Here is a 115343-nt window from a genome sequence, read left to right on the forward strand (position 1 = left end):
TTTGCTGCAACGATGGAAGGGCTAGCGAATCGAGAATTTGCGATGTGGAGGTCGAAGCCCGGTGTTCGAGAGGATCTAGAACAACGGATTCGGGACTGGCGAGGGCTACTCAGGCGACAGGCAACTCAAGGACAGCAAATACTCCGAAAACTCATCGATGGGCGTCTACTGCTGACGCCACACATCGACGAAACCCCTGCCTACTATGAGTTTAGCGGAATCGGAACCCTCACCGGACTACTGTCAGGAATCGTTCCACATAAATTGGCGTCCCCAACGGGATTCGAACCCGTGTTACAGCCTTGAAAGGGCTGCGTCCTAGGCCTCTGGACGATGGGGACTTTGGCGTATGCGATGGCAGTCAGACACATTGCACTGCCGTCGAACGGAACTGCGATCTCTAAGCTTAGCATGGAGGTGTTTCACTATGTTGAGTTTGAACAGCGCGGCAAGTTGGCATCATTCCAAGGGCTCCTCATCAGTGTGCTCCATCAGTGAGAGGACCATCAAGAACCAGGCCCTTAATGGTAGCACTTACGGTTACACCGGAATGAAATCGGCGACGTGGGTGGGGTCCATAGGTCGCGTCGCGAGGGACACGGCGAGCAGGATGCTGGTATTGGCTGCGAGACCCCAGATACCGGGATGAATCTGTTGCCACTGGAGGACCGGCATGAGGTTCCAGACGACCGTTGTGAGGCAGCCTGCGACAAGACCCGCGATCACTCCAGGTGGCGTCGACCGTCGCCAGTAAAGACTGGCGATGAGGGCGGGAAAGATTTGGGCAATGAAGCCATAGGAGAGAAGAAGGAGCAGCACCAATGAGATGTTGGAATAAATAGCGACGTAGTACGAGACAGCGCCAATGATAACCACGGCCCAACGGATCAATCGGGTGTCATCGCCGTCGTGCATCATCTGCGGTACGAGAACCCGATACCCATCCTTAATGGCCACAGCACCGGCAGCGTGGACGATCGCGTCCCCACTTGACATTGAGGCCGCGAGAGCGCCTGCGCAGAACAAGCCTACGATCACTGCTGGTAAGTCGAGTGAAGTCACAATCGTTGGCAGAATCGTATCGACCGGTGTGACGTCAGGAAAGATGAGGATGCCCGAGAAGCCGATGAGGAGAATTGGCAGGAGAAAAAATGCAAACGTAGGATAAAAAACGACGGTCTTGCGTAGCGTTGCCATGCTGTTAGCCGTATAGATCTTCATGAAATAGTGTGGCCAGACGCTGAACCCGAACACGGAAATGGCAATCGCACTGGAATAGCCGCCCCACGTCCAGGGCGCTCCCGCGGCATCAAGGCCCGGTGCTGTCAGCATCGCAGGCGAGGTCTCGATGAGTCGGGCAAACATTGGCCCGATACCACCGTGGAGCGTATACGGCAGGTACAGCCCGAGTCCCCAGGCCAGGCTCATCATGAGAATGCCCTGAAAGGTGTTGGTCCACGCGACGCCCATGACGCCGCTTCGGAAGACATAGAGCAAGACCACGCCGTAGGTGATCGCGGCACCCGCCCAGACCGGCATTCGCCCTTCGGTGACGACGGAGAAGACATATCCGGCGCCTTGCATCTGCAGCGTCAGGTATGGCACGAACGCGGTGAGGCTGATCGCAGCCAATATCATCGAAATGTAACGGGAGTGATACCGGTGCGCGAACAGCTGTGCCTGAGTAACGTAACCAAAGCGACGCCCCAGTTGGGCGACTCGCGGTCCAAAGAAATACATCGGCACGAGGCCGAGGCTGGTATAGGAAATGATGTAGAACGCAGCGCCACCTCGAGAATAAGCCCAGCCTGGCCCCCCAAGAAATGAAAATGCACTGAAGATGGAGGCGCCAAGCACAAAGTAGAGCACAAAAAACCCGAGTTGCCGGTCGCCGGCGACGTATCCCTCTGTTCCGGTCGACGTTTTACGCCCCGAGAACAGGCCAACCGCAAGCGACAAGGCCAGATAGCCGACCGTAACGAGGAGCACCGTCACCCAGGCTGCCATGCTACGGTCCGTTGTCTCGGGGTGCCCGGAGGTCGAAGACGAGGAGCACCACAAACGAGATGATCGTGAGGCCGAGGAGATAGACCAACGAAAAGGGTAGTCCGAAGACGAGCGGACGAATCCGGCTTACGAGCGGGTATACCGGCCACATCGTGGCGATAAACATCGCAGCGAAGAACAGAGCGAGGAGCCGGAGGCCAGGATTTTGCACGCGATGGCTCTAGAGTGAGCGGTCAACGATATGAGCGGGGGAAATCTGGTCAAGAGATGTAGTGCCCGCTTGACGCATCACCATCTCGAGTTCCCGTCGCAGGAGTTCAAGCACGGTTTCGACGCCCGCCTGACCGAAGCTCGCGAGTCCCCAGAGATACGGTCGTCCGATTCCAACTGCCGTAGCGCCGAGCGCAAGTGCCTTGAAAATATCGGTGCCCCGTCGAAAGCCGCTGTCGATGATGATCGGCAACCGGCCGCCGACGGCTTCGGCGACTTCTGGAAGGCACTCGATTGTTGACCGACCGCTCGCTTCGGCTCGGGCTCCGTGGTTGGAAACGACGAGGCCGTCGGCTCCGTAGGCCTCGCAGAGTGAAGCATCCTCACCGGTCACAATGCCCTTGACCAACACCGGCATGGTGGTTGCGTTCTTGAGACGGGTCACATATTCCCAGGTCATACCGCGCGGTCGTGGTGGTCCGGTTCGCGGAGGGGTCCCAGTGATCCGAAACAAGCTGGCATCCAGATGTGTATGCATGGCCCGGGGACGATTCGGGTCGTGGCACAGGGTGCAGTTGCGGTCATCACGCCGGATACCCCGTGCAACCGTTTCGCGATTACTGTCCCCTTGTAGGTCGACTGTCAGCACGAGAGCCGAACACCCGGCGTCCTCAGCACGTTTGACCATCGCTTGCGTGGCTGTCCAGTTCTCAGCGGCGTAGAGCTGAAACCAGACCGGTCCGCCACGCGCAGCGACCACTTCTTCAACAGGTGTTGAAGCGACCGTAGATAGCATCTGGAGATGGCCTTTCACCCTTGCTGCCCGTGCGACAGCGAGTTCAGCATCAGGATGGAAGGCGCCGTTACTTCCCGTTGGCTGAATGACGATAGGTGTATCCCATCGGTGTCCAAATAGACGGACAGACGTATCAAGTTGGCGGATATCCACGAGGCGACGCATTCGAAGCTGAAAGCGCAAGAATCCCTCTCGGTTGACCTCAAGCATTCGGTCATCGTCCACGCTAGTTGCTAGGTAGGCGTAGTGCGCGGGTGGGAGGACGTGCTCAGCGACCGACCGAAAGTCGAAGACATTCAGAGCATCATTTTCTGAGGCGATAAGGGTGCTAGATTGTTCGAGCTGCTGCGCCGTATGATTCGCAGTTGAATCAACACTGAGGCAAGCGGCCGTCAGGTCCCGGACAAGCCCGGTTCCGAGCATACCCGCCGCCAGCGCGGGGCTTCCGGCGAGATATTGCAGAAACAGGCGCCGGCTCGCGGTGACATCAGCATGCGGCATCGGCGTTCTTCTAATGGCAAGTCTGCGTCGAAGAAAGTGCACGCGACAGGCTGCTGACTAACTTGAATTCGATTGCACGCGGGCGCCAACAAAGTTATAGAGCCAGGCGAATACGGCCCCCGCGATCAATCCGTCCAAGCTTCCATAAAGGGCGCCGGCAACTACCTGCCCGAGGCTCGCCGTGGCCTGATAGCCAGGATAAATTGACGAGACGACGTCCAGAAACGCTTGACCGTAGCCAGGCCAGATGAGATTTGCGAGGCCCGTCAATAATACGGCCCCCATGCCCCAAATTAAGCCGAATGTGATGGCAGTGGTTTTTACATCTAGTCTCATGACATCGACCTCCTATCACCTGTTTCCGTCTTGAATCTCCTCGATACTATCCTAGATGGAGTTACCGTGCTGTGGCACGGCCGGTCATGGGCACAAACCGGACGGGAATCGTTTCGCTGGTGGTAATTCCACCTTCGGTTTTCGTCAGGACGGTCATTATCTGAAAACCGCGCCCGACAGGAAGAACGAGTCTTCCTCCCACGGCTAACTGTTCGATGAGCGGCTGAGGCACGTGGTCAGGAGCTGCGGTGACGATGATGCCGTCAAATGGTGCCTGTTCAGGCCAGCCTAGGTAACCATCTCCAACTCTTACCTGCACCCCTCCGATTCCCAACTGCGCGAAGGTGCTAACCGCCCGTTCCGCAAGCTCTGGTAGAATTTCAATGGTATAGACTTCATTGGCGACTTCAGCCAAAACCGCTGCCTGATACCCAGACCCAGTACCTATTTCAAGAACTTTAGCCTCCTCTGGGAGGTTGAGTAGCTGGGTCATGTAAGCGACGATATATGGCTGTGAGATCGTTTGCTGGTATCCGATGGGCAGCGGGTGGTCATTGTAGGACAGTGCGCGTTCTGTTAATGGAACGAAGAGATGACGAGGTACACGCGCCATGGCTGTTAGAACGGTGGGAGAAAAAATGTCGCGTGCGCGAAGTTGGCTTTCGACCATCTCCCGACGCTGGACTGCCCAGTTCGATGTCTGCTCTGCTTGGTGGGGAGAGGCGGTGGTTCGGTCAGTTCGCCCTACGCTACACCCACCAAACAGGATAAGCGTGATAAGGAGTGTGCTGGTGCCACAGGATATCTTGGCCATGATTACAGTTCCTGGACTTTGACAGGTATTCTAACCGGGAAGGAAAGGGGTGTCGGTATCCAGGCCTACTCACCGCATGTTTTAACCGTTGATTAGACGGTCAGGTGAGGGTCTTCGTTTCTCTCCCTAGATAGAGCGCAAAATGTGGGAACGCGTCTCTCCGTTGTTCCGCTCGCTGTTCTTGGCGGTCGGGTTAATACTCTTAATGACGTATGGAGCGCATGCTCAAACTGTACTTCTCACTGGGTCCATTACCGATGAGCAAGGCGGTGCAGTTGGCGGTGTGACAATTACCGTTACCTCGACCATATCCTTGACACCTGTTGTAGTGGTCAGCGAGGTGGATGGGAGCTACCTGATTCCCACCCTGGTCCCGGATACCTACAGCGTGACGTTTGAGTTAGACGGTTTTGACACGCAGCAGTTCAACGCCGTGAAGCTAACTGAACGAAGGCGACATGTTCTTGATGTCGTGCTTGCACTCTCATCGTTTAATGACCGAATCGACGTGGTTGGGGTGACGCCGATGCTCGGAGGAGGCATTCCGCGGGACCGAGTTGCGTCGACTGTGTCAGTGGTCAACCCTGACGCACTTGCCGCGACCGCGGTATCGTCAACGGCCAACACCCTTAATCAACGTTTGGGTTCGGTCAGCCTAGAGGGGGCAACGACGAATCCCTTCCAGCCGACATTACGGTTTCGAGGTTTCACCGCGTCTCCACTGTTGGGACTTCCACAGGGCATTGTGGTTTATCAGAATGGCGTAAGAATCAATGAATCGTTTGGTGACACGGTGCAGTTTGACCTAATTCCGCAGTTTGCGATTGACCAGATTCAACTCAGCGCTGGTGCATCCCCAACATATGGGCTGAACGCGCTCGGTGGTGCGCTCGCGCTGCGTCTCAAGAATGGTTTTGACCAAAATGGTTTCCGCGGGAAATTATCACTTGGTTCCCACGACCAACTTAACGGGACGGCTGAGTTTGGAACGAGGCTGAACTCTTTTGCACTCTATGCCGGGACGTCGCGATTCAAGGAATCCGGGTGGCGAAGGGCTTCACAGTCAGATGTCACCCAAGCGGTAGTTGACGTTGGGTATCGCGAGGGTATCTTGGATGCAGGTCTCAGTTATACCCATGCGAAGACTAAGTTAAACGGTAATGGGGCCGCACCGGTCGAGTTGCTCAACGTCGACCGGTCAGCGGTTTATACCTTTCCTGATACTACGAGGAACGAGCTGGCGTTTACGCAAGGTCGCTTGTCTGTAGCGCTCTCGCCGACTTGGTCGTTGGACGCAACTGGTTATTATCGCGACATGGTCAGGCACACTCTGAATGCGGATGAATTTGAGCTGGCACTGTGCGACAGCTCATCACTGCCTGACGGATTTCCGACGAACGCGCTCTGTGCCAGCAGCCACCTCGATGGCGGACTCGACGGCGAAAGTCTTGTTGTCGATGTGTTAACCGGAGCGTTAATAACGCAGAGTGAAGCGTTGGGTGATGGCGCGTTGAACCGGACAAGCACCTCTGCTGATAGCTATGGAGGGACGGTGCAAACAACCTCTAGGGCCGCTCTCGGGTCGCACGACAACTTTCTTATTTTTGGAGCATCCATTGACCTGGCAGACGTAAGGTTTGGCTCTAACAGTGAGGTCGGCACTATGACCTCCGAAAGGAGCGTGGTCGGCTCAGGCATGCTCGCTGGAATAGCTGGGCGCGCCCCAGATGACCGGTTCAATACAGAACTCACGACGGCAAATCAAACTCTCGGACTCTATTTTTCCGACACATTTTCGGCTATTGATCGCGCTCACCTGACTGTCTCTGGACGATACAACTGGACCCAGGTGGATATCGCTGATCAACTTGGCACCTCACTCAATGGGACGCACGTTTTTCGACGTTTTAATCCCGGGATTGGTGGTGTCTATCAGGTGAGTGATGCCGTGGCGGTGTTTGGGCAGTATGCGGAGTCTAGCCGCGCTCCTGTGGCAGCGGAGCTGAGCTGTGCCGACCCAGCTGAACCATGCCGGATTCCTAACGCCTTCGTGTCTGACCCCCCACTCAGGCAGGCTATCGGCCGGTCATTCGAAGGCGGGCTTCGGGGACGTTTAGGCGTAAGGAATCGAGCTTTTGAATGGTCGGTTGCGACCTATCGAACACGTATTGCCGACGACATTCTCTTTGTCGCATCGCCCAGGCGAATTGGCACTGGCTTTTTTCAAAATGCTGGCGATACAAAGCGGTTAGGATTCGACATCGACTTCAGCGGAGAGGTGGCTGACCTCGGATGGTATGGGAGTTATGGTTTTGTGGACGCCTCATTCGAATCGGTTCTTGCGCTGCCTGGTAACCAGGAGGTTAACGACGCCGCAACCGAGACCGGTGAGGTCCATGTGACCCCGGGTGACCGACTTCCCGGGATTCCGCGACACAGCTTTAAGGCAGGGGTGCAGCAGGAATGGTCGGAATCCTGGTATGTATCTCTTGAGGCGATTATTGAGTCGAACCGCATCTTCGTGGGGGACGAAGGCAATGACCAACGGGCGTTGAACGGGTATGGCATATTGAATTTCTATACTTCATATCGTCTTGGTCGGCCGGTGGAACTGTTTGTTCGCATGGACAATCTTCTAAATAGGCAATATGAGACGTTCGGAGTGCTTGCTGAAGCTGACATTGCGCTGAAGGAAGTCCCGGGGGCCAGTGACCCAAGGTTCGTGGGGCCTGCCCCCCCACGAACGCTGATTGCGGGAATGCAGTTTAACTTCTAGGCCGACCGATGATTGCCTCGGGACGATGGTGGGCCGCGATGGGATCGAACCATCGACACCGTGGTTAAAAGCCACGTGCTCTACCACTGAGCTAGCGGCCCGAAGAACCTCAACAGGTCGATTGTACCACGCGAGTTTAGACCTTCTGTGTTAGCCAACTTCGAAGTGTATTGTCTGCTCCAGGTATCGATAGGTGGCCGATTAGAGCAGCGTCAGCGTGTTGACTGTCCTAATAAATGCATGATACAGTGCAACTTACGTCGTTGGATCGATGTTTGTGTTGCATTGGGCATGACTTCAGAAAGCGAAGGAGACCGTGGCTAGGGGGTTTACTGTTGGTGCGAGGCTCTCTGAGCCTACCTACGGTTTGGGGTCAGTCATAGCCGTTGAAGACGTGTATATTCGAATCGATTTCGACGAGCACGGTGTGAAGAAGTTCCTCACGAGTCTTGCCACTTTCGAACACTCAAAGGAACCGGCGCCAAGTCGTGCTGGGAGAAGGAGGCGGAAGACTGCAGTTAAATCATCCAAGACCAAGACTGCACGGTCTCCGAGGAGTTCGGTAAAGTCGAAGTCTGTGAAGGCTGCCAAGAAGGCTAAGGCTAGCGCTTCAAGGTCCGCTTAACGTCGTTATTCGAGCTTTCCCGCCTGTCGTTTTGCTTAAGCCAATTGGTCGTTTGTCCGGTTTTCAGCGCTTTTGTTTCTGGCTCATTGAACCGCTCTAGCTGCCGCTGTCGCTCGGCCGTCCGCTATGCAATTGGGGATGCCGTTCCCTCGGAAGCTGGTTCCGGTGATAAGGAGGCCTGGTGTGTGCTGAAGCTCGTGGTCAATGGAAGCGAGCCGCTCAAGGTGACCCACCTCGTATTGCGGGCTCCGGTTTCTCCAACGGTAGACACGAGAGAACTGAGGGTCGCACTCGATCTTGAGGATTCGAGCGAGGTTCCTATGAGCCAATTGAGCAATATCTTCGTCATTAGGATTACGGTTGAGAATGTTGGGGTCTCGGGCTCCGCCAAGGAAGACCCTGATAAGTACTTGTCCTGCCGGAGCCCGCCCAGGCCCCTTCGAAGATACCCAAGTAGCGGCGATAATTGATAATCCTGTCTCAACTCGGGGTACAACGAATCCACTGCCGAGTAAAGCGTGCTCGATGGCTGACCGTGGATAGGTCAGTGCTACGGTTGCGGTCGAGTTGTGCGGAATGTTCAAGCAGTGTTCGGCGAGCTTGGGGTGTCGGGTTTCGAGCAGACCGGCGGCGTCCGACGCCGGTATTGCAAGGATTACCGCTGACGCTACTGTGATATCACCCGTTATTCGGACGACAAACGGACCATTGTCATCGATAGATATAACTCTGGTGCTAGGTGAAAGGCGCTCAGGTGGTAGCACGGATACCAGATCCTCGGTCATTTCTCCAAGTCCCCCGGGTAGTGACCGGAACATCCCATCCGCTATAGGGGCGGGCCTCCTTCTTCTATTAAGTCCACTGTTGCATCTACCGATTTGAGTCGGCACGCACGCAGAAAGCGATCATTCACAGTATTATCGCACTGCGTTCTGGTTCGATGTCTCAATCCATGCTAGCCTGAGAGGGCTAGTGAGTCCGATACTGGTTCGTCCCGTTCGTGAGCAGTTTGAGCACGATCGCGTCATCCGGCTGCTGCAAAACCGCTGGCGGCGTCGTTACGAGGTGGGTGTCAATCTCAGCGGAGAGCCTCCGTCCCCGCTTCGCTTCGGTCGTCGGTTGTTGTTCCCCGACTTGGTCCTGAACTCCCGCGATGGTACGCGTCAGTTGCTTGGTGTGGTCGAAGTGGAAACAAACGCCTCGATCAATCACCTCGAAGCGATGTCACAGTGGGCGACGTTTGCAAGGGTTAAGGCGCCCTTTCACCTCTACGTTCCCTTGGGAGCTCTTGATGCAGTTCGACGCTTGTGTGACGCGAAAGGAATCTTCGTAGAGGAGATTTGGAATTACCATACTATCGGTGCACAGGTTCGCCTTACACTCGCGCATCGGGACCGAAGCCGGGCCACAAAAAAGGCATCGAAAAGGTCTGGTTCCAAAGCGAAGAGAAGTAATAAGACTTCGAAAAAGAAGAGTGTGAAGGTTGGTCGCAAAGCGGTTGCTGGGCTGAAGGCTGGAAGGTCGAAGAAGACGAAGGCAGCCGCGGCTAAGAAGACAACGAAATCATCCAAGCCGCGTAAGGCGGCAGCCAAGAAGACGGCAAGAAAGACCACGAAGCTGGCTCGGTCAAGGGTCCGCAAGGCCTCGGTCAAACGTTAGTCCTGCCGACGGATTGGTTATAGTGCAGAGTCCGGCGTAGCTCTGGCCAAAGTAAATGCCGTTTCTTCGGTATGACCGTGATCGTCGTGGGAACCTAAGCACGTATTTAGTGCACACTTTCCGTAAGGGAGGAAAACCTCACTCCCTGGTGCTTTACTGGTTCCGGTCTCCTCCTAATGTCCGGGTAGGTCGGCTTGCGATCGACGATGACACGATACGGACGATTGAGGAGTTGTATCCCGATTTGGCGTTTGACTGGCCGAAGCTCCTTAGTCAACGTCCGCCTCCTCTGGAGATGAAAAAGTTGACAAGCAGACGGCGTCAGGACAAGGCTCCGAAGAGAGACTCCGTAGGTGGTGGACGACAGTCGGGTGGGGTGTGCCAGAAGGAAAATTCACTCGAGTCCCGGGTCGGCGGGATGGATTCTCACCAAGAGGGAAGGGAGTCTGACAACTCGCCGGAGGGGAGGGCCGAGTCCACGGAGCTGTCTTCACCAGACGTGGTCCTAGAGTCACAAGCGGCGGTAGATGAAAAGGTTCAGGTGGAGGCAAATGACAGTGGGTTGTCCCAGCGGGAGTCGGAATCGGAAAAACCGATTGACCAGGTCGATGGTCCTCCGACGACAGGAACTGACTCTGATGGGTGAGTGCGGCAGGGGTGATAATCCAGGAATGAGAGATTGCCTACTGTTATAATGTGGTCATGAAATCAATGCGGGTTTCTTCGGTGATGGCAGGCCGTTTCGCACTGTATGGGACGTGTTTTGCATTAGTGGTGGGGTCTGGTGTGCCCCTTACCGCCCAGCAGGTGCCGACTCTCTTCCCACCTGGAGACCAACCAACTTTCCGGGCTGATGTCACTCTTATCACTAATGATGTGATCGTCCGTGATTCCAGTGGTCAGTTTGTTTCAGACTTAACGAGAGATGAATTTGCTATTTACGAGGATGGCGTTATGCAGGAGGTTGCTTCGCTAGTCCTAATTCAAGGGGGCCGTGCGTTTAATTTACAACTTCCCGCACCTGCACCTGTTGCGGAGGGGATCATTCTTCCCACAGCACGGCCCCGTAATGATACGGCTGGCCGGGTGTTGATGTTATTTGTCGATGACCTGCATATGGAGGCATCAAGCACACCTCGCATCCGTGATTTATTCAAGCGAATTGCAGAAAATTTAGTACACGAAGGGGACTTATTTTCCATTGTGTCCAGTGGTTCTTCGTCGATTGCGATCGACCTTACGTATGATCGTGGGTTACTCGATTCAGCAATCGGACGGATCATGGGCAATGGGATGACGCCCACGGATATTATTCGTGGGCCGCAGGGCAGTCGCGGTCCAAGCGAGTTGCTCTATCGGGCGAATGTGGCTGTTCAAACGGCCCTGTCGATTATCCGCGTGCTTGAGCAAATCCAGCATCGTCGAAAGGCGATCGTTTACGTGAGTGCGGGCTACGACCTGAATCCATTTGAGGAAATGCGGTTTCATGAATCTCGCACCTTTGGAGGTGGGCGATTCCGGCTCGATCAGATGGATTTTGAAGATACTGATGAGGCCCGTCGGGTGCGCACGAATCCGTTCATGGAACAGACAAACTATATGTTTGCCGACCTGGATATGTCGAACCAAATACACCGGCTTACCCGGGCCGCGAATCGTGCTAACGCCACGTTTTACACAATTGACCCTCGAGGACTGATTGCGGGGGTTGACATAGGCGAAATGGAAGGTCAGCTCGATCCGGTGCAGTGGTGGGACTACGTTCAAAAATCTCAAAATACCCTTCGCACCTTGGCGGAAGCCACCGGTGGTTTTGCCATGGTGAATAACAATGATTTTGATGGAGCCATTCGCCGAATTGACGCTGAAACGAGTGACTATTACGTCGTTGGGTATTACTCTAATAATTCTGACCCGAACCAATGGCGGCGGCGGCTTGAAATTTCGGTAACTCGTGACGATGTCGATGTATGGTCCCGAACGGCATACGAATTAGCCGAGCCCGAGGATCCTCAAGTCGCTCCCACCCGCTGAGACTTGGTTCACTTCTGTTTTCGCCTTCGCTGAGCTCTAAGTGTTTCGCGAGTGCGCGCTATCGCGTCATCAAGATAGCTCTGGTCCATTTCTACGCCCACGAAATTTACACCAAGCTCAGCACAAGCGATCGCTGTGCTTCCTAGGCCGACGAAGGGGTCGATGACCAGGCCGGTTCGTTCGAGACCGTGCAGTCGGATGCACCACTCAGGCAATTTCGGAGGAAACGTGGCTGGGTGGGGCCGTTCACGCTTTCTATTCTGTATGGTTGTATACGGAACAAACCAGGTGTTCCCGCGGCATCGGACGCCATCGCTCCCGGCCTGCCACCGTGAAATGTTGGACTGGTCTTGGTAGGGTACGCCGATTGCCTGGCGGTCGAGCGGGGTTCGTCCCTCAGGGGTCAGGTGAAAGACGAACTCGTGGCAATCATTGACAAACCGGTCGCTATTGATCGGTTTATAGTGGCCGACGGCGAGGTCCCTATCGAGTGTTGCTCTAGCGCCACCGCCGCGGTCGATTGCGATTGACTTAACCCAGTGAATGATATTTTGCAGTTTGAGGTGTTCTCTGGCAGTTTGGGCTACGTCAAGCGCCGTCCATGGACGAGTGGGCGTAGCTCCAACATTTAAGAAGAGCGAGCCGCGAAGAGTTAGGGTGCGCGTTGCCGCAGCAATCCACTGATCTGTCCACTCCAGGTACTCTTTAGTCGGCAGTGCGTCGCGATAAGAGCGGTATGAAACACCGAGATTATAGGGTGGCGAGGTCACGATAACGTCTACTGAGGCTTTAGGGAGTCCCCTTAGGAATTCAAGGGCGTCAGTATGATGGAACCGGAAAGTCCTGCCTGAAGACCGTAGCCGTGCATAGGGTTTTGGATTGAGGCGAGGTCGAGGCATGTAACCGATCACCTTTTAGTAGAATGACAAAAGTGTCAAGGTCCAATCAAGTCAGGGGCGTGGCAGACATTGTTGTTGCGCTGTCTGCGGAATTTGCTACAATCCCAATCGTTTTTGGCCTGCTAACAGTGAAAACCAAATCAGGTGAATCGTGTGGGCAAATTAATTAGCATCCGGAGCCTTTATAAGCTCCTACATATTGTCCTCTTGAGTGTGATGGCAATTATATTCGGAGTGCTGTCCACCGACGCTGCCAGCGTCCGAAATGGGGTCAGGGTGGAAGAGGCGGAGCAGGCTGGCGCCGTAGAGCCACGCACGAAACAGAACGAAAATGGTGAGACGGTTCCCGATGTGCGTGCGGCCGCAGCGGTTATTTACAACCCGATTCGTGGTGAGGTGCTTTGGGAGGAGAACTCAGAAGTTCAGCGGCCAATAGCCAGCATTACGAAGGTTATGACGGCCGTTGTATTTTTGGAGGCCGAGCATAACCTTTCGCAAATGATCAGAGTGGCGAGAACAGACGTCCAGAGAGCATCGACGACGTATCTTCGGCGCAATGAGCAGCTGACTGTGAATGACCTGCTTCACCTAGTGTTGATTGCATCTGATAATGGTGCTGCAAGGGCGCTAGCCCGAGTGTCGGCTTGGGGCACCGATGGCTTTGTCGGACGAATGAATCAGAAAGCGACGGCGCTGGGTCTGCATAGCACCGTGTTTACTGATCCTTCTGGCTTGGATAGCGGGAATCTGTCCTCGGCTTACGATTTATCACGGTTGATTGTTTATGCCGCTGGTAACGAACAGATTTCGGGGATTATGCGGATGGGTGAGCATCGAATTAGGACCAACCGCCGGCAGGTAAGGGTCCGGAATACGAACAAGCTACTGAGGCATGAAATCAACGTATTGGGCGGTAAAACTGGATTCATTCGGAAGTCCGGGTACTGTCTGGCCGTGCTGCTGGAGTTACCGCAGGGTGAGATGGTGGCTATGGTGTTGCTTGGTGCCCGTAGTGATGCAGCACGGTTTTTAGAGGCTCGTCGGCTGTTGGGCTGGTTAGACACTAGGCGGCCCGCTGAGTAGGAAGTAGTCAACCATTTAAGTGCCCAATGGGGCATTCTGAAATACGGTAGCTCCATTCCTGAGATACTTCGGTTTGGAAATATGTCAAAGTGTAGCGATGGGCTTTCGCCTTTGCCCGTCTAGAGGCCGGTGAGAGGATGGGCACCACTGTAGTCTTGACTAGAGGGCGCTATTGGTTCGAGTAATAGTGAGGACAATTATGGCATCCGATAAAGTTCAGACGTTCACCAAGGATAATTTTGAGACATCAGTAATCCAGGCAGGAACTCCGGTTCTGGTTGATTTCTGGGCTGAATGGTGCGGTCCGTGTCGGCAGTTGGGTCCAACGGTGGATTCATTGGCAACAGACTATGACGGCCGCGTCACGGTTGGTAAGCTGAATGTCGACGAGAATCCTGAGGTTGCTGGCCGATTCAGTATTCGCGGTATTCCTACACTACTACTGTTTAAGGATGGCGAGGTGGTGGATACGGTCGTTGGGGTCGCAGAGGGTGCACAACTGAAGCAAATGCTTGACAAGCATCTGCAGACTGTTGCCGGTAGTAGATAAGGGTTTTGTGAGACTTTATTTCAGCGTTTTGTATTGGTCGTGTGAGAGCCAGCGTGGCTAACATGAAGCAATCGGAAGAGGTTGTCATAGTAGGCTCGGGTCCGGCTGGGTTGACAGCGGCTCTCTATTCGGCCCGAGCTAATCTCAGCCCGCTACTGATTGAAGGTGTCCCGGCTGGTGGGCAGCTGATGTTAACCACTATGGTTGAAAATTGGCCTGGCTATCGCGATGGCATCATGGGCCCTGAGCTCATAGACACTTTGAGAGCGCAGGCCGAACGGTTCGGAGCAAGGATCGTTAATGGTCAGGTCCAGCGTTTTGATTTAAGAGACACCCCTTACATCATCGAAACTTCCGACGCGCGGTATGAGACACGAGCTCTCATAATTTCGACTGGAGCGTCTGCTCGATTGTTAGGCCTGCCTTCCGAACAGGTTTTGATGGGGCATGGAGTGTCTACTTGTGCAACCTGCGACGGCTATTTCTTTAAAGAGAAACGGATTGCGGTAGTCGGCGGTGGTGACTCAGCGATGGAGGAGGCGCTGTTTCTAACGAAGTTTGCCTCTCAGGTGACCGTTGTGCACAGACGTGACGTTTTGCGAGCATCAAAGATCATGCAAGATAAGGCTCTGGCCCATCCACGAATTACTTTTAAGTGGAATAGCGTAGTTGAGGATATAAGGGACCCCGATAAAGGTGTGGTGACTGGTATCGTGGTTAGGAATACCGAAACGACAGTGGCCAAAGAACTCTCTGTCGACGGAGTGTTTGTAGCCATTGGTCACACTCCAAATACCGAACTTCTGACGGGGCAGCTCGAGCTTGATAATCACGGCTACATCTTGACAACCGCCGGAGCCAGAACCTCGCAGGCTGGCGTGTTTGCCTGCGGGGACGTACAGGACTCGGTCTATCGGCAAGCAGTGACCGCAGCTGGGTCTGGTTGCATGGCGGCGATCGATGCCGAAAGGTATCTTGAAGGACTACCGCAGGCTGCAGTTGAAAAAGGTTCTGAAATAGGGTCCGCAGGATAGGCTTTAAGGCGTTAATCTATCCAACCACCGCCGAGCACCTCGTCCGCATCATAGAATACGACCGCCTGTCCGGGGGTGACTGAGAGTTGAGGGTTGTCGAAGCGGACGACAGCACGCCCACCCTCCTGTGCATGGACCACCGCTGCTGCTTCAGCATGTCGGTGTCGAATCTGTGCGGTTACCTGAAGGGGTGTCTTGGGGGGTGCTCCGCCAATCCAATTTACTGCGGAGGCTGTCAGGGTGGACTCCTCTAAGTCCTTCCGATTACCTACGGTCACACTACGAGATATTGCGTCAATAGAGGTTACATATAGTCGGCTACTTGAGGCGATTCTAAGTCCCTTGCGCTGCCCGACAGTGAAATGGTGAACGCCGTCATGCTGACCAAGGATTCGACCTGACTCGTCAAGAATATTTCCCTTAGGCAATGGTGTAGTTGCATGGCTCTCGACGAAGTTCGCGTGGTCGCCGTTCGCAATGAAGCACAGCTCTTGGCTGTCGGGTTTATCGGCTACGGGTAAATTCCAATCACGAGCATACGAACGGACCTGTGCCTTGTTGAGCGACCCGACTGGAAAGGCAGCCCGTGCCAGTTGGGCCTGGTTTAGTGAGAACAGAAAGTAAGACTGGTCCTTTCCTCGGTCGACGCCCCGTCGCAGTCGATAGAGGCCGGTGTAAGCATCGCGATCGACTTGGGCATAATGCCCCGTGGCGACAGCTGCAGTATTGAGAGCGGTTGCTCGGTCAAGCAGATGGGAGAATTTGAGCTCACCGTTACAGTGAACACAAGGGATCGGGGTCCGCCCTGCCGCATACTCACTGACGAAATTCCGGACTACGTGTTTACTAAATGAACTCTGGTAATTGACGATGTAGTGAGGGATCTCGAGGGTGGCAGCGGTCCTCCGAGCATCGTGGAGGTCGTCAAGCGTGCAACAGCTTCCGAAGTGTTCATTCTTGCTCTGGTCGTATAGTTGCATCGACAATCCAACTACATCGTGTCCGGCATCGTTCAAAAGAGCTGCAGCAACCGAGGAATCGACGCCACCCGACATAGCAACGACGATTCGCATTAGCGATTCCCTCTTGATGCGCTCGAATCACTTTCAGTGGGACGCCTATTTCTATCCATGCGGAGACTACTACTGGACAGGGCTCGTAGGCGGCCGACGATGGCAGGTAATATGTTTACCAGGTGATCCACGTCGGATTGGGTATTGCCCGTTCCTAGACTAAATCTAATAGAACTCTGCACCCGATTTGAAGGGAGTCCCATTGCCCGAAGTACATGTGACGGTTCAAGTGTGCCTGAGGAACAGGCGGAGCCAGTAGACACAGCCACCCCTTCGAGATCGAGCGCAATGAGAAGAGACTCGGCTTCGACTCCAGCAAAACTGATATTTGAGGTGTTAGGAACTCGTTGATCTTGCTGACCATTGATTGCGGTGTCCGATATTTTTTGCAGAATGCCTTCCTCAAGAAGATCCCGTAGCGCGGAGAACTCATGTTTGGACTCGGCAAGCTTCCCCTGTGCTAGTGCTGAAGCGACACCTAATCCAACCAAACCTGGGACATTTTCGGTGCCAGCCCGTCGATTCCGTTCGTGTCGTCCTCCCGTTTGAACAGTGGACAATCGGATGCCCCTTTTTAGCCAAAGGGCTCCAACGCCTTTGGGGCCATTATATTTGTGCGCCGACAGCGATAGTAAGTCCGGTCCGAGTGTCTTCACGTTAACAGGGATCTTGCCAATTGATTGGATGGCATCAGTGTGAAACAGCGCGCCATGCTTGTGAGCGATTTCAGCCAGTTCAGTGATTGGCTGAATTGTACCGATTTCATTATTCGCATGCATCACCGAGACGAGTGCGGTATTGCCATCAATTGCCTTTGTAAGGTCTACGGCAGACACCATCCCATTGGTGTCGACCGGAAGAAGAGTGGTTTGCCAGCCTTGGCGACCAAGCGCTTTAATTGTGTTCAACACTGCTTCGTGTTCGATTGCGCTGGTGATCAAATGTCTACGGCCTGTTGACCTCACCGCGTCTGCTACGCCACGAATTGCAAGGTTGTCGGCCTCGGTACCTCCGCTAGTAAAGACAATCTCTGAGGGTTCGGCCTTGATGAGAGCCGCAACAGTTGCTCGAGCTTTGTCGACCAACTGCTTAGCACGTTGGCCAAAGTGGTGGACGCTAGATGGGTTTCCAAACTCGACCCGAAGAGTGGCAGAAATAGCTTCGACGACGGCAGGGTCAAGAGGGGTGGTAGCGTTGTGGTCGAGGTAGATCCGCATTGGTGGTCATCCTGTGGTCATTCGTCTGTTGATTGCCGCGAGGACCTAACTCGTGTGGTGCAGATTCGTGCAACGGCCCAAAGGGTCGCTATGTGGTCAGGCCACAATTGAGATCGGCAGGGTCGCGAATCAACCCACAGTCATTTCCATCATAGCATCGGCCTCCTAAACATAGGCAATAAAACGAGCTATGAACGGCGAGAATCACTTTCATATACCTGTCTACTTTCATATACTGGTTGACTCGCCGACTTCAAACGCAGCCAAGCGTGTTGGCGACTGCTCCTGGAGAAAGTCGATATGTGGAAACGAGATGAATCAGTGAAGAAGATCAATTCCAATAAACGAGGCATGGACCTAAATGGTTCAGGAGATGAAGGGGTTGATTACCGGGCCAACGTTGGAGCTAAGAGTCCCGTGACAAAAATCGTCAATATCGGTAAGTCCGTCATGATTAAAGGTCAGGTCAACGGTAACGAAGACCTCACGATTGAGGGACGTGTTGATGGGAAGATTGAGCTTGAGCAGAACGTTCTGACGATCGGGCCCAACGGTAAGATTGAGGCTGAATTGATTGCGAAGTCCGTAGTGGTATTAGGCAACGTGACGGGTAATGTAACAGCCACGGAACGAATTGAAATTCGCGATAGCGGTTCCGTTGATGGCGATCTTGTTGCACCCCGGGTGGTGATCGCCGAGGGTGCTCATTTCCGAGGCAGCGTTGATATGCAGCGGGGAATTGTAGATCAGTCGGAATCTGAGAAGAAGTCCACTGAGGTAAAGCCGGCGACTGAGAGCTTTGAGTCCAAACGGGCTGTACCTGCCGTACGATAGCTTTTAGAAAGTCATTTGTAATTGTGTGGCTTCTTCCTATCCTTACTTCAATACGATTGAAGTGAGGTCACGGTAGTGGCGCTTTTGTTTGTAGGAGTTTATAGTTGTCTCTGTTGGGCTTCTTCGAAATGAATCAACCACGTTAATTAGGCAAGTATGACTGGAAGGCGGCAGGCGCTCGGTCGAAATCTGAGGGAACTACTTCCGCGTCCGCACCCAGGTTGCCGAGTTTCCAATATTGGAAGCGTCATCGGCAGTCAAATTCCCTTTGACGATCGTCTGGGTATCGATTCGGACGCGGGGTCTCGAGGGCCCCCGGATGCATTAATTTGCAAGGATGACGTGTCGAGCTCTCAGAGATTTTCATCAGCAAATAATCGTTCGAATTGGAGCGGTTCGGGTGGATTATTGCGCCTTGATCAAGAAACTTCGGGAGACACCATTTTTTCAACGAGGGGCCTTGGTCGGTTTGTACAGTATTTGGAGAAGTTAAGGTCTCCAACGGTAATTGATTTGGGGCCAGGGGTCGGTTCCAGTGTGGCCTTCTTCGGAGAGCGACTCGGTTGCAAGTTGATTGTTGAGGATCTATTTACGGAACTTGATAATTCGGCGGATCAAACTGAGCCAGAGAGTGACCGATTAACTTCGGTCATGCGTGAGCGCCTCGATTATAAGGCCGATAGTATCGATGGGGTGCTGTGCTGGGATGTGTTTGATTACCTAGACAAGCTTTCAGCTGAGAGTCTTGCGCAGCAAATTGTCCGCATTTTAAAGCCTGGCGGCGCGGTGTTTGCTTTATTCAGCGAGTGCAGGCTTAGCGAACGTTGCCTCGCAAAATACGCGATTGTCGACACTGAGCATTTAGAATTACGAACGTATTCTACTGCTCGAAGTAAGACCAGGTGGTGGGGCAGTCGTGATGTGTGTAAGCTTTTTCATGGCTTGACTATAGGTGAAAGCTATTTACTAAGAATTCAAATTCGTGAAATGTTGTTTTTGAAGCCGCGGCCTACTACGGGCCTCTAAGTCGAATCTTTAGTTAGCGATTTTGGCTCGAAGCGACAGTGTTAGACCAGAGGGGAGTCATGGCTCGTCCAATAATCGCACTCTTAAGCGATTTCGGAAGCCAAGATCACTACGCCGGTGCAATGAAAGGTGTGGTCCTCAGCATTTGCCCTGAAGCCACCCTTGTCGATATTTCACATGACATTGCTCCGCATGACATTCTTGGTGGCGCTTTACAACTGGCCGCTTCTTATTCCTACTTTCCGCAGGGCACAGTCTTTCTCGTTGTGGTTGACCCTGGGGTAGGTTCGAAGCGTCGGGGACTTGTAGCGGACACAGGTGATTACCGGTTCGTAGCCCCTGATAATGGGGTATTGACGGCAGTGTTTGCCGAGGGTCCACCGAAGACCATTGTCGAGATAACCGAAAGGCGTTACGGTCGCCCAACGGTTAGCCGAACCTTTGAAGGGCGGGATCGTTTTGCGCCAGCAGCGGCTTGGCTGGCAAAGGGTACACGGTTAGCGGCACTTGGGCGTCCACTCCAATCTTATAGAACCATCGAAATACCAGTGCCGGTAATCGAGGCTGAAACTATCAAAGGTCAGGTAATTAGAGTCGATCGATTTGGAAATGCAGTGACCAATATTGATCGAAACTGTTTTGAGCGATTTGCTAATGCCGGCGCTGTGCAGGTAAAGGCTGGCGACTATCGCATCGACCGGTTGGTTGCTACTTACGAAGATATTGGCAGCGGCGAGGTGTCTGCGCTGTTCGGTAGTACCGACCATCTTGAGTTGACAGCAAACTCCTCCAGTGCAGCTAGGCGTCTTGGCTTGGACCGCGGATCGCTGGTAGTGGTGACTCGAGATTGACGGCCAGGGCCAAGGTTTTCACCCGAGGTTGCTTTTACTGCTACTGTTCACCGTGATACCATTCACTGTTTTGCTATCAGGAATTTCATTAACACATCGGTTGTCATCTTAAGAGCCGTCAGATCACTTATCATGCTTGGATTTGATCTCAACGAAGAACACCAGCTTCTGGAGCAATCCGTTCGTGAGTGGGGGGCCAAGGAGATTGCTCCAAAGATTCACGACCTCGATCGGGCCCACCAGTTCGACGCGACCATTCTTCCGAAAATGGCTGATCTTGGATTACTTGGAGTGTGTGTGCCCGCGGCTTATGGCGGTGCAGGTATGGACTACATTAGCCTTGGCCTGGCGAGCGAAGAGCTTGAGTATGTGGATACTTCGTTACGGGTAATCCTTTCTGTGCACGTTGGTCTTAATTGCCTTTCCCTTTTAGCTTGGGGCACCGAATCTCAGAAGCAACAATATTTGGTTCCGCAGGCTCGGGGAGAGCGTATTTCGACTTACGGTCTAACGGAGCCGGCGGCGGGTAGTGATGTGCGGGGCTTGCAAAGTATTGCTGAAAAAAATGGCGCGGACTACATTCTGACTGGTGAAAAGCAATGGATATCACTAGCTGATGTGGCTGACAACTTTTTGGTGTTTGCTTGGACCGACGCGGAGAAGAAACGTCAGCGCGACCCATCAGGACTCACAGCGTTTATTGTTGAGCGAGATTTTAAGGGCTTTTCAAGCGGAACGATGAAGGAGAAGTGGGGCATTTTGGCTGGTAACACGGGTTACTTCAAGATGGACGAGGTGAGGGTGCCATCAGAGAATGTATTGGGTAGGCCTGGCGAAGGATTCAAAATTGCCATGTTTGCGTTGGATCAAGGTCGTTACACGGTTGCAGCAGGGGCTACTGGGTTAATTCGCGCATGCCGGGATGCGAGCGCGTCCTACGCGAAAGAACGACAGGCGTTTGGAGTTGAGATTGCTCAGCACCAACTTGTTAAGGCGATGATTGCTCAAATGGAGTCAGACTATCAGGCCGCGAGGTTGCTTTGGCTACGATCGGGTTGCATGAAGAATGAAGGTAAACGAAATACTCGGGAGACCAGTCTAGCTAAATGGTTTACTACGGTTGCATCGGAGCGAGCAGCTAGCGATGCGGTCCAGGTTCACGGTGCGAACGGGTATTCTGACGAGTATCCTGTTGGCCGGTTCTTCCGAAACTGCAAGGGAGCAGTAATTTACGAGGGAACACGAGAAATCCACACTCTAATGCAAGCAGATTATGTTCTTGGCTATAGACAGGATGGCTCAACTCGGTGCCAGTTGCCGGCTTATGTGCCGTCAGAGTGATGAACACTCTGTTCCGAGGACGAACTGATGAACTCAGATCTCTCTCTCGATTTTCTCACTGTAGTTGAGCAGGCGGCTATTGCTTGTGCCCATACGATGGGTCAAGGGGATCGCCACCAATCAGACCTAGTGGCGGTTGAGGCGATGCGTCGATCGATGGACGCCGTACCGATGAACGGAACTGTCGTCATTGGGGAAGGTGAGCGGGACGAAGCTCCGATGCTGTTCATAGGCGAAAAGGTTGGTAAGGCCCAACACGACTCAGGGTCCTATCCGGAAATTGATATAGCCGTCGATCCACTGGAAGGTACCAACTTGTGCGCAACAGGTTCGCCAAATGCGATCGCGGTCCTGGCGGCAGCCGATCGAGGTGGATTGCTGCATGCTCCTGATATCTACATGGAAAAACTGGTCGTTGGACCCAGCTGTAAGGAGGCGGTGAGTCTCGATGCGTCTGTGTCTGAGAATCTCGGTGCTATCGCTGAGTGCCTTGGTCGCCGAGTTGAGGACCTCGTTGTAGTGGTTTTAGACCGGTCTCGCCATAAGAAACTAATTGATGATATCAGGGCAGCCGGCGCTCGGATTCTACTGATAACGGATGGCGATCTATCAGCAGGAATCTCGGCGGCAGTGGCAGGAAGCGGAATCCATGCAGTGATGGGTACGGGTGGCGCACCTGAAGGAGTATTGGCCGCAGCAGCCGCGCGATGTTTGAATGGTGAGATTCTCGCCCGCCTTGTGGTTAGGAAACCGGAAGATGAGGAGCGGTGCCGAGCCATGGGTATCAGTGATTTGAAACGGGTTTATCGTGCCCGCGATCTGGCATCTAGTGAATCGATTATTTTTGCTGCCACCGGGGTAACAGAAGGGACTCTAATGCAAGGCGTTCGGTTTTTCGGTGATGGGATTCGCACCCATTCACTGATTATGCAAACACGACCGCACCAAGTGCGCTTCGTAGATACTATTCACGTTAGAGGAAAATCCACTGAAACGCTAGTTCGGCTCTAATCGAGGGCAGGCCTATTGAATAGGCTGCGGCTCATTATTGAACGACCTCCCTTCCAAGAAGCACCAATCCAGTCATGATTGGTGGCGGAATCAAACGGCTCTTACGGTCGCCACTTTCATTGGTTCGGCTGGTTTCACTCTAGTCATGCCATTTCTGCCGTTGTATTTTCGAGTCCTTGGTGTCACTGACGTAGGGGCGATTGCGGTGTGGGCTGGTGTCAGTGTAGGAATCACGCCGGCAGTTGCTGCCGTTATGACTCCGCTCTGGGGCAAACTTGGTGACCGCGTTGGGCGCAAGCCAATGGTCGCTAGAGCCCTGATGAGTTTTATCGTCGTAATGATCGCTCTAGCATTCGTTACAGCGCCATGGCAGGTTTTTGCTCTTCGTTTCTTGCACGGTGTGTTTGCTGGATACGGAGCACTGACGTTGGCAATGGCCGCGGAATCGGCACCGGCCGACCGGATGGCCCGTGCAGTCGGTCTCGTGCAAATAGCCCGAAGGCTCGGTCCCGCAATAGGCCCGGTCATAGGTGGTTTAGTGGCCGCCCTGGTCGGTTTAAGGCAAGCGTTTCTCGTGGCGGCGTTCCTCTACGTGCTAGCCATGGTGGTAATGCTGTCGCTTTATCGTGAGCCGCCTCGCATTTTGTCTCGGCCATCTGACGATGTTAAGCCGAAGACTGTTCGCCAAGTAATCAGGTATAAAGGATTAGCTTTGATGATGAGCGTAATCTTTACAATGCAATATGTTGAGCGTAGCCTAGGCCCGGTTTTGCCCCTGTTCGTAGGGTCGCTTGGGGTGTCTATGGGCCAGGTTCCACTGTGGTCTGGAATTCTTTTTTCTCTAGTTGCCGGCGGTGGGGCCGTTGGTAACCATTTGTGTAGTCCGCTGCTTGAACGTTATTCACCGGGCACCGTGATTCTCGCAAGCATTATTGTGGCTACCGGCGTTGCTGCTAGTGTGTCTGGTGCTACGCAAGTCCTGTTGCTCGTAGCCGCATTGCCATTATTCGGGCTTGCGATCGGAATCGGCTCCACAGCCGCCTACACAATTGCGGGGCAGGTGATCCCTTCTGATGCGCAAGGTGTTGGTTTTGGTGTCTTGTCAAGCGCGTCGATGGTTGGGTTGGCGATTAGTCCTGTACTAAGCGGTTTACTAGGCAGTGTTAATCTACGGAGCGTCTTTTTCCTTGATGCATTACTGCTAGCGGCATTGGGCGTAGTCGGAAGTTCCAGTTTACGTAGAATTGTGACCATGAGAGATCTGAAGCCAGCTGAGCAGTAGTCGTTATTCCTCGTCGCTAGGTGGCTTTCGGTATTTGCGTCTCCGGGGAGGACGTTTGGTGCGGTTTTCATGAGGGCCCCCGCGTTGACGGGGGAGAGGCACTCTCGGAGTCTTGGGCTTTCGTCTTATGCGTTTTGGTGTCATTTAAGAGTCGTTTTGAGAATTATCGCATGTCCAAAGAAGTTCTCGTTTGTCAAAACGAATTCGCCTCAGGCATTATTGACCGAGTTGCCAATGCAGTGTTGGAAGGTCAAATCATCGTTTGTCCTACAGATACTTTCTATGCACTTGTTGCAGATGCGAAGAACTTAACTGCGATGGAGCAGATTTATACAATTAAGAATAGATCGACCAACCAGCCGTTACCGCTTATTGCGGTGGACGTGCAACAGGTGAACGAACAGGTTGGAGCTCTTTCCCAGCTCGGAGAACGCCTGGCTTCAACTTTCTGGCCTGGTCCTCTAACTTTGGTTGTACCAGCGCACGCTGCCCTTGGGGATCAATGTAAGGCCGCTGACGGGTCTGTCGCTGTTCGAGTGCCCGATCAGTGCTTCGCTAGGGAAGTTATAAGTGAAGTAGGCCATCCAGTTACGGCAACGAGCGCCAATGTTTCTGGCGATACTGCGATCAGTCGAATAGAAGATTTAACTCAAGAGATTCGAGATGGTGTTGACTTGATTATTGACGCGGGAAACCTTGTGGGTGGTGTGCCTTCAACAATCGTTGATGTTCGTTATGCAACGCCGATATTGATTCGAGATGGGGCAGTTCCCTGGAATCGCGTGTTAGAATCGCTTCAGTGATGCGGCGAGAGTCTGAGCGCGCCTTCCAATCATCAGTGACACCTTCAAGATTTCAGCGAGCGGCCCTGATTGGAATAACTGCGGGCGATCGCGATTCAACCGAGTCGTCACTTGAGGAGTTGGCTCGACTTGCCCAAACAGCAGGCGCTATTCCGGTGTTTCGAATTCTGCAGGAACGTCGTCGGCCACACCCAGGGACATTCCTTGGACTAGGAAAGGTTAAGGAATTAGGAAGGGCTTGTGAGGAGCATGAAATCAACGTTGTGATTGCAGATAGTGAGCTTTCGCCGATCCAGCGAGGAAATCTTGAAGAGATTGTCCAATGTGGTGTTATCGATCGGACCCAATTAATCCTAGACATTTTCGCTCGTCGCGCTCGCAGCAGTGAAGGTAAGCTTCAGGTTGAACTGGCGCAACTACGATATTTACTACCCAGACTTGTTGGATTCGGGCGGGCGCTGTCACGTCTCGGAGGGGGGATTGGAACCCGAGGTCCTGGTGAGACGAAACTCGAAACGGACCGTCGGCGTATTCACCGTCGTTTGTCAGCAGTCAAACGTCAGATCGAACGTGTGAGAAAGCATCGAGCCCAACTTCGCGCAAGACGTACTAAGCGGCAATTACCTACCGTAGCACTTGTTGGTTATACCAATGCTGGTAAGACTACGCTGTTTAATCGGCTGACGGGAGATGACGCTGTGGCTTCAGATGCGTTATTTGTAACGTTGGATCCGTTAGTTCGACGGCTTCGCCTTTCTGATAATAGAACGGTTCTGTGCTCTGATACCGTAGGATTTCTTGATCGTCTTCCGCATACCTTAGTGGCGGCCTTTCGGGCTACATTGGAGGAAGTGGCAGAGGCTGATCTTGTTGTACAGGTGTGTGACTCGTCAAGTCCAGTGAGAGATGAGCATGTTAGAGCGGTCCAACGTGTACTTGCTGAGATTAGAGCTGATACGGTGCCTTGCGTAGTCGTCTGGAATAAGAGCGATTTAATCACTAGGGAGGAGCGGCGCCGAATCCGTTTACGTGAACCTGGGTCCGTGTGCCTGTCGGCAATTGACCCCGCAAGTCGGTCAATTGCATTGGAGCTGATCGAGAAGGGGCTTAGGCGGACAACTACTGGGGCTCAATATTGTGAAACGGGACGGACAGCCTAAATCAACCAAGGGTTGCTTAATTAGACCGTTATGAGAGGGAACTTTTTAAGACGCGATCGACTCTTTGTCCTACTGTTTGTAGGCATAATATGGACAGTTGGGTGTGCTCCAACCCCGACCCCGATAGCGCCTGGAGTATCCCAATTTCCCAACTTCATATTTCCGACGGTCCCTGACTCGATGGTTAATTCTCCTGTTGTAAGCGAGCACATCGAGGCTTGGCGGAGACTGCAGGCTGGTGACTTATTTTCGGCTACTGCTGGGTTTTCGGAGGTGCTTTCGGCGAACGAAATATTCTATCCGGCTGAGGCGGGCCTCGGCTATGTAGACATCGCTGCCAGACGATTGGATGATGCGTTAGAGCGATTCGGTTCTGTATTGGAGGACGTACCAGGATATGCCCCTGCTTGGGTTGGGCGAGGAGAGGCGCTATTAGCTTCGGGGCGAGAGGCAGAGGCGATGTTGGCTTATGAATCGGCACTAGTCGCGGATTCTAATCTTTCTGACGTTCGCCGAAGGATTCAGGTGCTCCGCTTTCGTAGCGTTCGTGTTGCTATCGAGATAGCTCGGGCCGCGGAACAGGCCGAGCGGTATGGGGAAGCACGACAGGCATACGAGGAGGCCCTGACTATTGCTCCTAACAGTGGAGTGATTTACCGAGGGTTAGCGTTTATCGAACACCGGCTTGGTGATCTTGGGCGGGCACTTGAGCATGTTATGAGAGCGAATGACCTTGAGCCGGGCGATCCGGGAGGCTTAACGCTTCAGGGAGAGATTCTCGAATCTCTCGGCGATCTTGAGGGCGCAGAGACCGTGTTTTCGCAGGCGGTACGTATCGATCCAACGCCGGACAGGCGTGAGAATCTTGATCGCGTCTTGGGACGACTAACCGCTTTACGTTTACCTCCAGAATATCGCGCCATTCCGACTAAAGACCGGATAACTCGTGCAGAGTTGGCTTCAATAATCGGTGTAAATCTTGGCCAACTCCTGTCAAGTTCTGAACAAAACGTAACAGTGCTTACTACCGACACACGAACTCACTGGGCTTATCAATGGATTCTTCTCGTAGTTGAGGCAGGAGTCATGGAGGTGTTTTCAAACCACACTTTTCAACCAGAAAGTCTCGTGGATCGTGGCGGGCTTGCTCAGGTTGTAAGTCGCGTGTTGACACTGATTGTTAGACGAGATCCAAGCAGTGGTGCAAGCTGGCAAACAGTTCGGCGACAATTTACCGATGTCGACCAGCAGCATTTACTGCACGAGGCTGCATCGGTGGCAGTAGCCGCCGAGATTTTACCTATTCTCGAGGGTAATCGCTTTGGCTTATCCGATTCTGTTAGCGGTCGCGAAGCTTTAGCAGCGGTGGACCAACTTGAAGGATTGCTAGTCCCTGAGAAGTAAACGTTATGGCCGTAATAACATTAGCAAACCAACTTACGCTATTACGGATGCTACTAATCCCAGCATTTGTGATTTTAACGGCCTATCACTTCTTGGGATGGGCGCTCGTCACATTTGTCGTCGCTGGTGTGACGGATATGCTGGATGGTGTTATTGCTCGGTGGTCGAATGAACGGACAAAGATTGGCGCATGGTTAGATCCAGCTGCAGACAAGCTTCTGTTATTAACCGCTTTCGTTGTTCTAACGCTTCCAGAGCTTAACCTAACGAATAAATTACCAATTTGGTTAACGGTGGTGGTTATTAGCCGTGATGTGATCATTGTGCTTACAGTCGCGATCGTTAATTTGGCCGTTGGACCTCGGACATTTCCCCCTTCAGTATTCGGCAAGCTGGCCACTGGAACCTACGTCGTGACAACAGTTATCGTCATGACTTTTAATTACCTTGAACAAGAGTCAGTAGCTGTTGATGTGTGTATTTACGCGTCGCTCGTGATTGCTCTTGTTTCCGGTTTGCACTACATTGCACACGCTGCAAGAGTCGTCAATCGTCACTGATCGCAATAATTCAAGATCGGTTTAGTGTGAAGATTAGGCGATTCTCTGTTTTACATACTCAATCGTCCGACTAAGGCCTTCGTGAAGGTTAACGTGAGGAGTCCATCCTAAAATCTCTCTAGCTTTTGTGATGTCAGGTTGGCGCACCTTGGGATCGTCAATGGGGAGACGTTGATGGATGATCTGGCTACGCGAACCGGTCATCGTAATGATCTCTTGGGCGATCTCGTTGATTGTCATCTCTTTTGGATTACCCAAATTGACCGGGTCGTTGGTGTTCGACTCCATCAGACGCAGGATTCCGTCCACGAGGTCACTTATGAAGCAGAAACTTCTAGTCTGATTACCGTTACCGAAGACGGTTAAGTCCCTTCCGGCGAGCGCCTGTGCAATAAAGGTGGGAATGGCCCGACCATCGTTAACGCGCATTCGTGGACCATAGGTATTGAATATTCTGGCGATTTTCGTGTTCACCCCATGATACCGATGGTAGGCAACTGTGATTGCCTCCGCAAAGCGTTTCGCCTCGTCATAGACGCCTCGAGGACCGATCGGATTCACGTTGCCCCAGTACGACTCAGGCTGTGGATGTTCAAGCGGGTCGCCGTAGACTTCTGAAGTAGAGGCAAGTAAGAATGTTGCTCCCTTTGCTTTCGCAAGTCCCAAGGCCTTGTGGGTACCGAGTGCGCCGACCTTCAGTGTTGGAATCGGCCATTCAAGATAGTCAGTTGGGCTAGCTGGGCTAGCCCAGTGCAACACAAAGTCTACTTGGCCATCAATTGAAATATGCTCTGTCACATCGTGGTTGATAAATTTGAATCTTTGATTGTCCAGATGCTTAATGTTGTCTGCACTTCCAGTTAATAGATTATCTAGGCCAACTACGTTATGCCCTTGGCCTAAGAGACGATCTGCTAAATGGGATCCAATGAATCCAGCGATTCCAGTAACGATAATACGTGCAGACATGGGAGAGAGTACGGAGTAATCAATATGCGCGTAAATGAAAGAGGCCTCTCACAATGGTTAGCCATAGGATCTTAAAGTCTAGACTTACGGACCAGTTCTCTATGTAGTGCAGGTCAAACTCAATGCGTTTCTCAATTGAGGTGTCGCCACGCCACCCGTTCACTTGGGCCCACCCAGTAATGCCAGCCTTAACTTTATGACGAAGCATATACTGTGGATATCGATGTTTAAACTGTCTCACAAAGTACGGCCGCTCAGGTCGTGGGCCGACTAAAGACATATCGCCACGAAGTACATTCCAAAGCTGTGGGAGCTCATCGAGATAGAAGCGACGAAGCCAAGCGCCTATAGGTGTGCGGCGCGGATCATTGTCCCGCGACCAGACCGGCCCGGTTTCTCCTTCAGCCTCGTATTGCATGGAGCGAAACTTGTACACTGTGAACGAACGACCATCTAACCCCATTCGTTCCTGTCGATAGATAACTGGTCCTGGGGATGCGTAGCGGACAAGCAGTGCGATCACAGTCATGGGAACTGAGAAGGTCAAAAGGGCCGTCACCGACAGGCACACATCGATTATTCGCTTGAAAGCCGTGTTAATGCCGTGCAGGGGCACGTCGTTTACGCTGATGATTGGAATCCCATCGAAATCTTCTAGACCAGCACGAAGTGCGATAAATTGAAATAGGTCTGGAACAACCTTTATCTCCACACATTCCCGGGTGGCGTCCTCAATGAGCGACAGCATCTTAACGTGTTTCTCAAGAGGGAGAGTGATGTAAAGTAAGTCTACTTGCTCGCTGATGAGGAAGTTACCGGTTTCATCGAGAGTTCCAAGGAGCGGAAGTCCTCGGTATCCAAGACGATCCTCGGTAGCGCGATCGTCAACGAAACCGATCACCTGATAGCCGAGTTCACGGTGTTGCAGACACTTATCGGTTACGAGACGACCTAGGTCACCGCTGCCTGCGATCAGAACACGCTTGAGCCCGATACCGGCTCGCCAGCGGCGCTCAAAGACGGTCCGAACGAATTCCCGAAGATTATACGAGGCAACGGTGTTTACTAAAAGAAACAACACCCAGACCAGTTGGGAAACCTCGTATGCTCCACGCTCCTTGAGTGCAGGTGGTAGGAGGTAAGTCTGAATATACAAGGTCGTTACGATACCCAAGACGACGGCGATCACATTACCAACTAAGACACCGAAAAAGTCATCGAGGCGGGTTCGGTGACGTCGGAGTCTGTACATTCCGTGAACTTGGAACGCGACAGGGACAATTAAAGCAACTAACGGAAGGACACTAAGATATTGCGCAAAGGGTGGATAACCGCGAGTTACAGGTATTAAATCGGTTTCGAAACGGATAGCGTAGGCCAACATGAAGGCCGCCATCCCCAATATTGCGTCAGATACAACGTGCAGAGTGACAAGAAGCTTAGCCCGGTTCGTTACCATCGCGCCCCGTCTTCGAGAGGTGCGATCATGCCTGATACAGCCTCGCTGATATTTGAGAGGAAATGTCCCTCCGAAAATCTCAAGGCATGCGTCCTGATCGCTGATTTATCAAACTTTGATATCCGATTGCTGCAAAGCACGCTTGCGAAAGCTGCTGGCGCGCACTCGTCAACAAGAACACCAGTTACTTCGTTGATAACGGTCTCTTGGGCACCTCCACGATTCAGTGCTATAACAGGGCATCCGCACGCTTGAGCTTCCAAGGGTGCGATGCCAAACTCCTCTTCACCTGGAAGGAGAAATACCTTGGCTTGGCGGTACTGCTCACGCACCGCTTCATCGTTCAGGTTCCCAAAGAACTTAACCTCGGGACCGGCGAGTTTACGAAGTCGTTCCATTTCAGGTCCAACGCCAATAATGCGAAGCGGAATGCCGGCAAGGCGACACGCTTCGATGGCAAGGTCTATTCGCTTATACGGTACAAGCGCCGACACAATTAGGGCTGCTGGGCTCGCTTCCGTGGGAGCCGGATGAAAGAATACTGTGTCGACTGGTGGATACACCACTGCCGCGGGCCGATTATAGTAGCGCTGGATCCGACCTGCAACATGGTTGGAGATTGCTACGTAGCGGTCAACTCGACCAGCGGTGCCTGCATCCCATCGAGCTAGTTGACGAAATACTGGCCGCGCGAGAGCATTCGCGACTGGTCCGATTCGTTCAACACCGAAATAGACTTCGAATTGATCCCAAGCGTAGCGCATTGGTGTAAAGCAGTAGCAAAGATGGCGAGCCCGGCCAGGTTTTACGATTGACTTGGCCACGCAATGGCTAGTGCTGATTATGAGGTCGAAGCGATCGAAGTCGAACTGTTCGATGGCAATTGGGAAAATTGGCAGGTAATGGCGATAAAGTCGTCTACTGAATGGCATTTGTTGGACAAATGACACGTGAGGTTGTCGTTCTTCGAGCAATGATGAGACTGTTCCAGGATGATGAAGCAAGGTAAAGAGTTCAGCATTAGGATACAGTCGACAAAGCCCTTCAAGAGCGCGCTCCCCACCGCGCATGCCGGTTAACCAGTCGTGAACAAGAGCGACTCGGCTCTCATGGTTTAGTGGCGCCCGATTAAACTCAGGCATTGCCCATACCTGGTTTACCGGATGGGCGATTGTCGGAATGTGATGTTTCACGATAAATTTCTAGAATACGTTTAATAGATCGGTCCCAAGAAAACTGCCTGGCGCGTGTCCGGCCTTTGGTTACAAGCTGTTCCCTAAGAATATCGTCTTCTAAGACACGGCAAATCCCGCTAGCGATTTCATCTTGACTTTGCGGATCAACTAGAACTGCGGCGTCTCCGGTCACTTCTGGGAGGGAAGAAACGTTGGACGTAACAACTGCGGTCCCGCTGGCCATGGCTTCGAGGGGCGGTAATCCAAAACCTTCGTATAGTGAAGGAAAAACAAATGCTCGCGCGAGGTGATATAGGACTCTAAGTGTTTCATTGGGCACGAAGCCGAGGAAGCGAACAGAACGATGTAGCTGATATCGATGCACGGCTCGTCGCAATTTTGCGTAGCGAGTAATGTCGTCTCCGATAATTAATAGGGTGAGGTCGTCATGTCCAAGAGAGCGAACCTTGTAGAATGCATCGAGTAGTCGTTCTAGATTCTTATGTGGATGTACATTGCCTACATACAGTAGAAATGGCGCTTGCAGCTGATAACGTTCTCTGATCCGTTCTACGTTTTGATCAGGGGGCGGAACAAAGAAACAGTCATCGATCGCATTTGGTATTACAGTGATTTTATCGGCTGGGATGTCAAAAAAATTAAGGATGTCTAGTTTCGAGGCTTCTGAGACTGTAAGGACTCGATCTGATCGGTGGGTGGCCGTCCAAAGTGCGGCCCGGGCGTATCCATGGGCGAGTCGACTAGGTAGATACTGAGGGAATCTAAGGTGGATGCAATCATGAATTGTTACGATGGACCGGCAAGGGGTCAGAGCAGGTAATGTGTAGTGCGGTGCGTGAAAAAGATTAACACCTTCCCTCTGAAGTTGGAATGGGATGCGTATCTGTTCGCTGATTGAGTATGGACCCGCGGGTTGTGAAACTAGTCGAAAATTTTCCCCGAGATTAGCTGCAAAAGTCTGATCGCCTGGTTTGCACAATAATATATATTCAGTCGTGGAATCGAGCCGATGCAGATGTGTTACCAGGTTCCTGACGTAGGTTCCTATTCCATAGTCGTGTAACTTTCTAACGTCAATAGCGATACGCAAGGGCTCATTCCTTATTCGGGATAAGTGTATCAAAGCACCTATAAGGTTCTCCAAGGGCAGGTTGTCTCGACGTCGTCAGATGCGCCGGCAAAATCGAAGATAAGATCTCAAAATTGGCGCCCAAAACGGATGATGTTTGCCGTAAAAAGCTAACTGGCTCCGGCGGTAGGCTAAAGCGGTGGCTTTTGGCGCTGTCGCAGCCGACTGACCGCGTATGTGTTGAACTTCAGAAGCTGGGGTAAAGAGTATCCGGCGTTGCCGAGAACGGATTGCAGCACAAAAATCTACGTCTTCTATATACATAAAAAAACGTTTATCAATAAAACCAACTGCTTCGGCATCGACTCTGCGTACGAGTAGGCAGGCTCCGCTAACCCAATCAGGAAAATGAACGCGGTTTGCCCGATTCCTAATGAGGGAGGTCACGGGCGGAAATCCGTGACCATATAACCAGGTGAATATTTTCTGTTGAATTTGGTTAAAAGGTCCGAGCATCGGGCCCCATGACAACTCGACGGAACCTGCGCCATCCACGAGACGAGGTCCAGCGACAGCGCACTCATCATCGCTCATAAGGGCATCCACTAGACGGTCAAGCGCACCTTCAGGAACAACAGTATCGGGGTTCAGGAGTAATACCAGCGGTGCTTTGGTGTGAGCGAATCCAATGTTACAGCCTTCAGCAAAGCCAACATTCTCTAGTAATGGGAGGATTCGGACTTTTGGCCATTTTTCGTGCACAGAAACCACATTGTTATCATTTGAGGCGTTGTCCACGACAATAACCTCGTGTGGTCCTGATGGTGGATGGGCGTGCAATGAGAGTAAGCAGCGGTCCAAGTGATTTGCAGCGTTAAAACTGACGATGATGATGTCAAGCGCAGTCATACTGCTGCACTTTCGATGACGTCGAGGGTGAGTTCGGCCGTACGCTTCCAGGAATAGCGGTCTATTACGTGGTCGACTGCTTGGGAAGTACTATTTAGGCCTGTGATGATTGCATTGGCGATGCTGTCGAGATCCCCTGGGACTGCGTATATTGCGGCTTCACCGTATACCTCTCTGGCCACTTCTGTGTCGAGAACGACCAATGATTGGCCTGCTGCTAAGGCTTCTAGTGGCGGAAGGCCAAAGCCTTCGTATTCCGAAAGAAAGGCGAACACGCGCGCCCGGCCGTAAAAGCTGGTAAGGCGTTTGTCATCCACCCAACCATCGATAGACACTCGGTCGTCAATTCCAAGGCCCTTGCTAAGTTGTCCGAGATGTTCGAACGGGTAGGTTCGGTTACTTCCGATCACGGCTAGCCTAGCATCAGGTGCTCGTGTTAACACTCGAGTGAACGCAGAAAGAAGCCAGGGCAAGTGGCGGCGGGTAAAGATCGATCCGACAAAAAGTATCAAAGGTTCTTGGTGTTCTGGAGAGTTGGCCGAGGCCAAGTAATCATCTGCAGCCAGTGGGATCACAGTTATCCGTTCAGGTTGGACATTGAGCCAGTTAACGATTTCACTTTTTGAGAAGTTGGATATGGTTAAGATTCTGTCGGCGCGGGAGACTGCACGACTCGCAAGGTAGCGGCGGCGAAGGCCTTCCTTCCATCTAAACCACTCCGGACGTGCAAGAAATGACACGTCTGGGATAGTCACTACTATGGGACACTTAACTCTGAGTGGAGCAGAATAAGCTGGTGAAAAGAACACGTCTGGCTTTGCTGAGTTGACGGCAGGTGGAAGGGTTACTTGCTCCCACCAACTCCCTGTGGAACCAGGAACCACCTTGGTTCTAAATTGGCCACTATTTGCAGACAGAAGAGGAAGGAGTTGGTCTCCAGCTTCTGGCTTCCTAGGGAAATAAAGTGTGAATCTATGTGTCTTTCCGCGAGTTGAATCCGCCCACTTCTGACACAGGTTTGCTAAATAGCGTCCGATTCCGGTCGTATAGCCAAGCAACTCACGAGCGTCGATGCCTATGTGCATTAGCTGAGGCGGAGGTAAGCCTCATAATCCTCGGCGGTGGCGAACCGCAGTTTCATACGCATTAAGAAGGATGCGCGCCGACTTGTCCCAATTATAAGCCTGCGATTGAATGAGACCACGGGCTACGCACCTATCAGCGTATTCCCGATCATCCAGGATCCTGGCCATGGACGCTTCGATTGCACTTTCGTCCTCGGGGTCAACAAGAGTGCCGGCATCACCAACCGTCTCTGGTAAGGCGCCTCGGTTTGCGGCCACCACTGGGACTCCCACGGTCATTGCTTCGAGAGCAGGAAGGCCGAAGCCTTCATCCAGCGATGGTAGGACCACCATGCTGGCGCGGCGATAGAGCTTATAGCACTGGTCCCGAGAGACGTAGCCTAATACTCGAACCTTGTTATTAAGTTGCGATGCCTCGAGTTCTTTGAGCTCGTCTAATCCAGTCGGTGAGATTTGGCCAGCTAGAACGAGTTCTGGAGTGTCGGCGCGATGGTTAGCGAGCGAACGGTAAGCTCGCAATAATGTAGGGAGGTTCTTTCTTGGTTCGATCGAGCCAACGAAGAGAATATGTCCCTTATACGCTGGTGCACTACGTGGGGTCCAGGCTGGGGCACCATTGGTGCAAAGGATAATTCGCTCCATCGGAACCCCTAATTGTTTGCTTACGAGCGATGCTGTGTATTGGGAAGGCACAATTACACCATCTGCTCGCGTAGCGTGTTGTTCAGCTAAGGCTGGATAGTCGGAGCGTATCTCAGCTGATGTCTGGTCAGGATGGTTAAGGAAGTAAAGGTCGTGGATGGTGACGAAACACGCTGCTTGCCTTGAGGGGATCATGAGTGGATGCGGTGAATGGACCACGTCGTAATGTCCTGCTAGGAGTTCGATGGAGGGCCACTCTACGTTATGCCAAAGCCAGTTAAGGCAACGAACTGGAATACGTCGATCAACCACGTGCGCATTGTCTACGGTGTTTGGTGACAGCCGATGACGCAAGGAGCTTGAAAAAATAGTTACCGACACATCTCTACAGGAACCCTCTGCAGCGATTGCCCGGGAAAGGTTGTGAGTGTGTTCACCAACACCAGTAGGCTGGTGTAGTGCAGGGCGATAGTCGATGAGGATGCGCACGTTGGACTGCTTGAGGTCCTGAACTTCACTTGGTTGAGGAGAGCCAACCTCCGGGTGGTCCCGGACGGTTACCGATGATAGCAGAGACACCTTAAAGACAAAAGGTTTGAAGTACGCAACCCCTTATTAATCAATAGCTTGACTGGTTATGCAGCCAATGTTACCGTTGATTCTTTGTCGATTGGGATGAGCGACCGACTGTTTCGAGTGGTAGTCAGACGACGGAGGCTGTTCGAATGAAGATTACAGTGGTTGGCACTGGCTACGTGGGTCTAGTTGTAGGAGCTGGTCTTGCCGAACACGGCAACGATGTTGTGTGTGTTGACATCGACCCGAAGAAGGTTCGAACTCTTCAACGAGGAAAGATTCCAATATTCGAGCCTGGCCTTGAGGAGTTGGTGAAGCGAAATCGATCGGAAAAACGTTTAAGTTTTACCCTAGAGCTTACCAAAGCAGTTCGCCGATCAGCCGTCGTTTTCATCGCAGTTAGCACTCCCGAAGGGGAGAGTGGGAACGCGGATATCAAGCAGGTGTTCACAGCTGCCCGAGATATTGCTCGTGCGATATCAGGATTTACCGTAGTGGTGATAAAGAGCACGGTCCCTGTCGGTACCGCTATGCGAGTCAGAGAGATAATCGAACAGGAAACCAAGCACCCGTTTAGTGTCGTTAACAACCCCGAGTTTCTAAAGCAAGGTGCTGCAGTCGACGATTTCCTAAAACCGGCTCGGGTTGTAGTTGGAGCCGACGATTCTCGAGGTGCTGAGATTATGAAGAGGCTCTATGTGCCTCTCACACGTACTGGCGCTCCAATTCTCATCATGGATCACGCAAGTGCCGAACTCGCAAAGTATGCCGCAAATGCAATGTTGGCGACACGAGTGTCATTCATGAACGATATTGCAAACGTTGCCGAGCAGGTCGGTGCAAATATTGACAGCGTCCGGCAGGCGATAGCGACCGATCCTCGTATTGGTTCCGCGTTCTTGTTTCCAGGAGTCGGCTACGGTGGAAGTTGTTTTCCTAAGGATCTCAAGGCCTTGCAGAACACGGCCAGAGCTAGCGGCTACGACTCTAAGTTACTTGCCGCGGTAGAGGCTATTAATGATGGCCAGTGGGTACGATTCGTCGACAAGATTAGGGCGTACTTCGGTGCACTCACTGGAAAACAGTTCGGCGTGTGGGGATTAGCATTCAAGCCGCGTACTGACGATATGCGTGAGGCGCCCTCGGTTCCGATAATTAAACGGCTATTGGCTGAGGGTGCCACGGTGCAGGCGTACGATCCCCAGGCCGAGCAAGCCGCGCGACGTATATTTGGTTCAAACCTGTCGTATGTAAATCGGAGTTACGATGCGATAAAAGGGGTAGATGCTCTGTTGATCGTAACCGAATGGAATGAGTTTCGTGAACTTGATTTTGAGAAGGTGCGATCCTTAATGCGTAGTCCAGTGATTTTTGATGGCAGGAACCTATTCTCTCCTGAAGAGATGCGTGACCATGGCTTCGTTTATGTTTCTATTGGTCGGCAATCGTGAGTAATGTGCTGGTTGTTGGTGGTGCGGGATATATCGGCAGTCATGCGTGTCTGGCCCTGCGTGAGGCCGGGCATGAAGTGGTTGTATACGACAACCTTTCTACTGGGCATCGGGAGGCAGTCCTAGGTGGTGTGCTTGTTGATGGTGATGTCAGGGATGTTGAAAAACTCAAGGAAGCCTTGAGGAACTATAGAGTGGCGGTCGTGATGCATTTCGCGGCCCTTATTTCGGTGGCGGACTCGGTATCGAATCCAATTGCATACTACGGGGCCAATGTTGAAGGTACGCTGTCACTTCTCAGTGCAATGGTAGATGTGGGAGTTGAGGTGATGGTGTTTTCATCTACGGCTGCAGTGTACGGGAAGCCAGATTATTCGCCAATGTGTGAGGATCACCCGACTAGGCCACTGAATGCATACGGAGAAAGCAAGCTAGCAATTGAACGTGCTTTTCCTCACTATGAACGAGCTTACGGCCTCAAGATCAGCAAGTTGCGTTATTTCAATGCTAGCGGTGCCGACTCGAAAGGTCGTCTTGGAGAAGTGCATGATCCGGAAACTCATCTGATACCACGAGCGTTCAACGCAATACTAGGGGGGGCTCCACTTGAGATCTTTGGAGAGGAGTACTCAACCCCAGATGGAACCTGTCTGAGAGATTTCGTGCACGTCACAGATTTAGCGGATGCTCACGTCCGTGTGCTTAGGCACCTTCAAGATGGGGGCGAGTCAGGTGTTTACAACGTTGGAACGGGCAGTGCTTATTCAGTTAGGGAAGTTATTCAAATGGTTGAGAAGGTGACTGGTCAAAGGGTCCCCACCATAAGTTCTCCGCGACGCATTGGCGACCCGAGCTCCCTCCTGGCTGCAAGTGATCGCATTCAGAACGAGCTTGGTTGGATGCCGATACATTCGGATCTCCAGGATATCGTTGAGAGCGCTTGGCGGTGGCATCAAACTGGTTGGCACGGCAGTGCGACAGGAGATGCGGGGTGACACCGGTTCGACGCCTATGGCATTACGCATGGCCCTACCGCATTCGGTTACTTGCGGCACTAGTAGCCATGGGCGTGTTTGGAGCCGCTTCCGCTGGCCTGGCTTATTTAATTAAACCAATCTTCGACGATGTTCTGCCTAATCGTGAGCAGCTCGGTTTTGTGGTTGGCACGATGATTGGTTGTTACCTTCTTAAGGGCGCGAGCTCATACGTATCAACTTATCTAATGACCGGAGTGGGCCAGCGGGTAGTTCGCAATGTTCGGAATCAACTGTTTAGTCACATAGTTAATCAGTCGGCCGGATTCTTTTCATCTCGTATGACGGGGCGGCTTGTGTCACGCATCACAAACGATGTGAATCAGATTCAGCTAGCCGTGTCGGTAACTGTTGGCGATCTACTCAGGGAGTCGTTAGCACTGGTCGGTTATGGGGCCCTGCTGTTCTATATAGATTCTGGATTGGCTCTGGTCTGTTTGACCGGTGCCCCCGTAGTCATTTATCCGTTGGTTCGGCTAGGGCAGCGAGTTCGGAGAACCACTCGTCGAAGCCAAGAAGAAATGGAACATTTGCATCACATTTCAACTGAAGCATTCAGTGGCCATCGAATCGTTAAGGCGTTCAGCGCTGAATCACATGAGGTTGAGAGGTTTAAGAGTTCTTCGGAAAGCTTGTTCCGAACGAATATGAAGGTCATGGGTTCCATTGCGGCCCTACCACCGCTTATGGAGTTCCTGGGCGGGCTTTGCGTGGCTGGTGCTCTCTGGTACGGCAGTCGCGAAATCGTTGCGCTTCGTCTAACCTCCGGCGAGTTCGCATCTTTCATCGCTGCGCTACTTATGATGTATGGCCCGGTTAAAAAGCTAAGCAGGGTCACCGCTGGTCTTCAGCAAGCTTCTGTGTCTGCTCAGCGGATATTTGAAATACTCGATGTGCACACTGAAGTTGTGGACCGACCGTCAGCAAAACCCCTGGGTGAATTGCAGCAAAGTATTTCATTCAAGGACGTAGGGTTTTCCTATGAAGGTTCTGATGGTAACTCGGTGCTTCAAAATATCACCCTCACGGTGCAGCCCGGCCAGGTGGTTGCGTTTGTCGGGCTTAGTGGATCAGGCAAGACAACCCTCGTAAATCTTATAGCCCGCTTCTATGATGTCACTCAGGGCGCAATTTTGCTGGATGGCGTCGATATTCGTGATGGAACATTGAGGTCGTTGCGCGGGCAAATTGCGATGGTTACCCAGGACACCATTTTGTTCGACGGAACGATTGCGCAAAACATTGCCTATGGTTTCCGCGACGCCTCTCAAGATGCGATTGAGGAGGCTTCACGGATTGCGCATGCACATGAGTTTATTAGTGAACTGTCGAATGGTTACGAGACGCAAGTAGGGGAAGGAGCTCAGAGGTTATCAGGAGGCCAACGACAACGGCTTGCGATAGCCAGGGCCTTGCTTACCAACGCTCCTATTTTGATTCTTGATGAAGCCACCTCGGCACTCGATAGTGAGTCGGAGGAACTGGTTCAGAAGGCATTCACGCGTCTGCTCTCGAATCGCACGTCGTTCGTGATTGCCCATAGACTGTCAACGGTTCGACGAGCTGATGTCATTGTCGTATTGGATGCTGGGCGGATAGTTGAGACCGGACGACACGATGACCTTCTGCAGCGTGATGATGGAGTGTATAGAAAGCTTTATGACATGCAAATCTTTGATCGGCCGAGAGCACAGTCAGCGGAATGCGAGGATGTTGAAAGGTCAATGAGCGGAGTTGGTTATATGGCTAATGAGCACGCAGACCTTGGAGTCAAGAGAGATGATTAGGTCGATGACAGGTTTTGCCAGTGTTGACATTGAACACCCCATGGTAGCCCTGAGTGTGACTCTGCGAAGTGTAAATCATCGACATTTGGATCTACACGTTCGACTGCCGAGTCCACTACTAGCTCTGGAGTCTCGGCTACGTACACAGGTGCAGCAGCAACTCACTCGAGGACGAGTCGAGCTGAATGTAAGTGCGCAATTTGTCCAGCGAGGTGGCCTTGAGGTTGAGGTTAACGAGGCACTAGTCAAGAGATTAAGTGAAGCCCTTAATCGGGTGAGGGCGAGTGGTCTCTCAATTGCTGATTTGACCGCTGGTGACCTTCTGCATTTACCCCACGCCCTTGAATTCAAGGAGGCTGCTTCGGATGCTGACGTTGCATCACAGCCTGACGTTATAGAAGTTGTGACCGGGGCCGTGGCCCAAGCTCTTGATGAATTGATCACCATGCGGTCTACCGAGGGAGAGTTTCTGCTCGCTGACTTGGATTCAAGATGCGTTTTAGTCGGTAACCTCATCGCGAAACTCGAGATCTCTGCTGCTCACGCTAAGGGGGTGCTAGAGGCTCGACTCAGCGACCGTATTGAGGAATTGGTGGGAGAAATAGAAGTGGACCAGGGGGTGGTTGCCCAGGAAATTGTAAAATTTGTCGCTCGTTCAGATATTGATGAAGAGATTGTTCGATTGAAGGGACATCTAGTCCATTGGCGGACGATCGTGGATGATAATCTGGCTTGCGGACGGCGTTTGGATTTTCTGCTTCAAGAGATGAACCGTGAGATTAACACTATCGGTTCTAAGGCTGAAGGATTGGAGGTGTCGGAGTTAATTGTTTCAGCCAAGGCAGAGCTCGAGCGGCTTCGTGAACAGGTGCAAAATGTTGAATAAAGTTGAAGACAAGGCATAGCGTGCGCAAAGGTTCACTATTTGTAATCTCCGCTCCGTCGGGGACCGGTAAGACAAGCCTTGTTGAGCGCTTGGTCGAGTCGATGCCAACTGTGGTCAAGTCTCGTTCGTATACAGCGCGAAGTCCTCGACAGGGTGAAACGAGGGGCGTGGATTATAGCTTTGTTAGTCGTGCAGCCTTTGAAAAGATGGTCAATTGCGACGAATTTCTTGAATGGGCGAATGTTTTTGGAAATCTCTACGGCACGTCGAAGGCGGATATAGAAGAGAAGATGGCGGGTGGTCTAGATGTGGCCTTAGTTATTGATGTAAAAGGCGCGCGTCAAGTTCGTCTGAGATCGGCTAATGCCACAACCATTTTTATTCTTCCCCCTTCACCTTGCGTCCTCGAATCACGCCTTCGAAGCCGTAATCAGAATAGCGACCAGGAGATTCAGGAGCGCCTCAGCGTGGCGCGGGAAGAAGTGAAAGCATTTGATGAGTACGACTACGTGATTATCAATGACGATTTCGATGCAGCCCTCAGTCGCTTAAAGGCAATAGTAACTGGTTGCGGTGACACATCGCTGGAAGCTGGGTCCTATGTGGACGACATAGTCGCGACATTCGAGTTAAAGTAGAGTATGGCTTTTATCGCATTAGGAGTAACCGGTAGCGTTGCCGCCTACAAGGCGGTGGAGGTGGCGCGCGGGCTCCAAAAGAATGGCCACGATGTAACTGTCATTATGACAGCTGCAGCGGAACGGTTTATTGGCCCACTTACCTTTGAGGCGATCACGCGTCGAGATGTCATTACAGATCAGTTTGCAGAGGGCCTGAATACTTCTGTCGAGCATGTATCGATGGCGTCTGCGATTGACTCACTCGTCGTGGCTCCGGCGACGGCAAATATCATCGGTAAGTTTGCAAACGGTATTGCGGACGACTTCCTCACCTCTATGCATTTGGTGACCAGGGCACCAATATTAATGGCACCAGCAATGAACACAAATATGTGGGGTCATGTTGCAGTTGAGCGAAACCTGGAGGTGCTCCGCGGGAGAGGTGTCCGCTTCGTTGAGCCGACCGAGGGTAACTTAGCCTGCGGATGGACTGGTCCTGGTCGCCTTGCCGAGCCCTCAAGTATCGTCACTGCTGTAGAAGAAAGCCTGCGCCCACGCGGCTCGCTTCTTGGCCGACGCCTCTTGATCACGGCCGGTCCAACATATGAGGATCTTGATCCGGTAAGATTTTTGGGGAATCGTTCGACCGGGCGAATGGGGCGGGCCTTGGCCCAAGCGGCAACCCGAAGAGGAGCCCGAGTTATTCTGGTAGCCGGGCCTATCTCTTTGGAAATGCCTGCAGGTGTCGAGGTTGTTAAGGTGAGGTCAGCCTCCGAGATGTACCGGTCGGTTATGGAACGTAAGACTGAAGCAGACGCAATGATTTTGGCAGCGGCGGTCGCAGACTATACACCGACCAACGGTCCACGGAGCCAAAAGCTTTGCAAGGATCAGCACGTTGAGACGATAAAGCTTACCCGGACATTGGATATTTTGGCGGACCTGGGAGCTTGGCGAGCTTGGCAGTCGAGCCCTCTGCTTGTCGGATTTGCTGCTGAAACCGAAGAGATGCTTGTGCACGCTAGGGCAAAGTTGAAAGCGAAGAACGTCGATCTAATCGTTGCGAACAATGTGTCCCAGCCAGATACAGGTTTTGGCGTTGATACAAACGCAGTTACTCTTGTATCTCACGATGTTGAAACATCCGTGCCGTTGCAAACCAAGAACGAAATTGCCGAAGTAATTCTCGATCGTGTCGAGGAATTGTTACGGGGCCGAGAAGCCGAGGGTCCTCAGAAAGTGCTAAGTGAAACCGCACACCGTAACAGCGCATCTTAAGTACTTTGGCGAGCTTGGTGTAACTGGATTGAGCAAAGATCCGGTCTGGCGGGGTCGAGGTGCTCAAGCAAGGCAAAAGCCTACCGAAGTTGAAACCGAAGCTAGTGCGTTTGCAGGCACTGAGAGTCTTGAAGCTATACGGTCGGACTTGGGCGAATGCACCCGCTGCAAACTCTCAGGGTTAGGTCGCCAGCAGATTGTCTTTGGTATCGGAAACCCCAGTGCAAAGCTAATGTTCGTAGGCGAGGCTCCGGGTCGAGACGAGGATACGCAGGGAATTCCCTTCGTTGGACGAGCGGGGCAGTTACTGACCAAGATTATTGAGGCGATTGGACAATCTAGAGAATCGGTCTACATAGCGAATGTAATTAAGTGTCGTCCGCCACAGAATCGAAATCCCGAAGAGGATGAGGTGGAGACATGCGAGCCGTTTCTATTTCGTCAGATTGACGTGATTCGACCTAAGGTTATCGTAGCGTTGGGTGCGTTTGCGGCCAAAACGCTTCTAAGAATGGATGCGCCAATCTCCAAACTGCGAGGACGTGAGTACGAATATCGTGGCGCGACTCTTATCCCCACATTTCATCCTGCCTACCTGTTACGTAACTCTAAAGGTAAGCGAGAGGTGTGGGAAGATATGAAGAGGGTCCGTGGTCTTCTTGAAAGAGGACTTTAGCCCCAAGGCGTAACTGTCGGCCTTGCTCCGGTAATTGATATCCTGTAGCCGTGCCTCGTTTAGTGCAGGTGGCAGTTCCGGTTCCGTTACGTAACCTCCTAACGTATAGCGTTCCTGATGGGTTGCCGATGCCCCCAATTGGGTCTCGGGTTTCTGTGCCGCTAGGCCCGAGGACGATGATTGGTTACGTCATTCAGAATGACGTTCCGATTCAATCGGCTTCTGACCGAGCGATCAAAGACATTTTGAAACAGGTCGACGATCAGCCGTTTCTTCCTCAAGCCGTCATAGATCTTGCACTATGGGCGGCGGACTATTACCTGTGTGGACCGGGTCAGGTTTTGGAGGTCGGTTTACCGCAGGGTAGAAGGTTAGCTCCTCGGACGTATCGTCATTTCACTTTGACAGCCAAGGGGCGAAGCTATGCCTGCGTAGACCCTGGCAACCGGAGTCCGACAACAGCAAAGAGGCTTGGTCCCAAACAGCGTCTTGCGCTCGATGCATTGGGCAAAGTGGGCGAGGGGCTCAGTCAGAGCGATCTCAATGGATGCGGCGTCTCAGTGTCCACACTCAAACGTCTGGCCGATATGGAGCTTGTGAGGATAGCGAATAGGCCAATTGCTGGAGATGAATTGAATGCTGACCCTGTTACTTCGAAGACGGAGTTTCAACTGACGCCCGACCAGGAAGCGGCGTTGGTGCGGCTTTTGTCCATACTTTCTACGGAGCGTTTTCAAACCGCTCTTTTGCATGGCATCACCGGAAGTGGCAAAACTGAGATTTACCTTCGGCTCGCCAAGGCAGCATTACATTCTGGAAGACGGGTGCTGATTCTCGTTCCGGAAATCGGTTTGACTTCAGCGTCGGCTAAAGCATTTCGTGGTCTTTTTGGATCAAGGGTGGCTATTCAGCATAGTGGTCTGTCGGCTAGGGAGCGTCATGCTCAATGGTCCCGAATACGTGCGGGAGACGTGGATCTTGTGGTTGGTACCCGCTCTGCTGTTTTTACCCCGCTGGATAACATTGGACTGGTTGTTGTGGATGAGGAACACGATGGGTCCTATAAACAGGAGGAGACTCCAAGATATCACGGCCGTGATGTGGCAATCATGAGGGCGAAGCAGGCCGGAGCTCTTGTAGTGCTTGGGTCTGCAACACCGTCACTTGAGAGTTATCACCATGCGATTCGAGGTCGGTATGAGCTGATTGCTCTAACGACGAGAATCTCGGACCAAGGACTTCCAGCCATACAAATAATTGATATGAAGGAGGAGTTCGCCGAGCAAGGGGGAGAGATGGTGCTTAGCCGCGCATTAGCATCCGGGATGCGCGATCGGCTGGACCGTCATGAGCAAGTCATTATCTTGCTGAATCGAAGAGGATTTGCAGCATCGGTCTTTTGCCGCGAATGCGGTGGCACAGCGGAGTGCCCGAATTGTAGCGTGTCGCTAACGATACACCGAACAAGTGGGCGAGTTCGTTGTCACTATTGTGGCCATTCCCGATTGGTGCCAACTCGATGCCCGGTATGCCAAGGTGAATATCTTGAATTCTCTGGGCTTGGTACGGAACGTGTCGAACTTGAGGTGCAACGGCACTGTCCAAAAGCCAAGGTTGCCCGCATGGATCGAGATACCATGGCACATCGGGGAGCCGCGGATGAACTGCTGACACGATTCGGACGAGGCGAGATTGACATACTGGTTGGCACCCAGATGGTCGCGAAAGGGCACGATTTTCCTAAAGTGACCCTCGTAGGAGTGGTATCGGCAGATGTTGGCTTGGGCGTAGCTGATTTTCGTGCTGGAGAGCGGACTTTTCAATTACTTACGCAGGTCGCCGGACGGGCGGGTCGAGGATCTCGGCCCGGGGAAACGATTGTGCAGACAATAAATCCAACTCATTACAGCATCCAACATGCATGTTTGCAGAGCTACGATGCTTTTTATCGGGAGGAACTTCAATTTCGTCAGGTGATGCGCTATCCCCCAACTCTGGGATTGATTAACCTTATTGTGAGTGGCCCTAGTGAGTCTGCAGCAATGCGTGACGGGTTTCAGCTTGTGAAGGCACTTCAGTGCCGAGGTCACACAGGATGGATTCTTGGACCCGCTCCTGCACCTCTCAGTCGATTAAAAGGGCAACATCGCGTGCAAATCCTTGCGAAAGGAGTTCATCGCACTCGGCTAAGGGAGATTGTTGAAACCGCCCTCGACCAACTCCCTCGCATTCGCCGGCGAATTAGTGTTGACGTTGACCCTGTGTTTGTCAGATGAGTAGAGAGCGCAGGTTTTTAGTCACGATTGTGAATCATGGATACTCAACAAGGTCCAACGGTTCAAGTGGTGTCGGTGTAAAGCAGAGGATGAGTATGAGAAAGGCTACGAACGCGACGGCAAGTCTTCTCTGATCGAGTGGTAGGTCCTCGTCAAGTGTAGGAGGATGGCGAGGTCCGAAGGCAATCAGCATCACAGTAAGCAAGACGGTCCAGACGAGCCAACTCCTAGACCAGAAGGTCAGTAGGACGGTGATACAGAGCGTGCTGAATGTGATGAGCGTAGAGCGCTTTCCGAATACCGCGTAAGTAAGGTGGCCACCATCTAATTGACCGATCGGAAAGAGGTTGAGAGCAGTCGCGAGTAATCCGAACCATGCGGCGAAGGCCATCGGGTGGAGATTTACGGAGTAACCCTCTGGCACGGTGCCGAAAATTAACCATGAGGTGAATTGGAACAGAAGTGGTTCGCCCAAGGAAAGGCCAGAGAAGTCGCGGGGTAAGGGTGTCAGTCGGGAGAGACTCAGGCCAGCGACCAATGTGGGCACGGCCACGACAAAACCAGCTAACGGTCCTGCGACACCAATGTCGAAGAGGATTGGCTTGGTTTGGATTGGTCCTCGAATTCGTATGAACGCGCCGAGGGTGCCAGTAAGAAAAATCGGTGCCGGGATAAAGTAGGGTAACGTTGCGCTGACGCCGTAGTGCCGGCAGGTCAGGTAATGACCAAATTCGTGGGCGCCTAGAATTGAGAGAATCGTCATACTGTACCAGAGTCCCTGAGGGTGCAGTAGGGACTCGGGGTCTATGTCCCGGACCCCAAAATCTGAGATGAAAGCTTGGTAATGACAGCCCCCGACTAGAGTTGTCGTAGCAAATGTGCCGAGAAATAGGAGCAGATGGAGATAGGGGCGAGGTCGACGTCCCTGAACTAGTTCGACAGTAGTGGTATCGGCCGACTGTCCTGTTTCTCGGTCTGAATTGGTAGAGGAGTCTAGTGGAGGCGGAAAATTATCCCGAGGGGAGGTCAAGACGTGGTTGCCGGCGGTGAGACGCCGATGTTCTGTAAGTCCTTGCCTGGCTTGAATCGGATGGTTCGGCCAGGGGGAATTCGAACTTCCTTACCCGTACGAGGGTTTCTCCCGATACCGCGCTTGCGAGGCTTCACTTGGAAGACCCCGAAGCCGCGGAGTTCGATTCTTTCCCCTCTGCGCATCGATTTGCGCATTGCTTCGAACACGGCGTCAACTGCAACTTCGGCCTTTACCTTGGTGATTCCTGCAGTCGCCGAAACTTTGTTCACGATGTCTACTTTAATCATGACTTATGAACTCACCACAGTGTGTAACTATCATAAATATGGTGACTTACGCTGTCAAGTAAAGACCTAACTGTTCCTAATTGTAACCACTATTGCCATGACAACTAAACGGAGGGGAGTTCTTCCATCAGTCGTGATCGCTGGCCGACCGAATGTTGGTAAATCTACTCTTTTTAACCGGATTACAAGGTCGCGAAAGGCGATTGTGACGACAACGCCAGGAACCACCAGAGACCTTGTGGCCGAGGATGCAGAATGGCGTGGGGTCAGCTTTCGCCTAGTTGATTCCGGTGGGATGTTCGGTGCGAGTGATGATCCGTTAGAGCTCAAAGTGCTTGAGCGGGGGCAGCTTGGGATTGATTCTGCCGATGTGATTGTCTTTGTCGTGGACGCACGGGAAGGGCTGGTGCCGCCTGACCACGCAGTGGCCGATTTAGTGCGAAAGGTCGGAGTTCCAGTGGTTTTGGCGGTTAACAAGCTCGATGATCGGCGTGCACGAAACCGGAGTTTTGAGTTTCTTCAATTAGGTTTCGATCTGGTCATGGAAGTGTCCGCAGAGCACGGAACCGGAACCGGTGATCTTCTGGATGTACTAGTCCGATTGCTTCAGGACAAACATCCGTCTGGGAGCTCTATTAGTGGCTCTGGAGTTAAAACAACGGATGACCGAAAGGAGACCGCAGTGGCGATTGTCGGTCGACCGAATGTCGGAAAATCCTCACTGGTGAATCGATTGTTACGTGAGGAGCGGGTTATGGTCAGTGATCGCCCGGGTACGACTCGTGACGCTGTAGACGAATTGTTGGTCTGGCGTGGCCGTCATTTTCGTATCGTGGATACCGCCGGCATTCGGCGACCAGGTCGGGTCGCAAAGGGCGGCAAGATTGAGTCGGTGAGTGTAGTTGTGTCCAAACGAGCTATTGAACGGGCAGATGTTGCGGTGCTTCTTATTGATGCAAAAGAAGGGGTTGCCGACCAAGACGCTGCAATTATCGGGGCAGCTGATAAAGCTGGATGTGGTGTCATCGTTGCTGTGAATAAATGGGACCTTATGAAAGGGATTAGTGAAGAGGGAGTGCGTGAGTTCGATGAGCTAGCTAAACGTCAGATGAAGTTTATGGATTACGCACCCTTTTTGCATATTTCGGCGCTAACGGGTGAGCGTGTGCCGAGACTGCTTGAAGCTGTTGATAAGGTATCCGAGGCTAGGCAACACCGCATACCAACAGGCGAACTTAATAGATTCTTTCAGGAAGTGACTGCGACCCATCCTCCGGTGAGTCCTGACCGGAGAGAGGTTCGGATACTCTATTCGGTTCAATCGGCCGTGGCTCCACCGACCTTTGTCTGTTTCACGAATGTTGCTACCAGATTTCATTTTTCTTATGATCGCTTTCTTATAAATAGACTCCGGGATGCCTTCGGTTACGAGGGTTCACCGATTCGTTTGCATGTGAGGCGGCGTCAAAAGTAGCGTAGGTCTGCATGCTATACTGATCTCTGAGGCTTCGACAGTGGACGGTAGTAAATCAATCAGAATTCCCAGACGCCCTTCTTTTAGGTCTTCAGAGGTATGTCAAATCGCTGAAATTAAACCCTATGTCTTACGATCGTGGGAGCAAGAATTTAGCGACCTCGGTAAGGCTAAAGGAAGCGGGCCTCGCGTCTATCGCCGTTCCGATGTTGAACGAGTCCTTCGTATAAAGCAGTTAACTTTTCATGAAGGTCTGACTCTAGCAGGCGCGAGACGCCGTTTGGATGAAGAGCAGGGTCTTCTAAATGAAGGTGAAGAGAATGGTGCGGTGTCTGTTAAGGCTGCTTCTGCATTACACAAGAAGTTGACCGAGATAGAGACAGGCCTTCGCGGCATTCTTGAGATGCTTGATAAGGATGTAAGTAGTCCGGGGCGATCGAAGTCCACGAAGCGAAGCCGTCAAAAGACAACGAGTCGTCGGAAGGCTAAGACGGTCAAGCGAAAACGGACTCGGAGCTGAAACTATCGGGGTTATGGTTCCAATAGCGGGATGTGGCGCAGTTTGGTAGCGCACCTGACTGGGGGTCAGGGGGTCGCTGGTTCAAATCCAGTCATCCCGACCAAGTCTGGAAGGGCCAAGGCGGTTTTCCGCTCTGGCCTTTTTCCTTTATGGTTTGATGAATCGTCGCCAAGATAGGGCCAAGGCGGTCCAAACCAAGATGCCGCCAGCCAGTGAGGCTAGGCCGGCTACAGTCTGGCCAACAATTCCATACACCTCATCGGTGTGAGCGTATCGGAGCCAAATCCGACCAATATGGTCGCTAATCACTCCCAAAATCGTTCTTACGAAATTGTGATGTTTGCTAGGATCGTGCCCTTTTGCTATAGTGTATCTATCCGAGAGTGATTGTTATCCGGTTTGCCCCTCCACTACCATCAAGAGTCCTTAAGCCTTAATTCTTAGTATCAAAAAGTTGAAGCACTAGTGGCCGCTATTGAGCTGCTTAGGGGCACCTATTTCAAATGCAAAATAGAATCGCGGTCGTGTACGGAGCATTGAATTGAGAAGTTTTAGCGAACGATTAATCGGGGCTGCCAGGCTCGACGTGGCTGTCTACGAAGAGGTTGAAGCTGATACCAGTGCCACGGGTCAGGCCATTGGTGTCGTGTTGTTGTCCAGCGTGGCAGGAGGCCTTGGCGCGCCAGCCTTGGCTGGAGCGGGTGTTAGTGGGTTCGTGCTCGGCGGCATTGCTGCATTGATCGGTTGGGGCACTTGGGCCTTTCTTACCTACATCATTGGCACTCGAGTGCTCGCTGAACCACAAACGCGTGCAGATGTAGGTGAGCTACTGCGGACCACGGGCTTCGCCCAGGCGCCGGGAATTCTCCGTGCCTTTGGAGGCATTGCCGGGTTGGGGCCTATCCTGCTTACCATAGTTTCTATATGGATGCTTGTTGCGATGGTGATTGCCGTTCGTCAAGCCTTAGATTATTCGACAACTGGTCGGGCGGTGGGTGTATGTCTAATCGGCTGGTTTATTTCAATTGTCACCAGCTTGGTCCTGATGAGCTTCTTAGGCCTCGGGGCCACGGCGGAGTCATAGGATGGGCGTGAAGGGTAGTGCTTAAACCTGAGCGGTCATCATGTCAGAAATTGTGTTCCTTATTTACGAGGACCAAAACCATCGCGGCAGCTGACGCCGCTGACGCGTTGGATTTTTTATATTGGCGTCACACTAAGAATGAACGACTGGAGTATCAACATGAGTATGACCGGAACAGTAAAGTGGTTTAACGATAGCAAGGGTTTTGGTTTTTTAACGCGTGATGATGGGGAGAAGGACGTATTTGTTCATCATTCCGCTATTCAAGGTGAGGGATTCAAGAGCCTTCAGGAGGGCGAGAAGGTCGAATTCGATGTGGTTCAAGGCACGAAGGGACCCGCGGCGGAAAACGTTGTAAAGGTTGGCGGATAGTCCCAGCGCAAGGTGCTCCGTACTGCGCTCATCATGCTTTGGGCGAGAACATCGATGACACCTTCAGGCAGGCTTAACTTGCCGATGCACTGGCGATGAGAACACTCGTCGCCGGTGCCTCGGTTACTGAATGAGCAGGCCCGGGCGCGATGAGTGCCCGGGTTCTGTTATTTCTAGACCCCACCTCGAAGTTCGAAATGTACCTCCATAAGAGCTGAAATATCAGCTGGTAGTTCCGTTGCGCCAGTGGGGTATCCGTTTTGCTTAAGCAGGTAGCTCACAATATCTCTGTATTCTGAAAGCTTTAGGAATCCTGGATCATTCGGCGGCATGGTGCTCACCAATAACTGTAAAAGATCCCCAAGTGGGCGACCGGACCATTCTTGTTGGAACGCGGATCCTCGAAACTCACGAGTGCGATGGCAGGCTTCACAAGTCCTTTCGAAGCTTTGTTGGCCCCTAACTGCCTGATTGTTTGTGAAGACGCCATCGGAGACGGATCGGGCAATAGGTGGAGTGGTTGGGTTCAGAGAGACGACTGTTGATGGGGCTGACGCACATCCCACCATACAGATCAGAGTGGTGAGCGTGAATGGTGCTGTGAGGGCAAAACCTTTCGAGTTGGCGACAGACATTAAGGTGTGAATCTCTAGGGCCTGAAGCGAACGTATTTAACCAGTCGTTGCCTACCGACCTCCCCAGAATAAATGTTTCCCTCAAAGTCTACGCCGAGAAATTCTACTCCGGTGCCGGTTGGCGCTTCGGAATCAGGAATAAAGGAGGTGACCCAACCTGTTTGAACGTCGCCGATCCGAATCCCACGCTCCCAGCCAGGGTTCCACTGGTCATTTGACATACCATCACCAGCGTAGATGGCGCCGTGTGAATCGACGACGACCGTGCTGGGCCTACCGAACTGAGTCCACACGGCGAGGAGTGCACCTTCCTGATCAAAGATTTGCACGCGGTTGTTTCCCCGGTCTGCAACGATTATTCGGCCCTCGGAATCAATCGTTATGTCATGCGGGTCGTTAAATTTCCCCGGGTCGCCACTCCGTGCCTCAACGCCACCCCCCACTTCGAGAAGGAATTCACCGTCTTTTGAAAACTTCACAATCCGGTTGTTTCCCCCGCGGTGTCCATCACTGATCCATATCACGCCGCTGGGTGCAACGACGACACCAGCAGGTCCATTGAAGTGGTTAGGTCCGTAGCCTGAAACAGCCGCCTCGCCAAGAGTCATTACGACTTCGCCATCTTGGTCTAGTTTGAACACTTGATGTCCTAATCCGCGTTTCAATCCCTCGACTTCCCGTGCATCGCCTGCCGGTGCACCTTCAGTTACCCATAGATACCCTTCGTGATCGAGAAAGAAACCATGCGGAAAGGAGAACATGCCTGCACCGAAGCTCTTGACGACGTTACCATCGAGGTCGAATTTGAAGATAGCGTCCTGATCTGAATTGGCACAGTGATTTGCTCCGCATCTGGAGAGAATCCAGAGGTGCCTACCGTCTGGGTCAGGGAAAATACCACTTGGAACACCGAGCTTCCACCCGTTGGGCATTGACTCCCATCCGTGGACCGCATGATATGGATTATTCGCGACCGATTGGGCTTTCAGTTGAGTGACGCCAATGGTGGTGAATCCCACAATGCAAAGCGCTAAGAAGAGCGTAGTGTGACTATGCCGCAACATAACTATCTCCTTTTTACTCAAGGAAGGCGAAGGGCTACGAGCGACCCTGGCTGGTTTCGTCCTGCAATCTGTACGACAATGTGTTGTCGCTCATTATGCATGTAGGTCATCATTCCGTACTGGCCAGAAGCTGGCAATTCGACTGCGCCAAGTCGTGCACCGGTTGACTTATCGATTGCTCGGAGTAAGGGCTGGCCAGCAGTGCCTTCAGCATGAATTAATAGACTTGCCGTAACCATCGTCACCGGATGCGATGTTACACCGGTATTTGGTAGCGGAACGTCTTTGAGGGCGGGGTGATTCGTGATTCGATCAGGTGTATCTCCATTAGGAATCCACCACAAATGTTCACCCGTGTTCATGTCAATGGCCGTGATTCGACTATACGGAGGCTTAAAGATTGGTAGTCCTTGTGGGCCACGAAAGTTTCCCCTGTTAATAACTGCATAATCCGAGATGGTCTTGCCCGTGGTCTTTGGATCGTCTGGCTCGTCAATCTCATGCCCTGGGACAATATTTTCAGACCGACATCCAGTCAATGAGCCAACGTAGAGGATACCGGTCTCAGGGTCGGCCGAGGTCGGGCCGAAGATGTTGGTTGCGCCGCTTGGGCAACTAACAAACGAACGGAGCCCTGATGGGTGTCCAGTTTGTATCGGAGGATTAAAGATTGGTCCAATCCGATAGTTCTTAATGATCTCTAGTGCTTCTTGGCGAAGTTCGGGAGTGAAGTCGATGAGGTCGGATTCAGTTAGGCCTTGCATGTCATAGGCCAATGGCCAGGTTGGAAAGGGTTGAGTGGGGGAGAGCTGTTCGCCTGGCACTTCTGATCTGGGCACTTCTCGTTCCTCGATTGGCCAAATCGGTTCTCCGGTCTCTCGGTCAAAAGTGTAAGCCCAACCCTGTTTCGTAGTCTGCACAACGATGGGTTTTGACTGTCCATCGACGGTGACGTTCAAGAGTACTGGGGCTGTAGGATTATCGAAGTTCCAGATGTCATGGTGAACTAATTGATAGTGCCAGACCCGATGGCCCGTTCTAACGTCTAGGGCGAGAAGGCTTGTGCCAAACAGATTGTCTCCTGGGCGAAATCCACCGTAAAAGTCGATTGTCGGCGGATTGGTTGGGATATAGACGATGCCCCGGTCCGGATCGGCTGACATCGGAGCCCATGAGGACACGTCACCTACCGTCTGCCAGGCGTCGTTTTCCCAGGTGTCGTGCCCAAATTCTCCCGGACGAGGAATCACGTGAAACTTCCACAGGTGTTCTCCCGTACGGGCATCGTAGGCCAGAATGTCACCGGGGATATTCTCGATACGAGTTTGGTAGTAGCCCTGCTCGTGAACATTACTTACGATGATTACTCCGTTGACCACAATTGGCGGTGACGAACTGCTCAGATTGCCAAGTTCGCGGGGAATTCCATGATCGGGATCGTAGGTGTAACCAGAATCAAGCCATGGAGCCCAGTCCGCTACGAGGTCCGGAAGCAGGTCCACGACGCCGCCCTCTGGAAAACCAGCTAACGGGACTGCCTGTCCCCAGTCCTCTAGGTGGCGGCCGGTTTTCGCGTCGAGTGCGTGAAGAAAGAACGCTGGGCTGCTAGCGAAGATGACTCCTCGACCATCGACCTCTCCATAGGCAACACCCTTACCGTAATTATTTCGCATGCCTCGGTCGTAACGTGTGGTGTGTGGTTCGCGGTAGGTCCACACCGTCTCCCCGGTGGCAGGGTCAACTGCGGCGATGGTTCGACGCTGCCCAGCAACGGTATACAGAAGGCCATCAACATAAATCGGAGTCGATCGAAACACGTAGTCAACACTGGGACCGAAGTTATCCCCGCGCCATATCCAGGCGACCTCGAGGTCTTCAAAGTTGCTAGCGTCGACCTGATCGAGCGGTGAATATCGAGTGTGTGCTGCATCTCCACCGATGTAGCGCCAGTCCCCTGCAATAGGGTCCTGGCTCTGAGCCACGGCTAGGTTCGCTGTTCCACAAAAAAGAATCAGAATGAGCAGCCAGGAGGTAATGATTTTCTGTTGTATTACAACAGCAGTTGACTTCATGATCATCGTCGGTCCTTCATCATCTTACGATTCACGGTGCGATCCTGTCGGCCAGAATTATACTCGGGCGCAGCCTACTTCAACATTTCGGGGGGTGGGATTCTGTCTAGTAACGTTAATCCTCGTCCCGGATCGATTCGGACAATAGTGTAGGTAATGGATTCTGGGATGTCTGAAAAATAGTGTGGCGTGCCAGCAGGGATAATAATGATGTCACCCTTGTTTACCTGGCGAACCATCCCACCTTCCATGCCAGTGCCCGTCGAGCCGGGTCCCGACAACATGCGTCTCAGAGCCGTGTTCTCACGAGCTCGCGGTGCGATGAGTCGGCCGCCGGTTACCAGTGTTGCTGAGCCCTCAACGATGCTGTAGACCTCGGTCACTTCGCTGTGAATCGTACCCGCCACCACGTTTGCTGACGGGCCTCGCCCAACAATCGCTACGCCAACATGGTATCCACCAGCATCGATGGTACGCATGGGTGAGTCAGTTATTCCTTGGGCGACTGCGATATCTAGAGTTTCTTGAAGCTCGGAGTTTGTTACGGTCACGGCAGGAATTGATACTGAGCTGACTTGCGCGATTAGAACTAGAAATGCAAGCAGGTTCACCATGTCACTCTCCTTTTATCGAGCCGGTAACACACAATCTGCGTCGTCCATCCCTTGACGCTTTACATCGGCGACCTGAAGTTCAACTAGGCTCAGCCAATACAGGCAAATACGCTACACTTGAAAGATGTCTGAGCGAACTCTTAATAGAAGTCTTCAACGACGAACCGATGCGACGATGGTAATTTGTTGATACCGTCTTTCTTTCGCAGTCTAGCCAGTATGATAGCCCGAATGCCATCAATCTGTTGGATCCAGCAATTACTCCGTTCAGTTCTGGTGTTCTGCATACTGATTCTAGTAAACGCGCCTCTCTTGGCGCGGCAAATCGATCCTCAAAGGTCTGGACCTACTAAGAGTTCGGCGTCTAAACCGGAGAGACGGTCCCTGAATGAAGAACAGGGTCGCGTTGTTGCTGAAGACGACCGGCTTCGTGTGAAGGTCCGTTTCATGGCCGCATATGGCCATGATTCAGCACAGGCATCATTAGGACTCGAGAAGCAAGGACGGGTTGGGTACGCCATTGTCAACCTCTCAGGCAGTATTAGCGAACGATTGTCGTATGTATTTGAAATTAATCCGATAACGGAAACGAGCGCATTGCCTGCGTGCGGTGAGAAAAACTTTTTCTTTCCAAATAGTCCAGATGCAATCGGGCCAACCGTTGGTTGCGATCCAGATGGACGAACGCGTGTTGACGACTATCGGTTTCTTGCGCTTGACCTAGTTAACCAGCAGGGAGCACTGCGTCAGGCCTACCTTTCATATGAACCGAGTTTCACCAAAGTTAAATTTGGGCGCTTTATGCTGCCGATTGGCTTTCATTGGGAAGATGCAGGCTCGTTTACTTCAAAAGATGCGACCCATATACAGCGCATTAATGCTGAATCAAATTTCGGCACTGTAATTTCACTGGTGGCTGGTGAAGATAGTGGTCGCGATACCCCTCTAGCCACGCTTAACCTGGCTGGGTTCTTAGGCGATGGTAATCGACAGTCTGATTACGACTATTTCTATTTTCTGAATCCAGATTTGGACACAAATTCTGCCTTAACGGTATTACTTTCTGGTGCCTTTGCCCCGTATCCGGGAATTGAGGTGCGTGGTGCTGTTAAGCGAGGGTTCAGCGGCTCCAAAGTGGAACGTTTACCAAACTACTTTGCGAGTAAACGACATGACTCGGCCGTGGTGCTCTCAGCTCGCTATTCTCCTGTTAGGTTTTTAACCGCCTTTGGTGAGTGGGCAAATTACACGTGGGGCCCAACAGAGACTTCAGCGCAGATGTTAGGCTTCGGTACCGCGCCAATTAAGAAATCAGGCTATTACGGGGGGATTGATAGTTTTATCCCGGTAACGGAGAACTTGAAGATCGGCACGGTGATCACACGTGAGGAGTTATCAAGAGATGATTCCTTGATTAAATATCTTTCTGAACAAGAACTCCTTAAGGTGTCAATGGGTAAGAAGGAACGCTCAACGGTATTTCGCATGTATGCGGATTTTGGTGAAGTTGTAACCTTGGCGTTTTATCGTAATTTAATGTCGAATCCATTCCCCTGGGTCTCAGGCATTGATCCAATTGACGGACCCCGAGCTTTTACCGGCCGAGGCACCGATAAGTGGGGACTTGTCGTCAGATTCAATCTGGAGTGAGGTTGGGGCGCAACGACCTTTATGTAGCGAGCGTTCGGGCTAATTGTTTTGTGAGGGCCCTCTTGGCTGCTGAGATCACTTTTATCGCTGGGAGAGTTCTAAGGCAGCGAAAATCCCCAGGTTCACAGTGTCGTTGATCGCAAGGGCGACACGGTAACTCCCCAACGTCGACTGACTCTGTAATTAGAGCAGGACTCCTCCACGGTGAGGACCTTGTGGCCAGTGTTGGCCCATAGATACCCACAATAGGTGTTGTGGTGGTCGCGGCTATATGAAGGGGACCGCTGTCGCCGCCAATGAACAAAGCTGCCCTAATAATCAGTGACTGCAATTCAGCTACACCAAAGTGATCTGCTGAAGTTACCAACGGCGTAGCCCTTCCAGTTCTTGCGTGTACTTCAGTGATAATCTGATTCGTTGTAGACGGATCGGACGGGTCAGAAGTCACAACGAATCGCAGCTCTGGGTCAAAGGCGGCAAGGTTGACGATTGTTTCTATGAAGAATTCAATGGGCCATTGCCGGAAGGGAGTACCGACTCTCACATGAATGACTACGAAACCTTTTGTTTTGTCACGTACTAAACGTCGACAAGCGATCGTTTTACGGATTAGTTCAGCAGTGATCAGTTTTTTATAAACCGAGAGTGCCGTTTCTATATTTCCGTTCATTTCAACGGGATCGCGTTCTGGGTCAGGCCTTGCGGCGAGGCTCTTGTCGAGGGAAGAGAGTAGGTCCCACTGATTCATAACCGAGTGACGTGGCTCTGTTTGGACTGGTCTTCTGACGAGATGTGTATATGGCCAACGTCTGTAGGGCATCGAATATCCGATTCGAGTCTGAGCGCGGGTTACCCAGGTCAACCAGTTCCCGCGCGGCCCTCCATGAAAATCAATGACTGCGTCAAAGCGTGCGGCGCGAAGTCTTTGCGCAAGTTGTAAGTCGTATATTAGGCGTCGAAATCCCCGAGGTCGCTCGGCGATGATCAGTTTTGTGAGGTGTTGGTTCTCGGATAAGACAGGGGCAGCGGCACGTTCAACAAGGTAGACCAGTTCAGCGTCTGGAAACCGTTGCCTTAGTGCTCGAATAGCCGGGGTTGTAAAGACTACATCGCCAATAAGACGTAAACGAATTAGGAGAATCTTCACAGCTCGATCGTGGTGCGAATCGATTTCTATATGTTCATTGAGATTGTGTTAAGCCAGTCTCGATAGGACCCGAAGGAAATGATCGATGTCGTCTTGATTATTAAACATTCCAACACTTGCACGAATTTGTGTTTCCTTTTCGCGAAAAGAGACACTAATGTTCTCTTCGTCAAGAACGCGTCGGATGAGTCCAGGGTCGAGGCCGTGATCGAAACTGGTAATACAGGATGGATTATTGGCAGGAGTAAACATGCTGTAGCCCAATTTGGCGATACCATTTCGAAGAGTCTGAGCCAGTGCCACGGTGTGCGCCTCGATGCGACTCAGTCCAACCTGGTTAATGTAGCCAAGTGCAGCATTTAATTGTGCAACAGCACCGTAGATGAGTCCTGCGTACTCGTATTTTTCGGCTGAAGTCTTTAGCTCAAAATTATAATTCGGCAGTGACCTGGAAACTTGATTGTGTCCGAATCTGTCTGGTGTGATGCGGTCAAGATGTTCTTCGCGAACGAAGAAGGGAGCAGCTCCCCAGCTCGCGAGTAGATACTTATACGAGTTGGCGCAGACAAAATCCGCTCCGGTTTCACGAAGGTTGGTCGGAAAAGAGCCCAAGGCTTGAATTCCGTCTGCAAAGAGAAATCCCCCGTTGGCATGGATAAGCTCTGCTAGGGCAGGAAGATTGTGTCGGTATCCATTACGATTGGAAACCCAGGCTACTGAAATGAGACGAGTACGTGCATCAGTCCTCGATTCGAAGTCTTGAATTCGGGAGCGACCATTCGTATGCGGAACGATACGCAGTTCGATGCCCTTTGCCTGTTCTAGCCAACGGTATAGGACGAATGAGGTAATAAAGTGTAGTTCGTCAATGACGACGTTATCGCCAGCCTTTAGATCGATGGCGCTGGTTACGATATTTTCTGCGTCACTCGTCGAGAAAAGAAGAGCCACTTCGTCTCTGGTAGCGCCAAATAGTTCAGCGAACTTCACGCGCGTAGCTTCCTTTATCTCCATGGAAATGCCGAGACCCTTCGCAGGCGTTAGCTGTTGTTCATTGGCATATTTAATGGCGGCCTCATGGACGACACGTGGAAAGGGCCCTACGTAAGAGGTATTCAGATATGTCTGATTCTGGGTAACAGCAAAATCATCTCGGATACCTAGTGGATTTCTTTTAATAGACATTGTCGAATTCATTTTCGGGGATGATAAAGGTGTTAGTCCTAAAGCGCCTGTAGTCTTTAGAAAGTGGCGACGGTCAACATTAGTCATGGCATTTCCCTGTCGAGTTTGCGTTGAAGGTTACTTAGAACGCCGCAAAAAAATTCGTCAGCCACGAAGCTCAAAAAGGTGATTTGTCCAGCGGTCCTATGACTGTGAGTAGCACGTCAACAATCACGCCGAACTGATAACGATTACGAATCCAATTGTATACAATTTAAATTTGATTGTGTTCAGTGGCTTGGACAATGCCCTCGAAATGCTACCTACTCTATTCCGCAGGTTTTCATGACTACGCTAGACTGTCAGTTAGAGGGACAAGGTTGGAGACCGTGAGGCGTAATGTGGATTTGAGAGTTAGTTGGTCATATAGATATTGATATTGAGGGTGATTTGGGCATGTTATCAATCGGAGTGGCCCTGCGAGGCAAGAGACGGAAGTTTGTTTTTATTGGTGTTTTCCTTGCGGGTTGCATCATTACCGGAGTTCTTTCGAGGGCTCCGATACTTACTTGGCTAGGAGGACAGCTGATACGGAGCGATAACCTTGAGCAATCTGACGCGATTGTCATTCTGTCCGGGGGTGAGTTTGCTGAACGGGAGATTGAGGGCGCCGATCTATATCGGGCAGGATTTGCTCCCAGAGTAGCGATTTCTGTAGGTCGAGAGGCTCCAGGAGCAAAAGAGTTGGCACGGCGAGGGGTTGGTCTTTCTGATCTCTTGGAAATCCGCCTTTACCATCTCGAAGGCTTAGGCGTGCCTCGGTCAGCGATCTCCTTACTTCCTGGGCGAGCCAGCTCCACTCGAGACGAAGCCGTTATGGCCGCAGAATGGTCCGAGGCGAATGATGTCACGAGTCTCATCGTCGTTACTTCGGCGTATCACACCGCTCGAGCTGGGTTTATCTTTGAACGGATATTCGATCGTCAGCCTGTGAGAATATCGCTTCGCCCGTCTGGCGCCGATGATTTCAGAGCTGATTCATGGTGGAAAGAGCGGACGACCTTGCGTAACGGAATTTTTGAGCTGCAGCGGACGCTGTTCTATTGGTTAGCGTATTAGAGTTCCTGCTTGGATGTAGTGTTCAGGCAGGATCATCACGGTCTGCACGATATCGAGCCACGCGCATCGCTATGTCTGGTTTAGATGTATCGATGGAACCTTGCAGTAAGGCTCCATCATCCATCACAACATCGGTTGCTATGAGTTCACCTTGAACTTGTGCGGTCCGTCGAAGCTCGGCCAACCTCTCGACTGTTAGGGTTCCAATTACTCGACCAAGAACCGTAATTGTTTTAGCGAAAATCCTACCCTCAATACTTCCGTGAGGACCGATCGCAACTCCATGGTCAGGCGCGCTGACCGTGCCTTCAAAGGTTCCGTTAATGATCACGTGTTCGTGAGCGTACAACTCGCCTTTGATCGTAACTGTTTCCCCCACCGACGTGACCATTTCGGCCTTTGGAGTATCTAAGGGGAGGGTAGCAGGAGGCTCGAAGCGTGCCACGTTACCCTCGGCGACTTTTCTAGGCATGAAGCTTAGTCCCAATCTATATATTTGGAGCGGGAGACGGGGATCGAACCCGCGACCAACGGCTTGGGAAGCCGTGACTCTACCACTGAGCTACTCCCGCTGGTGTTCAAACCCCAATTGTAACAGAGGTAGCGCTAGCATCTCAGCTACCCGTCAGTGTCACCCAGCTCGAATTAGTGATAACACTTCATCCCGCTTGTCGGCCATCAGGTTGGGCGTGTTGGCTTCCAAGTTCAATCTCAATAAGGGTTCAGTGTTGGAGCCGCGGAGGTTAAAGTGCCAGTCAGGATATTCAATAGACAGTCCGTCAATCCGATGCTGGATGGCATCTGAATAACAGGCTGAAATCTGATCGAGTTTAGTTGGAATTATCGACATGTCCTTAACAGTCGTATTGATTTCGCCAGAAATAAAATAGCGCGATCGTAGTGGAGTCAGAAGCTCAGTCAGGGATACCTCATGTTTTGACAGCAGTTCGAGAATTAGTAACGCTGGAATAAGCCCATTGTCCGCGAAAGCATTGTCTCGAAAGTAGTAGTGGCCTGTAACTTCACCGCCGAAAATAGAATTTGTTTCGCGCATCCGCTTCTTAAAAAAGGCATGCCCAACACGATTGATTAACGGCTTGCCCTGATGACGAGCGACGGTGTTAGGTACCGCGTGACTTGCTCGAACGTCGTAAATTATGGTTGCCCCTGGATGCTTCAGTAGAAAAGCTTCGGCTAGCAGAGTTGTTACGAAGTCGCCCGGCACAAAGTGACCATTCTCATCAACGAAAAAGCAACGGTCCGCGTCTCCATCCCACGCGATTCCCAAATCGGCTTGGGAGTCTACAACCGTGGATACGAGATGTTTTCGGTTTGCTTCGATAAGTGGATTGGCTTCGTGGTGCGGAAATGAGCCGTCGATTTCGAAGCACAGCCGTGTTGTCTGGCAAGGGAGTGAATCGAAAATACTCGGAGCCGCTAACCCCGCCATTCCGCTACCTGCGTCGAGTACAAGTCGAAACGGCTTTATGATTGAAGTATCGATAAAGGAGAGAACGTGAGAGACATACTGATCGAGTAGTTGTGCCTGGGAGAGAGTGCCGCGTGCTGAGGTGGGAGACGGAATATTGTGCCGAATAACCATATCTCTAATGCTGGTAATTCCCTCATCTCCGCTGAGTGCTGACGCTTGCCGGCCCACCAGTTTGATGCCGTTATATTCCTTCGGATTATGGGAGGCAGTGATCATTGCTCCGCCATCGTGTTTGTCATGACTGACACCGTAGTAAAGCATGTCAGTGCTCGCCAAGCCGTAATCAACAATATCGGCGCCCTGAGTTCTTGCTCCCTCGATGAATGCGGCGGCTAGACTGTTTGACGATAGACGCATGTCTCGGGCGACAGCCAGGCGTTTCGCATTCAGATAGGTTACGAAGGCTTGGCCAACCAGTTCAGCCACAGACTCGTCGAACTCGTCAGGGTAAATCCCTCTGACGTCGTAGGCCTTAAAGATGGATGAAGTGACACTCATGGCATTAATCCGCAGTGCTCGATGGGTCGGGGACTACGGCTTTGTCCCCCAGGGTAACTCCGGAGATGACGGCGTTGGGAGCGATGTAGCACCCCTGGCCTAGCACTACGTCGCTTAACGAAGCCTGCTCTCCAATGGCGCAGGATGGCCAAAGTATGGAGGTTTCAACGTTGACGCTACTCCCGACTTCGCACTTACGGCCCAGCACGGTGTAGGCTCCTATCCGCGCACCCGTCTTGACCACAACTTCTTCATCGATGAAGCAGGGACCCTCAAGTGCTACGCCGTCTTCGATCTTCGCGGAAGCGGCCACGACAACGGCGCCTTTTGGTCTTGACCTAAAGGGTTCGGCAGGGAACCTGCCGTCCATGATGTCACGATGGACTTGCCGGTAACTTCTCGGGGTCCCGATATCAATCCAGTAGCCAGTGGACACGTAGGCCACAAACCGCTCTCCGTCATCAACCAGCGACGGGAAAAAGCTTCGTTCAATAGACCAGGGGGTATCTTTTGGAATTCGATGAAGGATCGACGGCTCAATTACGTAGACCCCGGCATTGATAGTGTTGCAGGTAAGCTTCTGATTGCCAGGTTTTTCTATGAAGCGTTTCACATTGGCGTCTTGATCGACTTCAACGAGACCGTAGGCTGAAGGATTCTCGACAGGCTTGAGGACGATGGTGGCGTTAGCTCCACGAGTCCTGTGAAATTGGAGTACGGCCTTCAGATCGAGCTCGGCAAGGACGTCACCGTTAAAAATGATCACGGTGTCGTCTAAGAACTCCAATGCAAACCGAATCGCGCCGGCTGTCCCCATTGGCTGAGGTTCAACGAGATACCGAATCTTGAGTCCCAGGTTCGGCAGGCTGTCGATAAGTTCTTCGATTTGATCAGGCTGATAGTTCAAGCTCAATATTACTTCATCAACTGAGCCGACACGCCTGAGTAGATCCAGCTGGTATAGAAGAAAAGGCCTATTTAATATCGGCACAATCGGTTTTGGCATGTTCGAGGTCAAAGGTCGTAAACGTGTACCCTTGCCTCCGGCCAGGAGAATTGCTTTCATCGTAGTTTCAGACTGATGGAGAAATGCGTGGTTTTGACCTTAAGTTGGTCTTGTTGCGAGTGGTGAAGAAGTCTAAAATGAGGCCACCTTGACGGTGCTTTCAAGCTTATGAACTTACCTAATTCGCTTACGCTAGGACGCATATTCCTAATTCCACTGTTAGTGGTCGTCCTCCTAACCAGGTTCGAAGGGCGCATGATTTTTGGCGTTCGCAAGGAGTTAATCGGCACGGTTATATTTCTGTTGGCTGCCTGTACTGACTGGCTCGATGGATATCTTGCCAGGCGCCGTGGTCAGGTTACCGAACTTGGTCAATTAATGGATCCCCTGGCCGACAAGTTGCTCATCACGGCGGCTTTCGTGTCGCTAGTTGCCTTAGACCTAGCCCCTGCATGGATGGTGGCCATCATTCTTGGACGAGAACTCGGGGTTACTGTATTGCGGAGCATCGCATACTCGAGGGGTATAACCATAGTTGCGTCACCCCTCGGCAAGATCAAAATGGTGTCCGAAGTTATTGCGATCGTACTGCTGACTTTGGGGCGGGATTATCTGCAGGAATTCTTTGTGTTGGGGCAGATAGCGTTGTGGGTGGTGTTGGTAACCGCGTTGGTGTCGGCGCTTGATTATTACCGCAGGTTTCATGAAAAGTTAAGTTCACGAGGCGCAGAACTCACGGCCGATACCGACCGCCAGGCTCGCAGTGAGTGACGATGTTTATCGTTTACCTTCCTGACTTTCAAGTTCAGCTATTCTTCTCCGCGCCGGCTCCAAATATGCACTTTGTTCGAAATCATCAACTAATTGATTGAAATACGGTAAGGCTTCATCTCCTTGACCGATTATTGCGAGTGATTCGCCAAGTACGAAGTAAACAGCATCCCGAGCGGTGTATCCAGGGTCCTCGGCCAACACCGCTCGCATGCGTTGTATTGCCCCTGGATACCAGCCTCCGTTGAAATAGAATTCACCAACACGAAAATCAGCCTCGCTAAGACGATCTCGCGCTGTCCTGTGCCATTTACGGGCCTCGTCTATGAGGTCACTGTCCGGGTATAGTTCAAAAAACAGATCGAAGGCTTCGATGGCCATTTTCGTTGATGTCTGATCACGGTCGGAAGCCAACATGCCCTCAGAATATGTAATGCCTATCTTGAATTGTGCGTAGGCCGCACGTGGATGAGTTGGGTAAAACCTGAGGAATTCCTCGAATTCGTTTACGGCTTGGATTAGTGATGAAAGACCTCCGTTGCCCAGAAGGGAGTCGCCGATAGCAAGTTTCGCGTCAAAACGATAAGGGCTTTGTGGGTATACATCCACGAGGCGACGAAACACAGTTTGTGCTTTGTCCCAATTTTCATCTTCGAACAGGGCGGAGCCGTGTTCGAATAGGTAACGATCTGGCTCTGGTGTGCCTGGAGGTAATGCCGCTGGATCTGGAACAGTGCAGGCCATGCCACTCGTCAAGAGGAGGGCGACAGCTATAGAAGTTAACGGCGCCTGCTCATTAGAAACGATCGTTGACCTCATGAACTGAACCCGTTGTGCCTAGACAGCCATTCGTACTGAGCTCGTAGGCCATCCGGCAATGCTACGGTTGGATCGAAGCCCAGGTCACTTCGTGCCAAAGTGATATCGGCGTAAGTGTCACGCATGTCTCCACTTTGGGTTGCATCCCGGTTGATCTCAAGGGAGCTATCAGTAATCTTGGCAATAAGTTCGATTACTTGATTCATCGACACGCGAGAGCCGCCTCCCACATTGTACACGCGGCCGGGAATTCCGGCAGTTGCTGCGGCCATGGTGGCCGTGACGATGTCGTCTACGAAGGTAAAATCTCGAGTCTGCTGTCCGTCACCATATAGGTGGACCGGTGTCCCATCTATTGCAGCCTTAAGAAAGCGATGGAATGCCATGTCCGGACGTTGACGGGGTCCGTAGACGGTAAAGTAGCGTAGAGCTACGGCCGGGACATCGTGGTTGAGATGGTAGAGCAAACATAGTTGCTCTCCCGCGAGCTTGGTTACACCATAAGGTGAAACGGGCCGAGGTAAAGCGTCCTCACGCATTGGTAGGTCTACTTGGTTGCCGTAGACAGAAGAGCTTGAGGCGTAGACGAAGCGTTCGATCGGCTGATGAACGCATGCGTCAAGAAGTGCTTGAGTGACGTCAATATTGAGCGACGTGCAGATGCTAAAGTCCTGCCCCCAGCTCCGACGGACTCCAGCTTGAGCTGCGAGGTGAAAGACGTGGGTCACGCCCTTGAGTAAATCCGCAACATTACAATTAAGCAGGTTTAGTTCAGTAAAGTGAAATCTCGATTTAGAAAGGAGTCTTGAGAGGTTATCTTCCTTAACTGATCGATGGTAATAATCGGTAAAACAGTCAACGCCGATTACATCAGTGTCGCGGGCGATGAGCATCTCCGCTAGACTTGAGCCTATAAAACCAGCAACCCCAGTTACTAGTGCTCTCATGCGAACACCGAGGAAAGTTGTTCTGGCAAGCGACAGGGTCGTCTTTGTACGTTGATTGCTGCGTGCACTGTCCGACCAATCGCGCTAGCCTCTCCGTCGAGCCAGCGAATTTCGTAGTTGAAGCAAACTCGAGTCGGTGAGAGTAGTTCCCCGCGAGTAATCACTTCGAGTTCATCATCGTATCTGCACGGTTTTCGATACTCACAGTGGGCCTCAATGACAGGAAGTAAAACCCCAGTCGCTTCCATCTGGCGATAGCTCCACCCGATTGTCCTCAGAAGATCCGTGCGGCCAATTTCAAACCAAACTAGATAATTCGCATGATACACAACGCCCATCTTGTCGGTCTCTGAGTAGCGTACTCGAATAAGTGAAGTCGAAGACCGCACCCCTATTTTGGCTCCCTGATAGCTCGTACGTTGGTTGCTGCCCTTAAAGCGCGTGTGGCTTTAGTAGGATCGTCTTGGCCAAAAATCGCTGAGCCAGCTACTAGGATGTTCGCCCCGGCAGCCACAAGTTCGCCGGCGTTGCTCAAATCTACTCCTCCGTCGACCGAAATCGGTGCTGGATTACCCACGCTTTCTAGCAAGACTCTCATGGCTCGGACTTTCTCGATGCTACTGGGTATGAATCGTTGTCCTCCGAATCCCGGATTTACAGACATGACTAAAACCACGTCGACTTCGGAGGCAACAGTTTCGAGAGCCGTGACCGGGGTTGAGGGATTAAGTGCAGCTCCAGCGAGAAGACCCAGTTTCTTAATTGAAGTCAGCGCCTGGCTAAGATTGGGTTGTGCTTCCACGTGAATAGAAAGAGTGTTGGCTCCGGCTTTTGCGAAAGCCTCAAGATGCCGATACGGGTCTTCAATCATTAAGTGGACATCCAACGGAACCCGTGCGGTTCGCTTTATAGAACTTATAACTGGGGGTCCAATTGATAAGTTGGGCACGAAATGACCATCCATCACATCCACATGTATGGCATCGGCACCACCTTGCTCTACGGCGTGAACAGCTCTACCCAATTCCGCGAAGTCAGCCGAAAGAATTGAAGGAGCGATTTGGACGCTCACCGGCTCACCTCAAGGGAAATTGGTTCACCAGGGGTGATTTGAAAACCTGCTTGGGGATATTGACGAAGGACAATACCGGGGGGCACGTTTGGATATGGGTGATCTCCGACGACTGTAATTCGAAATCCTTGTTCTCGTAAAATGTCGGCCGCTCCTGTGCCGTCGGCGCCGATTAGGTCAGGCATCACATAGGTAACGGTTCGCTCGCCTCGGTTTACAAGTAACGACACTGATGTGCTGCGAGTGTCTGGCGGCGGTTCTTGGGCAAGCACTGTGCTCCGGGGGTATCGACCTGACCGTATTTCGGCGACGCTTACGAGTTCCAGGCTGTCCGCTTGGACTCTTAATTGGGCACTGCGCTCGGTTTGACCAACTAAAGCGGGAATCTGACTGGGCCGAGAGCCACCGCTTAACCAAACTCTAACAGTTCGTTGTCGGCGGGTTGTTGATCCAGCCGGGGGCTGTTGTAGAATCACGCTCCCGGCAGGGATAGAAGGGTGTAACCGCGGCGCTGGATCAACACGTACTAGAAGTCCCAACTCTTCGAGAGTTGCAGTAGCCGTTGCAATTGGTTGACCGGCTAGGTCGGGAACGGATACTTCCTGTGATCGAAGTGCGACACGCAAACCGGCGGCGGCGAAAAGGAAGTAAGTCGCCACCATTGCGCCGGTCACTAGGAGGGCCTTCCCAACGCCCAGCACGTTACGCGTCAGGGTCATCAAATCACTGACGGTAGCACAAGTCCTTGCTGTTCACAAGATTCTGGCCCTTAGGTGCGCTTGAAAGAAGCCGCGAAAAAGGCATCTAGCCGGTGCAAGTGAGGATAGCTTCTGAGATATCCGGCCTCGTTGAGAATTGGACCGAAATGAGAAGTCTCATCGAGGGTCCGAAGATCTTCAGCGTGGAATTTGGTCTCTGAATCGAGAAAGTTTTCTACGACTCGTTCATTCTCCTCTGGCTCACCGGAACACGTAGCGTACACTAGACGCCCTCCGGATCGCACCGTGGTGGCTGCAACACGAAGCATTTTGATTTGGCGGTCAGCCATACGCTGAATGTCGTTGAGTTGTCTGCGCCATCGAATATCTGGATCACGTTGCACGGTACCTAGGCCGCTGCAGGGAACATCGACAAGGACGCGATCGAAGATAGTGCCAAATGGGGCGTTGCGAGAAAGATCATGGGCGACCGGCTTCACAACAGAAGCGCCGAGTCGAGTGACAGTGTGAGCCAGTAGATTGAGTCGAGTCTGACTAAAGTCTCCCGCCACTAGAGTTCCCTGATTTGCCATAGCCGAAGCTAGAGCAAGGGTCTTGCCTCCTGGTGCAGCGCATGCGTCCAGAATGGTCATGCCAGGCTCTGCTTGAACAAGCGGAGGAATAAGTTGGGAGGCTTCGGCTTGGACGAAGAAGTCGTAACTTGAGGTCAAATCCGGCAAAAATTGCTTACCAGACGCAATGCTTAAACCATCACGCCCATAGCGTAGAGGCTCCGCGACAATGGAGTTTTCACGAAACCGCGACACCAGTGCTGCAGATGTTGTGTGTAAAGTGTTAGCTCGAAGGGTAAGACTGGCGGGTTCGTTGTTGAACTTAGTCCATGCCAGCGTTGCTGAATAACCATAGCGGGCGAGCCACCGTTCAACTAGCCAGTCCGGGTGGGAATGGCTAATGCTAATAAATTGAAGCGCCCTCTGCCGGAGATGGGTTGGCCAGCCTGAGAATTGCACTTCAGAAACAGCCGCGAGTTCCGACTCCTTCGGTTCCTCTGGTAAAGGAAGATTGGGTAATGCCCTTAGGAGGGCTCTCAGCACAGCGTTTGTTAGTCCTGCTGCACGGTTGGGGCCTTCGGTTCGTGTGATGTTTACTGCGTCGTTGACGACAGCTGACGGAGGAACGCGGTCAAGGTGTAGTAGTTGATAAATGCTGATCCGAAGTACATCACGCACAACAGGGTCAAGTTTAATTAGAGGGCGATCAGCAAAGTGTACGATCAGATAATCCAGTGCGTTAAGCCACCGAAGGGTTCCAGTTACGATCTCATTGAGTAAAGCCCGATCCCGCCGATCTGGCACATCGGTTCTGACACTGTAAAGTGAATCTGGAAGAGCGACGGAGCGTTGGATCACAGCCCGGAGGGCTCGAAAGGCGGCCATTCGGGCTGGAGCGATCATATCCTTGTTGGGGATTCAAAAGCTGAACCAACGGTTACTGGATGGCCAGCCAAAAAAGACTGAACTTCCATAACGCGACGTCCAGACGGCTGAATTTCTAGGATTTCGAGTGTCGTACTTCCACCTGAAGCAACAACGAGCCGACTGCCTTCAGTTTCGAGAATCTCTCCAGGTCGTCCCTTTGAAGGTTGTGCTATCACCGCTGTGCGGTGGATAGCGTAGCGAACTCCCCCAAGATATGTGAAGGCTTGGGGCCAGGGATGCATTGCGCGAACTTGGTTATGAATCGTGGGGGCGTCACTCTTCCAATCGATGCGACCATCGTTCTTCGTGAGCCGAGGTGCATAGGTTGCAACCGAGTTGTCTTGTGGCGCTTCGACCAAGGTTCCGCTCCCAATGTTGCCGAGGTTGTCCCTTAGAAGGGAGGCTCCGAGCGGGGCAAGGGCACTTGCAAGGTCTGAGGCTGTGTCAGTGGGGCGAATCGCCTGTTGTGCTTGAGCAAGAATTGGACCGGAATCAAGCTTGGAATTCATCCTTATCAAAGTGACTCCCGTGACCTCATTTCCATCGAGCACAGCTCGTTGAATCGGAGCTGCGCCACGATAGGCGGGTAGTAGGGAAGCGTGTAAATTAACGAAACCATGTGTTGGGATTTCAAGTAGGTTGTCGGGAACGAGCTTGCCATAGGCCACAACGACCCCAAGTTCTAGCTGGAGGGTTCGCATTTGATCTAGAAAAACTGGGTCGTTGAGAGCTTCTGGCGTCAGGACTGGAATATTGTTTCCTAGAGCTATAATTTTTATTGGTGACGCTGAGGGTCGTTGACCTCTACCACGCGGACGATCAGGTTGGGTGATCACCGTGACCACCTCGCACGGAGATTCTATGAGTGCGACGAGTGTCGGAACCGCAAACTCTGGTGTACCAAAGAAGGCGATTCTCACCATTTTCTGTTCCGCCGAAGTTTGGCGATTCGACGCATGATTAGTTCTCGCTTAATCCCACGGAGGCGATCAACAAAGAGGGTGCCGTTTAGATGGTCCATTTCGTGCTGAAAGGCACGTGCAAGAAGGTCCTCGCCTTCGATCTTTTGAGTTCTGCCATTCTGATCTAGGCCGGATACAACGACCTGTTTCCGCCGCTCCACAACCGCACTGAACCCGGGAAGGCTCAGGCAGCCCTCTTCCTCGGTTATTAATGTGTCATCGCTACAGGTCTCAAAGCTGGGATTAACCATTGCAATTAGTTCCGTTGGTTTTTCTCCCACAGAAATGTCGATAACAAAGATCCGCAATCCTACTCCCACCTGGGGAGCTGCCAAGCCGACTCCGGGTGCAGCGTACATAGTTTTAATCATGTCGTCGATTAATGCCCGTATTTCCTCGGTTATCGCCCTTACAGGAGCCGCTGGCGCATGAAGCCCCGAATCACCGTACTTAAGGATCGGGCGAATCATAGAAACCCTTACGGCTTGGTGTGGCTAGCCCGTTCGATTGCTAGAAGGGTTATTAAGTCGAGACCGGCTGAGCGTGGTGGAAGCGGACAGATGACGGGTGACCTCGTTTATGGAATCGCCTCCAAACTTCTCTAAAAAAGCATCAGCCAAGACCAAGGAAATCATCGCTTCAGCCACAACCGAAGCAGCCGGAACGGCGCACACATCGCTTCGTTCCACTGTCGCTGGAGCCTCGGTCATAGTAGATATGTCTACAGAGCGAAGGGGTTTCATAAGAGTTGAAATCGGCTTCATGTAACCCAAAATACGAAGATCCTCGCCGTTTGTCACGCCGCCTTCGAGTCCCCCTGCATTGTTCGTTGGGCGGACGACGCCGTATTTACTGCCATCATTCTCTGCAGGGTGACTTGGCAAAACGATCTCATCGTGCACTTGGGATCCAGGCAGTGCAGACACACCCGGCCCAAGACCTATTCCCACAGCCTTGATGGCAGGTATGGACATGATGGCTTGGGCCAAACGCCCATCAAGCTTCCGATCCCACTGGACGTAGCTTCCGAGTCCAAGTGGGAGTCCGTGAACGATTACCTCGAACCTGCCACCGGCTGTGTCCCCAGCCTCGCGAGCAGCATCAATTGCGGCAACCATCGCTGTTTCGGTTTTTGGATCAACGCAACGAAGGGTTGCGTCCTCCGGTATTTCACGTACCCGGTCGAAGGGGACCATGGTTTCGGAGATCTCAACTCCGGCGATAGCGGTGACATGACTTGCGATCTCAATATTGAATAGCTCCAGTAACTGTCGAGCGACCGAACCCGCCGCAACGCGCGCGGCCGTTTCACGTGCACTAGCACGCTCTAGGACGTCTCGAATGTCAGTCCGGTCAAATTTGATGGTTCCTGCGAGATCGGCATGGCCAGGACGAGGACGTGAGACCGGAGGCTTACGATCGCCCTCGGTCGACTCGGATTCCGTTGCGCTGACCTGCATTGTCCTTTCCCAATTGGGCCAGTCCTTGTTGTTAACAAGAAGCGCGATCGGACCGCCAATTGTTTGACCGTCGCGTACGCCGGATAAGATTTCGGCTTGATCAGATTCAATCTGCATTCGTTGGCCGCGACCATAGCCCTTCTGGCGTCGGCGCATTTGATGTGTGATCGCATCAAAATTAATCGTCAGGCCAGCGGGAATTCCTTCAAGTATTGCCACGAGTCCTCGACCGTGCGATTCGCCTGCTGTAAGAAAACGTAACATGCTACCTATATTGTACACGAAGCATTTGGCGCGATTTCAAATGAGGAAGGTCAATCATTAAGAGCAGTTCCTTTGAATGCTACTCTGGGGAAATCTTCCACGAAATACAGAAAATGGAAGAAGGCGCGGGCTCCGATATTTCAGAGCTTAGTTTGTGGTTAACTAACCAAACATCAGGTTTACGATCGCAACGGCGGCCAGGATTCCTGCGATGTCAGCTAGTAAGCATGCCGGGAGTGCGTGTCGGGTTCTAACGATTCCGACTGCACCAAAGTAGACTGCGAGGGTGTAAAAGGTTGTTTCAGTGCTACCTTGGAAGGTGCTTACCATATAGCCGACAAGTGAATCGGGCCCGTGGGTGTTCATGGCTTCGGCCATCACGCCGAAGGCGCCAGAGCCAGTAAGTGGGCGGAGTACTGCCATTGGTAGGGCTTCGGCCGGCATGCCGATTAGACTGGTAAAGGGAGTTAATAACAGGGCCAGCCATTCGATGCCTCCTGCGGCTCGAAGCATCCCAATGGCTACGAGGATGGCAACGAGATAAGGGATTATCCGAAGAGCTACGTCGAAACCTTGCTTCGCGCCTGCGACGAGTGATTCGTAAACTCGCACTCCACGTTGCCACCCATATAGCGTCAATCCGGCAACAAGAGCGGGTAGCATCCAAAACGAAAGGGTGCTGCGTACAAGGGTTACGAAATCATCGTCCGGGTTAAGCTCCTGATTAGGGGAGAAGAAGTTCCAGCTGCTCGAATTCAGATATCGCACGAGGAATGCGAAGAAGACAAACCAGAAAATCCAGACGGCCCGGCGTCGCAGGGCAGTCGGCTTAATCGATTCTTCGGCTTCAACCAGTCTGTCTCCGATGGTTGAAGGTGCTGAGGTAATTGTGTCTGGCTCGGTGTTTCGGTAGCGAGGGAGTTTACAAAGGAGGGTCGCAGCCAGAATGCCGACCAAGGTGGCGGTTCCGCTGGCAACCCAGGTTGGAAAGAGAATGCCAGCTGCATCATTAGAGCCAAGGGATGCGCGGAGTCCAATTACCCCAGTTGGTAGTATGGCTAGGCCGGCGGTATTAATGGCGAGAAAAAGAACCATTGCATTACTAGCTGTTCCCTTCTCACTATTTAGAGCATCCAGCTGTTCCATGGCACGGATGCCGAACGGAGTTGCTGCGTTACCGAGTCCCAGCATGTTTGCGGATATATTGAGAATCATTGCGCTCATGGCGGGATGGTCGGTGGGTATTCCAGGAAAAAGGCGTTTCATTACTGGTCCAAGGGCGCTGGCCAAGCGACGCATCAGGCCCCCGTCTTCTGCTACTCGCATTAAACCCAAAAAGAATGCCATTACCCCGACAAGGCCGATCGCAAGTTTTACGGCGTCTCGGGCCGAGTCGATAAGGGCCTGAGTCACTGCCTCCATTCTTCCGGTTGCGGCCGCCAGAAGAACAGAGGTAACGACAACAACAACGAACAGTCCATTCAGCATTTGGGATGTTCCAGTTGGCTCTTAGCGTTCAAGATTAGCCAGAGTTTGGGAGGAGCTTGAAGTGTTATTCATGGCATCCGTGGCTCGTACCACTAGGCGTTCAGGTGTTTGATCGCTAGATGAAAACACCTCGAAGCTCTCGAGACGTGAATCGGCTATTCCGTCAATGGGATAGACCACTTCCCACAGATTTTCGTCGAAGGAAAACTCAACACGTTCGATAATCGAATGAGCATCCTGTACCGTGAACGAGATCGAGGTTCCATTCGACCCGATCTGTGCTGGATTAATGTTGATGCGAGGAGAGGTATTATCGATATCAAAGACACTGGTAGACCTGCGTCCGGTAAGGGTTGTTTGGGGAGAGTTCGATCGAGCGTCTGAAGCTTCGACCATTGCAAGGTACCGGCCATCTGGAACAGATACGGTATCCCAAACGAAAATTGGATCGGTTAGGCCGGCTATCAAGCGGGTCCAGGTTCTAGTGTCCTCTGCACGATAGTGAACTGAATATTCAAGCCGATCGTTGTCGGCATCCTCAGCAGTCCAGCCGAATGTTTGCAAGCCCTTACGGTAGACTCGTCGACCTAGAGTCGGTTGTCCAGGTTGAGTTCTCGCCTCAGACTCTATGCGAGTAGGGAGTGCATTATTTGTGGAGGCGGGGTCAAAACCAGCGAGGTCCATTTCTGTGCCCGCAAAGGTTTCCTGAAAAGCTGTTCCAGCTGGGTGTTGGGTAATCGATGTGACCATTGGGGCAACATTCCTAGGAAGGTATGAGGCTGTGACAGACGTTAAGACCGGTGTAGTGGTGCCTCGTTTCAGCACTGCCCGCCATTGCAAGTAGCGGGCTTTTGGGCTGGTAATTACCTGACCGCTGGAAATGTTATAGCTTTCGGACCAATCGCTCCACATTTCGTCTGGGTCGTCAGTGTTTCCTGATCTGGTGGATAACTCGACCTGACTTCCCGATGGCTCGCTAGAGGTCCAGCGGATAGTGCCCCAAGTGGCGATTGTTCTGGCGTCGCGTACGTCAGAGAAATAAGTTCCTTCCGCGGCCACTGAATCGGACAGCGCGAACAGTTTTCCTGGATTGGCTGTTCCAAAGTGAAGACGCCTCCCAGGAGCGTAGGTCATTGTTGTTATTTGACTGGCGGCAACACGGGTGATTAGGGTAGCGGTTGCGGGCTCGCCGACTAGGCGATAGATTCGGCCATTTGGTCCAGTTCCAACAATTAGGCCGTCCGTGTCATCGATGAGAAGGTCGTAGGGTACGTCACTTGGGGATTGCCAGATCACGTCCCAAACGCCATCTGATTTTACTCGTAGAACAGCTCCACCAGCAGTCGGTGTTATTCGAAAGCCATTAGCGGTATCAGTGACTTCTGCCCGAACCACTGCAGTTGGTTGTATAGACTGTGAATCTAGTGCTGATTGGGCAATGTTCTGTTCCCCACGAACGCCAGCCAAATAGAGGGTTCCATCATTGGCAATCCGCAGGGATCGGAGTTCGCTAAACTCTGAATCGAGGAGGACAAAACCTCTGCGATCACTGTCGATCCGAAGCAGGCGCCCTGGTGACTCCGTGCCAGCAAGAAGTCGACCCTGGGAATCAAAAGCAAGTGACAGCACGTTAGTGGTGTGTGTGTTATAGAACGGCGCCGTTGTACCGTCGTTCTCGATTCGGTAGATGACTCCTTGGGTTCCTGTTGCTACATACAGGGCGTCATCTGGCCCTAGGACCATTGACCAAATGTAGGTCTCCTCAAGATCGACCAAGGTAGTTGATTCACCGTTAGCCTGGACTTCATACACCTTTCCATTCGGACTAGTGCCCACATAAAGCCCTCCTTCGGGTCGGCGAGCCAACGCGTGGACCTCGGACTCAATGGCATCGAAAAAAATTGACGAGTCTCCATCGGCTCCTATTTCGTAGACCCGGCCCTCGTCCCCGGTTGCAATCCAGAATCCGTCAGAACCGTTCGATACTACTGACCAAACAAACGGTGCTGGCGATTCGTGGATAAGGCCTGTTTCTGGCGAGAGGGTGATTTGACCAGATTCATCGACTGACAAGTGTTCTAGCTCGCCTTGTAATAGTTCCGACTGGGTTGAAACGTGCCAAAAGGTCGGGGAGGCAGCTACGAGCAAGCCTGCGGGTAGTAAAACGAAAAGTGCAGCGAATGCTTTTCTAAAAAACAGAGAGCGATATCCACAGAAACATTTCATGATTATTGTGAGTCGAGGTTGAGAGTAAGTATACGAAAACCAGAGACCGCCTCTTGGATGTCCACTTCCCACTCGCCAAGGTTCACCTGTTGTAGCGACATAACTGCTCCTCGACTTCGGTCAGCCTGATATACCGCAAGCGCCGAGGCCGGCAGGGCTGCGAGTGGTTCTCCGGCATGAAGTAGCCCTGGGTGGGCGCCAAGTAGGCGCACATAGAGCCGGTTATTGCGATAGGTATTGTTTAAGGCTCGGATTAGTTGACTAAGATTTCTGGGTCGGGTCGCACCTATTGTGCGTTGCTGCTCAATCTGGGCCAGGTCCACGCCACTTGCTACAAGAAGGGATGCCGTGGCTGGTGCGTTGGCAGGAATTCTAAGCGGCAGGCTATGGGTTTCTTCTACACCGCGGTTAGTCCGAGTAACAATCCTCAGGGTAGTGTCTAGGGCTGGGCGTACACGAACGGTATCAAGCCAGACCCGTTCAATGGTCGCAGTGCTGGTTTCCTCGGAGGACACAATCTCAAGGCTAAGACTGTTGAGGGAGATTGGACCAAACGTGTTTTGAACAAGGAAAGTGATTGGTGTTAATACAGATGTCGCGGCTGCGAGCGCTGGTGCGATTCCTGAAAACACATCATTAAACGTGAGCGGCGTATGATTTTGAAAAGTCGCGGTACCGGACACGGTAAACGTAGCAGCCCCGGCATCACGCTCGTAGGCTCGTAGTGTGTTGAGAACGGTAACGAAGGTCAAAAGTGGCGTCAGGGCCTGATCGTCAACAATGTTGAAGTGAAGGTTTTGAGTGGGTCGACTACTATCAATAGGCCTAAGAGTAATTTCGATCGGAATTCGTCGAGGCGTTGTGCCGAGTGTTCCCGCAATGCCAGTTAGGCGGTCTTGTTGGAACGTACCTATTGCCTCGCCAACGGACGCAATTTTGCTCGATGACATTAGGCTGGGCAAAAGGGTGTGAACGTGCGCACGGTTCATTAAAAATTCTACGGGGCCAAGATTCTGGAACTGATGGCCGAACGCATATACACGGTCTTCGTCTATCATTGTTACGGTGCCGGTGCCGGCTAATGACAGGTCACCATCGATCAGCGTGACACTAACAGCGTCGCCCGGCCGTAGCGGAGTACTTGCCAAAGAGGTGTTCGCTTCTTGTGAGCCGCCAAGTACTGGTGTCATTCCCGTGCCTTCAAGGGCTGAGCTAAGTAGTCCAGTTACATGAGCGTCAAAGCCACTCATATTTAGCGGCGTCCCAATGGGACGGAGCATGGTGCCTGCATGCCGAACTGAGGAGAGTTGTCCTTGCGCTAGTAATGCGTCTCTAGAATGCAGGGTGTAGCTGGATATTCGATGTAGAGTTCCGCGAAATATTTCCAGCAATCGTTCTGGTGACATCGGCAGGTGAAGAGCCACGGAGTTCATAGGGGCACGGCGTGTTGGGAACGATACGGCGTCAACCATTTCCTTAATTGGGGTTATCCCGGCAATGGCTTCGGTCGTGAAGGAGCCAAGCGCGTAGGAGACTGCGCCAATCAGTTGCCCCTCTATATAAACGGGGCTTCCGCTCATTCCCTGAATAACGCCAGTATCACTTAGAGGTCCACCTGAAAGGCGCGCTAGGATTAAGTTACGCTTTGGTCCATTGATGTTATGCAGAATGCCTAGGATCTGAGCCTCGAATTCCTCGGGCTCGGTGCCTTCAAAGACCGTCATTCCAACGCCGATCATGCCAGCGCGTATCTCTTCTAGGGCCATAACCGTCTGGCCGGAGGCACCTGAGGCGGAGGCGGAGGAAATGAGCAGGATTAGACTGCTGACGATAAAAGTTTTCATAGTGAGAATGGAGGCTTCAGAATTCTGACAACGACCACTTATAGCCAAGGAAATGATTGACAGTCAAGGAGAAAAGGTTAGCTTTTGAAACATAAGAGGCAGTTTACTCGAACAATTTGACAACCTATAATCCCTTTTATATCATTGATTTAGCTCGTTTACTGTAATCGATTTCAAAAAGGGTGTTCGGGTTCTCCGGTGTTCAATGTTAGACTGAGATTTCCAAATATGTCTGACAAAAAGGTTGGTTCTGTCTCCGCGCTTAGCTGGTTCTGGTTTATCTATTTTAGCAGCCTGTCTGAGGAGGCGGCCGTGTAGGGCTAATTGCCACACAGTTACTAATTTAGGAGAACCCCTAAGCCTCTTCAGCCCAATTGGTTGAAGGGGTTTTTTTGTTGGTATTTAGATTTAGATCCAAATTCATATGGCTCAATCCCAAGTATGCGTGACCGTGAGGGCAACCACGACCGATCAGCTGAGACGGCGCCGAGATGCCGCAGTTGAAGCAGACCTTGTTGAGTTACGAGTCGATGGGGTCGAAGACCTGGATGTCTCAGGTGCCCTGAAGGGGCGTTCGAAACCAGCCATTGTGACTTGTCGAACGGTACAGGACGGTGGGAGTTTTGATGGCGGGGAGGAGGCTCGACGGCGCATCATCGCTGAAGCCCTCAAATGTGGGGCCGAATATGTCGATATTGAATGGAATGGATCGCCAGACCCAAGGATTACCAAACATAGGAACCGAATTGTTTTGTCTAGTCACGATTTCTCGGGGCGACCTAGTGATCTCGCTGATCGCTATTTTGCGATGCGGGCAACAGGAGTCGCTGTCGTCAAACTCGCTGTGAAAGCTAAATCGTTAATGGATCTCGTACCGCTGGCTGATTTGGGATGCCGTGCGAGGCGTGACGGTGAGCAAGCCGTCATAATCGGAATGGGAGGACCTGGGGTAGCTTCGCGTATTTTGGCCGATCGTTTCGGTGCATGCTGGAGTTATGCAGGTGATGCTGCTCCAGGGCAAGTGGACCCGGACCGGTTGATTCGGGAATTTAGGTTTCGCGAGTTGTCGGATTCGACCGAAGTGTATGGAGTCTTAGGTAAACCGGTCATACATTCCCTTTCACCGGCAATGCACAATGCTGGATTTAGGGCCATCTCAAAGGATGCAGTCTATCTTCCTTTAGAAGCTGCCGATGTTGATGATTTCTTTGGTTTTGCCGATGCCTTCAAGATCTCTGGCGCAAGCGTTACCGCTCCCTTCAAGGAAGAAGTGCATAGTCGCGTGAGAGAAAGCGATCCGATAGGTAAACGTATCGGCGCGGTTAACACCTTGCAAAGGGTGCAAAACAACTGGAGGGCCATGAATTGTGATGTGGATGGATTTCTTGAGCCACTCTTATCTCGTTTCACGATTGATGGATGGCGGGCCACGGTCGTCGGTGCGGGAGGAGCAGCAAAGGCGGCAAGCGTAGGACTGGTTGAGTCTGGGGTCCTAACGAAGATTTGCGCACGGCGACAAGATAAGGCCGAGGAGGCTGCGAGGGTAAGTGGAGCAACGGTAGGCGGTTTTCCCGTCGAACCAAATTCCTGGGATCTTCTTGTGAATGCTACGCCTGTTGGCATGACTCCTCAAGTTAACGAGTCGCCTTTGCCGGCTTCCTCGCTGGATGGTCGGTTGGTTTATGACCTTGTGTATAACCCCAGTCGCACGTTGCTCCTAAAGGAAGCTACGAAACGGGGTTGTAGAACACTTGGGGGGTTGGAGATGCTCGTCGCGCAGGCGAAACGGCAATTCGAGTGGTGGACAGGAGTCCAGGCACCGAATTCAGTCTTTGAGACCGCTGTAAAAAATGGCTTAGCCTCGATCGCGGAGTGAATGACATGAAGCAGACCTCATTTGATGAATTCAGATCTCTGGCTACGAAAGGTAATTTCGTTCCAGTTTATAAGGAAATTCTAGCCGACCTGCTGACGCCAGTTTCCGCCTTCTTAAAGGTCGCGGAGCATTCGGACTATTCATTTCTTTTGGAGAGCGTAGAGGGTGGTGAACAGGTTGGACGCTATTCGTTTCTTGGCAAGGATCCGTTTTTGGTGCTCCGAGGTCGTGCCGGTGGTTCCACTGTTGAAAAGGCTGGAGTTATTAGTGAGTCTGACCAGTCTTTCATTGAAGCCTTAAGAGCGGTGATGAAGGAGTATCACTCGCCTGTCGTCGACGACCTTCCCCGTTTCACTGGTGGAGCGGTTGGCTATCTTGGCTACGATTCAGCGCGCTGGTTTGAGCCGAAGCTTGCTAGGTCACGGTTGGATGGGCCAGGGCCTGACACGGGAGCAGCAGATGATGCGGTGTTCATGCTTTTCGATACGGTGCTGGCTTTCGATCACGTAAAACATCGGATTTTGATTATCGCGAATGCTCGGGTTGTAACTGAGGAGCCATTGGAATCGTTGTATCAATTTGCTTGTGCGAAGATTAGATTCCTTGAGATAGAGTTGGAGCGCAGCCTTTCTCGTCCTCAATCACAGAGTGTAAAACCAAATATTGTCACTTCAAATATCTCTCAGGAAAGTTTTGAGGATGCGGTCTTGCGTGCTAAGGCATACATATCTGACGGGGACATTTTTCAGGTCGTCCTGTCTCAGCGATTTGAAACCAAGCTAGATGTGGATGCCTTTTCGGTTTATCGATCACTTCGCCATGTTAACCCTTCACCCTATATGTACTTCATTCGCTTGGGAGAAACGGCAATTGCTGGTTCATCCCCAGAGATGCTTGTTCGAGTCGAGGGTGACAGGGTGGAGACTCATCCAATCGCTGGAACGCGGCCTCGTGGTGGGTGTGAAGAGGAGGATGAACGCCTTGCCTACGAGCTAAAACACGATGAAAAGGAGCGAGCTGAACACGTCATGCTTGTCGACTTAGGACGCAATGACATCGGAAAGGTTTGTGAGTACGGCACGGTATTGGTTTCGCAGTTCATGCAAGTAGAACGCTATTCCCATGTAATGCATCTTTGCTCGAAAGTAGAGGGAAAGCTGAATGAGGAGGTCGACAGTCTCGATGCACTGGTTGCTTGCTTTCCTGCGGGCACTGTTTCTGGTGCACCAAAAATTCGCGCGATGGAGATCATCGCACAGCTGGAGCCAACTCGGCGGGGTATTTACGCCGGGGCAATAGGCTACCTTGATTTTGCAGGCAATTTGGATTGTTGCATTGGAATACGAACCGTCACGATTCATGGGAATTCCGCTGTGGTGCAAGCGGGGGCAGGCATCGTTGCCGATTCTGAACCCTCCTCGGAATATGAGGAAACCCGGGCGAAGGCTCGTGCGATGCTACGGGCCATTGAAATGGCGGAAGGTGCGGAGTAGGTATGGTCTTGGTTCTAGATAACTATGATTCGTTTACCTACAACCTCGTGCAGTACTTGGGTGAACTAGGTGCTCGACCCGTGGTGCGAAGGAATGATGAGCTGACGGTGGAACAGGTTGAAGCTATGAAGCCAAGCCGAATTGTCATTTCGCCAGGACCGGGGAGGCCCGAGCACGCAGGGATTTCGGTTGAGCTCATTAGGCGTCTTTCCCCTCAGATACCGGTACTGGGTGTGTGCCTTGGTCATCAAGCGATTGGGGTAGCCTTTGGCGCTCGGGTGACACAGAGTCCGAAGATTAAGCACGGAAAATGTTCGAGCATCGATCACGATGGTCAAGGGGTCTTCAAGGGACTTGGTGAAGCGTTTGTAGCGACCCGGTATCACTCCTTGATGGTGACGAGAGATGGCCTTCCGGGGGAGCTGAAGGTTGGTGCGTGGGCAACAGACGACAATGCCATCATGGGACTCAGGCATGAACACTTGCCAGCCCATGGAGTACAGTTTCATCCCGAGTCGATTTTGACCGAAGTAGGTAGTCGTCTAATACAAACCTTCTTGGAGATGTAATGTTCTCAAGAGTATTGAATAAGCTTTTGAAGCATCATGACTTGTCGGAGGAAGAAGCAGCTGAAGCAATGGCAGAGATTATGGCTGGAAATGCTGCGGCCTCGCAAATTGGTGCGCTATTGATTGGTCTTGCGATAAAAGGAGAACGACCGAATGAGATAGTTGGCTTGGCCCGAACCATGCGTGCGAATGCAGTTCAGCTGACTAAGCCACGGTCTAACGTGTTCGACACCTGCGGGACCGGAGGAGACCAATCAAACACCTTTAACGTGTCATCGGTTGCGGCACTTGTTATCGCTGGCTGCGAGGTAACCGTAGCCAAACACGGCAACCGCTCGGTATCTAGTCGATGTGGCAGTGCGGATTTGTTTGAAGCCTTAGGGGTGAACGTGGCCGCATCACCCTTACAAGTTGAGCGCTGTCTAGATGGCGCAGGAATTGCTTTTTTCTTCGCTCCGACGTTCCATCCGTCTATGAAACACGCAGGCCCGACACGAAAGGATCTTGGAGTCCGCACAGCATTTAATCTATTGGGTCCACTTACGAATCCAGCTGGTGCGACTCGTCAGTTAGTTGGTGTTCCTCGGCCAGAGCATACCGAACTAGTCGCGAGGGCGTTTGCGTTACTTGGTTCAGAACACGCTTGGGTGGTGCACGGGGCTGATGGTCTGGATGAAATTTCCACTACCGGTTATACGAAGGTCTCTGAGTGTCGCAATGGCGTGGTTAATACATTTTACGTGCATCCGGCAGAGCATGGTATTTCACGTGCGGATATGGCCGAGTTAAAGGGGGGGAGCGCTGATGACAATGCTGCGATCGCTCTTTCAGTGCTAAAGGGTGCGAAGGGGGCGCCGCGTGATGTCGTCGTGCTGAATGCCGGAGCGGCACTACTTGTTGCTGGGCGGGTCAAGAACCTTCGAGATGGGGTTACGCGGGCAAGTGAATCTCTTGACTCAGGTTTGGCAAGTCGAAAATTGAAAATGATGGTTGAGTTTTCCCATCAATCTGTTGAGGGGTAGTTCGGATGATTAGCCAGGGTGACCGGTTCAGAGAAGGTGTTAAAGCTACGGCAGATCTTTTGGACACCGTCGTTGCGGCCACGCGTGTAGCGATCTCGGAACGGCGATTAAGGATACCGGAACGAATATTGGAAGAGGAAGCCTTGAATCGGACACCAAACGGGATCGGATTTCAGGTTGCAATATCAAAACCAGGTGAACTTAATGTTATTGCGGAATGCAAGCATCGATCCCCTTTAAAAGGAGTGCTTCGTAAAGACTACGATGCTCCTAGTTTAGCTAAAGACTATGAGCGAGGCGGTGCAGCGGCCATTTCCGTGTTAACTGAACCATCCTTTTTTGATGGGTGCTTGGATCATCTTCGGTTAGTACGAGAGGCCGTGACACTGCCGCTTCTCCGTAAAGATTTCGTGATTACTGACTATCAGCTATTGGAGGCGCACGCGGCCGGAGCTGACGCGGTGTTGCTGATAGTTGCAGCTTTAGATCCCCAAACTCTTGGACAGTTAATCTCGAGGGCTAATGACGCATCTTTGGCTGTGATTGTTGAAGTGCATGACGAAGAGGAATTAGGGATAGCAGTCGACGTTGGTGCACGGATTATCGGTGTCAATAATAGGAACTTAAGGACCCTTGAAGTGGTCGTGGAGACGAGCGAAAGGTTGGTCGGGAAGATACCAAAGGACGTGATTGCGATAGCCGAGAGTGGTCTAAAAACAAACCAGGAACTCCTGACGCTGAATGCTAAGGGATTTCACGGTTTCCTAATTGGAGAGACGCTCGCTTTGTCCCCGAATCCAGGAAAAACATTGGAGACGATGCGTGCCCAGTGAAACTGGTCCTGTTCGAGTTAAGGTGTGCGGTATCACCAATGTCAATGATGGTGTTCGCGCAGCAAGTCTTGGGGCTTCGGCTTTAGGGTTTGTCTTTTGGCCGCACAGTCCTAGATACGTCTCTCCTGACCGTGCGGCATCAGTGGTTGAAGCGACAGGGCCGATGACCTCTGCCGTTGGAGTGTTTGTCGATGAGAAGGTGGTTCGAATTAATGAGACTGTAGCTGCTGCCAAACTCGATGTGGTGCAATTACATGGAGATGAGTCCAACGAAATGTTGAGGACTCTTAGGGTCAGAACCATTCGAGCGGTAGCGTTGGGTGCGTTGGCGCCAGAAGTGCCAATCGACCTGATACCGCCTAATGTAACGGTTTTACTGGATGCCCATGACCCGCTTAGGCGGGGCGGAAGCGGTCAACAGGTTGATTGGACCGAAGCTGCGCGATGGGCTCGAGAGCGGCGGGTGATATTGTCCGGGGGCTTAAGACCAGACAATGTGACTGCTGCGATAGAGAGGGTTCGGCCTTATGGCGTTGACGTTTCTTCAGGTGTCGAGGCAGAGCCTGGTCGCAAGGATGCGAGAAAACTGGAAGCTTTTTTTAAGGCCGTGGCGGCTGCACAGGTATAGGTAGTATTGATGGCTGATCAATCTTTAATCTCAGTACCCGTGTTCGGCGAGAGTGACCCTGATGATCGCGGTTACTACGGTCGTTTTGGTGGCAGATATGTTCCTGAAACCCTTGTTGCCCCTCTTGAGGATTTAGAGTTTGCGTATCGTGAGGCAAGGTCCGACCAGGACTTCGTGCGGGAAGTGCAGCGACTATTAATCGACTATGTAGGCCGCCCAACCCCAATGGCAGCAGCCGAACGTTTAAGCGCTTCAATTGGTGGGGGGTTAATAATTTTGAAGCGCGAAGACCTCGCGCATACTGGGGCTCACAAGATTAACAACGCACTTGGTCAAGCTCTGCTTGCTGTTCGTATGGGTAAACGGCGCGTGGTCGCAGAGACTGGGGCAGGGCAGCATGGAGTGGCGACAGCGACAGCGTGTGCCCTGCTGGGCCTAGAGTGCACCGTGTATATGGGCAGTGAGGACATGTCTCGCCAAGCTCTAAATGTTGTTCGGATGGAGTTGCTCGGAGCAACTGTGTGCAAGGTGGACGCTGGCAGCCGAACGTTGAAAGATGCAATCAGTGAAGCTATGCGCGATTGGGTCAGCAACGTTAATGATACTTACTACCTGCTGGGGTCAGTGCTTGGACCACATCCGTATCCTTTGATGGTGCGCGAACTTCAGTCTGTGATAGGCAGTGAATCTCGTGTGCAGTTTATGCGGATGTATGAAGCGCTTCCCGATGTTGTCGTAGCCTGCGTTGGTGGTGGAAGCAATGCAATCGGCATGTTTGACGGCTTCGTAAAGGACCAGAACGTGCGCTTGGTTGGCGTTGAGGCTGGTGGCGTAGGCATGGTTGAAGGAGGTCATGCTGCTCGGTTCGCTGCTGGCACAGTAGGCGTGCTTCAGGGCACGCGAAGTTTCATACTTCAGAATGTTTACGGCAATATTGACCTAACACATTCGATTGCCCCAGGGCTTGATTATGCTGCGGTCGGGCCAGAGCATTCCTATCTTCGGGATATGGGAAGGGCAGAGTACACCCATGTTAGTGATGAGCAGGCCTTAGGTGCCTTTCAAGAATTGAGCAGACTTGAAGGCATCATGCCAGCTTTGGAATCGGCACATGCGGTGGCACACGCGATTGAGTTATCACGTAGCCTGAAGCCGTCTCAGCGGATCCTTGTCAATCTTTCTGGGCGTGGGGACAAGGATGTAAACAGTGTTGCTGCGAGGCTGAACTCGGCTAATGAGCCAAGGACTGGGTAGTAGGCGCCTAATGAACCATGTCTATTATTAGCAAAACCTTCGTACGCTTACGAAAGAAAGGACAAACTGGACTGGTGACCTTCGTGACTGCCGGCGACCCAAGTCTTGAGAGGAGCGAGTCGATCCTCTTGGCGCTCGATGATGCTGGATCTGATGTCTTGGAAGTCGGCGTTCCCTTTTCGGATCCGTTGACCGACGGGCCGGTCATTCAGAGGGCGTCAGAGAGAGCGCTACGCTCAGATACAACCCTGGCTAGCACCTTGGGCATGGTGGGTCGTGTACGTCCGAAGCTAAAAGCTCCTGTAGTTATTTTCAGTTACTTTAATTTGATACATGCTTTAGGCGTTAAGGAATTTGCATCCAGGGCTTCTAATTCTGGCGTCGACGGTGTTCTTGCTCTAGATCTCCCGATTGAAGAGGCTGGTGAATTTCGAACCACCATGCTGGAAGCGGGGATTGATACGATCTTCTTGTTAAGTCCCACAACGACGGAAGAACGGATTTCTAAGGCAGCAGAACTTGGCCAAGGTTTCCTATATGGGATTTCACGATTAGGGGTAACGGGAGTTCGTGATCAAATAGCTGATGGGGCAGAGAGTATGACTAAGCGTATCCGAGCCTTGACGAACATGCCGTTAGCACTTGGCTTTGGCGTATCAACGCCTGAGCATGTGACTACGATTGGGCGTATCGCCGATGCTGCAGTGGTTGGAAGTGGGCTTGTTTCCGTAATCGAGAATACGGCGGAAGAGTCCTTGATCGAGGTTAAGGTTGCTGAGTACACCAGATGGCTCAAGTCGGGCCAGTTGGCAGGCTGATCGATGTCATGAATGAGAAGACAGAGGCAGAGTTGGCCGCTCTCAGGGATCGGATTGACGAGCTCGACCGTATGTTGGTCGAGATTTTGAGTGAGCGGGCTTATTGCGCCCTGGAAATTGGAAAGATTAAGCGGTCAAGCGGACTGGATGTTTTCCAACCTGAGAGGGAAGCCGCTGTTCTTCAACATGCGAACTCTATCAATGAAGGTCCTTTTGATAGTGAAGCGCTGGAAAGATTGTTTAAGCGAATCATTGACGAGACACGAGGGCTTGAAGGTAATGGCAAGCCAATCGATTCTGAGAAAGGTACGGGGAGTCAATAATGATGATTGTTATGCAGGAGCAGGCTACAGAGGATCAGATCGAGGAGGTGACGCAATCCCTTGCGAAATTAGGATTCGACGTTCATCGATCAACGGGTGCCTTGCGGACTGTGCTTGGAGCCATTGGTGGCAATCGTACCTTTGATCAACGTTTAGTTGAAGTAATGGATGGTGTCTCTGAAGTGCATCGAATCACAGAGCCTTACAAGCTTGCGAGTAGAACGTTTAAACCCGAGCGGACCGTGGTCCAAATTGGTGATTTACGCATCGGAGGCGATGAAGTTGTTGTGATGGCTGGACCTTGTTCGGCTGAAACCGAGGAGCAGGTTGAAGAAACAGCGGCTGCCGTAAAGAAGGCTGGAGCAAGTGTGTTGCGGGGCGGGGCATTTAAACCGCGGAGTTCGCCGTATAGCTTTCAGGGGCTAGGTGAAGATGGGTTGAAGATGTTACGTGGGGCGGCTGATGATCAGGAAATGAAACTGGTGTCAGAAGTTATGGATGTTAGTCAGATTGAGCTGGTGGGTAAGTACTCTGACATTCTCCAGGTCGGCGCAAGGAACATGCAGAACTTTTCCTTATTGCGAGAATTAGGTCGGACAAAGAAGCCTGTTTTATTGAAGCGAGGCATTTCCGCCACGATCGAGGAGTGGCTTCTGTCTGCCGAATACATATTAGCTGGTGGAAATCCAGACGTCATCTTGTGTGAAAGGGGTATTCGAACATTTGAAAGTTACACGCGTAACACGCTGGATATCTCAGCTATTCCGGTTGTGCACAAGCTGAGCCATCTTCCAATCGTGGCCGATCCAAGTCACGGGATTGGTATTCGAGACAAGGTAGCGCCAATGGCGAGAGCATCGGTTGCGGCTGGGGCTGACGCTTTGATTATTGAGGTTCATTGCAATCCTGATCAAGCAATGAGCGATGGCGCGCAATCGTTGTATCCCGATCAATTCGATCGATTAATGGGGGAATTGAGGATTATTGCGCCGGCTATTGGCCGCAGCATCTGTCGTGAGCCGATTCACGGCAAAGCCTTGCTTCGATAGGCCCATCAAAATCTCAGGATGACGGAAAGAAAATCTCTGCCAGTGCTTCCAGACGGTGGTGTTGGTAAAGAGTGTGTGTTTGAGAGGATTGGGATTTTCGGTCTTGGATTGATCGGAGGATCGATCGCCTTGGCCGCGAGGGAGAACTGGTCGAGTGGCTTGGTCATTGGCGTGGACGACAAAAGCGTGCTGGAGCAGGCGATGCAACTGCACGCCATCGATGTTGCAGCATCCGAACCAGAGATCCTTGGCGAAGCGGACCTCGTTATATTAGCAGCGCCCATCGGGCAAAATCTTAAGCTGTTGGAAGTGGTGTCGCAGTATGTATCAGGGCATGCTGTTATCACGGATGTCGGTGGTACAAAACGAACGATCGTTGAGGCAGCTCGCAGACTACCTGCGCGGTTTGAGTTTGTAGGAGGCAACCCTCTTGCTGGAGCCCCAAGACAGGGAATTAGGAACGCCAGGTCGGATCTATTTAAAGGCCGACCGTGGATTCTGACTTCTGAAGAATCCGGTGAAGGTGGGGCTCTTGGTAAACTCGGTCAATTTGTTGAGGGGCTAGGGGCTAATCCGCTGGTTATGGATACCGAAGACCACGATAGATTGGTAGCGACACTAAGTCATCTTCCGCAGTTGACCGCTAGCGCGTTAATGCACGTGCTCGGAACTCGACTGGGCCAAGAGCACCTGGCCTTATCAGGGCGGAGTGTGCTTGACGCGACGAAGTTGGCCTCAAGCTCCTTTGATTTGTGGCGAGATATATGCACTACGAATGCAGACGAGATAGAGAGCGCCCTTGACGACCTCATTGCAGTGCTTAAAACGTTACGCCGTGATTTGGAGACCGGCGATCAACTTGTCAAGATCTTCTTATCAGCGAACCAATGGCGAGAGGTTCTCCGTTCTTCTGCGGAGCGGGCAGGCCGATAAATGGTTCGGGAAACAGAAGGCGACGGCATGGTTATCGCACGTGAGGCATTTGATGCGATACTGCAGCATGCAGAAGCTGAAAGTCCGTGTGAGTGTTGCGGTTTATTGCTAGGTAGGAGCGGGAAGATCGAGTCGGCTTTCCCGGCTCGGAATGATAGCCAAGATCCTTCACGGTATAAGGTAAATCCTAAAGATCATTTTTCGGCGATCCACTCCGCACGAGCGCTGGGTAACCAGGTGGTTGGTGTTTATCATTCACATCTTCATTCTAGGGCTACGCCCTCGGCCACTGACCTCGCTAAGGCGAACTACCCAGACTATCTGTACGTGATTGTATCCCTGCGCTCGGATCCATTTACTGATGACGAGGCCGGTATCATGGGCGGCTTTTTGATACGAGATGGTTCTGCGACTAGCGTAGATTTACGAGTTGAGTAATTCTCCTGGTAGACGCGATCTCATTCGAAGTGATGCTGGGGACAAGGAAGTGTTTTGGTGCTACGTCTTATGATTAGGGGATGTTCACGATGATAGATCAGTCGACCATGATCGCCTCTGCGGGTCCAATTTCTGATTTAGAGGTGGACTTACTTGTGCTGCCAACCTGGGCAGGTGACGATCTGTCAGATTTTCCTGGCCTTATTGAGGCTTCCGGCGGCGCTCTTCAGAGTGCCAGACTGAGAGGGGAGTGGAGTGGCAAAGCATACACATCGTGCCTTGTAGACCTCAACCTTTCAGAATGGCGGGCCAGTCGGCTCTTACTGATTGGAGCTGGCGACGGTGTAATTTCGACTGGACAGGTTCGCCGACTGGCAACAACTGCAACACTGACTGGGCGTAGTCGGCGGGTGTCGAGCTTGGCTTTTTGCCTTCGCGGGCAGTTGGAGAAAGCAGAGGCTGGCCAGGCTGCTGCTGAAGGTCTAACGCTGGGGGAGTTCGATGTCGGCACCTACAAAACGGAAGGCGATAAACATACGCTTCAGGAATTTATTGTTAACTCTAGTCGGGGGATAGATGGCGAATTGGAGAGTGCGGTTAAGCGTGGCCGCCTTTTGGGCGAGTGCAGCAACGAAGCTAGGGCATTAGCAAATGAGCCTGGGAATTCCTTAACGCCAACTATTTTTTCGGAACGAGCACATTCTTTGGCTGAGGGGACGAACCTCGGGGTCGAGGTGCTTGGTCCAACGGAGATGGAGGAACTTGGGTTAGGCATGCTATTGGGGGTGGCACGGGGCAGCGCAGAATCCCCGAAATTGATTGTTATGCATCATAGACCGAAGGGTGCCCCCAAGGCTCCAGTTCTAGGTCTAGTTGGAAAGGGTATTACGTTCGATAGTGGAGGAATATCGCTCAAGCCTGCAGAATCGATGGAGCGAATGAAGGATGATATGGCCGGGGGCGCTGCGGTATTGTGTGCAATGCGTGCAATCGATCAACTGAATGTCCCCATTCATGTTATTGGGATAGTTCCGGCTACAGAAAATCTCCCGGGGGGACGCGCAATTAAGCCCGGTGACGTTCTACAGAGCGCTGCTGGGAAAACGGTTGAGATTATCAACACCGATGCTGAGGGCCGGTTAGTACTAGGTGACGCACTATGGTACGCAAAACGTTGCGGTGCAACACATTTGGTGGATGTTGCGACTCTGACAGGGGGTTGCATTGTGGCCCTTGGGACGATTACGTCGGGCCTATTTGGCACACCTGGTGTGTGGGTTGATGCCGTAAAGCGGGCCGCCGAGGTTGCGGGCGATCAAGTTTGGGAGCTTCCCGTTTTTGATGAATACAAACAGCAAATTGATAGTGAGATTGCTGATGTAAAGAATGCGGCTGGTCGAGAGGCATCAGCCATCACGGCGGCTATGTTCCTCAAAGTGTTTGCCGGCGATACTCCTTGGGCTCATCTGGATATTGCAGGCACGGCCTGGATCGACGAGGCTCGACCATATCAAGCGAAAGGGCCTTCGGGTGTGGCAGTAAGGACTTTGGTTGAGTTGGCTTGTGCCAGTGAGACTTGGGCCACAGGCTAGTTTGTGGAGGCCGATTGAGACTGCTTATGTGGATTCAGCCTACAACTCCAATAATTGTGAGGGTTCCAGAGGCTCCAACTCCACAGACCTCGGCTGCGGACGTTCTCTTGCAAGCTATCGGGCTGACCGGCGCCTTCGTTCTGGCTGCCTTAGTAGCCGGACTCGTGATCGGTAGCGTGCTCTTTTGGCTGCGAAAGTATAGCTTCAATCTTTCGAAGCCAAGCATGCAGCGTTTAGATCTCTAGTTAATCTTCGGGGTTAAGGGCGAACTGCCACCTGCACGTTCTTAAGAGTGTCCCGGTAATCTTGGACGGCGTCGAACAGTGCTTGGGCGATCTGCTCCCGGTAAGCGTCCTGCTTAAGCAGTCTTGCCTCTTCGGGGTTACTAAGGAAAGAGATTTCCGCAAGAACACTGGGCATGTGGGCGCCGATAAGAACAACGAAGGGTGCCTGTTTTACTCCGAGATTACGCAGTTTAGGGTTGAGTGCTCGTAAGTTCTGTTCGAGGGCACCTTGAACCATTTCAGCGAATTCTCGCGATTCGTCAAGCTTGGCGTTGAGAGCAATGGTCTGCACGAGGTCTTGGAGCCGTGCCATGGTGCTGACCGAAGAGGCATTTTCCCTTGCTGCCAACGCTTCAGCTTCATGATTGAGCGCGAAGTTTAGCACGTAGGTTTCGATGCCCCTTGCTTCAGGATTCGTACTCGCATTGGCATGGATTGAGAGAAATAGATCGGCACTGTGCTGATTGGCGATTGCGGTCCGGTCCTGAAGAGAGACGAATCTATTAGTGTCTCGGGTGAGAACGACCTCGGTTGACCCCTGGACTGCCAGCAGAGTCTTAAGCCTAAGAGCTATGTCAAGGACAAGATCGGCCTCGGTCATGTCGGTACTCCGAGTTCCTGGGTCATGACCGCCATGGCCTGGGTCTATGACCACCCGATTGACCCCTAGGCCGAGTTGCCGGGAAAGAGAAAAGTCTCCATTGGCGTTTACAGCGGGCGTGAGAGGTTCAGAGCGTTTGCTTGCTATGGCTGCAGGAATTGGCGCTTCAGGACCGCGAATGGTATCAACTACTATTCGATAAGGATTATAAAGAGTGAAGACGCTGTAATCTTCAACATTGTTTAGGTCTAGGACGACGCGAGTTGTTTCGTTAGGGTGTCGACCGAGTCGAATTTTCCTCACGACGTCATCACTAAAAGACAGCGTTGTATCCATTAAGTGGTTCGAGGCCCGAGTGCGAACTAAATCGAAAAAGACGCGGTCTGGATTTGCCAGGCGCTCGTCACGGAAGGTCACTTCTGAATTCAGCGAGATTGTTACGCGGACACCACGATCGAGCAGGGTGCGCTCGATTCCCGTTAAAAGGGTTGGATTGAGACGGGCGTCCGCCAAGGAAGCAAATTTATCAAGTGGTTCGTCGATGATGGCTTGATAATTACTCCTCGGGTATTCATTCCGGAGCATACGTAGAAGCCGCTCGCCTTCTTCACGGTCGGCAGGTTCCGCAAAATGTTCAAATGCCAGAAGGGCGAGCCAAGAGGCTTGCCAGAGCGAATTATCACTGTAAGAACTGCGGGGATATTCCCGAACGATTTCTTTATAACGTTGAATCAGGATGTGCAGTTCCTCGAGGCTTGGAGGTTGAGGGCGAATGGAACTTCGAAGAACCTGTTCACGGTTAATTGCGATTTGCCAGAGTTTGAAAGCAGGATCAGTAGGCGATGCCACTGTTGTCGAGGCAAAAATGAGTGCAGCTGCCAGAGCAAGGCATGTAATGAACGATTTAGATGGTGTCGCGGGTAACGTCATTTAGTGCTCAAATATAGGACAGATTAACAAGCCTTCTCACCGACACTATCTGAGCTGGGAATCAACCTCTTCAAAGTAGTCCTTGCCGACCAAAACGTCTCGAGCCTTGCCTCCACCGCCTGATGAAACCAGCCCCTCGGCTTCCATCATGTCAATCAACCTAGCGGCTCGACTAAAACCGACACGAAGTTTTCTTTGCAGATACGAAATAGACGCCTGACCCGTTGAAACGACGATTCGTGCAGCTTGATCGTACAGGTCATCGCGCTCAAACTGGGGCCCCTCGGGTTTTTCCTCTGATGTAATTTGATCGTTATAAACAGGGGAGGCTTGTTTTCGAAGAAAGCTCGCCACCCGAGCGTTCTCTTGCTCGGAAATGTAGGGACCGTGAAGACGAATCACTCTGGATGAGGCTGGAGGGAGGTATAGCATGTCACCGGCTCCAAGTAATTGCTCCGCCCCATTGGTGTCTAGGATCGTGCGTGAGTCGGTTTTCGAAGAGACGCGAAATGAAATTCGTGCTGGAAGATTTGCCTTAATCAGCCCGGTAATCACATCTACGGATGGGCGCTGGGTTGCCAAAATCAAATGGATGCCGACTGCGCGGGCCATCTGCGCCAGGCGGGCAATTGACTCTTCCACTTCGTTGCTGGCCACCATCATCAGGTCTGCCAGTTCATCGATTACTACTACGATATAAGGAAGCTCCTCTAGCGGTTCTTCGGAATCAGCATTCTCCCGATCCTTCGGGGTTAGCTCGGACGCGGTCTGTCTGACATTACGATTATATTGGTCAATATTTCGAACCCCGTGCGCTGCCAACAGCTTGTACCGTTCCTCCATTTCATGAACGGCCCATCGCAGTGCATTGGATGCCAGCTTCGGATCAACGACGACTGGCGTCAAAAGGTGTGGGATGCCTTCGTACATGCCGAGTTCAAGGCGCTTTGGATCGATCATGATCATGCGGACTTCGCTCGGTGTTGCACGGTAGAGAATGCTGGTAATCATGGAGTTGATAGCTACCGATTTGCCAGCCCCGGTTGAGCCTGCTATCAGCAGGTGAGGCATTGAGGCGAGATCGGTAATGAACGGTTTTCCGTGAATTGTTTTACCGAGCGTGAGACTAAGTTTTGATTTGGAACTCTGATAAATTTCTGACTCAAGCAGCTCTCTTAAAGAAATGATCTCTCGTGTCTGATTTGGGATCTGAATTCCAACAGTCGCCTTCCCAGGAATCCGATCTATGAGTACCGATTCTGCTTGCATTGCAAGGCAGAGGTCCTCAGAGAGGCTGGTGATCTTGCTGTATTTCACACCAGCGTCGGGCTTAAATTCATAAGTGGTCACGACTGGTCCGGGATGAATTTGAACCACTTCACCCTCGACGTTAAATTCACGACACTTGTCCCCCAACAGCGAGGCTCGCTCCATGAGCTCCCGCTCATCAATCTTGTGTTCATTCTGGGAGGCGTCAAGGAGGGCCGCCGGTGGATGCGAGTACTCTCCGTTGCGCGGTTCCACATTTCTTGGTGGAGGTTTTAAGACTACGTGGCCCTCAGGCTCAGTTGGGGGGCGTTGAATTTGTGGCGCAGAAGGCTCCTCAAAATCAACATCCCTATCCTCTTCAACGGACTTGGACTTCTTGACCTTCTTTTTTTGTGGTTCCGGTGACAGTTCGTCCGCTCTGGGGTCGATGTCGCCTAGTAGAGACTCTTCCTGCTTGGAAACTACGGTTCGACGCTTCTGAGCGCGTTGTTCCCTGGCCACTCTTTCAGCGATGTGCAGTCGAAAGGACTGAAGGCCGGCGATAACGAGATTCGATAGTCTTGAAAAAGCACGGCCGAATGAAAACTGTGTTGAGAGAATAACTGCCAAGAAAATCAGGGTAAGGATAAATATAATCGAGCCGGTCTTGTTAAGTCCCTGCACCAGGGCTTGGGCCAGCCAGCCACCCGCTAAGCCTCCAGGCTGGATCGCAGTAGTTGAAAAGTCAGTTGGTCCGCTACCAAGGCTGAGAAGGGAGGCTATGCAGAGAATAAAGAGGAAGGCTCCCACGAGCTTCGTATAACCCGCATCGACAGTTTCGCACCAGAAGGAATGCCATCCAATTTTGACCAAAAGGACTGGAATGAGATACGAGGCGTAGCCTAAGGTCTGATACGACATTTCGGCCAGGAAGGCCCCGACCGGTCCAACGAAGTTCTGAATACTTTCAGGGCCGGCTGTCTTAAACCACCAGACGGGATCTGCAGCATCGTAACTGGTAAGGGCGATGAGCAAAATCAGGGCTCCTGCAAAGGAAGCCACGCCTAGGAATTCGTTCATCCGTAGGGAAACCCAAGAGGTAGCCATCAGATCTCCGCACTGGTGCGATCGCAGTTGAATTCACCAAAATCGCCATTTTTTCTAGTTAACATCGACATTTCTCCCGTTTTTCTGCGCCCAGCTACCGCTAAACCCCTCATACGATATATCGGCAGAATGCAGCAGGGTCTGACCAATTAATAAGCCTCACTTCCAATGGTCTGGTGGGGCCTGAAATGTAAACCTGACGGGGCGGCCCGGGTCCCGCTCCCCCTTTGGCAGGGTGACCTAGAAATCGCCTCTTCGCTGGATTGCCGTCTATCTGGCACCACAGCTCCCAAATACTCCCAGGGGCGCAGGGATGCCCACTTAGTGTTGGTGAAAAAAGTTAGGCTACTGGTCGGGCCTGCAGGCAGGCTGCTAGGGAAGCGACTATAGCACAATCTAATCTACAAACTTGTTCAGTTCAGAGGCAATCATTGCGAATTCAGCCAGTTGGAGGCCTTCCGGCCGTCTCGTTCCATCAATATTGGTCTTACTAAGGATGCCGCTGATTTCAGCCCGACACTCTCTAACGATGGGTAGCAGGGCATTTGAAAGCATTTTGCGTCGGTGTTGGAACACTTGTCTCACAAGCTTCTCGAAAAGTTCGAAATTTGGAATCTCAAGTTTTGTTGAACGAAAGCGTAGTCTTACTACTGCTGAGCGAACTTTCGGAGGCGGGCGAAACGCGCCCGGGGGCAAGACAAGGCGTCTAGAAATCTGAGCATGAACTGCGGCCATGACGGCCAAGGGGCCGTAGGCCTTGCTACCGGGCTTGGCGATCAGCCGGTCTGCAACTTCAGATTGAAGCAATAAAGTGGCGTCCTCGAAGAGTTGGTTGGAACGTTGGATACTAAAGACCTTAAATAGTAATGGTGAAGAAATATTGAAGGGCAAGTTTCCGACTAGGCGAATAGGCGACTGCGAATATTTTTCCCGAGTTCTGAGAGTTAGTTGCTTGAGATCTGTTTCTAATACGTCCCCTTCAACAATTGTTATCTGTGGATTTTGCTGACGTCGAATATTGTTTGCTAGGTCCCGATCGATCTCTATGGCGACCACGTGGGTAGATCTTGCTGCAAGACTGTAAGTAAGCACTCCTCTGCCTGGTCCGACCTCAACGAAACAATCGGACGACTTTGGTGCGATAGCGGCGATCAATTTTGGTGTCCAGGTATCTTCTAGAAAGTGTTGGCCAAATCGCTTGCGAATCGGTGCGGAGGAATTTGTGCTGGCCCCACGTTTCCTATGCGCCTGCTGCTCCTTATTCATAGGCTGCCTGCGAATGGTAAAGGGGGATAAGCTTCTCCGTTTTTAACGCTGATGTGGCGGTGCAGGTCGTTCAGGATGTCAGTTGAGGGGCGAAAAGGCCAACTTTCCATGTTTTAGTGCACGGGACTTTTGGCTTTTTCAGAAGTTTGTGTCACCGTCTGCTCGCCAAGCGCTCGAATGTGCTCTTGTAGCGTTGTTATCAGGTTGGGCACGAACTGCATGGGTAGCACAATCTTGGCTCGCACGGGTGCCCGCACCACCCGGTCGCTCTTGGCTTCCTCAACGTCCTTTTGGGACAATGGCATCACTTCACAAAATGTAAGTGTCACATCAAAGGGCGTATGGGCAATGGCGCAGAAATTTGCATAGGTTCGTTGATGCGCGCCGGACTCTTCGTCTGGAATTATGGTGAAGTTAATCTCTTGCTTTTGTGGGCTCATTAGTCTTCCTTGCCTGCGTCGCATCTCAGGCCTAGATGCTCCTCAATACGGATTAATACCTTCGCATGATGCCTACCACTACCCCCTGAATTCTTAGATCGGCCGCTCTAATGACAATCGGTTCCATTTTTCTATTTGCTGGTTGGAGGCGAACGCTACCATTCTCTCGAAACAGCATTTTGAGGGTAACCTCCGCGTTGTTAAGTAGGGCAATTACCATCTCGCCGTTTTCGGCTGTCTTGCGGTCCTCCACGACTACATAATCGCCATCTCGAATTTGTTCATCGATCATCGAGTCGCCCCGCACCCGCAGAACGTAAGCACGGTTGTTGCCAATTAGCATTTCGGGGACAGCGATTGATTCGAGTGTGGCAACGGCCTCGATTGGCTCGCCAGCGGCCACGTATCCCATGAGGTCCAATTCCCTTGATTGGGCTCCGTGTTTGGTTGGAACGATTTCGACAGACCGACTCTTGTTCCAGCTTCGGCGAATGAAACCTTTACCTTCAAGGTTGGTTAGGTGTTTGTGAACCGTGGCGAGGGATGACAGTCCGAAACGTTGCCCGATCTCTTCAAGGCTCGGCGCGTATCCCTTTTGCTGAATAAAGTCAGCGAGGTAATTCAGTATCTCCCGCTGTCGTTTGGTTAGCGGTTGCACCTAATCTCCCAACATTTATAGAGGTATGTGATTTGTGCGTCCAAACCTGGGTAATACTCTATGCAAAGAAAAGGCGAATATCAAGCTAGCCACCTTAGCCGGTAACTAGATTTCATCTGGTAGCATCACTCTCGTGAAGCTTTCAGTAAGGCCGCTGGAATCCAGTGGTCGGCGATATGACGTTGTTGGACTCGGACTTAACAGCGTTGATCTTGTGGCAGAGATTACTGGTCCTCTAAACCCGAATACTAAATATCCAACTCGGGGAATTTACCGTAACGCGGGAGGACAGACAGCGACAGCCTTGACGGCGTGTGCAAAGTTGGAGTGGAGAGCCCGGTATATCGGTCATTTTGGGGATGACGAGAATGGCTCCTTTAGTGAATCAACCTTGATTGCCGCAGGAGTCGATGTTTCAGCTTGTCGGACGGTTCCTGACACGACTAATCAGTTCGCATTAATTATTGTTGACCAGCGAAACGGTGACCGAACGATAGTGTGGCAAAGAGACCCGGCCCTGAGAATGCGGCCAGAGGATGTCAGTCCAAAATCGGTGACTTCAGGTCGGGTACTCCTTGTTGATTGCGCTGAGACAGAAGCGGCGACGAGGGCAGCCCGATTTGCTCGTAAAGCAGGAATTCCGACCGTAATTGACGTGGAGAGGATGCGGCCGAATATCGACTCTCTTTTGTCAGAGGTTGATGTGATTATTACCGCGCAGGAGTTTCCGTCGGCCTACACCGGATACCCTGATCTCGGACGGGCAGTGCACCAACTTTACAAACGTTTTAAGGCCAGCCTTGTTGTGGTAACCCTGGGGGATCAGGGGAGTCTCGCTGTGATTGACGGTCGTGAGGTTGCGACTTCTGGCTTAAGAGTTAAGGTGGTTGATACGACGGGCGCGGGTGACGCATTCCGTGGAGGTTTTATCTCTGCCTGGCTGGCGTCTGACGGGAGCGAAGATGTCGCTGAGTTATTGGCGTATGCCAACGTGGTTGCCGCCCTCAATTGCCGTGGTCTAGGGGCACGTGGTGGCCTTCCGACCCGGTCTGACGTTCAGGAGCTTTTAGCCGCAGTGTCGTGAATATCCGACACTGGAGGCCATGCTACACTTTCGAACGAAGTCGCTGGCGTGAGGACTTTAATGATGCAGAGTGTTTTCCGAGTGGCGACCGTCCTGTTTCTTATGGCCTTTGCAATCTCGATCAAGGGGTCTGTTTTGTCTCATGCGATTCAGGATAGAGACGAGGACTTAACGGCGTCGATGGTGGCCAAGATTGCTTCCGTCGCGGCCTACGGCTTGGCCCCTCAGGAAGAATCGGGTACTCGGAGAACACGAGTTTCGGACGCTGAGCTAAATGCATTTCTGAATTCGTCAGTAGTAGTTTTGCCGGAAGCATTGGCTCGACCTCGATTCACTTTTATAGGTGAGGGCGCGTTGTTGGCTGAAGCGGTCGTGGACCTTGATAGGGTTGGCGAGCGGCCGACTGCGGGTCCTTTTGACCCGCTCAGTCTTTTGTCCGGCCAGCTTCCAGTGAAGGCTGTCGCAGTGATTGATTCAGCGGATGGCCTTGCGAGAGTTAATATTGACTATGTTGAGATTGGGGGCATTCGTATTCCTCACGGGCTGGCTAGAGAATTGATTGCTGGGTACACAGAGTCAGCAGTTCGACCCGAGGGCGTTGATGTTGATTTGGAGTATTCTCTGCCTCATCGTATTTTGGCAATACAAGTTCGTCCAGGCGATGCCGTTATCATTCAGTAATTGAGTGTAACGATAAATCCTTTGGGTCAACGCTGGGTCCGTTGCGAGAATAAATGGCAATGAGTCCAGACACCTTCCTCGAAACGCCCCTGCAATATTTAAAGGGAGTCGGTCCACGTCGCGCCGAGGAGTTTGCTCAGGCACAGCTCCTGACAGTTGATGACCTCCTTCATCGATTCCCAATTCGATACGAAGACCGAAGTTGTTTTGAGTCCATAGATGGTCTTAAAGCTGGAATGACGGTCTCGGTTCTGGGCGAAGTCGTTCGCACGGCTGTACGATCCACTCGTCGGCGGGGATTCACCATATTTGAAATTCAACTTGCTGATGCAAGCGGCACTATCCGTGTCAGTTTTATGAACCAACCGTTTCTTCGGGAGGTCTTCAAGGCGGGCCAGCAGGCCATTTTATTCGGAACCGCAGAAGTTCGCAGAGGAGGGGGTCTGCAATTCACCAATCCTGAGTATGAAATATTTGGCAATGCTTCGAAAGAATTCGGACTGCATGGAGAAATGCAATCGGATCCTTTGGTCATAGGCGAGAGGCGTATTCATACTGGTCGAATCGTACCGATTTATGAGCGGGTTGGAGCAGTGACAACTAAGATGCTGAGGCGGATCGTGTTTGATGCGCTCCAACGTCTACCGAACAATCTTGAGGATCTCTTGCCGGAACAGCTTCGGCGGAAAATGGGCATTCCTGATACCCGTGCGGCATTTATCGGAATCCATTTTCCTGAAGAGCATACCGAGCTTTCCTTGCTGAACAGTTTTCGCTCTCCCGCTCAACAGAGAATGATCTTTGAGGAATTCTTTTTTTTCCAATTGGGACTTAGATTGCGTAGGCGAGCTCGTGAGGTTGAGCGTAAGCCCGTAGTGCCTTTAGTAGACAGTCGGGTTCGTAATGCAGCAATTCAGGTATTACCCTTCAAGCTAACGCAGGGACAGAAGGAGGCGCTGAGACAGATCGTTGATGATATGCGTAGGCCTGTGCCGATGAACCGCCTATTGCAGGGTGATGTTGGCGCGGGCAAAACGATCGTAGCGCTCATTGCAGCGCTTGTGGCTATGGAGAATGGTCTTCAGGTTGCCTTGATGGCGCCAACTGAAATTCTTGCTGCTCAACATTCTAGAACCCTTTCGCAGTACTTGGGTGCAAGTCGATTTGATGCGGTTAGGTTGTCCGGAGGCATGACTGCTTCTTCGCGCAGCCAGACGATTCAAGCGCTTGCTGGTGGAGATGCTCACTTAGTGGTTGGGACGCATGCCCTGTTGCAGGCTCCGATTGTATTTAGGAAATTGGGCCTTGTGATAATCGACGAACAACACCGGTTTGGAGTAGACCAGCGAGCTCAACTTCGGGACAAAGGGTGGTGTCCTGACGTTCTGGTTATGACTGCAACTCCGATTCCTCGAACCCTAGCGATGACCAGCTATGGAGATCTTGACATATCAACCATAAAGGATCTGCCTCCAGGACGGCGGCCTGTCAAAACAATCGCAAGATCAGAGAGACGTCGAGGCGAAGCGTACCGCCTGATTCAGCAAGAAGTTGAGGCTGGGCACCAAGCTTACGTAGTGTGTCCGTTAGTGGAAGAGTCAGACAAAGTTGACCTCAAGGCTGCCAAGGAGACTTTTGATTACCTAGCGACGTCGATGTTTCCTGATCATCGTGTGGGCCTGGTTCACGGCAAGCTGAAGGAGGGCGAGAAGGACCAAATTATGCTCGGCTTCGTGGCCGGGGAGTGTGACATCCTCGTATCCACTACCGTTATTGAGATTGGTGTAGATGTTCCCAATGCTACGGTGATGATGGTCGAACAGTCGGAACGATTTGGTTTAGCGCAGTTACATCAACTTCGGGGACGAGTCGGCCGAGGGAAATCCGCGTCACATTGCATTCTTATGTATGGGCCTAGCGTCAGCGACCTAGGCAAAGAGCGATTAAGGGCAGTCACAGAAAGTACAGATGGGTTTTATCTTGCAGAAAGAGATCTTGAGCTACGTGGTCCCGGGGATGTGTTTGGTACCCGCCAGTCCGGCATGCCCATGTTTCGGATGGGTGATTTACTTCGCGATCGAGCGTTGATGGAAAATGCCAGTGGAGAGGCCGAGCGTTGGTTAACATCAGAGCATGACAGCAAGGGTTTAATTAGTTTCGTAGAGGCAACTTGGGAGAAGCGATTTAGATTGGGCGGCGTTGGGTGATTAGAATTCTCGGGCAACTGGATCGCTTCTGAGTTTTGATATGCGTGTTATTGGTGGCGCTCTTAAGGGACGACGGCTAGATCCCCCAAAATGGCCCGGTCTTCGTCCTACGTCGGATAGGCTAAGAGAGACATTGTTTAATGTCCTCGGCGATCGAGTAGATGGCGCTCAGTTTATTGATGGGTTTGCTGGGACTGGCGCCGTCGGCATTGAGGCGCTCAGTCGAGGAGCTGCCCACGTGACGTTCGTGGAAACGGATCCACGTGCTGTGCGACTCATTAAAGCCAACCTTCGTCACTGTGCTTTAAAGGCTCGTTATACTATCGTGCATGTAGCAATACAGAGGGCCTGGAGAATAATGAAGGATGGATCATCTGGCATCATCTTTCTGGATCCTCCTTATGGGTATGCCGACCTCGAGACTGTTTTGGTTGGGGCTGCCGGACAGTTAGCTGAGGACGGGTTGGTGGTGTTAGAGCATGCCGCTCGGCGAAAGATAGACGAGAGTGTTGACGGCTTATCGCGAAGTCGCGTTGTCTCTGCTGGAGACAGCGCTCTGAGTTTCTATGATTCGAAAGTGTGAATGGATTAATTCTAACAGGTGAATGGTTAGAGGTGGTTATGGTTGGTGCGAGTGATAGAAAACGCGTTGCTGTGTATCCTGGGTCTTTCGATCCGTTAACGAACGGTCACGTCGACATCATTCTTCGCGGCGCTCGATTATTTGACCGCATAATTGTGGCTTTACTCGAGAACGCTGATAAATCACCCATGTTCACCATTGGGCAGCGACTTGAAATTGCTAAGAAAGTGTTTGCTTCTCATCATAATGTCGATGTCGATACCTTCGACGGACTGCTCGTAGATTATGTGAGGCTTCAGGGGGCGAACGTAATTGTGAGGGGTCTTCGAGCAATCTCTGATTTTGAATTTGAACTACAGATGGCCCTTATGAATCGACGGTTAAATCCGGACGTCGAAACAGTCTTTATGATGCCAGCGGAGCATTACACGTATGTAAGCTCTCGACTTGTGAAAGAAATATGTGGGCTTGGCGGCTCAATAGCTGGATTGGTGCCTGAGACGGTTGAGGCTCAATTACGACAGAAGCAGAAATCCAAGTAAGAGAGTAGGCGTTTACTGCGGTAATAGGCGCTGGAAGAGCGGAGTGTGGCAGTGGATATGTTGGCCGATAGGATGAACCGGGTTGCCTCTTCGCCTACGTTGAAAGTTGGCTTAGAGGCGGCGCGACTTCGCCGCACCGGCGCGGACGTGGTTGATTTTGGTGCCGGTGAGCCTGACTTTTCCACGCCTCCAAGTGCAAAGGCTGAGGCTAAAGCTGCGATTGATGCAGACTTCACGAAATATACGGCGAACGCTGGAATAGATGAGCTAAAAGAAGCAATTGCTAATCGGTATCGTTCTGCTTACGGGGTTGATTATTCGCCAGGGCAGGTGATCGTAACTGCCGGGGGAAAGCAGGCTCTCTACAATACCGCGATGGCGTTATTTGGTCCGGGTGATGAGGTTGTAACCCATTCACCGGGATGGCCATCAATCCCAGAGCAAATACGGCTGGCTGACGCCGCTCCTGTAATGGTGAGGACTGATGCTGAAGACGGTTTTCGAGTCAAGCCGCAGGCCATTCTGTCTGCACTCACTCGCCGCACACGGGGAATCATCATTAACTCACCAGGGAATCCAACGGGTGCGGTGATATCAGAAGGTGACCTCGCGCTGATCGCTGACGAGGCAAAGGCTCGAGGGATTTGGGTCGTACTAGATTTATGTTACGAGCGTCTTATTTACGAATCAGTTGCGCACAATTTACCCATGGTCTTATGGAGTCGGATGCCCGAGTTGTCAATAGTTACAGGTTCTATGTCGAAGGCTTATGCGATGACGGGTTGGCGTTGTGGCTGGGTAATTGGACCGAAGCAGGTTGTTGCTGCATGTGGCGCCATTCAAAGTCACGCAACCTCGAATGTCTGCTCGATCACGCAGCGAGCGGCGCTCGGAGCACTTGAGGGCCCGCAGGAATGTGTTGACGAGATGCTTGAGGAATATCGATCTCGTCGAGATCGTGTCATGGATTGGCTCCAGAGCGACTCGCGAATTCGCCTTGTGAGGCCAGCCGGAGCCTTCTATCTTTTTCCAGACATCTCGGAACTTCTGTTAGATTGTAAGATTCCAACCTCAGTAGACTTTGCTCAGAAATTACTCACCGAAGCGCACGTTGCAGTAACCCCAGGCGAGGCATTTGATGCGCCTGGATTTCTACGTATTTCCTACGCCACCTCGATTGAACGATTGCGTGAAGGGGTTGAAAGGATTCATAGGTTCATACGTAGCTTCGGTCCGGCGCCCGGAACTGTCTGACCTGTCGATTTGTGAGGTCGCCTTGGTTATGTGTGGAAGACCTCCTCTTCCTAGAGAAGCATGTTGAAAGCAGAGTTTATTCGTAAAGTTGAAGAGGTTGTTGGGCTGAAAGGCTGTGGTCGTGGCCAAGACGCTCTTGAACTCTACAGCGCTGACGCCTCGAGGTGTGAAGGAAGGGCTGAACTTGTGGTCTTTCCTGACACTACGGACCAGATTTCCACCGTTGCAGCATTGTGCAATCACCATCGGGTGCCGCTAACGGTGAGAGGGGCTGGTACGGGCTCTACGGGAGGTGCTGTACCGTCGCAGGGCGGCATCCTATTAGCCATGGAGCGTTTCAGTCGCATCATTGAAATTGATCAAGTTAACCTCCTGGCTATAGTCGAGCCGAACGTTGTAACCGGTGAGCTCCAGAAGATGGTTGAGTCGATAGGATTATTTTATCCACCGGATCCGGCTAGTTTGAATCGCTGCGCTATTGGGGGAAATATCGCGGAATGCGCAGGCGGTCCAAGAGCGTTTAAATATGGAACCACTAAACGTTATGTTCTTGGCTTGGAGGCTGTTTTGGCAACTGGAGAAATCATTCATACCGGTGGCAAGACAGTGAAGAATGTAGTCGGGTACGACCTGACCCAAACCCTGATTGGATCGGAAGGTACGTTGGCCATCGTGACTAAGGCCATACTTCGCTTGATACCTCTTCCTCCATGTCGTGAAACAGTTCAAGCGACGTTTAGGCATGTTGATGACGCGGTTGGGGCAATGATCGAGCTGGTCAAGGCCCGTGTTATTCCGTCTGCGTTAGAGCTTATTGACTTGGAATCACTCGAAGCCGTTGCTCGCTACTTAGACGATCGAACTCTGGCGCCAGCGGGGACGGCAGCGATGCTTTTACTAGAGGTGGATGGGTTACCGGAGACAGTGCGAGAGGAGGCAGCCCGGGTTGAGGATGCTTGTCGGCGGGTTGGCGCGGAGACCGTCCGATGTGCGGCCGATGTCGAGACCCGGGATGAATTGTGGCGGGTACGCCGAGAGCTGTCGCCGGCCCTTAAGGTGATTGCAGGGTTAAAACTAAATCATGATGTTGTTGTTCCTAAATCTAAGGTGCCTGACCTGTTTAAGGTGGTGGAGCAGCTTCGAATCAATTTTGATCTAACCATTGCATGTTTTGGGCACGTCGGGGATGGCAACATACACGTCAACATCATGGTCGATCCAAATGAACTTCGTGCGGTTTCCCGCGCAGCTGATGCGGAGCTTCAATTGTTTAAAGAGGTCGTTCGCCTAGAAGGTGTGATTAGTGGCGAACACGGCATCGGCTTGTCAAAGCGACCGTTTATGAAGCTCGGCTTATCATCTGACGAACTGGCCTTAATGAGTCGACTCAAGGCTGCGTTTGATCCAAACGGAATATTGAACCCTGGTAAAATCTTTCCCGATTGTTCGCAGGACGATTCAGAAAGCAGTGGATGACACGGACCAAGGACTGCCTGGCTAACGGTTCGTTACGATTAAGACGTTCTGTAGAATATTTTCAGGATCTGGCTGGAGGAGATCGCGTATACGCAGGCCGGCTCTATCGATGTAAGTAATTTGGTCAATTGGTCGTCCCAGTTGCTGTGCTCGTGGCCTCAGTCCTACCCAATCTCTTTCCGGAAGTATGCATAGGACCGGCGTCGTTGTTTCCAGAAAAGCGCTGACTTGCTCGGTGGTGAACATTTCGTGGCGCGGATGCCCGGAATAGAAGACCTGGTTCCGACCGAATGCCCGATAGGTACCGAGCAGATATTCACTCTGCCAATGTTTTGAGATGATGGCGCTTACCTGCTCAACGGGTGCTGGGCGATAAGTTGAAAACAGCTGTGTGTGAAGAACCAGGAGGATCACAGCGCTAGCAGCTGTGATTATAGGTATTACCCGATTCAGGGAAACGAAGATTGGCGAAATGGCGACCGCCGTTCCGGCGCCAATTAGGATGAGCCCCGTAAGCCAGGGATAGGTCGATCCAAGAAGCTCGAGTATCGGAGAAGCTCGAAAAAACAGAATGCCGAGGATTAACCAAAAGGTGGCAACCAACGCCACGGAGGTGCGCATCAATAGCGTGGGCTGTGCGCTGAGTTGCCTTTGAATACTCCTAGCAAGAAGGATGGCCAATGGTGCAAGGGCGGGAAGAATGTAGCGTGGCTGCTTGCCAATCGAAAGAGTGTAGAAGAGTAGTGGAGCAGCTGCCCAGACAACAAGCCGTAGACAAGTCGGTGATGGAAGTGTTCTGGCCTTGAGTGCTTTGATGAGGTCGGGTATCCACAGAATCGTGAATGGTGTCCAAGGTAGCAACCCGCCGGCAAGCACTGGAAGGTAAAACCATAGCGGTCGCGTTTGATTAAATTCTTCTGTTGTAAACCTTGCAATATTCTCGCCGACAAAAAAATAAACAAGGTAGGAAGGGCCGTGCTGATAAGCCATGACCAGGAACCATGGTGAGGCCAATACGAGAAATAGCAGGATGGCTATCACCGGCAAGATTGGTCTAAGACCGGTGGAGCGTCCAGGGCCAGGACTGACGACGCCTGGGTTGGCGTGTTTCCAATAAGCCAGCGGTAACGCAACCATTAAAGGTAAAACGATTCCGATCGGCCCCTTTGCAAGACATGCAAGCGCTGCCGAGGCCGCCGCGGCTAGGAGCCATGTCCGACGGTGCGAATCGGAATTAACGGCCTGGCCATTTCCAGCATCGATCGGGTTGCATGACAACGCCCGTAATAATGACCATGTTGCGAAAACAATAAGCACCGTTACGGGTAGGTCGGGAAGAGCTTGCCATGCAATCGCAGAAGTGCCGAATGTTGTGGCTACTATGGAACCGGCGAGAAATCCAGTGGAGGTGTTGTACCATCGCCGACCTATTGTGAAGGTTAGTAGGACTAATAAAAGGCCCGCAAATGCGGATGGAAAGCGAGCAGCGGTCTCATTGACACCAGTGAGTAAGTAGCCTGTTCCGATGAGCCAGTACATCAGGACGGGCTTTTGAAATCGTACAGTGTCGTTGTAATGGGGAGTTAGCCAATCACCGGTCATCACCATTTGACGGGCAGCTTCGGCATAATATGCCTCATCCGAGTCCGCTATGGCGCCATTACCGAGGGCGAGGAAGAACGTGACAGCGCAGAGCACCACGAGCCAGCGTAGGGGCGTCTGCACGGGTGGATTGTAACCCAGCTAGGAAGTGTAAAGATGGGATCGCAGGCTTGTTAATGGCGTTTTTTCTAGCAGTTGACAGTCCTGAGCCTCTTTCGTATACTCAAATCTCGTCGGGCATTGCTCGCATTGCGAATAGTCAGACTGCGGAACTTCCTGTTTCGCCTTTTACAATCCACACCCCTTACAACCTCTACTTACGGTTAACGTCTTTATGACAACAGAAAAAAAGCGCTCCTCAGCGCGTGCAGCCAACGATCAGGCCAGCGGCCAAGATTCAACAGCGGTTACGTCCCCGAAGTTGGCTCAGAAATCGAACTCCCGAAAACAGGGAAACACCTTAAACATTAGCGAGCTTAAGGAGATGAGTATCCAGAAGCTCACTCAAGTTGCCAAGGACCTGAGTGTTGCTGGCGCGACTGGCATGCGGAAACAGGAGCTCATTTTTCAGATTCTGAAAGCACAGACGGAAAAAAGTGGCTTCATTTTCTCTGAGGGTGTGCTTGAGGTATTGCCTGACGGTTACGGTTTTCTACGCGCGCCTGACTACAACTACCTTCCAGGGCCTGACGACATTTACGTTTCTCCGTCACAAATACGTAAGTTTGATTTGCAGACTGGGGACACGGTGTCTGGGCAAATCCGGCCACCGAAGGAGGGAGAGCGTTATTTCGCCTTGATTAAGGTTGAAGCCGTGAACTTCGAGGCGCCTGATCAGGCTAGGAACAAGTTATTTTTTGAAAACCTAACACCTCTTTATCCTGAGGAGCGGGTGAAGCTCGAAACCGGAGGTGACAATTTGTCAGCTCGGGTCATGGACCTCATGACCCCAATAGGCAAGGGACAACGTGGGTTGATCGTGGCCTCGCCGCGTACGGGCAAGACGATGCTGCTGCAGAACATCGCCCAATCAGTTTCTGCAAATCACCCTGAAGTCTATTTAATAGTGTTGCTAATTGACGAACGGCCTGAAGAAGTCACAGATATGCAGCGGTCCGTAGATGGGGAGGTCATTTCATCAACATTTGATGAGCCAGCGCAGAGGCATGTGCAGGTTGCTGAGATGGTGATAGAGAAGGCTAAGCGCCTAGTAGAACATAAAAAGGATGTGCTCATTGTTCTCGATTCAATTACGCGGCTCGCACGGGCGTACAACACCGTAATACCACCCTCCGGGAAAGTCCTTTCTGGCGGCTTAGATTCGAATGCATTGCAGAAACCGAAGCGGTTTTTTGGTGCCGCCAGAAATATTGAGGAAGGTGGCTCCTTAACGATCATGGCAACCGCATTGGTTGATACTGGCTCGAGAATGGACGACGTGATTTTTGAAGAATTTAAGGGCACCGGCAATATGGAGATTCACCTTGATCGAAAATTAGTCGAAAAACGTGTTTTCCCTGCGATTGACATACAAAAGAGTGGCACTCGGAAGGAAGAGTTGCTAATTGATAAGGATGATCTCAATAGGGTGTGGGTGCTTCGTAAGGTATTAGCACCTCTTTCTGCGGTTGAGGCGATGGAGCTTTTGTTGGATAAGATGGGCAAGGCGGAGTCGAACTCCGACTTTCTTTCGGCAATGCAAAAAATGGGATAGGTAGGGTGCCGGTGGCTGGAACGATGACGATTAAGGTTCGACGGAATGGCCCCTATCGTATAGATGGCGAAGGGGTGACGATTATCGATTGGCAGGGGCAGAAATATGCCGCCAAGGACGGTAACGTTGTTCTCTGCCGGTGTGGCGCTTCAGCCAATAAACCGTTTTGTGACGGCGCCCATTCTCGAATTGGATTTGCGCCAGACTCAACTACTGAGGATAACTTGACTTAGGTCGGATAGGGGGTCGAGTAAAGGGCCACTAGGAAGGCTCCTTTGCCGTGTTAGACCCCTCGAGTTTAGCTAATGCCTCGTAATGAGCGCGTTCCCTGTCGTTAAGCTGAGTTGGTAATAGAAGCTCGACGGTTGCGTAGAGAGCGCCGCGATCCTCTGGCTTTCGCACTCCCGGCATTCCCTGTCCTTTTAAGCGGAACACCTGCCCAGGTTGGGTTCCTGGTGGTATTTTTAGATTGAGGGCTATCCCCTCAACGTTTTGCACGGGAACGGCTCCTCCTAGAATAGCTGTTGTGAGTGGAACAGTAACCGAGGTATGAAGGTCGCGCCCTTTTCGGCGAAACTTCGGATGTGGGACAATTCGCACTCTTAGCAGCAGTTCTCCCGAAGCAGTCGAGCCGCCTTCTGGGCCATAAGGGATTCGAATTCGAGAGCGGTCGCTTACACCAGGTGGAATTCGGACGCTAACCACTCTAGTTTTATTGGCACTAAGAATTGAGATGCGTCGCTCCACGCCCAGAAAAGCTTCCTCGAGTGATAGGTCGATTGTCTGATTCACCTCTTTTGATTCTTTTCGCCGAGGACCTCGGGGGCGGGGTTGGCCAGGAGTTCCTCCAAAAAAGGCGTTAAAGAAATCCGAGAATGGGCTTGCGCCGTCGGCTCCTAGATTAGGTCCTCTAGTGGCATCGCCAAAATCAATTGTCCACCCACCACCGCCTCCAAAGGGCATTCCGCGGCCGAATGGGTCCTGATGGGGAGTGCCTGGCGATCCTGATTGCTCATACATCTTCCAGTTAGCTCCCAGCTCGTTGTATTTCCTTCGGGTCTCAGGATTCCCCAAAACCTCATAGGCCTCGGTAATGTTTTTAAAGACCGATTCGGCTTTTGCATTACCGGGATTCACATCCGGATGATGTTTACGGGCGAGCCTGCGGTAGGCCTGCTTGATTTCCTTATCAGTGGCGTTCTTGCTTACCCCGAGAGTGTCGTAATAGTCCATAAATTGCATGATCCGGCTGATAACCTGATGAGTTGACAGGAGACTGGATTAATCGAATCATTGAATGAAGGATTTGATCATTACGAAATATGAGGCAAATTAGTGATTGATATAGACTTTGGTTGGAACGAATCTATCTCTTGATACAACGTGGGTCAAGATCGGACGGTAACTACTCTCTCGAATGCTGGAAGTTGTAAACGCAGCCTGGTAGAGCCTTCTAACTTTTCACCCTGCACGGACTTTTAACATTGACTAATCGAGAAACCTTTTCCTCTCGCTGGGGGCTTATCCTGGCCGGTCTCGGTCTGGCGGTTGGAACTGGTAACTTGTGGCGCTTTCCGCGCATTGCTGCAGAAAACGGCGGCGCTGCATTCCTCATTCCATGGATCATTTTTTTGTTTTTGTGGTCATTGCCCCTCATGATCGCGGAGTTTGGCATTGGCCGCGGCACTCGTCGCGGCGTAGTTGGCTCCTTCGCTAAGTTGATCGGGTCACGATACGCATGGATGGGTGGTTTTATCGCCGTTACAACGATAATGGTTCTGTTTTACTACACCGTTGTCACCGGTTGGGCGTTGAAGTATTTTTTCGTCGCGATCAGGGGGGGAATACCCGCAGGGTCCCCAGAAGCCTACTGGGCAACTTACAGCCACTCGGTGTGGCAGCCCATTTTCTTTCACCTTATTTCTGTCGGGATCGGCGCCTTTATTATTCAACGTGGAGTTGTGCATGGGATTGAACGAGCGAATCGCATTCTTATTCCAATATTGTTTCTATTGTTGATCGTGGCGGTTATTCGGTCTGTGACACTTCCAGGTGCGGACCGCGGTTTGGCGTTTTTGTTTAACCCTGACCTCTCGGCATTAAAAAGCCACAAAACTTGGCTCGAAGCGCTGACTCAATCTGCATGGTCTACTGGTGCTGGGTGGGGCATGCTGCTTACCTATGCGACGTATATGCGGCGAAATGACGATGTTGTGTTGAACGCATCTACAATTGGCTTAGGTGACAACTCGGCATCGCTTTTAGCCGGCATGGCGATAGTGCCGACGGCGTTTGCCTTACTCTCGAATGAGGAAGCCCAGGCGGCTATGGCATCCGGCAATGAAGGCCTAACCTTTATATGGATTCCACAGCTCTTTGCACTGGTGCCGTTCGGCCACGTCTTTCTTCCCTTGTTTTTTTTAGCGTTGTTTTGTGCGGCCCTTTCCACCTTGATTGCGATGATTGAGTTTGCAACTCGAATACTGATGGACGGAGGTGTGAAAAGACGCAGAGCGGTACGATTGGTTGCCAGCGTGGTGGCAGTCATGGGAATACCTTCTGCGGTGAGCATGACGGTGTTTGTGAATCAGGACTGGGTGTGGGGACTCGCACTTATGATCAGCGGGTTATTTATTGCGATCGCCGTAATACGGTTTGGTCAAGATCGATTTTTGAATGAGTTTGTTAATGTTGAAGGTAACGACCTGAATCTTGGACGATTCTACGGATGGCTTATTAGATATGTAGTGCCAGCTGAGTTTATCGCTATCTTTTCCTGGTGGGTGTATGCCGCGGTCACAGCGCCAGGGTCTAAGCCTTGGTGGAATCCTACCGATCCGGTCGGTCTTGGTACGTGTTTGCTTCAATGGGGCGTGGCTCTGTCGCTCCTGATCTATTTCAATAAGGGCATCGCAGAACGTAGTTTGCATGAAGAGAAGGGGCAATTATGAGTTACGACACCTGGATAATGATGGTTATCGTGCTCATCGTGAACTGGGGTGGCTTTGTAGCGATGCTCGCCTATGGTATTCAGCGAGAGGCTCGAAAGGAGAAGTTAGGGTCTATTTCAAAGCCGGACCATTATTGAGGTGGGAACTGTCCTCGGGATGACGATTTCTAGGATTTCTGCCAAGACATTCCCTACGGTCTTTTATCAGGGTGGATGGGTTCTTCGAAGGAGGATGATGTGGGGTATCCAGAGTTCATGATCGCGCCGATGCGTGAAGAGTTAGTGCGGTTAGGCGTGAAAGAGCTACGCACTGCCGCTGAGGTGGACAACCTCGTTAAAGATACCAAGGGTACGGTGATGGTGGTAGTGAACTCTGTCTGTGGCTGTGCAGCCGGGCGGGCTCGGCCAGGGGTTGCCTTAGCGCTTCAGCATGCGACAACACCTGATGTTACCGCCACGGTCTTTGCCGGGGCGGACATTGAGGCCACCGAACAGGCTCGGTCCCACTTCGTTGGATATCCGTCCTCATCTCCAGCAATTGGACTACTCAAGGATGGCCACCTGGTCTATATGATGGAGCGACATCAAATTGAGGGTCAGGAGGCTCCAGCTATCGCCAGACAGTTAATCGGTGCATTTGAAGAGCACTGCTCGACAGTCGAAGTCGCTCGTTGAGTCGGTTACGGTTGGTTTTCTGGCGGGCGGTGGATGCATGCCGCCCGTTCTTATTGTACCGGTAGTTATTTAGAGCAAGGACTGGTAACGGGAAGCGGGCCTACGTGAGCGTAGCGGTTAGACGTGCTTGCAACAACTTCGTCATCATGCCTTGAGGACCACCAAATGCAATTAGTAGAACCGCCTGAAATGGCGAGTCGGGACTTGAAGTCATAAGCGCGTTAATTGAATTCTACCCTAGGAAAATCGGGATGTGGATCAGTCGGAAAGTATGGGTCGGTTGTTGCCCGTGCTATACTCGCCCGTTTTTATGTCTCGAATACTTGTGACAAATGATGATGGCATTCGATCCGACGGTCTGGAATCTCTTGCTGTCGCACTCGAAGAGTTGGGCGATGTGGTGGCGGTTGCACCTCTACTCGAGTCTAGTGCGATTAGTCACTCATTAACACTGCGGAGACCGTTACGACTAGAGCGGATTGCACGACAAAGGTACGCTGTGGACGGTACGCCGGCCGATTGTGTAAACGTCGCTCTAGTGAAGCTCCTAGGGGGGCTACCGGATGTGGTGGTCTCCGGAATCAATAAGGGGGCTAACGTCGGTGATGACGTTTTCTATTCGGGCACGATTGCTGGGGCAATGGAGGCGACACTACTCGGGATTCCCAGTTTGGCAATATCTTTAGAGCGAACGGCAAACCCATTCAATTTTTCCCAAGCTTGCTCAGTGGCCGTAAGTCTTACCAAATCAGTGCTTAGTGAACGATTGCCTGAGCGAACAGTTCTTAACGTGAATGTTCCCGAGCGGCCTGCGAAAGGTGTTCGCGTAACCGTTCAGGGCCGTCGAAATCCAGTTTCATCCTTAGCCGATCGCCTTGACCCTCGAGAGGAGCCATATTTTTGGATTCAACAGGGTAAGGCGCGTTGGGAGGAGATGGAACATTCTGACCACCATGCATTAGCTGATGGCTGGATATCGATAACGCCACTTCAGTCAGACCTAACTAATCATGCGGCCCTAGAACTTATAGCTGACTTGTCTCGTACTCGATCGACTGAGGTAGAATAGGCGGCCAAACGGTCGGGGCGTGGCTCAGCCTGGTAGAGCACTCGGTTCGGGATCGAGGGGTCGGAGGTTCAAATCCTCTCGCCCCGACCACTTTCCATAGCAGGCGCGGATTTAGAATGTCGATCGCGCCATCGTAACTCGAGATTACGATCTACTAACGATTAACCTTCTCGTGGCCTCTTAGTAACTCGTGGTTGGCGCTCTTGGTTTCACGTATCGGTCGTACCAGGCCAGGTAACGTTCATAGCGGTCTTGCTGATAGGTTGGACGGCGAATGCCGTGGCTTTGATCGGGATAGATAACCAATTCGGTTTCTCTCCCAAGCCGTCTAAGAGCTTGGTATAGCTGCTCTGAATTTAACGCTGGAACATTCCAGTCAACTTCGCCATTCATGACAAGAGTAGGTGTCGTGATGTCGTCAACTCTGAAAAAAGGCGATAGATGAATCCAAAGATCTAGGTTGCGCCACGGCAGGCCAAGTTCTGCTTCCCACTGACGTTGATAATGGTCGGTTCCGTAATTCGATAGGTAGTTGACTTCACTCGCGCCAGTTATTGCTGCTCGAAATCGGTTCGTCTTGGTTATGACGTGGTTCGTCAATATACCGCCGTAGCTCCAGCCTCCAATTCCAAGTCGGTTGGGGTCAGCGATATTGTTCTCAACCAGGTGATCGACGGCTGCAATTACGTCATCAAAATCCTTATTGCCCCAGTCAGCCCAGATAGCCCGCGAAAATTCAAATCCATAGCCAGATGATCCTCTCGGATTTGCCGCGACGACGGCGTAGCCATGAGCTGCAAAGAGTTGCCATTCGAAGCGAAAAGCTGTCGAATATTGGCTCACTGGTCCGCCGTGAATTCTTAGCAGTGTTGGTAATTCGGTGCCTTCGGGTTCCCCTGGCGGCCGGGTGAGAAACGCTCCCACCGGGGTTCCATCAGCACTTACCGCTGTGAACCGTTCTACTGGCGCAAGTGTGATAGTGGCAAGATGTTTATCATTGACTTGGCTTATTCGCGTGAGTCCGCTTGAGTCGACACGAGAAATTTCCCCTGGGTAGTGCGGCTGGCTTTCCAGAATGACGATGTTGCCGTTCTTGTCGAGGTCGAAATTTGACAAAGTTCTTTCCCCGGCAACTACGCGTTCAACGGCTCCACCATCAATTGGGGATTTTGCCAAGTGCCGATTGCCCTCGTCCTCAAGTAGGAAAAGAACATGTTCGCCATCGGGTGTCACTCGCGGAGACGAGCCGTTGCGATCCAGTTCTGCGCCTAGGTGGATTGGGTTTCCTCCCGCGACAGGAATTACTGCGACATACCGAGGGGCATACCAAATGTCAGATGGATTTCCACCGGCAACGTAGGTAATAAATGTGCCATCAGGACTAAAAGAAGGTGAGCCGTCACTACCCTCAGAAGTTGTGAGTTTTCGAATCGTTGCATCCGAGCGTGGCTCGGTTAAGAAGATGTCGGTATTCGCATTGGAGTCGGGTTCCTCGGTCCGATTACTAACGAAAGCAAGAAGAGATCCGTCGGGAGACCAGGCTGGCGAGGAATCATCATGGGGTCCGTCGGTGACTTGCTGGGTATTCTTGGTGGTTACATCGAAAACATGAAGGTGACGATGACGATTAGTCAAATAGCCCTGTCCGTCCCGTTTAAATTGAAGCCGCGTGATGACTATTGGCTTTCTAACGTCGGAATCATTCGATTCATTCGGATCCGCATCGGAGGCGATTATGGCGAGCTTGGATGCGTCGGGAGACCAGCTGAAACTCGAAACGCTTCCGTCGTAACTTGTAAGCCTGATCGCCTCACCGCCGCGACGGTCAAGGAGCCATACCTGTGAGCCGTTTCCCTCTCTTGAGGAGAGAAAGGCGAGATATCGCCCGTCCGGACTCCACCGAGGACTTGATTCCGAACCTTCCGTGGAGGTCAGACGGACGGCTTCTGCCGTAGGATCCGTCAGTGACGACATATAAATGTCCACATCGCGACGATCGGCGTCAATATCCATGCCGGAAACTGTGTAGGCAACCCACGCGCCGTTGGGACTAATCGTGGGTGCGCCAACGGTGCGTAGTTCGAAAAGGTCGGCAATTTCTAAGGGCTGACGGTTTTGTCCAAATACGGGACTGGCAAGCGCCAGGCAGATTAGCAAGGTGTAAAGCGATCGTGCCGTCGTGTTCATAGACGCCTTTCGTGCCGTAAAGAGGACATCGAGATGCGAACTCCAATGCATTGTAGGCGATTCTGCTTGGCTTGACACAAAAGTGTCGGCGCTAGAGGATCGGGTTTCCTGTGGACAGAGACCCGACCCGAGGTATCCAAGATTGTTATGAGCCTAAATGATGAGAAGCTGAGCCGAAGTACCAGATTTGACCGATTTAGCCAGAGAACCGAATGGCCGATGGCTATTCTGGCTATCAGCCTTGTTCCAATTCTTATCATTGAGAGCGAAGCGGTCGACCCGACCGTGCTAAACATTGCACTCTTATTGAATTGGATAATTTGGTTTGCGTTCTGTGCGGAGTATTTTTCCAAGCTTGTCCTGGCTCCCCAACGACTCAAATTCATTCGCGTCGCATGGTTTGACCTTGCCATTATTTTGCTATCTCCGCCGTTTCTTCCGGCGCTTTTTGAGGGCACCCGTACGTTACGACTACTTCGAGTGCTTCGTCTCCTTCGGGTGCTGGCGGTGGCTGGTCTTGGACTTCGACTCTTACGGAAGCTTCTCGGGCGGCATCAATTTCATTATCTTGGGACAGTTGCTGTTGGCCTCGTGGCTCTTTGCGGCGTGGGTGTCTATTTTCTTGAGCGAAACGAAAATCCCTCAATCGATACTTTTGGGGATGCACTGTGGTGGGCAATCGTGACAGCTACTACCGTCGGATACGGTGATGTTTCTCCTGTGACGATAGAGGGGCGGGTGATTGCCGTCATATTAATGATTGCAGGGATTGGGGTAATTGGTGCGTTTACCGCTACGGTAGCGAGCCTTTTTTTAGAGGATGACGGCTCGAAGGGGCAGGCGAAGATCGACCATCGTCTGGACATAATTGAGACTA

Annotated in this window: 107 protein-coding genes and 5 tRNA genes (1 of these 112 running past the window's edge); 63 read left to right on the forward strand and 49 right to left on the reverse strand. The window is 52.0% G+C overall.

Going from position 1 to position 115343, the window contains the following annotated elements; genetic code table 11:
* Window positions 1-265: 265 nt before the first annotated feature.
* Window positions 266-341: transfer RNA gene (locus QGH09_05180), tRNA-Glu, on the reverse strand.
* Between the two features lie 13 nt (window positions 342-354).
* Between QGH09_05180 and QGH09_05185 the strand changes: the two genes are divergently transcribed.
* Window positions 355-498, forward strand: coding sequence for a hypothetical protein (locus tag QGH09_05185; GenBank protein HJO17574.1), 144 nt, complete (start codon window positions 355-357; stop codon window positions 496-498).
* 42 nt (window positions 499-540) lie between these two features.
* Here QGH09_05185 and QGH09_05190 read toward each other — a convergent pair whose 3' ends face one another.
* The 5 genes from QGH09_05190 to QGH09_05210 all read right to left on the reverse strand — a co-directional run bounded on the left by QGH09_05190 (window position 541) and on the right by QGH09_05210 (window position 4664).
* On the reverse strand, window positions 541-2007 hold the full coding sequence (locus QGH09_05190) for a sodium:solute symporter family protein (protein ID HJO17575.1): 1467 nt from the start codon (window positions 2005-2007) through the stop codon (window positions 541-543).
* A gap of 1 nt (window position 2008) precedes the next feature.
* On the reverse strand, window positions 2009-2218 hold the full coding sequence (locus QGH09_05195; GenBank protein HJO17576.1) for a hypothetical protein: 210 nt from the start codon (window positions 2216-2218) through the stop codon (window positions 2009-2011).
* A 9-nt stretch (window positions 2219-2227) separates the two neighbouring features.
* Entirely contained in the window at window positions 2228-3514 is a 1287-nt protein-coding gene (locus QGH09_05200) for an alpha-hydroxy acid oxidase (protein HJO17577.1), read from the reverse strand.
* A gap of 57 nt (window positions 3515-3571) precedes the next feature.
* Window positions 3572-3850, reverse strand: a complete 279-nt coding sequence (locus QGH09_05205; protein HJO17578.1) for a hypothetical protein — start codon at window positions 3848-3850, stop codon at window positions 3572-3574.
* A 61-nt stretch (window positions 3851-3911) separates the two neighbouring features.
* Window positions 3912-4664 carry a protein-L-isoaspartate(D-aspartate) O-methyltransferase gene (locus tag QGH09_05210; protein ID HJO17579.1) on the reverse strand — a complete coding sequence of 251 codons (753 nt, stop codon included), beginning with the start codon at window positions 4662-4664 and terminating at the stop codon, window positions 3912-3914.
* 142 nt (window positions 4665-4806) lie between these two features.
* Here QGH09_05210 and QGH09_05215 point away from each other — a divergent pair, with 142 nt between their 5' ends.
* Entirely contained in the window at window positions 4807-7440 is a 2634-nt protein-coding gene (locus QGH09_05215) for a TonB-dependent receptor (protein HJO17580.1), read from the forward strand.
* Between the two features lie 26 nt (window positions 7441-7466).
* Here QGH09_05215 and QGH09_05220 read toward each other — a convergent pair.
* Together QGH09_05220 and hemG are read right to left on the reverse strand one after the other, a co-directional pair.
* Window positions 7467-7541: transfer RNA gene (locus QGH09_05220), tRNA-Lys, on the reverse strand.
* Window positions 7542-8148: 607 nt separating this feature from the next.
* Window positions 8149-8883, reverse strand: a complete 735-nt coding sequence (hemG, locus tag QGH09_05225; protein HJO17581.1) for a protoporphyrinogen oxidase — start codon at window positions 8881-8883, stop codon at window positions 8149-8151.
* Window positions 8884-9037: 154 nt separating this feature from the next.
* Here hemG and QGH09_05230 point away from each other — a divergent pair, with 154 nt between their 5' ends.
* Genes QGH09_05230 through QGH09_05240 form a run of 3 tightly spaced genes read left to right on the forward strand, consistent with a single transcriptional unit; the run spans window position 9038 to window position 11758 of the window.
* The gene (locus QGH09_05230) at window positions 9038-9724 is read left to right on the forward strand and encodes a hypothetical protein (GenBank protein HJO17582.1); all 687 of its coding nucleotides are present in this window, start codon (window positions 9038-9040) and stop codon (window positions 9722-9724) included.
* A gap of 55 nt (window positions 9725-9779) precedes the next feature.
* Entirely contained in the window at window positions 9780-10370 is a 591-nt protein-coding gene (locus QGH09_05235; GenBank protein HJO17583.1) for a hypothetical protein, read from the forward strand.
* Between the two features lie 56 nt (window positions 10371-10426).
* Window positions 10427-11758 (forward strand): VWA domain-containing protein, encoded by a 1332-nt coding sequence (locus QGH09_05240; GenBank protein ID HJO17584.1) that lies wholly within the window; start codon window positions 10427-10429, stop codon window positions 11756-11758.
* Between the two features lie 8 nt (window positions 11759-11766).
* Here QGH09_05240 and QGH09_05245 read toward each other — a convergent pair whose 3' ends face one another.
* Window positions 11767-12657: a site-specific DNA-methyltransferase gene (locus QGH09_05245; GenBank protein ID HJO17585.1), complete on the reverse strand. Its 891-nt coding sequence runs from the start codon at window positions 12655-12657 to the stop codon at window positions 11767-11769.
* Between the two features lie 216 nt (window positions 12658-12873).
* Here QGH09_05245 and QGH09_05250 point away from each other — a divergent pair, with 216 nt between their 5' ends.
* The 3 genes from QGH09_05250 (at window position 12874) to trxB (ending at window position 15324) form a co-directional block, all read left to right on the forward strand.
* On the forward strand, window positions 12874-13740 hold the full coding sequence (locus QGH09_05250) for a serine hydrolase (GenBank protein ID HJO17586.1): 867 nt from the start codon (window positions 12874-12876) through the stop codon (window positions 13738-13740).
* Window positions 13741-13939: 199 nt separating this feature from the next.
* Window positions 13940-14290, forward strand: coding sequence for a thioredoxin (gene trxA, locus QGH09_05255; protein ID HJO17587.1), 351 nt, complete (start codon window positions 13940-13942; stop codon window positions 14288-14290).
* 62 nt (window positions 14291-14352) lie between these two features.
* Window positions 14353-15324, forward strand: a complete 972-nt coding sequence (gene trxB / locus QGH09_05260) for a thioredoxin-disulfide reductase (GenBank protein HJO17588.1) — start codon at window positions 14353-14355, stop codon at window positions 15322-15324.
* Window positions 15325-15335: 11 nt separating this feature from the next.
* Here trxB and mnmA read toward each other — a convergent pair whose 3' ends face one another.
* Together mnmA and QGH09_05270 are read right to left on the reverse strand one after the other, a co-directional pair.
* Window positions 15336-16397 (reverse strand): tRNA 2-thiouridine(34) synthase MnmA, encoded by a 1062-nt coding sequence (gene mnmA / locus QGH09_05265; GenBank protein ID HJO17589.1) that lies wholly within the window; start codon window positions 16395-16397, stop codon window positions 15336-15338.
* A complete protein-coding gene (locus tag QGH09_05270; protein ID HJO17590.1) occupies window positions 16397-17614 on the reverse strand; it encodes a cysteine desulfurase family protein in 1218 nt (405 codons plus the stop codon). The genes mnmA and QGH09_05270 overlap by 1 nt, the downstream gene beginning before the upstream one ends.
* A 300-nt stretch (window positions 17615-17914) precedes the next feature.
* Between QGH09_05270 and QGH09_05275 the strand changes: the two genes are divergently transcribed.
* The 10 genes from QGH09_05275 to QGH09_05320 all read left to right on the forward strand — a co-directional run bounded on the left by QGH09_05275 (window position 17915) and on the right by QGH09_05320 (window position 27886).
* Entirely contained in the window at window positions 17915-18448 is a 534-nt protein-coding gene (locus QGH09_05275) for a polymer-forming cytoskeletal protein (GenBank protein ID HJO17591.1), read from the forward strand.
* A gap of 156 nt (window positions 18449-18604) precedes the next feature.
* Complete coding sequence (locus tag QGH09_05280; protein ID HJO17592.1) at window positions 18605-19474, forward strand: methyltransferase domain-containing protein; 870 nt, start codon at window positions 18605-18607, stop codon at window positions 19472-19474.
* A gap of 59 nt (window positions 19475-19533) precedes the next feature.
* Complete coding sequence (locus QGH09_05285; protein ID HJO17593.1) at window positions 19534-20325, forward strand: SAM-dependent chlorinase/fluorinase; 792 nt, start codon at window positions 19534-19536, stop codon at window positions 20323-20325.
* Window positions 20326-20457: 132 nt separating this feature from the next.
* Complete coding sequence (locus QGH09_05290; protein ID HJO17594.1) at window positions 20458-21666, forward strand: acyl-CoA dehydrogenase family protein; 1209 nt, start codon at window positions 20458-20460, stop codon at window positions 21664-21666.
* A gap of 27 nt (window positions 21667-21693) precedes the next feature.
* A complete protein-coding gene (glpX, locus tag QGH09_05295; protein ID HJO17595.1) occupies window positions 21694-22677 on the forward strand; it encodes a class II fructose-bisphosphatase in 984 nt (327 codons plus the stop codon).
* Between the two features lie 37 nt (window positions 22678-22714).
* On the forward strand, window positions 22715-23959 hold the full coding sequence (locus QGH09_05300; GenBank protein ID HJO17596.1) for an MFS transporter: 1245 nt from the start codon (window positions 22715-22717) through the stop codon (window positions 23957-23959).
* Between the two features lie 170 nt (window positions 23960-24129).
* Entirely contained in the window at window positions 24130-24762 is a 633-nt protein-coding gene (locus tag QGH09_05305) for an L-threonylcarbamoyladenylate synthase (GenBank protein ID HJO17597.1), read from the forward strand.
* Window positions 24762-25922, forward strand: a complete 1161-nt coding sequence (gene hflX / locus QGH09_05310; GenBank protein HJO17598.1) for a GTPase HflX — start codon at window positions 24762-24764, stop codon at window positions 25920-25922. Before QGH09_05305 ends, hflX begins: the two co-directional genes overlap by 1 nt.
* Window positions 25923-26102: 180 nt before the next feature.
* A complete protein-coding gene (locus QGH09_05315) occupies window positions 26103-27326 on the forward strand; it encodes a tetratricopeptide repeat protein (protein ID HJO17599.1) in 1224 nt (407 codons plus the stop codon).
* Between the two features lie 5 nt (window positions 27327-27331).
* The gene (locus QGH09_05320; GenBank protein ID HJO17600.1) at window positions 27332-27886 is read left to right on the forward strand and encodes a CDP-alcohol phosphatidyltransferase family protein; all 555 of its coding nucleotides are present in this window, start codon (window positions 27332-27334) and stop codon (window positions 27884-27886) included.
* A 33-nt stretch (window positions 27887-27919) separates the two neighbouring features.
* On the opposite strand, the gene QGH09_05325 is transcribed toward QGH09_05320, so the two are convergent.
* The 7 genes from QGH09_05325 to QGH09_05355 all read right to left on the reverse strand — a co-directional run bounded on the left by QGH09_05325 (window position 27920) and on the right by QGH09_05355 (window position 35794).
* Entirely contained in the window at window positions 27920-28855 is a 936-nt protein-coding gene (locus QGH09_05325) for a UDP-glucuronic acid decarboxylase family protein (GenBank protein ID HJO17601.1), read from the reverse strand.
* Between the two features lie 19 nt (window positions 28856-28874).
* On the reverse strand, window positions 28875-30314 hold the full coding sequence (locus QGH09_05330) for an undecaprenyl-phosphate glucose phosphotransferase (GenBank protein HJO17602.1): 1440 nt from the start codon (window positions 30312-30314) through the stop codon (window positions 28875-28877).
* Window positions 30308-31507, reverse strand: a complete 1200-nt coding sequence (locus QGH09_05335; protein HJO17603.1) for a glycosyltransferase — start codon at window positions 31505-31507, stop codon at window positions 30308-30310. The genes QGH09_05330 and QGH09_05335 overlap by 7 nt, the downstream gene beginning before the upstream one ends.
* On the reverse strand, window positions 31449-32600 hold the full coding sequence (locus QGH09_05340) for a glycosyltransferase family 1 protein (protein HJO17604.1): 1152 nt from the start codon (window positions 32598-32600) through the stop codon (window positions 31449-31451). Before QGH09_05340 ends, QGH09_05335 begins: the two co-directional genes overlap by 59 nt.
* Before the next feature lie 75 nt (window positions 32601-32675).
* Entirely contained in the window at window positions 32676-33488 is an 813-nt protein-coding gene (locus QGH09_05345; GenBank protein HJO17605.1) for a glycosyltransferase family 2 protein, read from the reverse strand.
* The gene (locus QGH09_05350) at window positions 33485-34573 is read right to left on the reverse strand and encodes a glycosyltransferase family 1 protein (protein HJO17606.1); all 1089 of its coding nucleotides are present in this window, start codon (window positions 34571-34573) and stop codon (window positions 33485-33487) included. Before QGH09_05350 ends, QGH09_05345 begins: the two co-directional genes overlap by 4 nt.
* A gap of 21 nt (window positions 34574-34594) precedes the next feature.
* On the reverse strand, window positions 34595-35794 hold the full coding sequence (locus QGH09_05355) for a glycosyltransferase family 1 protein (GenBank protein HJO17607.1): 1200 nt from the start codon (window positions 35792-35794) through the stop codon (window positions 34595-34597).
* 146 nt (window positions 35795-35940) lie between these two features.
* Between QGH09_05355 and QGH09_05360 the strand changes: the two genes are divergently transcribed.
* The 8 genes from QGH09_05360 to priA are packed head-to-tail and all read left to right on the forward strand — an operon-like array spanning window position 35941 to window position 45799.
* A complete protein-coding gene (locus tag QGH09_05360; protein ID HJO17608.1) occupies window positions 35941-37242 on the forward strand; it encodes a UDP-glucose/GDP-mannose dehydrogenase family protein in 1302 nt (433 codons plus the stop codon).
* A complete protein-coding gene (galE, locus tag QGH09_05365; GenBank protein HJO17609.1) occupies window positions 37239-38237 on the forward strand; it encodes a UDP-glucose 4-epimerase GalE in 999 nt (332 codons plus the stop codon). The genes QGH09_05360 and galE overlap by 4 nt, the downstream gene beginning before the upstream one ends.
* Window positions 38234-40063, forward strand: coding sequence for an ABC transporter ATP-binding protein (locus QGH09_05370; GenBank protein HJO17610.1), 1830 nt, complete (start codon window positions 38234-38236; stop codon window positions 40061-40063). The genes galE and QGH09_05370 overlap by 4 nt, the downstream gene beginning before the upstream one ends.
* A complete protein-coding gene (locus QGH09_05375) occupies window positions 40056-40949 on the forward strand; it encodes a YicC/YloC family endoribonuclease (protein ID HJO17611.1) in 894 nt (297 codons plus the stop codon). Before QGH09_05370 ends, QGH09_05375 begins: the two co-directional genes overlap by 8 nt.
* A gap of 20 nt (window positions 40950-40969) precedes the next feature.
* Window positions 40970-41587 (forward strand): guanylate kinase, encoded by a 618-nt coding sequence (gmk, locus tag QGH09_05380; protein HJO17612.1) that lies wholly within the window; start codon window positions 40970-40972, stop codon window positions 41585-41587.
* Between the two features lie 3 nt (window positions 41588-41590).
* Window positions 41591-42847 (forward strand): bifunctional phosphopantothenoylcysteine decarboxylase/phosphopantothenate--cysteine ligase CoaBC, encoded by a 1257-nt coding sequence (coaBC, locus tag QGH09_05385; GenBank protein ID HJO17613.1) that lies wholly within the window; start codon window positions 41591-41593, stop codon window positions 42845-42847.
* On the forward strand, window positions 42816-43523 hold the full coding sequence (locus tag QGH09_05390; protein HJO17614.1) for a uracil-DNA glycosylase: 708 nt from the start codon (window positions 42816-42818) through the stop codon (window positions 43521-43523). The genes coaBC and QGH09_05390 overlap by 32 nt, the downstream gene beginning before the upstream one ends.
* A gap of 50 nt (window positions 43524-43573) precedes the next feature.
* Window positions 43574-45799, forward strand: coding sequence for a primosomal protein N' (priA, locus tag QGH09_05395; protein ID HJO17615.1), 2226 nt, complete (start codon window positions 43574-43576; stop codon window positions 45797-45799).
* Between the two features lie 34 nt (window positions 45800-45833).
* Here the strand turns inward: priA and QGH09_05400 are convergent, their stop codons facing one another.
* Window positions 45834-46562, reverse strand: a complete 729-nt coding sequence (locus tag QGH09_05400) for a site-2 protease family protein (protein ID HJO17616.1) — start codon at window positions 46560-46562, stop codon at window positions 45834-45836.
* A gap of 263 nt (window positions 46563-46825) precedes the next feature.
* Window positions 46826-47119: an HU family DNA-binding protein gene (locus tag QGH09_05405; protein ID HJO17617.1), complete on the reverse strand. Its 294-nt coding sequence runs from the start codon at window positions 47117-47119 to the stop codon at window positions 46826-46828.
* A gap of 97 nt (window positions 47120-47216) precedes the next feature.
* Here QGH09_05405 and der point away from each other — a divergent pair, with 97 nt between their 5' ends.
* The 3 genes from der (at window position 47217) to QGH09_05420 (ending at window position 49216) form a co-directional block, all read left to right on the forward strand.
* The gene (gene der / locus QGH09_05410) at window positions 47217-48593 is read left to right on the forward strand and encodes a ribosome biogenesis GTPase Der (GenBank protein HJO17618.1); all 1377 of its coding nucleotides are present in this window, start codon (window positions 47217-47219) and stop codon (window positions 48591-48593) included.
* A 280-nt stretch (window positions 48594-48873) separates the two neighbouring features.
* Window positions 48874-49113 carry a hypothetical protein gene (locus tag QGH09_05415; GenBank protein ID HJO17619.1) on the forward strand — a complete coding sequence of 80 codons (240 nt, stop codon included), beginning with the start codon at window positions 48874-48876 and terminating at the stop codon, window positions 49111-49113.
* A 26-nt stretch (window positions 49114-49139) separates the two neighbouring features.
* A tRNA-Pro gene (locus tag QGH09_05420) sits at window positions 49140-49216 on the forward strand.
* 44 nt (window positions 49217-49260) lie between these two features.
* On the opposite strand, the gene QGH09_05425 is transcribed toward QGH09_05420, so the two are convergent.
* Window positions 49261-49422 carry a hypothetical protein gene (locus QGH09_05425; GenBank protein ID HJO17620.1) on the reverse strand — a complete coding sequence of 54 codons (162 nt, stop codon included), beginning with the start codon at window positions 49420-49422 and terminating at the stop codon, window positions 49261-49263.
* Window positions 49423-49654: 232 nt separating this feature from the next.
* Here QGH09_05425 and QGH09_05430 point away from each other — a divergent pair, with 232 nt between their 5' ends.
* A complete protein-coding gene (locus QGH09_05430) occupies window positions 49655-50197 on the forward strand; it encodes a hypothetical protein (GenBank protein HJO17621.1) in 543 nt (180 codons plus the stop codon).
* 159 nt (window positions 50198-50356) lie between these two features.
* A complete protein-coding gene (locus tag QGH09_05435) occupies window positions 50357-50569 on the forward strand; it encodes a cold shock domain-containing protein (GenBank protein ID HJO17622.1) in 213 nt (70 codons plus the stop codon).
* 649 nt (window positions 50570-51218) lie between these two features.
* Here QGH09_05435 and QGH09_05440 read toward each other — a convergent pair.
* From QGH09_05440 to QGH09_05450, 3 genes are all read right to left on the reverse strand, one after another.
* Complete coding sequence (locus QGH09_05440) at window positions 51219-52268, reverse strand: peptidyl-alpha-hydroxyglycine alpha-amidating lyase family protein (GenBank protein ID HJO17623.1); 1050 nt, start codon at window positions 52266-52268, stop codon at window positions 51219-51221.
* A 17-nt stretch (window positions 52269-52285) separates the two neighbouring features.
* On the reverse strand, window positions 52286-54340 hold the full coding sequence (locus tag QGH09_05445; protein HJO17624.1) for a PQQ-binding-like beta-propeller repeat protein: 2055 nt from the start codon (window positions 54338-54340) through the stop codon (window positions 52286-52288).
* Window positions 54341-54414: 74 nt separating this feature from the next.
* A complete protein-coding gene (locus QGH09_05450) occupies window positions 54415-54954 on the reverse strand; it encodes a hypothetical protein (protein ID HJO17625.1) in 540 nt (179 codons plus the stop codon).
* A gap of 231 nt (window positions 54955-55185) precedes the next feature.
* Between QGH09_05450 and QGH09_05455 the strand changes: the two genes are divergently transcribed.
* Complete coding sequence (locus tag QGH09_05455; GenBank protein ID HJO17626.1) at window positions 55186-56604, forward strand: hypothetical protein; 1419 nt, start codon at window positions 55186-55188, stop codon at window positions 56602-56604.
* A 19-nt stretch (window positions 56605-56623) separates the two neighbouring features.
* Here QGH09_05455 and QGH09_05460 read toward each other — a convergent pair whose 3' ends face one another.
* Together QGH09_05460 and QGH09_05465 are read right to left on the reverse strand one after the other, a co-directional pair.
* Window positions 56624-57751 carry a glycosyltransferase family 9 protein gene (locus QGH09_05460; protein ID HJO17627.1) on the reverse strand — a complete coding sequence of 376 codons (1128 nt, stop codon included), beginning with the start codon at window positions 57749-57751 and terminating at the stop codon, window positions 56624-56626.
* 48 nt (window positions 57752-57799) lie between these two features.
* Window positions 57800-58936, reverse strand: coding sequence for an aminotransferase class V-fold PLP-dependent enzyme (locus tag QGH09_05465; GenBank protein HJO17628.1), 1137 nt, complete (start codon window positions 58934-58936; stop codon window positions 57800-57802).
* Between the two features lie 435 nt (window positions 58937-59371).
* Between QGH09_05465 and QGH09_05470 the strand changes: the two genes are divergently transcribed.
* Window positions 59372-60034 (forward strand): YdcF family protein, encoded by a 663-nt coding sequence (locus tag QGH09_05470; GenBank protein ID HJO17629.1) that lies wholly within the window; start codon window positions 59372-59374, stop codon window positions 60032-60034.
* 22 nt (window positions 60035-60056) lie between these two features.
* Here QGH09_05470 and QGH09_05475 read toward each other — a convergent pair whose 3' ends face one another.
* From QGH09_05475 to QGH09_05490, 4 genes are all read right to left on the reverse strand, one after another.
* Window positions 60057-60506 carry a polymer-forming cytoskeletal protein gene (locus QGH09_05475; protein ID HJO17630.1) on the reverse strand — a complete coding sequence of 150 codons (450 nt, stop codon included), beginning with the start codon at window positions 60504-60506 and terminating at the stop codon, window positions 60057-60059.
* A 25-nt stretch (window positions 60507-60531) separates the two neighbouring features.
* A tRNA-Gly gene (locus tag QGH09_05480) sits at window positions 60532-60606 on the reverse strand.
* A 59-nt stretch (window positions 60607-60665) separates the two neighbouring features.
* On the reverse strand, window positions 60666-62024 hold the full coding sequence (locus QGH09_05485; protein HJO17631.1) for a phosphomannomutase/phosphoglucomutase: 1359 nt from the start codon (window positions 62022-62024) through the stop codon (window positions 60666-60668).
* Between the two features lie 4 nt (window positions 62025-62028).
* Window positions 62029-63090, reverse strand: coding sequence for an NDP-sugar synthase (locus tag QGH09_05490; protein HJO17632.1), 1062 nt, complete (start codon window positions 63088-63090; stop codon window positions 62029-62031).
* Between the two features lie 108 nt (window positions 63091-63198).
* Here QGH09_05490 and pgsA point away from each other — a divergent pair, with 108 nt between their 5' ends.
* Window positions 63199-63801 carry a CDP-diacylglycerol--glycerol-3-phosphate 3-phosphatidyltransferase gene (gene pgsA, locus QGH09_05495; protein ID HJO17633.1) on the forward strand — a complete coding sequence of 201 codons (603 nt, stop codon included), beginning with the start codon at window positions 63199-63201 and terminating at the stop codon, window positions 63799-63801.
* Window positions 63802-63807: 6 nt separating this feature from the next.
* Here pgsA and bamD read toward each other — a convergent pair whose 3' ends face one another.
* From bamD to QGH09_05550, 11 genes are all read right to left on the reverse strand, one after another.
* Complete coding sequence (gene bamD, locus QGH09_05500) at window positions 63808-64620, reverse strand: outer membrane protein assembly factor BamD (GenBank protein ID HJO17634.1); 813 nt, start codon at window positions 64618-64620, stop codon at window positions 63808-63810.
* Entirely contained in the window at window positions 64617-65567 is a 951-nt protein-coding gene (locus tag QGH09_05505) for an NAD-dependent epimerase/dehydratase family protein (protein ID HJO17635.1), read from the reverse strand. The genes bamD and QGH09_05505 overlap by 4 nt, the downstream gene beginning before the upstream one ends.
* Before the next feature lie 391 nt (window positions 65568-65958).
* Window positions 65959-66639: a ribulose-phosphate 3-epimerase gene (rpe, locus tag QGH09_05510; protein ID HJO17636.1), complete on the reverse strand. Its 681-nt coding sequence runs from the start codon at window positions 66637-66639 to the stop codon at window positions 65959-65961.
* On the reverse strand, window positions 66636-67358 hold the full coding sequence (locus QGH09_05515) for a PASTA domain-containing protein (GenBank protein ID HJO17637.1): 723 nt from the start codon (window positions 67356-67358) through the stop codon (window positions 66636-66638). The genes rpe and QGH09_05515 overlap by 4 nt, the downstream gene beginning before the upstream one ends.
* Window positions 67359-67408: 50 nt before the next feature.
* On the reverse strand, window positions 67409-68812 hold the full coding sequence (gene rsmB, locus QGH09_05520) for a 16S rRNA (cytosine(967)-C(5))-methyltransferase RsmB (protein HJO17638.1): 1404 nt from the start codon (window positions 68810-68812) through the stop codon (window positions 67409-67411).
* The gene (fmt, locus tag QGH09_05525; protein HJO17639.1) at window positions 68809-69759 is read right to left on the reverse strand and encodes a methionyl-tRNA formyltransferase; all 951 of its coding nucleotides are present in this window, start codon (window positions 69757-69759) and stop codon (window positions 68809-68811) included. The genes rsmB and fmt overlap by 4 nt, the downstream gene beginning before the upstream one ends.
* Window positions 69753-70268 (reverse strand): peptide deformylase, encoded by a 516-nt coding sequence (def, locus tag QGH09_05530; protein ID HJO17640.1) that lies wholly within the window; start codon window positions 70266-70268, stop codon window positions 69753-69755. The genes fmt and def overlap by 7 nt, the downstream gene beginning before the upstream one ends.
* A 24-nt stretch (window positions 70269-70292) precedes the next feature.
* The gene (gene aroC / locus QGH09_05535; protein HJO17641.1) at window positions 70293-71522 is read right to left on the reverse strand and encodes a chorismate synthase; all 1230 of its coding nucleotides are present in this window, start codon (window positions 71520-71522) and stop codon (window positions 70293-70295) included.
* 162 nt (window positions 71523-71684) lie between these two features.
* Entirely contained in the window at window positions 71685-73010 is a 1326-nt protein-coding gene (locus QGH09_05540; protein ID HJO17642.1) for a nucleoside recognition domain-containing protein, read from the reverse strand.
* Window positions 73011-73031: 21 nt separating this feature from the next.
* Window positions 73032-75236: a hypothetical protein gene (locus QGH09_05545; protein ID HJO17643.1), complete on the reverse strand. Its 2205-nt coding sequence runs from the start codon at window positions 75234-75236 to the stop codon at window positions 73032-73034.
* Window positions 75237-75238: 2 nt separating this feature from the next.
* Window positions 75239-77080: a SpoIVB peptidase S55 domain-containing protein gene (locus QGH09_05550; protein HJO17644.1), complete on the reverse strand. Its 1842-nt coding sequence runs from the start codon at window positions 77078-77080 to the stop codon at window positions 75239-75241.
* A 445-nt stretch (window positions 77081-77525) separates the two neighbouring features.
* Between QGH09_05550 and QGH09_05555 the strand changes: the two genes are divergently transcribed.
* The 14 genes from QGH09_05555 to QGH09_05620 all read left to right on the forward strand — a co-directional run bounded on the left by QGH09_05555 (window position 77526) and on the right by QGH09_05620 (window position 90153).
* The gene (locus tag QGH09_05555; protein HJO17645.1) at window positions 77526-78956 is read left to right on the forward strand and encodes a type I 3-dehydroquinate dehydratase; all 1431 of its coding nucleotides are present in this window, start codon (window positions 77526-77528) and stop codon (window positions 78954-78956) included.
* Window positions 78957-78961: 5 nt separating this feature from the next.
* Complete coding sequence (trpE, locus tag QGH09_05560) at window positions 78962-80449, forward strand: anthranilate synthase component I (GenBank protein HJO17646.1); 1488 nt, start codon at window positions 78962-78964, stop codon at window positions 80447-80449.
* A gap of 2 nt (window positions 80450-80451) precedes the next feature.
* Window positions 80452-81018: an aminodeoxychorismate/anthranilate synthase component II gene (locus tag QGH09_05565; GenBank protein ID HJO17647.1), complete on the forward strand. Its 567-nt coding sequence runs from the start codon at window positions 80452-80454 to the stop codon at window positions 81016-81018.
* Window positions 81018-82040, forward strand: a complete 1023-nt coding sequence (trpD, locus tag QGH09_05570; GenBank protein HJO17648.1) for an anthranilate phosphoribosyltransferase — start codon at window positions 81018-81020, stop codon at window positions 82038-82040. Before QGH09_05565 ends, trpD begins: the two co-directional genes overlap by 1 nt.
* Window positions 82041-82045: 5 nt before the next feature.
* Window positions 82046-82873 carry an indole-3-glycerol phosphate synthase TrpC gene (gene trpC, locus QGH09_05575; GenBank protein HJO17649.1) on the forward strand — a complete coding sequence of 276 codons (828 nt, stop codon included), beginning with the start codon at window positions 82046-82048 and terminating at the stop codon, window positions 82871-82873.
* On the forward strand, window positions 82863-83501 hold the full coding sequence (locus QGH09_05580; GenBank protein ID HJO17650.1) for a phosphoribosylanthranilate isomerase: 639 nt from the start codon (window positions 82863-82865) through the stop codon (window positions 83499-83501). Before trpC ends, QGH09_05580 begins: the two co-directional genes overlap by 11 nt.
* 9 nt (window positions 83502-83510) lie before the next feature.
* Window positions 83511-84755, forward strand: coding sequence for a tryptophan synthase subunit beta (trpB, locus tag QGH09_05585; protein HJO17651.1), 1245 nt, complete (start codon window positions 83511-83513; stop codon window positions 84753-84755).
* Between the two features lie 17 nt (window positions 84756-84772).
* Window positions 84773-85573: a tryptophan synthase subunit alpha gene (gene trpA, locus QGH09_05590; protein HJO17652.1), complete on the forward strand. Its 801-nt coding sequence runs from the start codon at window positions 84773-84775 to the stop codon at window positions 85571-85573.
* Window positions 85543-85896, forward strand: a complete 354-nt coding sequence (gene pheA, locus QGH09_05595; protein ID HJO17653.1) for a chorismate mutase — start codon at window positions 85543-85545, stop codon at window positions 85894-85896. The genes trpA and pheA overlap by 31 nt, the downstream gene beginning before the upstream one ends.
* Window positions 85896-86945, forward strand: coding sequence for a 3-deoxy-7-phosphoheptulonate synthase (aroF, locus tag QGH09_05600; GenBank protein HJO17654.1), 1050 nt, complete (start codon window positions 85896-85898; stop codon window positions 86943-86945). The genes pheA and aroF overlap by 1 nt, the downstream gene beginning before the upstream one ends.
* An 18-nt stretch (window positions 86946-86963) precedes the next feature.
* On the forward strand, window positions 86964-87878 hold the full coding sequence (locus QGH09_05605) for a prephenate dehydrogenase/arogenate dehydrogenase family protein (protein HJO17655.1): 915 nt from the start codon (window positions 86964-86966) through the stop codon (window positions 87876-87878).
* Window positions 87879-88316 (forward strand): M67 family metallopeptidase, encoded by a 438-nt coding sequence (locus tag QGH09_05610; GenBank protein HJO17656.1) that lies wholly within the window; start codon window positions 87879-87881, stop codon window positions 88314-88316.
* 80 nt (window positions 88317-88396) lie between these two features.
* A complete protein-coding gene (locus tag QGH09_05615; GenBank protein HJO17657.1) occupies window positions 88397-89908 on the forward strand; it encodes a leucyl aminopeptidase in 1512 nt (503 codons plus the stop codon).
* 26 nt (window positions 89909-89934) lie between these two features.
* Window positions 89935-90153: a hypothetical protein gene (locus QGH09_05620; GenBank protein HJO17658.1), complete on the forward strand. Its 219-nt coding sequence runs from the start codon at window positions 89935-89937 to the stop codon at window positions 90151-90153.
* 13 nt (window positions 90154-90166) lie between these two features.
* Here QGH09_05620 and QGH09_05625 read toward each other — a convergent pair whose 3' ends face one another.
* The 5 genes from QGH09_05625 to lexA all read right to left on the reverse strand — a co-directional run bounded on the left by QGH09_05625 (window position 90167) and on the right by lexA (window position 96442).
* Entirely contained in the window at window positions 90167-91723 is a 1557-nt protein-coding gene (locus QGH09_05625) for an N-acetylmuramoyl-L-alanine amidase (protein HJO17659.1), read from the reverse strand.
* Window positions 91724-91768: 45 nt separating this feature from the next.
* On the reverse strand, window positions 91769-94078 hold the full coding sequence (locus QGH09_05630; protein HJO17660.1) for a DNA translocase FtsK: 2310 nt from the start codon (window positions 94076-94078) through the stop codon (window positions 91769-91771).
* A 396-nt stretch (window positions 94079-94474) separates the two neighbouring features.
* Entirely contained in the window at window positions 94475-95344 is an 870-nt protein-coding gene (gene rsmA, locus QGH09_05635; GenBank protein ID HJO17661.1) for a 16S rRNA (adenine(1518)-N(6)/adenine(1519)-N(6))-dimethyltransferase RsmA, read from the reverse strand.
* A 113-nt stretch (window positions 95345-95457) separates the two neighbouring features.
* Entirely contained in the window at window positions 95458-95784 is a 327-nt protein-coding gene (locus QGH09_05640; GenBank protein HJO17662.1) for a DUF3467 domain-containing protein, read from the reverse strand.
* A 52-nt stretch (window positions 95785-95836) separates the two neighbouring features.
* Window positions 95837-96442 (reverse strand): transcriptional repressor LexA, encoded by a 606-nt coding sequence (gene lexA / locus QGH09_05645; GenBank protein ID HJO17663.1) that lies wholly within the window; start codon window positions 96440-96442, stop codon window positions 95837-95839.
* 133 nt (window positions 96443-96575) lie between these two features.
* Between lexA and QGH09_05650 the strand changes: the two genes are divergently transcribed.
* From QGH09_05650 to QGH09_05680, 7 genes are read left to right on the forward strand one after another with little or no spacing between them, the layout of a single operon-like run.
* Window positions 96576-97526, forward strand: coding sequence for a carbohydrate kinase family protein (locus QGH09_05650; protein HJO17664.1), 951 nt, complete (start codon window positions 96576-96578; stop codon window positions 97524-97526).
* 60 nt (window positions 97527-97586) lie between these two features.
* Entirely contained in the window at window positions 97587-98207 is a 621-nt protein-coding gene (locus QGH09_05655) for a hypothetical protein (protein ID HJO17665.1), read from the forward strand.
* Between the two features lie 59 nt (window positions 98208-98266).
* A complete protein-coding gene (recG, locus tag QGH09_05660; GenBank protein ID HJO17666.1) occupies window positions 98267-100414 on the forward strand; it encodes an ATP-dependent DNA helicase RecG in 2148 nt (715 codons plus the stop codon).
* Between the two features lie 40 nt (window positions 100415-100454).
* Window positions 100455-100997: a 16S rRNA (guanine(966)-N(2))-methyltransferase RsmD gene (gene rsmD, locus QGH09_05665; GenBank protein ID HJO17667.1), complete on the forward strand. Its 543-nt coding sequence runs from the start codon at window positions 100455-100457 to the stop codon at window positions 100995-100997.
* A complete protein-coding gene (gene coaD / locus QGH09_05670; protein ID HJO17668.1) occupies window positions 100994-101539 on the forward strand; it encodes a pantetheine-phosphate adenylyltransferase in 546 nt (181 codons plus the stop codon). Before rsmD ends, coaD begins: the two co-directional genes overlap by 4 nt.
* 45 nt (window positions 101540-101584) lie before the next feature.
* Complete coding sequence (locus QGH09_05675) at window positions 101585-102793, forward strand: pyridoxal phosphate-dependent aminotransferase (GenBank protein ID HJO17669.1); 1209 nt, start codon at window positions 101585-101587, stop codon at window positions 102791-102793.
* 60 nt (window positions 102794-102853) lie between these two features.
* Window positions 102854-104269 carry an FAD-linked oxidase C-terminal domain-containing protein gene (locus QGH09_05680; GenBank protein HJO17670.1) on the forward strand — a complete coding sequence of 472 codons (1416 nt, stop codon included), beginning with the start codon at window positions 102854-102856 and terminating at the stop codon, window positions 104267-104269.
* 21 nt (window positions 104270-104290) lie between these two features.
* Here QGH09_05680 and QGH09_05685 read toward each other — a convergent pair whose 3' ends face one another.
* On the reverse strand, window positions 104291-105994 hold the full coding sequence (locus QGH09_05685) for a glycosyltransferase family 39 protein (protein ID HJO17671.1): 1704 nt from the start codon (window positions 105992-105994) through the stop codon (window positions 104291-104293).
* Window positions 105995-106205: 211 nt separating this feature from the next.
* Between QGH09_05685 and rho the strand changes: the two genes are divergently transcribed.
* Window positions 106206-107585 carry a transcription termination factor Rho gene (gene rho / locus QGH09_05690; GenBank protein HJO17672.1) on the forward strand — a complete coding sequence of 460 codons (1380 nt, stop codon included), beginning with the start codon at window positions 106206-106208 and terminating at the stop codon, window positions 107583-107585.
* 23 nt (window positions 107586-107608) lie between these two features.
* Entirely contained in the window at window positions 107609-107818 is a 210-nt protein-coding gene (locus QGH09_05695; GenBank protein HJO17673.1) for a CDGSH iron-sulfur domain-containing protein, read from the forward strand.
* A gap of 28 nt (window positions 107819-107846) precedes the next feature.
* Here QGH09_05695 and QGH09_05700 read toward each other — a convergent pair whose 3' ends face one another.
* A complete protein-coding gene (locus tag QGH09_05700) occupies window positions 107847-108827 on the reverse strand; it encodes a DnaJ C-terminal domain-containing protein (protein HJO17674.1) in 981 nt (326 codons plus the stop codon).
* 242 nt (window positions 108828-109069) lie between these two features.
* Here QGH09_05700 and QGH09_05705 point away from each other — a divergent pair, with 242 nt between their 5' ends.
* The 5 genes from QGH09_05705 to QGH09_05725 all read left to right on the forward strand — a co-directional run bounded on the left by QGH09_05705 (window position 109070) and on the right by QGH09_05725 (window position 112369).
* The gene (locus QGH09_05705; GenBank protein HJO17675.1) at window positions 109070-110536 is read left to right on the forward strand and encodes a sodium-dependent transporter; all 1467 of its coding nucleotides are present in this window, start codon (window positions 109070-109072) and stop codon (window positions 110534-110536) included.
* Window positions 110533-110673, forward strand: coding sequence for a hypothetical protein (locus tag QGH09_05710; GenBank protein HJO17676.1), 141 nt, complete (start codon window positions 110533-110535; stop codon window positions 110671-110673). The genes QGH09_05705 and QGH09_05710 overlap by 4 nt, the downstream gene beginning before the upstream one ends.
* Before the next feature lie 75 nt (window positions 110674-110748).
* Complete coding sequence (locus QGH09_05715; protein HJO17677.1) at window positions 110749-111210, forward strand: BrxA/BrxB family bacilliredoxin; 462 nt, start codon at window positions 110749-110751, stop codon at window positions 111208-111210.
* 253 nt (window positions 111211-111463) lie between these two features.
* On the forward strand, window positions 111464-112279 hold the full coding sequence (gene surE / locus QGH09_05720) for a 5'/3'-nucleotidase SurE (protein HJO17678.1): 816 nt from the start codon (window positions 111464-111466) through the stop codon (window positions 112277-112279).
* Between the two features lie 13 nt (window positions 112280-112292).
* Window positions 112293-112369 (forward strand) — tRNA-Pro (locus tag QGH09_05725).
* Window positions 112370-112459: 90 nt separating this feature from the next.
* On the opposite strand, the gene QGH09_05730 is transcribed toward QGH09_05725, so the two are convergent.
* Entirely contained in the window at window positions 112460-114517 is a 2058-nt protein-coding gene (locus QGH09_05730) for a S9 family peptidase (GenBank protein HJO17679.1), read from the reverse strand.
* Window positions 114518-114685: 168 nt separating this feature from the next.
* Here QGH09_05730 and QGH09_05735 point away from each other — a divergent pair, with 168 nt between their 5' ends.
* Window positions 114686-115343 carry the 5' portion of a potassium channel family protein gene (locus QGH09_05735; GenBank protein ID HJO17680.1) on the forward strand. 53 nt of this gene lie beyond the right edge of the window, so 658 of the gene's 711 nt are visible here — the first part of the coding sequence; it begins with the start codon at window positions 114686-114688; its stop codon lies beyond the right edge, outside the window.

It is taken from the genome of Vicinamibacterales bacterium (genome assembly GCA_036012125.1).
In the GTDB taxonomy this organism is placed as follows: Bacteria; Acidobacteriota; Vicinamibacteria; order Vicinamibacterales; family UBA823; genus UBA11600.

What these genes read in the sequence shown, in the direction of transcription:
- QGH09_05185 (HJO17574.1), top strand. Translation starts at nt 355, where the DNA reads ATGGCAGTCAGACACATTGCACTGCCGTCGAACGGAACTGCGATCTCT.
- QGH09_05190 (HJO17575.1), bottom strand. Translation starts at nt 2,007, where the DNA reads ATGGCAGCCTGGGTGACGGTGCTCCTCGTTACGGTCGGCTATCTGGCC.
- QGH09_05200 (HJO17577.1), bottom strand. Translation starts at nt 3,514, where the DNA reads ATGCCGCATGCTGATGTCACCGCGAGCCGGCGCCTGTTTCTGCAATAT.
- QGH09_05205 (HJO17578.1), bottom strand. Translation starts at nt 3,850, where the DNA reads ATGAGACTAGATGTAAAAACCACTGCCATCACATTCGGCTTAATTTGG.
- QGH09_05210 (HJO17579.1), bottom strand. Translation starts at nt 4,664, where the DNA reads ATGGCCAAGATATCCTGTGGCACCAGCACACTCCTTATCACGCTTATC.
- QGH09_05215 (HJO17580.1), top strand. Translation starts at nt 4,807, where the DNA reads ATGTGGGAACGCGTCTCTCCGTTGTTCCGCTCGCTGTTCTTGGCGGTC.
- hemG (HJO17581.1), bottom strand. Translation starts at nt 8,883, where the DNA reads ATGTTCCGGTCACTACCCGGGGGACTTGGAGAAATGACCGAGGATCTG.
- QGH09_05235 (HJO17583.1), top strand. Translation starts at nt 9,780, where the DNA reads ATGCCGTTTCTTCGGTATGACCGTGATCGTCGTGGGAACCTAAGCACG.
- QGH09_05240 (HJO17584.1), top strand. Translation starts at nt 10,427, where the DNA reads ATGAAATCAATGCGGGTTTCTTCGGTGATGGCAGGCCGTTTCGCACTG.
- QGH09_05245 (HJO17585.1), bottom strand. Translation starts at nt 12,657, where the DNA reads ATGCCTCGACCTCGCCTCAATCCAAAACCCTATGCACGGCTACGGTCT.
- QGH09_05250 (HJO17586.1), top strand. Translation starts at nt 12,874, where the DNA reads ATGGCAATTATATTCGGAGTGCTGTCCACCGACGCTGCCAGCGTCCGA.
- trxA (HJO17587.1), top strand. Translation starts at nt 13,940, where the DNA reads ATGGCATCCGATAAAGTTCAGACGTTCACCAAGGATAATTTTGAGACA.
- trxB (HJO17588.1), top strand. Translation starts at nt 14,353, where the DNA reads ATGAAGCAATCGGAAGAGGTTGTCATAGTAGGCTCGGGTCCGGCTGGG.
- mnmA (HJO17589.1), bottom strand. Translation starts at nt 16,397, where the DNA reads ATGCGAATCGTCGTTGCTATGTCGGGTGGCGTCGATTCCTCGGTTGCT.
- QGH09_05270 (HJO17590.1), bottom strand. Translation starts at nt 17,614, where the DNA reads ATGCGGATCTACCTCGACCACAACGCTACCACCCCTCTTGACCCTGCC.
- QGH09_05275 (HJO17591.1), top strand. Translation starts at nt 17,915, where the DNA reads ATGTGGAAACGAGATGAATCAGTGAAGAAGATCAATTCCAATAAACGA.
- QGH09_05280 (HJO17592.1), top strand. Translation starts at nt 18,605, where the DNA reads ATGACTGGAAGGCGGCAGGCGCTCGGTCGAAATCTGAGGGAACTACTT.
- QGH09_05285 (HJO17593.1), top strand. Translation starts at nt 19,534, where the DNA reads ATGGCTCGTCCAATAATCGCACTCTTAAGCGATTTCGGAAGCCAAGAT.
- QGH09_05290 (HJO17594.1), top strand. Translation starts at nt 20,458, where the DNA reads ATGCTTGGATTTGATCTCAACGAAGAACACCAGCTTCTGGAGCAATCC.
- glpX (HJO17595.1), top strand. Translation starts at nt 21,694, where the DNA reads ATGAACTCAGATCTCTCTCTCGATTTTCTCACTGTAGTTGAGCAGGCG.
- QGH09_05305 (HJO17597.1), top strand. Translation starts at nt 24,130, where the DNA reads ATGTCCAAAGAAGTTCTCGTTTGTCAAAACGAATTCGCCTCAGGCATT.
- hflX (HJO17598.1), top strand. Translation starts at nt 24,762, where the DNA reads ATGCGGCGAGAGTCTGAGCGCGCCTTCCAATCATCAGTGACACCTTCA.
- QGH09_05315 (HJO17599.1), top strand. Translation starts at nt 26,103, where the DNA reads ATGGTTAATTCTCCTGTTGTAAGCGAGCACATCGAGGCTTGGCGGAGA.
- QGH09_05320 (HJO17600.1), top strand. Translation starts at nt 27,332, where the DNA reads ATGGCCGTAATAACATTAGCAAACCAACTTACGCTATTACGGATGCTA.
- QGH09_05325 (HJO17601.1), bottom strand. Translation starts at nt 28,855, where the DNA reads ATGTCTGCACGTATTATCGTTACTGGAATCGCTGGATTCATTGGATCC.
- QGH09_05330 (HJO17602.1), bottom strand. Translation starts at nt 30,314, where the DNA reads ATGGTAACGAACCGGGCTAAGCTTCTTGTCACTCTGCACGTTGTATCT.
- QGH09_05345 (HJO17605.1), bottom strand. Translation starts at nt 33,488, where the DNA reads ATGACTGCGCTTGACATCATCATCGTCAGTTTTAACGCTGCAAATCAC.
- QGH09_05350 (HJO17606.1), bottom strand. Translation starts at nt 34,573, where the DNA reads ATGCACATAGGCATCGACGCTCGTGAGTTGCTTGGCTATACGACCGGA.
- QGH09_05360 (HJO17608.1), top strand. Translation starts at nt 35,941, where the DNA reads ATGAAGATTACAGTGGTTGGCACTGGCTACGTGGGTCTAGTTGTAGGA.
- QGH09_05375 (HJO17611.1), top strand. Translation starts at nt 40,056, where the DNA reads ATGATTAGGTCGATGACAGGTTTTGCCAGTGTTGACATTGAACACCCC.
- coaBC (HJO17613.1), top strand. Translation starts at nt 41,591, where the DNA reads ATGGCTTTTATCGCATTAGGAGTAACCGGTAGCGTTGCCGCCTACAAG.
- QGH09_05400 (HJO17616.1), bottom strand. Translation starts at nt 46,562, where the DNA reads ATGACGATTCTCTCAATTCTAGGCGCCCACGAATTTGGTCATTACCTG.
- QGH09_05405 (HJO17617.1), bottom strand. Translation starts at nt 47,119, where the DNA reads ATGATTAAAGTAGACATCGTGAACAAAGTTTCGGCGACTGCAGGAATC.
- der (HJO17618.1), top strand. Translation starts at nt 47,217, where the DNA reads ATGACAACTAAACGGAGGGGAGTTCTTCCATCAGTCGTGATCGCTGGC.
- QGH09_05435 (HJO17622.1), top strand. Translation starts at nt 50,357, where the DNA reads ATGAGTATGACCGGAACAGTAAAGTGGTTTAACGATAGCAAGGGTTTT.
- QGH09_05440 (HJO17623.1), bottom strand. Translation starts at nt 52,268, where the DNA reads ATGTTGCGGCATAGTCACACTACGCTCTTCTTAGCGCTTTGCATTGTG.
- QGH09_05445 (HJO17624.1), bottom strand. Translation starts at nt 54,340, where the DNA reads ATGAAGTCAACTGCTGTTGTAATACAACAGAAAATCATTACCTCCTGG.
- QGH09_05450 (HJO17625.1), bottom strand. Translation starts at nt 54,954, where the DNA reads ATGGTGAACCTGCTTGCATTTCTAGTTCTAATCGCGCAAGTCAGCTCA.
- QGH09_05455 (HJO17626.1), top strand. Translation starts at nt 55,186, where the DNA reads ATGCCATCAATCTGTTGGATCCAGCAATTACTCCGTTCAGTTCTGGTG.
- QGH09_05465 (HJO17628.1), bottom strand. Translation starts at nt 58,936, where the DNA reads ATGTCTATTAAAAGAAATCCACTAGGTATCCGAGATGATTTTGCTGTT.
- QGH09_05470 (HJO17629.1), top strand. Translation starts at nt 59,372, where the DNA reads ATGTTATCAATCGGAGTGGCCCTGCGAGGCAAGAGACGGAAGTTTGTT.
- QGH09_05475 (HJO17630.1), bottom strand. Translation starts at nt 60,506, where the DNA reads ATGCCTAGAAAAGTCGCCGAGGGTAACGTGGCACGCTTCGAGCCTCCT.
- QGH09_05485 (HJO17631.1), bottom strand. Translation starts at nt 62,024, where the DNA reads ATGAGTGTCACTTCATCCATCTTTAAGGCCTACGACGTCAGAGGGATT.
- QGH09_05490 (HJO17632.1), bottom strand. Translation starts at nt 63,090, where the DNA reads ATGAAAGCAATTCTCCTGGCCGGAGGCAAGGGTACACGTTTACGACCT.
- pgsA (HJO17633.1), top strand. Translation starts at nt 63,199, where the DNA reads ATGAACTTACCTAATTCGCTTACGCTAGGACGCATATTCCTAATTCCA.
- bamD (HJO17634.1), bottom strand. Translation starts at nt 64,620, where the DNA reads ATGAGGTCAACGATCGTTTCTAATGAGCAGGCGCCGTTAACTTCTATA.
- QGH09_05505 (HJO17635.1), bottom strand. Translation starts at nt 65,567, where the DNA reads ATGAGAGCACTAGTAACTGGGGTTGCTGGTTTTATAGGCTCAAGTCTA.
- QGH09_05515 (HJO17637.1), bottom strand. Translation starts at nt 67,358, where the DNA reads ATGACCCTGACGCGTAACGTGCTGGGCGTTGGGAAGGCCCTCCTAGTG.
- rsmB (HJO17638.1), bottom strand. Translation starts at nt 68,812, where the DNA reads ATGATCGCTCCAGCCCGAATGGCCGCCTTTCGAGCCCTCCGGGCTGTG.
- fmt (HJO17639.1), bottom strand. Translation starts at nt 69,759, where the DNA reads ATGGTGAGAATCGCCTTCTTTGGTACACCAGAGTTTGCGGTTCCGACA.
- def (HJO17640.1), bottom strand. Translation starts at nt 70,268, where the DNA reads ATGATTCGCCCGATCCTTAAGTACGGTGATTCGGGGCTTCATGCGCCA.
- aroC (HJO17641.1), bottom strand. Translation starts at nt 71,522, where the DNA reads ATGTTACGTTTTCTTACAGCAGGCGAATCGCACGGTCGAGGACTCGTG.
- QGH09_05540 (HJO17642.1), bottom strand. Translation starts at nt 73,010, where the DNA reads ATGCTGAATGGACTGTTCGTTGTTGTTGTCGTTACCTCTGTTCTTCTG.
- QGH09_05545 (HJO17643.1), bottom strand. Translation starts at nt 75,236, where the DNA reads ATGAAATGTTTCTGTGGATATCGCTCTCTGTTTTTTAGAAAAGCATTC.
- QGH09_05550 (HJO17644.1), bottom strand. Translation starts at nt 77,080, where the DNA reads ATGAAAACTTTTATCGTCAGCAGTCTAATCCTGCTCATTTCCTCCGCC.
- trpE (HJO17646.1), top strand. Translation starts at nt 78,962, where the DNA reads ATGAAGCAGACCTCATTTGATGAATTCAGATCTCTGGCTACGAAAGGT.
- QGH09_05565 (HJO17647.1), top strand. Translation starts at nt 80,452, where the DNA reads ATGGTCTTGGTTCTAGATAACTATGATTCGTTTACCTACAACCTCGTG.
- trpD (HJO17648.1), top strand. Translation starts at nt 81,018, where the DNA reads ATGTTCTCAAGAGTATTGAATAAGCTTTTGAAGCATCATGACTTGTCG.
- trpC (HJO17649.1), top strand. Translation starts at nt 82,046, where the DNA reads ATGATTAGCCAGGGTGACCGGTTCAGAGAAGGTGTTAAAGCTACGGCA.
- trpB (HJO17651.1), top strand. Translation starts at nt 83,511, where the DNA reads ATGGCTGATCAATCTTTAATCTCAGTACCCGTGTTCGGCGAGAGTGAC.
- trpA (HJO17652.1), top strand. Translation starts at nt 84,773, where the DNA reads ATGTCTATTATTAGCAAAACCTTCGTACGCTTACGAAAGAAAGGACAA.
- pheA (HJO17653.1), top strand. Translation starts at nt 85,543, where the DNA reads ATGGCTCAAGTCGGGCCAGTTGGCAGGCTGATCGATGTCATGAATGAG.
- aroF (HJO17654.1), top strand. Translation starts at nt 85,896, where the DNA reads ATGATGATTGTTATGCAGGAGCAGGCTACAGAGGATCAGATCGAGGAG.
- QGH09_05605 (HJO17655.1), top strand. Translation starts at nt 86,964, where the DNA reads ATGACGGAAAGAAAATCTCTGCCAGTGCTTCCAGACGGTGGTGTTGGT.
- QGH09_05610 (HJO17656.1), top strand. Translation starts at nt 87,879, where the DNA reads ATGGTTCGGGAAACAGAAGGCGACGGCATGGTTATCGCACGTGAGGCA.
- QGH09_05615 (HJO17657.1), top strand. Translation starts at nt 88,397, where the DNA reads ATGTTCACGATGATAGATCAGTCGACCATGATCGCCTCTGCGGGTCCA.
- QGH09_05620 (HJO17658.1), top strand. Translation starts at nt 89,935, where the DNA reads ATGTGGATTCAGCCTACAACTCCAATAATTGTGAGGGTTCCAGAGGCT.
- QGH09_05625 (HJO17659.1), bottom strand. Translation starts at nt 91,723, where the DNA reads ATGACGTTACCCGCGACACCATCTAAATCGTTCATTACATGCCTTGCT.
- QGH09_05630 (HJO17660.1), bottom strand. Translation starts at nt 94,078, where the DNA reads ATGGCTACCTCTTGGGTTTCCCTACGGATGAACGAATTCCTAGGCGTG.
- rsmA (HJO17661.1), bottom strand. Translation starts at nt 95,344, where the DNA reads ATGAATAAGGAGCAGCAGGCGCATAGGAAACGTGGGGCCAGCACAAAT.
- QGH09_05640 (HJO17662.1), bottom strand. Translation starts at nt 95,784, where the DNA reads ATGAGCCCACAAAAGCAAGAGATTAACTTCACCATAATTCCAGACGAA.
- QGH09_05655 (HJO17665.1), top strand. Translation starts at nt 97,587, where the DNA reads ATGATGCAGAGTGTTTTCCGAGTGGCGACCGTCCTGTTTCTTATGGCC.
- recG (HJO17666.1), top strand. Translation starts at nt 98,267, where the DNA reads ATGAGTCCAGACACCTTCCTCGAAACGCCCCTGCAATATTTAAAGGGA.
- rsmD (HJO17667.1), top strand. Translation starts at nt 100,455, where the DNA reads ATGCGTGTTATTGGTGGCGCTCTTAAGGGACGACGGCTAGATCCCCCA.
- QGH09_05680 (HJO17670.1), top strand. Translation starts at nt 102,854, where the DNA reads ATGTTGAAAGCAGAGTTTATTCGTAAAGTTGAAGAGGTTGTTGGGCTG.
- rho (HJO17672.1), top strand. Translation starts at nt 106,206, where the DNA reads ATGACAACAGAAAAAAAGCGCTCCTCAGCGCGTGCAGCCAACGATCAG.
- QGH09_05695 (HJO17673.1), top strand. Translation starts at nt 107,609, where the DNA reads ATGACGATTAAGGTTCGACGGAATGGCCCCTATCGTATAGATGGCGAA.
- QGH09_05700 (HJO17674.1), bottom strand. Translation starts at nt 108,827, where the DNA reads ATGCAATTTATGGACTATTACGACACTCTCGGGGTAAGCAAGAACGCC.
- QGH09_05710 (HJO17676.1), top strand. Translation starts at nt 110,533, where the DNA reads ATGAGTTACGACACCTGGATAATGATGGTTATCGTGCTCATCGTGAAC.
- QGH09_05715 (HJO17677.1), top strand. Translation starts at nt 110,749, where the DNA reads ATGGGTTCTTCGAAGGAGGATGATGTGGGGTATCCAGAGTTCATGATC.
- QGH09_05730 (HJO17679.1), bottom strand. Translation starts at nt 114,517, where the DNA reads ATGCATTGGAGTTCGCATCTCGATGTCCTCTTTACGGCACGAAAGGCG.